Source organism: Leptobacterium flavescens (assembly GCF_010671605.1).
GTDB classification, from domain to species: domain Bacteria; phylum Bacteroidota; class Bacteroidia; order Flavobacteriales; family Flavobacteriaceae; genus Leptobacterium; species Leptobacterium flavescens.
In genome coordinates, this window is sequence record NZ_JAABOO010000003.1 from 460,564 (window position 1) to 575,906 (window position 115,343).

Annotated in this window: 98 protein-coding genes (2 of these 98 only partly in view); 34 read left to right on the plus strand and 64 right to left on the minus strand. The window is 41.6% G+C overall.

Going from position 1 to position 115,343, the window contains the following annotated elements; translation table 11 throughout:
• The 3 genes in view from GWK08_RS14320 to GWK08_RS14330 are tightly spaced (at most 10 nt apart) and all read left to right on the plus strand, a layout consistent with a single transcriptional unit that may run on beyond the window.
• Positions 1–299: the 3' portion of an iron chaperone gene (locus tag GWK08_RS14320; protein WP_163607912.1), read on the plus strand. The gene continues 64 nt to the left of window position 1, outside the view; only the last 299 of its 363 coding nucleotides appear in the window; its start codon lies beyond the left edge, outside the window; the stop codon is at positions 297–299.
• 10 nt (positions 300–309) lie between these two features.
• Positions 310–729 (plus strand): hypothetical protein, encoded by a 420-nt coding sequence (locus GWK08_RS14325; RefSeq protein WP_163607913.1) that lies wholly within the window; start codon positions 310–312, stop codon positions 727–729.
• Positions 730–734: 5 nt separating this feature from the next.
• Positions 735–1,175 (plus strand): DUF1569 domain-containing protein, encoded by a 441-nt coding sequence (locus GWK08_RS14330; RefSeq protein WP_163607914.1) that lies wholly within the window; start codon positions 735–737, stop codon positions 1,173–1,175.
• Positions 1,176–1,417: 242 nt separating this feature from the next.
• Here the strand turns inward: GWK08_RS14330 and GWK08_RS14335 are convergent, their stop codons facing one another.
• From GWK08_RS14335 to GWK08_RS14350, 4 genes are all read right to left on the minus strand, one after another.
• Complete coding sequence (locus tag GWK08_RS14335; RefSeq protein ID WP_163607915.1) at positions 1,418–3,037, minus strand: class I SAM-dependent methyltransferase; 1,620 nt, start codon at positions 3,035–3,037, stop codon at positions 1,418–1,420.
• A 70-nt stretch (positions 3,038–3,107) separates the two neighbouring features.
• Positions 3,108–4,229 (minus strand): acyltransferase family protein, encoded by a 1,122-nt coding sequence (locus tag GWK08_RS14340; protein WP_204336071.1) that lies wholly within the window; start codon positions 4,227–4,229, stop codon positions 3,108–3,110.
• An 88-nt stretch (positions 4,230–4,317) separates the two neighbouring features.
• A complete protein-coding gene (locus tag GWK08_RS14345) occupies positions 4,318–5,496 on the minus strand; it encodes a helix-turn-helix domain-containing protein (protein ID WP_163607916.1) in 1,179 nt (392 codons plus the stop codon).
• Positions 5,497–5,506: 10 nt separating this feature from the next.
• The gene (locus tag GWK08_RS14350) at positions 5,507–6,400 is read right to left on the minus strand and encodes a metallophosphoesterase family protein (protein WP_163607917.1); all 894 of its coding nucleotides are present in this window, start codon (positions 6,398–6,400) and stop codon (positions 5,507–5,509) included.
• 154 nt (positions 6,401–6,554) lie between these two features.
• On the opposite strand from GWK08_RS14350, the gene GWK08_RS14355 reads away from it, so the two are divergent.
• Positions 6,555–8,936, plus strand: coding sequence for a GAF domain-containing protein (locus GWK08_RS14355; protein ID WP_163607918.1), 2,382 nt, complete (start codon positions 6,555–6,557; stop codon positions 8,934–8,936).
• On the opposite strand, the gene GWK08_RS14360 is transcribed toward GWK08_RS14355, so the two are convergent.
• On the minus strand, positions 8,933–10,159 hold the full coding sequence (locus tag GWK08_RS14360) for a Pycsar system effector family protein (RefSeq protein ID WP_163607919.1): 1,227 nt from the start codon (positions 10,157–10,159) through the stop codon (positions 8,933–8,935). The genes GWK08_RS14355 and GWK08_RS14360 overlap by 4 nt on opposite strands.
• Positions 10,160–10,348: 189 nt before the next feature.
• Between GWK08_RS14360 and GWK08_RS14365 the strand changes: the two genes are divergently transcribed.
• Complete coding sequence (locus GWK08_RS14365) at positions 10,349–14,017, plus strand: metallophosphoesterase (protein ID WP_163607920.1); 3,669 nt, start codon at positions 10,349–10,351, stop codon at positions 14,015–14,017.
• On the opposite strand, the gene GWK08_RS14370 is transcribed toward GWK08_RS14365, so the two are convergent.
• The 13 genes from GWK08_RS14370 to GWK08_RS14430 form a co-directional block, all read right to left on the minus strand.
• Complete coding sequence (locus tag GWK08_RS14370; protein ID WP_163607921.1) at positions 14,014–14,868, minus strand: SdiA-regulated domain-containing protein; 855 nt, start codon at positions 14,866–14,868, stop codon at positions 14,014–14,016. The two genes, GWK08_RS14365 and GWK08_RS14370, sit on opposite strands and share 4 nt — an antisense overlap.
• Positions 14,865–15,761, minus strand: a complete 897-nt coding sequence (locus GWK08_RS14375; RefSeq protein WP_163607922.1) for a GyrI-like domain-containing protein — start codon at positions 15,759–15,761, stop codon at positions 14,865–14,867. The genes GWK08_RS14370 and GWK08_RS14375 overlap by 4 nt, the downstream gene beginning before the upstream one ends.
• 9 nt (positions 15,762–15,770) lie before the next feature.
• On the minus strand, positions 15,771–17,129 hold the full coding sequence (locus GWK08_RS14380; RefSeq protein ID WP_239524926.1) for a vanadium-dependent haloperoxidase: 1,359 nt from the start codon (positions 17,127–17,129) through the stop codon (positions 15,771–15,773).
• 10 nt (positions 17,130–17,139) lie between these two features.
• Positions 17,140–20,400, minus strand: a complete 3,261-nt coding sequence (locus GWK08_RS14385; RefSeq protein ID WP_163607924.1) for a VCBS repeat-containing protein — start codon at positions 20,398–20,400, stop codon at positions 17,140–17,142.
• Positions 20,401–20,409: 9 nt separating this feature from the next.
• Positions 20,410–23,763 carry a VCBS repeat-containing protein gene (locus tag GWK08_RS14390; RefSeq protein WP_163607925.1) on the minus strand — a complete coding sequence of 1,118 codons (3,354 nt, stop codon included), beginning with the start codon at positions 23,761–23,763 and terminating at the stop codon, positions 20,410–20,412.
• Between the two features lie 10 nt (positions 23,764–23,773).
• Entirely contained in the window at positions 23,774–27,127 is a 3,354-nt protein-coding gene (locus GWK08_RS14395) for a VCBS repeat-containing protein (RefSeq protein WP_163607926.1), read from the minus strand.
• A 36-nt stretch (positions 27,128–27,163) separates the two neighbouring features.
• Positions 27,164–28,717: a RagB/SusD family nutrient uptake outer membrane protein gene (locus GWK08_RS14400; protein WP_163607927.1), complete on the minus strand. Its 1,554-nt coding sequence runs from the start codon at positions 28,715–28,717 to the stop codon at positions 27,164–27,166.
• A 10-nt stretch (positions 28,718–28,727) separates the two neighbouring features.
• The gene (locus GWK08_RS14405) at positions 28,728–31,841 is read right to left on the minus strand and encodes a SusC/RagA family TonB-linked outer membrane protein (protein ID WP_163607928.1); all 3,114 of its coding nucleotides are present in this window, start codon (positions 31,839–31,841) and stop codon (positions 28,728–28,730) included.
• Between the two features lie 495 nt (positions 31,842–32,336).
• Positions 32,337–33,053, minus strand: coding sequence for a hypothetical protein (locus GWK08_RS14410; RefSeq protein WP_163607929.1), 717 nt, complete (start codon positions 33,051–33,053; stop codon positions 32,337–32,339).
• Positions 33,050–36,397 carry an alpha-amylase family glycosyl hydrolase gene (locus GWK08_RS14415; RefSeq protein ID WP_163607930.1) on the minus strand — a complete coding sequence of 1,116 codons (3,348 nt, stop codon included), beginning with the start codon at positions 36,395–36,397 and terminating at the stop codon, positions 33,050–33,052. Before GWK08_RS14415 ends, GWK08_RS14410 begins: the two co-directional genes overlap by 4 nt.
• Positions 36,398–36,468: 71 nt before the next feature.
• A complete protein-coding gene (locus GWK08_RS14420) occupies positions 36,469–37,581 on the minus strand; it encodes a SusE domain-containing protein (RefSeq protein WP_163607931.1) in 1,113 nt (370 codons plus the stop codon).
• A 16-nt stretch (positions 37,582–37,597) separates the two neighbouring features.
• Positions 37,598–39,202 (minus strand): RagB/SusD family nutrient uptake outer membrane protein, encoded by a 1,605-nt coding sequence (locus GWK08_RS14425; protein ID WP_163608268.1) that lies wholly within the window; start codon positions 39,200–39,202, stop codon positions 37,598–37,600.
• 23 nt (positions 39,203–39,225) lie between these two features.
• On the minus strand, positions 39,226–42,135 hold the full coding sequence (locus GWK08_RS14430; protein ID WP_163607932.1) for a SusC/RagA family TonB-linked outer membrane protein: 2,910 nt from the start codon (positions 42,133–42,135) through the stop codon (positions 39,226–39,228).
• A 247-nt stretch (positions 42,136–42,382) separates the two neighbouring features.
• On the opposite strand from GWK08_RS14430, the gene GWK08_RS14435 reads away from it, so the two are divergent.
• The 10 genes from GWK08_RS14435 to GWK08_RS14480 all read left to right on the plus strand — a co-directional run bounded on the left by GWK08_RS14435 (position 42,383) and on the right by GWK08_RS14480 (position 56,727).
• Positions 42,383–43,405: a LacI family DNA-binding transcriptional regulator gene (locus tag GWK08_RS14435; RefSeq protein WP_163607933.1), complete on the plus strand. Its 1,023-nt coding sequence runs from the start codon at positions 42,383–42,385 to the stop codon at positions 43,403–43,405.
• A gap of 121 nt (positions 43,406–43,526) precedes the next feature.
• Positions 43,527–45,038 (plus strand): MFS transporter, encoded by a 1,512-nt coding sequence (locus GWK08_RS14440; protein WP_163608269.1) that lies wholly within the window; start codon positions 43,527–43,529, stop codon positions 45,036–45,038.
• 91 nt (positions 45,039–45,129) lie between these two features.
• Positions 45,130–45,786, plus strand: coding sequence for a beta-phosphoglucomutase (gene pgmB / locus GWK08_RS14445; RefSeq protein ID WP_163607934.1), 657 nt, complete (start codon positions 45,130–45,132; stop codon positions 45,784–45,786).
• A complete protein-coding gene (locus tag GWK08_RS14450) occupies positions 45,787–48,090 on the plus strand; it encodes a glycoside hydrolase family 65 protein (protein WP_163607935.1) in 2,304 nt (767 codons plus the stop codon). It abuts the gene before it with no gap.
• A gap of 49 nt (positions 48,091–48,139) precedes the next feature.
• Entirely contained in the window at positions 48,140–50,071 is a 1,932-nt protein-coding gene (locus tag GWK08_RS14455; RefSeq protein ID WP_163607936.1) for a glycoside hydrolase family 13 protein, read from the plus strand.
• Positions 50,072–50,098: 27 nt separating this feature from the next.
• The gene (locus tag GWK08_RS14460) at positions 50,099–52,399 is read left to right on the plus strand and encodes an alpha-amylase family glycosyl hydrolase (RefSeq protein ID WP_163607937.1); all 2,301 of its coding nucleotides are present in this window, start codon (positions 50,099–50,101) and stop codon (positions 52,397–52,399) included.
• A gap of 30 nt (positions 52,400–52,429) precedes the next feature.
• Positions 52,430–53,800 (plus strand): alpha-amylase family glycosyl hydrolase, encoded by a 1,371-nt coding sequence (locus tag GWK08_RS14465; RefSeq protein ID WP_163607938.1) that lies wholly within the window; start codon positions 52,430–52,432, stop codon positions 53,798–53,800.
• Between the two features lie 125 nt (positions 53,801–53,925).
• Entirely contained in the window at positions 53,926–54,654 is a 729-nt protein-coding gene (locus GWK08_RS14470) for a L,D-transpeptidase family protein (RefSeq protein WP_163607939.1), read from the plus strand.
• Positions 54,655–54,761: 107 nt separating this feature from the next.
• Positions 54,762–55,481, plus strand: a complete 720-nt coding sequence (locus tag GWK08_RS14475) for a glycerophosphodiester phosphodiesterase (RefSeq protein ID WP_239524927.1) — start codon at positions 54,762–54,764, stop codon at positions 55,479–55,481.
• 19 nt (positions 55,482–55,500) lie between these two features.
• Entirely contained in the window at positions 55,501–56,727 is a 1,227-nt protein-coding gene (locus GWK08_RS14480; RefSeq protein ID WP_163607941.1) for a BaiN/RdsA family NAD(P)/FAD-dependent oxidoreductase, read from the plus strand.
• Between the two features lie 316 nt (positions 56,728–57,043).
• On the opposite strand, the gene GWK08_RS14485 is transcribed toward GWK08_RS14480, so the two are convergent.
• Entirely contained in the window at positions 57,044–57,520 is a 477-nt protein-coding gene (locus GWK08_RS14485; RefSeq protein WP_163607942.1) for a TspO/MBR family protein, read from the minus strand.
• Positions 57,521–57,611: 91 nt separating this feature from the next.
• Between GWK08_RS14485 and GWK08_RS14490 the strand changes: the two genes are divergently transcribed.
• From GWK08_RS14490 to GWK08_RS14520, 7 genes are all read left to right on the plus strand, one after another.
• Positions 57,612–58,700 carry a diphosphomevalonate/mevalonate 3,5-bisphosphate decarboxylase family protein gene (locus GWK08_RS14490; protein WP_163607943.1) on the plus strand — a complete coding sequence of 363 codons (1,089 nt, stop codon included), beginning with the start codon at positions 57,612–57,614 and terminating at the stop codon, positions 58,698–58,700.
• Positions 58,701–58,831: 131 nt separating this feature from the next.
• On the plus strand, positions 58,832–59,770 hold the full coding sequence (locus GWK08_RS14495; RefSeq protein WP_163607944.1) for a mevalonate kinase family protein: 939 nt from the start codon (positions 58,832–58,834) through the stop codon (positions 59,768–59,770).
• Positions 59,771–59,785: 15 nt separating this feature from the next.
• Positions 59,786–60,691 carry a geranylgeranylglycerol-phosphate geranylgeranyltransferase gene (locus tag GWK08_RS14500; RefSeq protein WP_163607945.1) on the plus strand — a complete coding sequence of 302 codons (906 nt, stop codon included), beginning with the start codon at positions 59,786–59,788 and terminating at the stop codon, positions 60,689–60,691.
• Positions 60,692–61,645 carry a carbon-nitrogen hydrolase family protein gene (locus tag GWK08_RS14505; protein WP_163607946.1) on the plus strand — a complete coding sequence of 318 codons (954 nt, stop codon included), beginning with the start codon at positions 60,692–60,694 and terminating at the stop codon, positions 61,643–61,645.
• A 332-nt stretch (positions 61,646–61,977) separates the two neighbouring features.
• Complete coding sequence (locus GWK08_RS14510) at positions 61,978–64,359, plus strand: penicillin acylase family protein (protein WP_163607947.1); 2,382 nt, start codon at positions 61,978–61,980, stop codon at positions 64,357–64,359.
• Between the two features lie 256 nt (positions 64,360–64,615).
• Positions 64,616–65,461, plus strand: coding sequence for a pseudouridine synthase (locus GWK08_RS14515; RefSeq protein ID WP_163607948.1), 846 nt, complete (start codon positions 64,616–64,618; stop codon positions 65,459–65,461).
• A 442-nt stretch (positions 65,462–65,903) separates the two neighbouring features.
• Complete coding sequence (locus tag GWK08_RS14520) at positions 65,904–66,617, plus strand: hypothetical protein (RefSeq protein WP_163607949.1); 714 nt, start codon at positions 65,904–65,906, stop codon at positions 66,615–66,617.
• Between the two features lie 225 nt (positions 66,618–66,842).
• On the opposite strand, the gene GWK08_RS14525 is transcribed toward GWK08_RS14520, so the two are convergent.
• The 21 genes from GWK08_RS14525 to GWK08_RS14620 form a co-directional block, all read right to left on the minus strand.
• Positions 66,843–67,985: a LapA family protein gene (locus GWK08_RS14525; RefSeq protein ID WP_163607950.1), complete on the minus strand. Its 1,143-nt coding sequence runs from the start codon at positions 67,983–67,985 to the stop codon at positions 66,843–66,845.
• Between the two features lie 32 nt (positions 67,986–68,017).
• Positions 68,018–69,457 (minus strand): NAD(P)/FAD-dependent oxidoreductase, encoded by a 1,440-nt coding sequence (locus GWK08_RS14530; protein ID WP_163607951.1) that lies wholly within the window; start codon positions 69,455–69,457, stop codon positions 68,018–68,020.
• Positions 69,458–69,791: 334 nt separating this feature from the next.
• Positions 69,792–70,208: an RDD family protein gene (locus tag GWK08_RS14535; RefSeq protein WP_163607952.1), complete on the minus strand. Its 417-nt coding sequence runs from the start codon at positions 70,206–70,208 to the stop codon at positions 69,792–69,794.
• A 2-nt stretch (positions 70,209–70,210) separates the two neighbouring features.
• Positions 70,211–70,585 (minus strand): hypothetical protein, encoded by a 375-nt coding sequence (locus tag GWK08_RS14540; RefSeq protein WP_163607953.1) that lies wholly within the window; start codon positions 70,583–70,585, stop codon positions 70,211–70,213.
• Positions 70,585–72,042: a nicotinate phosphoribosyltransferase gene (locus tag GWK08_RS14545; RefSeq protein WP_163607954.1), complete on the minus strand. Its 1,458-nt coding sequence runs from the start codon at positions 72,040–72,042 to the stop codon at positions 70,585–70,587. The genes GWK08_RS14540 and GWK08_RS14545 overlap by 1 nt, the downstream gene beginning before the upstream one ends.
• Before the next feature lie 38 nt (positions 72,043–72,080).
• Positions 72,081–72,617 (minus strand): LOG family protein, encoded by a 537-nt coding sequence (locus tag GWK08_RS14550; RefSeq protein ID WP_163607955.1) that lies wholly within the window; start codon positions 72,615–72,617, stop codon positions 72,081–72,083.
• 55 nt (positions 72,618–72,672) lie between these two features.
• Positions 72,673–73,182, minus strand: a complete 510-nt coding sequence (locus GWK08_RS14555; RefSeq protein ID WP_163607956.1) for an O-acetyl-ADP-ribose deacetylase — start codon at positions 73,180–73,182, stop codon at positions 72,673–72,675.
• Entirely contained in the window at positions 73,179–74,018 is an 840-nt protein-coding gene (prs, locus tag GWK08_RS14560; RefSeq protein WP_163607957.1) for a ribose-phosphate diphosphokinase, read from the minus strand. Before prs ends, GWK08_RS14555 begins: the two co-directional genes overlap by 4 nt.
• Before the next feature lie 136 nt (positions 74,019–74,154).
• Complete coding sequence (locus tag GWK08_RS14565) at positions 74,155–74,949, minus strand: hypothetical protein (RefSeq protein WP_239524928.1); 795 nt, start codon at positions 74,947–74,949, stop codon at positions 74,155–74,157.
• Positions 74,950–74,969: 20 nt separating this feature from the next.
• Entirely contained in the window at positions 74,970–75,512 is a 543-nt protein-coding gene (locus GWK08_RS14570; RefSeq protein WP_163607959.1) for an HAD family hydrolase, read from the minus strand.
• A 67-nt stretch (positions 75,513–75,579) separates the two neighbouring features.
• Positions 75,580–75,708 carry a hypothetical protein gene (locus GWK08_RS19345; protein WP_262887814.1) on the minus strand — a complete coding sequence of 43 codons (129 nt, stop codon included), beginning with the start codon at positions 75,706–75,708 and terminating at the stop codon, positions 75,580–75,582.
• Between the two features lies 1 nt (position 75,709).
• Entirely contained in the window at positions 75,710–76,933 is a 1,224-nt protein-coding gene (locus GWK08_RS14575) for a DUF418 domain-containing protein (RefSeq protein WP_163607960.1), read from the minus strand.
• Between the two features lie 66 nt (positions 76,934–76,999).
• Complete coding sequence (locus GWK08_RS14580) at positions 77,000–78,418, minus strand: SDR family oxidoreductase (protein ID WP_163607961.1); 1,419 nt, start codon at positions 78,416–78,418, stop codon at positions 77,000–77,002.
• A 66-nt stretch (positions 78,419–78,484) separates the two neighbouring features.
• Positions 78,485–79,219 carry a 23S rRNA pseudouridine(2604) synthase RluF gene (gene rluF, locus GWK08_RS14585; protein ID WP_163607962.1) on the minus strand — a complete coding sequence of 245 codons (735 nt, stop codon included), beginning with the start codon at positions 79,217–79,219 and terminating at the stop codon, positions 78,485–78,487.
• Between the two features lie 73 nt (positions 79,220–79,292).
• Positions 79,293–80,057, minus strand: a complete 765-nt coding sequence (locus GWK08_RS14590) for a MerR family transcriptional regulator (protein ID WP_163607963.1) — start codon at positions 80,055–80,057, stop codon at positions 79,293–79,295.
• A gap of 77 nt (positions 80,058–80,134) precedes the next feature.
• Complete coding sequence (locus tag GWK08_RS14595) at positions 80,135–80,791, minus strand: DinB family protein (protein WP_163607964.1); 657 nt, start codon at positions 80,789–80,791, stop codon at positions 80,135–80,137.
• Between the two features lie 119 nt (positions 80,792–80,910).
• Positions 80,911–81,744 carry a class I SAM-dependent methyltransferase gene (locus GWK08_RS14600; RefSeq protein WP_163607965.1) on the minus strand — a complete coding sequence of 278 codons (834 nt, stop codon included), beginning with the start codon at positions 81,742–81,744 and terminating at the stop codon, positions 80,911–80,913.
• Positions 81,745–81,901: 157 nt separating this feature from the next.
• A complete protein-coding gene (locus tag GWK08_RS14605; protein ID WP_163607966.1) occupies positions 81,902–82,873 on the minus strand; it encodes a WD40 repeat domain-containing protein in 972 nt (323 codons plus the stop codon).
• Positions 82,866–83,360, minus strand: coding sequence for a hypothetical protein (locus tag GWK08_RS14610; RefSeq protein WP_163607967.1), 495 nt, complete (start codon positions 83,358–83,360; stop codon positions 82,866–82,868). The genes GWK08_RS14605 and GWK08_RS14610 overlap by 8 nt, the downstream gene beginning before the upstream one ends.
• Before the next feature lie 75 nt (positions 83,361–83,435).
• The gene (locus tag GWK08_RS14615; RefSeq protein ID WP_163607968.1) at positions 83,436–83,870 is read right to left on the minus strand and encodes an SRPBCC domain-containing protein; all 435 of its coding nucleotides are present in this window, start codon (positions 83,868–83,870) and stop codon (positions 83,436–83,438) included.
• Positions 83,871–83,922: 52 nt separating this feature from the next.
• Positions 83,923–84,819, minus strand: a complete 897-nt coding sequence (locus tag GWK08_RS14620; protein ID WP_163607969.1) for a helix-turn-helix transcriptional regulator — start codon at positions 84,817–84,819, stop codon at positions 83,923–83,925.
• Positions 84,820–85,239: 420 nt separating this feature from the next.
• On the opposite strand from GWK08_RS14620, the gene nirK reads away from it, so the two are divergent.
• From nirK to GWK08_RS14635, 3 genes are read left to right on the plus strand one after another with little or no spacing between them, the layout of a single operon-like run.
• A complete protein-coding gene (gene nirK, locus GWK08_RS14625; RefSeq protein WP_394352006.1) occupies positions 85,240–86,652 on the plus strand; it encodes a copper-containing nitrite reductase in 1,413 nt (470 codons plus the stop codon).
• Positions 86,653–86,660: 8 nt separating this feature from the next.
• Entirely contained in the window at positions 86,661–87,452 is a 792-nt protein-coding gene (locus tag GWK08_RS14630) for a formylglycine-generating enzyme family protein (RefSeq protein ID WP_204336072.1), read from the plus strand.
• Positions 87,453–87,462: 10 nt separating this feature from the next.
• Positions 87,463–88,071, plus strand: a complete 609-nt coding sequence (locus GWK08_RS14635; protein ID WP_163607971.1) for an SCO family protein — start codon at positions 87,463–87,465, stop codon at positions 88,069–88,071.
• Positions 88,072–88,118: 47 nt separating this feature from the next.
• Here the strand turns inward: GWK08_RS14635 and GWK08_RS14640 are convergent, their stop codons facing one another.
• The 8 genes from GWK08_RS14640 to GWK08_RS14675 form a co-directional block, all read right to left on the minus strand.
• Positions 88,119–88,736: a thioredoxin family protein gene (locus GWK08_RS14640; RefSeq protein WP_163607972.1), complete on the minus strand. Its 618-nt coding sequence runs from the start codon at positions 88,734–88,736 to the stop codon at positions 88,119–88,121.
• A gap of 39 nt (positions 88,737–88,775) precedes the next feature.
• Positions 88,776–90,545: a nitric oxide reductase activation protein NorD gene (locus GWK08_RS14645; RefSeq protein ID WP_163607973.1), complete on the minus strand. Its 1,770-nt coding sequence runs from the start codon at positions 90,543–90,545 to the stop codon at positions 88,776–88,778.
• A 14-nt stretch (positions 90,546–90,559) separates the two neighbouring features.
• Positions 90,560–91,381, minus strand: a complete 822-nt coding sequence (locus tag GWK08_RS14650) for a CbbQ/NirQ/NorQ/GpvN family protein (protein ID WP_163607974.1) — start codon at positions 91,379–91,381, stop codon at positions 90,560–90,562.
• 28 nt (positions 91,382–91,409) lie between these two features.
• Complete coding sequence (locus GWK08_RS14655) at positions 91,410–92,750, minus strand: cbb3-type cytochrome c oxidase subunit I (protein ID WP_163607975.1); 1,341 nt, start codon at positions 92,748–92,750, stop codon at positions 91,410–91,412.
• Between the two features lie 69 nt (positions 92,751–92,819).
• A complete protein-coding gene (locus GWK08_RS14660; RefSeq protein ID WP_163607976.1) occupies positions 92,820–93,257 on the minus strand; it encodes a c-type cytochrome in 438 nt (145 codons plus the stop codon).
• Positions 93,258–93,344: 87 nt separating this feature from the next.
• Positions 93,345–95,237, minus strand: coding sequence for an anaerobic ribonucleoside-triphosphate reductase (gene nrdD / locus GWK08_RS14665; protein ID WP_163607977.1), 1,893 nt, complete (start codon positions 95,235–95,237; stop codon positions 93,345–93,347).
• Positions 95,234–95,692: an anaerobic ribonucleoside-triphosphate reductase activating protein gene (nrdG, locus tag GWK08_RS14670; protein ID WP_163607978.1), complete on the minus strand. Its 459-nt coding sequence runs from the start codon at positions 95,690–95,692 to the stop codon at positions 95,234–95,236. The genes nrdD and nrdG overlap by 4 nt, the downstream gene beginning before the upstream one ends.
• A gap of 215 nt (positions 95,693–95,907) precedes the next feature.
• On the minus strand, positions 95,908–96,339 hold the full coding sequence (locus GWK08_RS14675; protein WP_163608271.1) for an RrF2 family transcriptional regulator: 432 nt from the start codon (positions 96,337–96,339) through the stop codon (positions 95,908–95,910).
• Positions 96,340–96,487: 148 nt separating this feature from the next.
• On the opposite strand from GWK08_RS14675, the gene GWK08_RS14680 reads away from it, so the two are divergent.
• From GWK08_RS14680 to GWK08_RS14720, 9 genes are all read left to right on the plus strand, one after another.
• A complete protein-coding gene (locus GWK08_RS14680) occupies positions 96,488–96,997 on the plus strand; it encodes a c-type cytochrome (RefSeq protein ID WP_163607979.1) in 510 nt (169 codons plus the stop codon).
• Between the two features lie 6 nt (positions 96,998–97,003).
• Entirely contained in the window at positions 97,004–97,573 is a 570-nt protein-coding gene (locus GWK08_RS14685; protein WP_163607980.1) for a fasciclin domain-containing protein, read from the plus strand.
• 27 nt (positions 97,574–97,600) lie between these two features.
• Positions 97,601–99,574 carry a Sec-dependent nitrous-oxide reductase gene (gene nosZ, locus GWK08_RS14690; protein ID WP_163607981.1) on the plus strand — a complete coding sequence of 658 codons (1,974 nt, stop codon included), beginning with the start codon at positions 97,601–97,603 and terminating at the stop codon, positions 99,572–99,574.
• An 83-nt stretch (positions 99,575–99,657) separates the two neighbouring features.
• Positions 99,658–100,248 carry a hypothetical protein gene (locus GWK08_RS14695; protein ID WP_163607982.1) on the plus strand — a complete coding sequence of 197 codons (591 nt, stop codon included), beginning with the start codon at positions 99,658–99,660 and terminating at the stop codon, positions 100,246–100,248.
• The gene (locus tag GWK08_RS14700; RefSeq protein WP_163607983.1) at positions 100,245–100,676 is read left to right on the plus strand and encodes a nitrous oxide reductase accessory protein NosL; all 432 of its coding nucleotides are present in this window, start codon (positions 100,245–100,247) and stop codon (positions 100,674–100,676) included. Before GWK08_RS14695 ends, GWK08_RS14700 begins: the two co-directional genes overlap by 4 nt.
• 25 nt (positions 100,677–100,701) lie before the next feature.
• On the plus strand, positions 100,702–102,111 hold the full coding sequence (locus GWK08_RS14705; protein WP_163607984.1) for a nitrous oxide reductase accessory protein NosL: 1,410 nt from the start codon (positions 100,702–100,704) through the stop codon (positions 102,109–102,111).
• A 28-nt stretch (positions 102,112–102,139) separates the two neighbouring features.
• Complete coding sequence (locus GWK08_RS14710) at positions 102,140–103,381, plus strand: nitrous oxide reductase family maturation protein NosD (RefSeq protein WP_163607985.1); 1,242 nt, start codon at positions 102,140–102,142, stop codon at positions 103,379–103,381.
• Positions 103,378–104,085, plus strand: a complete 708-nt coding sequence (locus tag GWK08_RS14715) for an ABC transporter ATP-binding protein (RefSeq protein ID WP_163607986.1) — start codon at positions 103,378–103,380, stop codon at positions 104,083–104,085. The genes GWK08_RS14710 and GWK08_RS14715 overlap by 4 nt, the downstream gene beginning before the upstream one ends.
• Positions 104,078–104,860: an ABC transporter permease gene (locus GWK08_RS14720; protein WP_163607987.1), complete on the plus strand. Its 783-nt coding sequence runs from the start codon at positions 104,078–104,080 to the stop codon at positions 104,858–104,860. Before GWK08_RS14715 ends, GWK08_RS14720 begins: the two co-directional genes overlap by 8 nt.
• 107 nt (positions 104,861–104,967) lie before the next feature.
• On the opposite strand, the gene GWK08_RS14725 is transcribed toward GWK08_RS14720, so the two are convergent.
• The 16 genes from GWK08_RS14725 to GWK08_RS14800 all read right to left on the minus strand — a co-directional run.
• The gene (locus GWK08_RS14725) at positions 104,968–106,329 is read right to left on the minus strand and encodes a serine hydrolase domain-containing protein (protein ID WP_163607988.1); all 1,362 of its coding nucleotides are present in this window, start codon (positions 106,327–106,329) and stop codon (positions 104,968–104,970) included.
• A gap of 80 nt (positions 106,330–106,409) precedes the next feature.
• Positions 106,410–106,718 carry an antibiotic biosynthesis monooxygenase gene (locus tag GWK08_RS14730; RefSeq protein WP_163607989.1) on the minus strand — a complete coding sequence of 103 codons (309 nt, stop codon included), beginning with the start codon at positions 106,716–106,718 and terminating at the stop codon, positions 106,410–106,412.
• An 86-nt stretch (positions 106,719–106,804) separates the two neighbouring features.
• Positions 106,805–107,674 carry a toxin-antitoxin system YwqK family antitoxin gene (locus GWK08_RS14735; protein ID WP_163607990.1) on the minus strand — a complete coding sequence of 290 codons (870 nt, stop codon included), beginning with the start codon at positions 107,672–107,674 and terminating at the stop codon, positions 106,805–106,807.
• Positions 107,675–107,745: 71 nt separating this feature from the next.
• Positions 107,746–108,093 (minus strand): cyclic-phosphate processing receiver domain-containing protein, encoded by a 348-nt coding sequence (locus tag GWK08_RS14740; RefSeq protein ID WP_163607991.1) that lies wholly within the window; start codon positions 108,091–108,093, stop codon positions 107,746–107,748.
• Complete coding sequence (locus GWK08_RS14745) at positions 108,083–108,565, minus strand: hypothetical protein (protein ID WP_163607992.1); 483 nt, start codon at positions 108,563–108,565, stop codon at positions 108,083–108,085. Before GWK08_RS14745 ends, GWK08_RS14740 begins: the two co-directional genes overlap by 11 nt.
• A 35-nt stretch (positions 108,566–108,600) precedes the next feature.
• The gene (locus GWK08_RS14750; RefSeq protein WP_163607993.1) at positions 108,601–109,452 is read right to left on the minus strand and encodes a sulfurtransferase; all 852 of its coding nucleotides are present in this window, start codon (positions 109,450–109,452) and stop codon (positions 108,601–108,603) included.
• Entirely contained in the window at positions 109,452–109,916 is a 465-nt protein-coding gene (locus GWK08_RS14755; RefSeq protein ID WP_163607994.1) for a nucleoside deaminase, read from the minus strand. The genes GWK08_RS14750 and GWK08_RS14755 overlap by 1 nt, the downstream gene beginning before the upstream one ends.
• A gap of 24 nt (positions 109,917–109,940) precedes the next feature.
• A complete protein-coding gene (locus GWK08_RS14760; protein WP_163607995.1) occupies positions 109,941–110,696 on the minus strand; it encodes an SDR family NAD(P)-dependent oxidoreductase in 756 nt (251 codons plus the stop codon).
• A 139-nt stretch (positions 110,697–110,835) separates the two neighbouring features.
• Positions 110,836–111,396 carry a hypothetical protein gene (locus tag GWK08_RS14765; protein WP_163607996.1) on the minus strand — a complete coding sequence of 187 codons (561 nt, stop codon included), beginning with the start codon at positions 111,394–111,396 and terminating at the stop codon, positions 110,836–110,838.
• 94 nt (positions 111,397–111,490) lie between these two features.
• Positions 111,491–112,351 (minus strand): zinc metalloprotease, encoded by an 861-nt coding sequence (locus tag GWK08_RS14770; RefSeq protein WP_163607997.1) that lies wholly within the window; start codon positions 112,349–112,351, stop codon positions 111,491–111,493.
• 141 nt (positions 112,352–112,492) lie between these two features.
• A complete protein-coding gene (locus GWK08_RS14775; protein WP_163607998.1) occupies positions 112,493–113,194 on the minus strand; it encodes a lysoplasmalogenase in 702 nt (233 codons plus the stop codon).
• Positions 113,191–113,550 carry a hypothetical protein gene (locus tag GWK08_RS14780; RefSeq protein WP_163607999.1) on the minus strand — a complete coding sequence of 120 codons (360 nt, stop codon included), beginning with the start codon at positions 113,548–113,550 and terminating at the stop codon, positions 113,191–113,193. Before GWK08_RS14780 ends, GWK08_RS14775 begins: the two co-directional genes overlap by 4 nt.
• Positions 113,547–113,966, minus strand: coding sequence for a VOC family protein (locus GWK08_RS14785; protein WP_163608000.1), 420 nt, complete (start codon positions 113,964–113,966; stop codon positions 113,547–113,549). Before GWK08_RS14785 ends, GWK08_RS14780 begins: the two co-directional genes overlap by 4 nt.
• Before the next feature lie 55 nt (positions 113,967–114,021).
• A complete protein-coding gene (locus GWK08_RS14790; protein ID WP_163608001.1) occupies positions 114,022–114,459 on the minus strand; it encodes a helix-turn-helix domain-containing protein in 438 nt (145 codons plus the stop codon).
• A gap of 3 nt (positions 114,460–114,462) precedes the next feature.
• The gene (locus GWK08_RS14795; RefSeq protein WP_163608002.1) at positions 114,463–114,786 is read right to left on the minus strand and encodes a TfoX/Sxy family protein; all 324 of its coding nucleotides are present in this window, start codon (positions 114,784–114,786) and stop codon (positions 114,463–114,465) included.
• A gap of 30 nt (positions 114,787–114,816) precedes the next feature.
• Positions 114,817–115,343 carry the 3' portion of a metal-dependent hydrolase gene (locus tag GWK08_RS14800; RefSeq protein WP_163608003.1) on the minus strand. Its footprint extends 157 nt past the window's final position, so the window shows 527 of its 684 coding nt (coding positions 158–684); its start codon lies off the right edge, out of view; its stop codon occupies positions 114,817–114,819.

Sequence of the window (115,343 nt, forward strand, 5' to 3'; positions counted from 1 at the left end):
CCCTGGAGAAGATCAGGGAGCTTTGCAAGGAAGAATTGAAAGGTTATGAAGAATCTATGGTTTACAACATGCCGTCATATAAAAAGAACGATCAGATAGAAGTTGCTTTTGCAAGTCAGAAGCAACATATCTGCATTTATATTTTAAAGCACGATGTCATGCTTTCCAATGCAGAATTGTTAAATGGGGTTAATCACGGAAAAGGTTGTATTCGATATAGCAACCCCGAAAAGATCGACTATCGGTTAATCAGAAAGTTACTTCAGGAAACGGTCAGATCGGACAATACAATATGCTAATCTTCGGAAAATGGGAAAGAGTAATAAAATTCCGTGGTTAAAAATAACCGGTTGGGCAATCCTTATTCATGCCCTGTTAATCGTCACTTCTATTTTGGAAGTATTTATATTCTCTACACTTATTAAACCAAACAGAGATGAGGTTTTCTACGAACAACATGCTAAGGTTACGGCGCCTTATATAGCAATTATTGCAGGCTTTGTACTTATTTTTCTTGTAGCAAGATCATTGACCCGGAAGCTGGAAAAAAATAAAGTATTAACGGGCCTCCTGTTAGCATTGACCTATATTCTTATTGATGTTGTATTACTTTTTATGGCATCTGTAAACTGGTCTGAGCATTACGGAGTGTTTATTATTTCTTTTCTGACGAAACTTCTCGCTGCTTATCTCGGAGCTTCCACAAATCTGTCAAAGGTTTCCAAATAATCAATATGAAAAGTATTTTCAACAAAACCGGATCCGATGAATTTATTGAGAGGATAAATAACCTAAAAGCAGATACCAAAGGGAAGTGGGGTAAAATGGAAGTATCGCAAATGCTTGCTCATTGCGCCTATGCTTTCGAGGACAATTCGCCGAGACCAAAGGTCATTGCCCGGTTGTTAATACGGTTTTTTGCAAAAAGTACTGTTGTGGGTAAAAAACCGTATAAGAGAAATATGAAGACTTCTCCCGCTTTTATCGTAAAAGACAAAAGGGATTTTGAAACCGAGAGAACAAGATTAATAAAGGGGATTGAGAAGGTTCAGGGATTAGGCGAAGATTATTTCAACAATCGAAAACATCCTGTATTCGGAAGAATGAACAGTAAAGAGTGGAACAATTTCTTTTCAAAGCATCTCGATCATCATTTAAAACAGTTCGGAGTTTAGGGAAATATCAATTCCCAAATTCCATCTCTCGACGAGCCTGTATCGAGCGTAGTCGAGATGCTCGAGATGACAAAGCGAACAACCATCAACAAACAACAAATAACCAGATCCCAATAACTAAAAGCTTGCTTCGCACACGCTCGCAAAGACAGGAAATGTTGGATTTTAATTTTTAAACGAGCAATCTTCAACCATCAACCATCAACCATCAACCATCAACCATCAACCATCAACCATCAACACTAACTTAACCCTTTAAACAAATTCACCGTTACGGTAGCGAGTTCCGAATCGGGGAATTTCCTGGAAAGCTCCGGGCTCGGATACAGACCGGCTTCACGGGCAACCTTGTTAAACACATCTACTTCTACAATATACTGATCCGAATAACCATGAGTGGCCTCATAGGCAGTAGCAGCGGTTTTCCCCAGATTGGCCGCCGTAATTTCCGGAGGGAGGGTGTGCAGCTCAATAAGCAGTAATCCAAACTTCCTGACATAGGGTTCCCATCTCTTTAGATGTTCCAGCAGAGAATCTTCTACTATGTTATTGGAAAGCCTTTTTCCCCGGTAGGCAAAGGCTCCCGTAGAAGCACTAAGTCTTTTGGGGTCTGTTTTTTCGGGAGTTTCCCATATACGGTTATGATCCAGGAAAGTACGAACGTTTAAGAGGTCTTTCAGATCTATTCCGTAGTTCTCCCTCAGATCAGTTGCCAGTAATTCGGGTTTCCCGATATCCCCCCAGATAACCTTGGCCCAGATATCGGCATTAATAAGATTGGCTTTGGTAATACGGATAGCTGTTTCATTGTAATCGGCACCCACAAGGAATAAGGGATATTCTTCCAGGAGTTTTCCCCTTTCGGTCTGGTATTCTATCACCTCAAAAATATGCTGGAGAAAAGCCCCGTTCCCGCAACCCATATCCAGGATCCCTCTGGGTTGTTCATCGATAGGTTTGTTAAAGAGCTCTATGATAATTTCATCTACCACCTTAAAATAGGTAGAATGGGCACCTCCGCTTCCCCAGACATTCATCTCCCGGTCTACATGTTTTTCGGCCTCTCCGGGCCCTATGTCCCTGATACTTTCCGGATCGCCGAACAGCAATTCTTCCAGCTTCCTGAACATGGGAATATAGCTAACGGTTACTCCGTAGGCACTGGCCCTTTTGGCATAGAAAAGCCCTTTTTCGGTAAACTGATAGGTTCCGTTCTTTTTAAGGAACCAGCCCAGATAGGACAGCATATCCAATAGTTTGCCGAAACTCTCTGCATCGCTGTGAAACTCCTCCGGCCGAAAGGAAGCTTCCATAAAGTATTTGTGGAACATCCCGCTCATTCCAAGATGCACGGCCGTCGGCCCCACTATAATCCCTTCAATATGCTTTAGTACCTGCTCCTGTATCTTTTTTACATTCGTATCTTCTGCTTCGGGAAGCCCGTATCTGTTTTTAAACTTCTCATAGATCTTCTCCAGGATCCTGAAAGGCTCGATCTCGAATTTCCTCGGATGGAACCGCTCTGAGAATTTTAGCAGATGAACCACATCCGCATAGAGCGGGATATGCTTAAAAGCAGGCTCACTCAACTCCGAAAGAGAGAACTCTATACAGTCTGTTTGATTATCCGTTTTCTGAACCAGCCATCCCTGAGAACAGAGGATACGCAAGGCGATGTTCAGATAGCCTTCATTAGCTTTAAAATGCCCGCTAAGTTCCTTTAACGAGCATTTTTTCTTCTTTAGCAGATAATCCAGCACTCCCTTTTCGTGGAGCAAATAGGCGGTAGGAGCTGTACCTATACCATCGAGATGGCGAAAAAGACTGGAGCGGAGTTCTTGTTTTACGGTTCTTGATAGCATTGTTTGAAACGATTATAACTACTTAAAGATATTATTTTTCCTGTAACGGAAAACAAATTCGTTCCCGGAACTATGTCTGTTTTTTTAAACCGAAAAGCGGATGCAGGAATTTAATTTTAAGGATCAGGAAATGATAGATCAACCAGCAACCTGCAAAAGTCCCGACGGTCAGGATTAAAAATTTCGGCCAGAATCCCCAATCGAGATCCATCAGGTAATACGCAATGGCTATGGTTATTGTCTGATGTAAAATATAGAAGGGATATACCGCCCTGTTACAGTATTTAAGCAGGGTGCCGGGTTTATTAAGGTATTTTGCAGCATAACCGAAAAAGGCCAGGATCCAGGACCAGAGATTAATTACTTTAACCATAGCTTCCGTAAAATGAATAACCGTACTGTCTTCAACCTGCCAGATAAGCAACTGGGTGCTAAAGGCAATTGAACCGATGATTAATGCGGTTCTTTTTATGCGATCTACAGATTCCCAGAGCTGATCTTTTAAAGAGATCAACAGAAAACCATAAAAAAACAGGATCAGGAAAAAACTAAAGGTAAACCAATCGTCTATCAGGGCATGGGTCACCGGGAAGAAGGGCTCTACCAATGCTTCTACAAAATAGAGGGGGATGACAAAGAAATACAGACCCAAAGGTTTTTTGGTGATCCTGATGATCCAGTTGGTAAAACGATTGCTGTTGTTCTTTAAATAAACGAACAAAGGCGAAAGCAAAAGAGAGAAAATAAAGAGATAAGGCAAAAACCACAGGTGGTGCCAGCTTAAATTACCCTCGGGATAGACACCTTTAAAAGCTTCGGTCGTATAGTACACCCAATAGGAGCCGTGAAACCTTCCCTCTGCCAATCGTTCAAAATACACCTGTGGAGGTACAATAAAGAGCATCCCGAATGCCAGGGGAATAACCAATCGTTTTAACCTTTCCATATTGAACTGAGAGATAGACCGGAATGATAAAGCGTAATAAGTACCCATTCCGGAGATCACAAAGAGGATAGGGAGCCTCCACTGATTTACAAAAAGCATGGGCCATCGGATGTCGTCATAGATAACATTGTTTTTAAGATGAAAGCCCCAGGGAACAAAGAACATTCCAATATGATAAAATATAAGGAGTCCGAAAACAAGAACTCTTAACCAGTCCAGATCGTATCTGCGAATTTTTTCAACCATGATTTATCGTTTTTTAATTTTGGTCAAAGTTGAAATTTTTACGGCTGTTATATGAAAAACAGAGGGTTCAAGAGGTGCAGAATTGCAATTAAAGACTCTTTTTTGCCTTAAAAGTGCTTACATAGGAAGCAGGAGATGTTTGTGTATGCTTTTTAAAGGCAGTGTAAAAGGCCGATTTGGATTTAAATCCTACGGAGTTCCCAATCCCGACTACAGATAAATGCGCATAATCTTCACTGAGGAGCCTTTGTTTTGCTTCTTCAATCCTGTAACGATTAATAAATTCATTAAAATTTATCCCTTCTTCTGCATTGATCGCCTGGGAAATATAATTGGCGGGTACTTTCAGTTCTCCCGACAGGTTTTTTAGGGATACATCTTCTTGTAGGAAGTAATTATTGCTTTCCACATAATCCCTGATCGATATCATCATAGAAGAATGATCTGTATTCAATCCGGAAGTTTCGTATTTATCCGCGATCCATGAGCTTTCAAAGAACCGTGATTCCGACATCATAAAAATAAGGGTGAGGAAATTGGTCAGCGACAGGAAAACGGCAATATAATGATCGCCGCCATCATCCTCGAAATTCAGAAAAATAAGCAACACCAGTACAAAAACACATAAAAACAGGAATATGGTGTTCCTGGTAAAACTGTATTTGGTGATCCGCAGGTCTCTGTAGGTCTCTCTTTTGGTCCTCAGGACGATCCTGACCGAAATAATTATATAGAACAGAAAACTTATTAGTACAAGCCATCGGAATTCATCTTTTATCCAGATATACGGGTAGGTAGTGCCTTCAGGAACTTCTGCAAAACCAAGATCTGGGAAATAAGCATCCAGGTAAGCATTTAATTTTATCTGGAGAGGTTGTAAATAATAAGGGATATTAACGATCATGTAGAGAACCGGCAATACAAAGTGATACCAATCCTTTTTAAAGTTAATGGATTTGCGCTCCAGGAGGCTTGAAAAGAACAGATAAAGCAAAGGCCCTATGGCCAGTACCAGCGGTTCCGTAGAGTCATTAAAATGCAGAGTATGTTTCATCAGTCCTGTGTAACACAGATAAATGTCCAGAACAATGATGGATTGGATCAACAGGTACCATCCGAAGATACGCAAAGAAGCATTCTTCTTATTCGTCCGGAATGCGATCACTGCCGACATAAGGAATCCTTGTATGATCCCGGTGATGATCAGTAAAGAAATAAAATTATGCCTTATGGGGATCTTATCTATGAGCTGCTGAATATGTTCCATTTTACTTTCTTCAGGTCATATAATCGGATAATTTCTGAGGGCCTTCCAGGACGGTCCGCACTACCTGAAGAAAACCTTCTTTAGTGGTCTGCATATTCCATTTTATCAGGGAGATCCCGCCGTTTTCGATCTCTATTCCCGTAATACTCCTGGGGTGTACACAACTTCCGTCATTAAAAAAGGCCCGGTCTCCGGGTTTCGGGAACCTCGGGCGATGAGTATGTCCTGTAATTGTAAGCTGATTGTTGTTTTTGGAGATCCAGTTCTTTGTACGCCGCTCCACTTTTCTAAGTTCCTTGTAATTTTTGGCAGGACTGGTAGGATCTGCAATCCCAACCACCTGAAGCGGTTTCCAGAGTACGCGAACCAGGAAACGGTTAAAGCGCCAGCCGTGATAATTCATAAAATCGGCCTGATGCCCATGAGTGAGGAACAGTTTCTGCCCGCTCACTTTATGCTTCAGAATTATAGCTTCATTAAAGGAAATGCCATCAAACAAAGGTTCTTTCTCTCCTGTTTTAGGATCAAAATAAGAATAGAGGTGCTGCTCCACATAAGCCTGATTCCGGTAAACCATATCGTGATTCCCGAAAATAAGATGCAATCTTTCTTCTTCGTAAAACTGCTTCATCAGCATAAAAACATTCTTGTGGGAATGAAGGATCACCTCAAAAGTTCGGTTTTCCCAGAGCTCATCACCATCTCCCAGTTCACAATAGGTAAAGCCCTGGTTGTAATAATGGGTAAGAGCGTGGAAATACATATTCCGGTTGTTTGCAAAATCGTCTGCAAAACTATTGTCTCCTCTATGGCAATCACTGAAAAGAATAAACTTTGAAGAGTCGTCAAACTCTACGATTTTGGCATTTTCAAAAGCCCTGCTTAACCTTTTATGAGAAGACATATTTCTTTTTTCAATAAATATCGATAAAAAAGATGAGTAATGAAACTCAACTTTTTACTACTAATATAGGTGAGGGAAAAATAAAAAGTTAAAATAGTTAACATAGCTAGAAAGGGGTTTTTCGTACCTTTGTAGCTCAAGTAACAATGGTGATATGCTAGACACAAACAATGTTTCGCCTTTGTCCGTTAAGATCAGTTTTAATAAACTTCTGGAGGTTTACGAAAAGCAAGCCGGAAGCAAAGATGAACTGAGGGCGAAAAAAGCACAAAAGATTCTGGCCATGTCAGAACAATATCCGGAGCTTAGGGACGGGTTCTCGGATGTTACCTTATTGGATACGTACAAAAACGAGATCTCATATATTCTTCAGGATTCTTTTTCGGATGTTTTAACAGGCAACGAGATAAAGGCTGCCTCTATTCCGTTTCAGAACCTGATCTTTAATACTTCTTCCCGTTTTGAGAAGATATTGGACACTGCAGGGAAGGACTTCGAATTAAAGATCCGCAATATGCCGGAAGGACATATGTATATCCTGGCTTGTATTGTTATATTGAAATTCCACTATAAGATAGATGTGGATTTCAAAAGACCTTTATATTACGATATTCCGGATGCCAAAGGTATTATGAGGCATTACAGGATCATATACAATGCAGACTTTACTGAGATCGTGCCTACTGAAGAGGCTAAGGAGATCACCGATGAAGATGTAGATCAGTTATTGGAGAATTTTGATAACCTGGAATTGTGGAAGGAAAAATTCCCTCCGAATAGCTGGGTATGTAAAGGGTTTGTTATATCGAATATTTTTGATGTTACGGCCGATGTTTCCATTTCCGATCTTAAATCAACCTTGTTGGGATCTTCATCAACTCAGCCAAAAGATGAGAATTTTATAGAGGAATTCGAAGCTATTTTCCAGTCGCTGTTCAATATCCCGGACCTTAAAGTAGGTTTTGTGGCGTATGATCCGGAGGAAGACAGTTTTGAGAAAATACACGGAGAAGAAGGTGTACAGAGTTACCTGCTGTTTAAAGAGGAAAAGGCAAATTGCACCGATTCTCTCTGTCAGAATTCCTATTCCAAGCTTTTAAAGGAGAATCAGTATTACGCACTGCCGGATATCGATAAGTATTATAAAATGTCCGGAGGGATAGCCCCCTATAAGAATTTAAAGGAACAGGGTTATAAAAGTGCTATTCTGGCACCGATTGCAGATAAAGGAAGACTGCTTGGGGTTCTGGAGCTGGTATCTACCAGGCCTAAGGAACTCAACAGTATCAATGCCAACAAGCTTATAGATGTAATGCCGTTCATTATTTCTACGGTATTGCGTTCTAAAGCCGAAGAGGAAAACTATATAGAAGCCATCATTCAGCACGAATGTACTTCTATTCACAATAGTGTGTACTGGCGATTCGAAAAGGAGGCAAGACGTTTCCTTATGGAGAATGCCAAAGGAAATCAGACCTCTTTTAAGGAGATCGCATTTAAGGATGTTTATCCGCTTTACGGGCAGGTAGATATCAAGGGATCCTCTATTGCGAGGAACGAGGCTATTCAGACAGATCTGATCATACAATTATCTCTGTTAAACGAGATCTTCAGCTGTTCACTTAAGGAGGAGCAACTCCCGGTATACGAAGAGATCCAGTTCCGTATAAACAATCACCTCTCCCTGATCAAGGAAGAATTGTTTACACATAGTGAGCAGACGATCCTGGATTTTGTCAGGGAAGATGTGCATCCGGTACTGGAGCATATCGAGACCAGAAGTGATCAGTTGTCCCAGCTGGTAAAGGATTACAGGAAAAATATCGATAATACCACGGGAGGGATCTACGATCACCGCAAGAATTACGATGAGAGTGTAACCCTTATCAACAAAAGCCTTGCAAGGGTTATAGATGAAAAGCAGAGAGATGCACAGGCTATGTTCCCGCATTATTTTGAGCGCTATAAGACCGATGGTGTGGAGCACAATATGTATATAGGTGCTTCCATGGTCCAGGGTGGTGAATACCATCCTATCTACCTTAATAATTTAAGGTTGTGGCAGCTGCAGGTGATGTGTGAGATGGAAAATAAATACTATAACCTGAAGCCTGAGCTTCCTGTTAAACTGGATGTGGCTTCCATGCTTCTGGTATATAATTCATCTCTTTCCATACGCTTCAGGATGGATGAAAAGCGTTTTGATGTAGACGGGACCTATAATGCCCGTTATGAGATCATTAAAAAACGTTTGGATAAATCTCTGGTAAAAGGAACGAAAGAACGCCTTACTCAACCCGGAAAGATCGCTATTGTTTATTCTCAGAAAAAGGATGAAAGAGAATACCTGAGGTATATCAGTTTCCTTCAGTCTAAGAATTACTTTACCAGCAATGTTGAGATCGTTGAGCTCGAAGGACTTCAGGGTGTAAGCGGACTTAAAGCCATACGCGCCGAAGTACTCTATAAAAAAGGAGGAGACGAGAAAAAGGTCTACACCTATGACGATCTTATGCAGGAGCTGAAAATTTCCTAACGGAGACCTAAAAGATCTGTAGCGGTTGCGGCTTCCGACGTCTGGAAAGCAATTGCAAATGCCAGAACCGAAATGACGATACCTACCATAAAAATGGCATAGGTAAGTCTCAGGATCTTGTATTTGCGGTGCAGCACAACTCCCAGAAAGTAAAGGTCCTTTGTCATGGAGGAATAGAGATAATCTTTGTCTTTCATTACCTCGCCTATGGCCCATTCAAATTCTTCCAGTTTCATTTTGTGGAAGTTCCCGAAGAAGAGAAGGTTTACTTTTTTGTTCTCTACATCTTCCTTGGTGAATTTACCACTGGTAACATTGGGCCGGGTAGCCAGAACCGAAAGTCCCATAGATACCAAACTGAATACGAGGAATACAACCGTCGGATAGATCAGGTAGCTATTGGAAGGGTTATCCAGTTTAGGAATAAGATTAGAAAGCGCCAGTGAGATAATAATGGCATTTACCGACAGCAGGATATTGGCTTTGGTATCTGCTATATCACTTAAGGTAATATGATTTTTAAGAGTTACCCTGAACATGGTCTCTATACCGCGTTCGGGGAGCTTTTGTTTTTGTATTTTACTGTCGAGCGCTTCTGCCTTGAGCTTTTCTTCCTTTCTTTTCTTCTTTATCTTTTTCAGCTCTTTGTTCAGCTCGAGCAGGTTCTTGTTTTTCTGCGGCTGCCAGTGCTCCACAGCATGCAGGCTAAAAAATTTATGATGCTCATTGAACATCCTTATATTTTCCTGTATCCACTGACGGTCGGAATAGGTCTTTAATCCCAGTTGCTTGAATTCCTCTCTTAATAATGAAGATACCTCTTCGTAATTCTTGGATGCAAAATGAGAGAAGTCGGCATCGCAAAGCATCTTTTCCAGTTGAGTTACCGGATCTACATCCATGGCTGTAGCCTTTATGGCGTTGGATATAATTGTAATTTTGTCTTCCGGGTAATTATTCTCCTTAAGAAAAGCGGTAGCTATTTCGGCTCCGTTCTTTTCGTGATCGGAAGGGCCTTTTATATAACCTATATCGTGAAACCATGCAGAAAGTTGCAGGATCTCTGCGTCCTCTTCATTGAGCTTTTCGGCTTCGATCAATTCCTTAACGTGCTTTACCACCCGCTGTGTATGCGTATAATTGTGATATAAAAAGGCATTTGGAAGCTTCTCATTAAGTGATTCCAATACGTATTTCTGCGCTGTTTCAAGAATACCCGTCATGTTTTCGAATAAATTAATAAATAGTGACCTAAAATTAGCCTTTTAAAACTAATAAAAAAATCAGCTTAAGTAGCAAAATTAACCTTTTTCATGTCAATATTCCCCGATTAGCCCAAATTGAAGGCCAGATTTGATGAAAGTGATATTTTAATTAATAAATTGCAGTTAGTAACACTAAAATTTCACAGCTTGAAAACGATTAGACTGACCACTATACTCATTGTGTTGTTCTTTTATTCTTGTGCAACATACTTACCGCAATACAGACAGACAACTACTTCTACCCAGCCAACAGGTAAAAGCGTTTCTCATGAATTTTACCTGATCGGGGATGCCGGAAATGCAGAAGCCGGAGCTTCAACTCCTGCTTTGGATGCATTTAAAAAAGCGTTGTCCGGTGCCTCCGGAAACAGTACGGCTGTTTTTCTGGGAGATAATGTTTATCCCGCAGGACTCCCGAAAGAAGGAGCAGAAGGGAGAAGACTGGCCGAACACCGGTTGAATGTCCAGATAGAGGCAGTTAAAGGTTTTAAAGGAGAAACAGTCTTTATTCCGGGGAATCACGATTGGTATGCAGATGGCCTTAAGGGACTTAAGTTGCAGGAAAAATATGTGGAAGATGCTTTGGGGAAGAACACTTTCCTGCCGGAAAACGGGTGCCCTATAGAAAAAGTAAATATAAATGATGATGTTGTCCTTTTAGTGGTAGATTCGGAATGGTACCTTGCCGATTGGGATAAGAACCCCGATATTAACGATAAATGTGACGGAATAAGGACGCGGGAACAGTTTTTTGAGGAGTTTGAGAGCCAGATCAACAAGTCTCAGGGAAAAACCCTGATCGTTGCCATGCACCATCCTCTTGTATCTAACGGACCCCACGGGGGAGAGTATACTTTCGGAAGTTATCTGACACCACTTCCGGTACTTGGAAACATTAAAAACTATATCCGCAAAACAGGAGGAGTAAGCCCTCAGGATATTCAGGATGTTAATTACAGAACACTTTCTAAAAGACTCCTGACCCTGGCACAGCAGACCGATAATATGATATTTGTATCGGGGCATGAGCACAATTTACAATATATCATTAACAGCAATACCCCCTTTATTATTAGTGGTTCCGGGTCTAAAGCCAATGGAGCAAGCCTGGGAGCAGACGGGGAATTTGCATATGGCGGACAGGGATTTGTTAAGCTTTCCGTTTATGAAGACGGTTCTGCCTGGGCCTCATTCTTCGGAGAACAGAATAATTTTGAAAGCCCCCTCTATCAGGTTGAGGTTATTCAACCCGATAAAGGAATACAGTTAAAAGACTATCCTTCCAGCTTTCCGGCAACTACTTCCAGCTCGGTTTACTCTAAGGAAGAGACCACCAAAGGAGGCCTGTACAGGGGTGTCTGGGGAAAACACTACAGAAGCGAATACAGTAAAGAAGTAAGAGTTAAGACGGTAATGCTGGATACACTTCTCGGAGGATTAACTCCCGTTAGAAAGGGAGGGGGACACCAGTCCAAATCGCTTCGCCTGAAAACAAAGGACGGAAGAGAATTCGTAATGAGAGCCGTGAGAAAGAGTGCGGTACGCTTTTTACAGGCAGTAGCGTTTAAAGATCAGTTTATTCAGGAAGAATACAAAGACACATATTCGGAGCGATTACTATTGGATTTCTATACAACAGCACATCCGTATGCATCTCTTACCGTAGGTGAAATGGCAGATGTAATTGGAGTGCTGCACGCCAATCCTTCACTTTACTATGTGCCTAAGCAAAATGCATTGGGAGAGTATAATGACACTTATGGAGATGAGTTGTATTTTATTGAAGAGCGTGTTGATTCCGGGCATGGTAATGTGGCCAGTTTCGGGAATTCCAATGAGATCATCAGTACCAAGGACCTGCTTGAGGAGCTACGATCTAAAGATAAAGCCAGCGTAGATGAGCGCCTTTATATCAAGTCGAGATTGTTTGATATGCTTCTCGGCGACTGGGACAGGCATGAGGATCAGTGGAGATGGGCCGAATTTGAGACTTCAGACGGAAAGAAAATATATAAACCCATCCCGAGAGACAGGGATCAGGTGTTCTCTAATTTTGACGGACTTTTCCTGAGCTATGCCACCAGGGTGATCCCGGGTCTGAGACTGATGCAGCCTTACAAAGCCGAAATACGTAACGTAAGATGGTTTAATGATGAACCTTTTCCTCTGGACCTTGCCGTATTGGATGAGCATGACCTGAACGACTGGCTGGAAGAGGCCGGTCTTATTCAGCAGCGCCTGACAGATGATATTATAGAAAAGGCCTTTGAGAATTTCCCTGCAGAAATGGATAAAGGGATCCTGGATAAGATCAAGGCTTCCCTGATTGCCAGAAGAGGCAACTTAAAAGATATAGCCAGAACCTATTACCATCACCTGAAAAAATACCCTGTGATCAGTGGTACGGATAAAGACGACTGGTTTGAGATTACCAGGTTACCGGATGGAAAAACAAGAGTTCAGGCCTTCAGGATAAAGGGGGGAGAAAAAAGCGATAAGTTTATCGATGTTACCTATTCCAGTGATGAGACCAGACAGGTATGGATCTACGGTCTGGACGACGATGATGTTTTTGAAGTAAACGGAAAAGGGAATGACCTGATCGCCCTTAAGATCATCGGAGGACAAAATAACGATGTATATAAGATCAATAACCGCAGCAGGGTAAAGGTATACGATTTCAAATCGAAGAAGAATACTTTTGAGACCGGGGTTGCCAAAAAATTGTCTGATAAATACGAGTTGAATGTTTACGATCATAAGAAGATCAAAAAGAATGTGAATCAACTTATCCCAAGTATTGGTTTTAACCCTGACGACGGATTAAAGATAGGTTTACAGAACACCTTTACGATAAACTCGCTCAACAGGAACCCTTTTTCACAGCAGCACAGGATCAATGTGGGGTACTTTTTTGCCACAAGTGGATATGATGTCAGATATAATGGAGAGTTCGCCAATGTTTTCGGTAATTGGAACCTGGGCATAGAAGGAGTGTATACCAGTCCTAACTTTGCCATCAACTTCTTTGGTTTCGGAAACGAAAGTATAAACAACGACGACGAGTTTACTCTCGACTTTAACAGGGTGCGTATCCGAAACCTGAAAGCTTCTCCAAAACTTATCTGGAGAGGAAAAAGAGGAGCTTATTTCTCTATTGGAGGTTCATTTGAAGCTGTAGAAGTTGAGAACACCGTGGGTAGATTTATCAACATCTCAAACGTTCCGACACGTGTATTTGAAAACCAGAATTTCGTTGGCGGAGAGGTTACTTACGGATACCAGAATTTTAACGACAGAGCAAATCCAACCCTGGGGATGGCCTTTGAGATCACTTCGGGATATAAGACCAATCTGGATATTTCCGAGAACGATTTTGTTTACCTGATCCCGCAATTGCGCTTTACCTCCAAAGTAGATAAGGCCGGTGCCGTTGTTTTTGCTACCAAGTTTAAAGGACACTTTAATTTCGGGGACGGATTTGAATTTTACCAGGGAGCTTCCATTGGAGGAAGTAACGGATTAAGAGGTTTCAGAGAGCAGCGTTTCGTAGGAAAGAGAGCTTACTATCAGAATACCGACCTCAGATTTAACCTGGCTAAGATCAGGACCGGATTATTCCCGGTGAAATTCGGGGTGTACGGAGGTTTTGATTACGGAAGAGTATGGGTAGAGGACGATAACTCCAGAAGATGGCATAATTCTGCCGGAGGAGGGGTTTTCTTTAACGCAACCGGATTGGTTACAGCCAACTTCTCTTTCTTTAACTCAGACGACTTTAACCGTTTTGCCTTTGCACTCGGATTTAATTTTTAATCGAGTTTAAGCATATAAAGATTTCGCCCGACTACAACATTGTCTTCATCAGATATAAGTAGGGTGTCATTATCCTTAAAACAGATACCTTCTTTTTGAGAATAATGATTCAGGGCGATTTCTCTTTTTTTACCTTCAAAGAAATTATCGGTGGTAAAATCTGAAAAGACCCACACCTTATCATGTGAAAGAAGCACTACTTTCTTCATGTCGGGAGAGATGGCTGCTGCAGTAATGGCACAATTCAGGTATTCTCCGCACATAAAATGAGAAGCGATCAGTTCGGCCTTATGATGCCCTTTTTTGGCAGGGATCCTGTATAAGTAGGTCTTGCCTGTAAAGGGCGTAGATCTGTTCTTTGTAAAAATATACAGGTGTTCCCTGTAATAGAAGAAAGCTTCCGCATCGTAAATACGCTCGCTTTTCTTTGGTGGGAACCGGGTTTGCTCGGGATATTCAAAAGTGATCTTTTCAGCTTCCAATTCCTCAGCATCCGGTGTCTTATCAGGATCAGGGATCTTGTAAATGGTGAGGTCCTTGCGCATATTGTAGTTGTTCCCGATATCTCCGATATAGAAATTACCTTTATTGTCCCTGGACAAGTCTTCCCAGTCGGAGTTTTTGGCTTTTTTAATATTTATATTCCTGACGATCTTTCCCTTCTTGTCAAGCGCGTAAATATGATCTTTGTTTCCACTGTCCTCAATGACCCAAAGAAGGCCTTTGGCTTCAGAATATTCTATTCCTGAGTTCTCACTCAGTTTATTGGGTATTTTAAGCACATAACTTAACTGGCCGTAATCGCTGCAGCTAAAGAGAAGAAGTCCGATAAGGACAAATATTTTTTTCATTGCAATTCTTTTATCGGAATGAATACCTCAGCTTTCCATTCCAGTTCATTACCCCCGATGTTGGGATTACTGTAAAAAACTTCAAGAGGCGTATGATCAACTTCTATTCCATTCTTTTCCGCATAGTCAAGTAATGCGTACCAGGCCCTGTCTGAAGTGATATAATTTCCGTTGTAAACGGCCTTAAGGGCTTTTTTGCCTTCCATTTGCTTGTAATGAAGCAATTCATGCTCGGGCAAAGAGTCGGATTTGATGATCGGATAACAAAAATTGTATTCAATACTGTCCTTCTCCATATCCCAGCGGGTGACCTCTACAAAGGGCTTTCCGTTTAACTTAACTTTATTTTCGGCCAGAAAATTGCTTATAAAGGTGTAATTCCTCATCATCCCCCTGGCTTTTTCGATCTGAACCCCTTTTAGAGGGATATAAGCACAATAGGTGGTTGCAGTCTGACTTTCCCCCGAAATGGATACCCTGAAATTCCCGATATGCTCATTCAGTTTTTCATGAAAGGAAACCAACGTCTTTTTTGTCCTCTTTTCAAAATCTGTAGTCGAAAAAGGAATGGAAACCTTATTCATAAAGCTGTTATCCTTGTCTTTGACGTACACTTTTACCCTTGACAGGGAATCGTTAAGAGGGATGATCTTCCATTTGTAAATATGAACAGAATCTCCGAATACGATCTGCTGTTTCAGCCGTTCCAATCCGTCCTGCTCAACCCGTTTGGCATCCGGAAATGATGTATTCCAGGTTTTGATCACCTGATTTATGGTTCCCGGAAAAGTCTTTGCCTTAAAACTTACCAGATAGTCATAAGGCTTGATAAACAGATACCACAAGAGCCCTCCGAGCAGAATAAGCATAAGGATCGAGGCGATCTTCTTCATAGGTATACACTAGTTGGAGGCCAGATTATCTCCGGCTTTCATCTTTAAATTCCCTACTACAAATGCTCCTAGATCCCTTCCCTGCTTCACACCGATCTCCACGGCAGCACGGTAATGGATCCCTCCGTACATTCTGCTGATAGCCGCCTCATCGGCTGCTTCCCTGAAGGAATTAAAGCTTCTTATGGGAAGTCCGTAGGGGATCTCCGTATCATCGTCGAAAGCAAAATCATCTCCGAAAATGGAGCTTAGCGCCACAGAAGCTGCCCCCGATACAACCGAATGCCCGCTGGTGTACTCCGGAAAAGGAGGCGTCTGAAGGATAGGCTTCCAACTGTCGTCAATATGTTCGTTAATAAGGGTTTCCGGCCTTACCAGGTTACTGCGGTATTTCTCATCCCAGCAGCTGATAAAAGCATCAGCAATAGCAATAGAGGTCTTGGTATAGGCATAAACCGTCTTGTCGAAATCTGCTCCGGTCTTTTTACTTGCTATTTTAGCGATCCCTATCCAGTGTGCTCCGGGAGTGATCTTCTTAGTAGCAAACATAAGATGTCCGCGTGTTACGGAAACATAGGGGTTACAATCCCAGAACTGGGCAATCTCAATTTCCTCGGAATCATCACCTCTTTCGGTGATCTCCACACTAATATCATACACTTCCTTTAATTCTTTATAGAAATCGGAACCCTTTTCCATGGAGAAAGCAGGAGGTTGATGAGGCTTGAACTGAGCCGCCGAGTCGATCACAAAAGGGCGTATTTTGTTCCAGTGAGGCTCTATCCCGTCCATATAGGCCGGAGGGGTAGGCTGCCACCTTGAAGGATCTTCCGTATCTACCGTAAACTTAGGCATGGTACGGGTTTCGCTGTAATTATCCTTATTCATCCATCCGGTAATATGCTCTGCTACTTTCAGACCGTAATCCCTGGAAGCTTTGAACTCGGATGCGTTTTTGGTTTCCCATACTTTATACAGGCTGTCCCTGAACTGTTCTATTTTTTCTTCGGAAAAGATCAGCCTTTTACTCATATCGATATGAGCGATCAGTGCAGCGAGCTGATAGTTGATATTTTCGGCTGCTTCCGGATCCGGAATCGGGCTCAGGTCGTCTAACTGCCCGTCCAGGGAAGTGTACTCTCCGTTCTGTTTTGCCATGATCTGATAGGCAGCAATATTAGGGTAGGCAAAAACCCTGCTGGCTACCGGAGGAGAGAAAATATCGTGCACCATTACTTCGGTCACCTTGTCAACAGAACTGTGAAAGTCATCGGCGGTGATGACAATCGGTTCCTGTTCTTTATTACATGATAGCAGGAGTGCTGTGATCCCCAAAAATAAACCTGCTTTTTGATATATCCTTTTCATCTGTTTAAAATTATTCGCCCAATTCATAAACCTGGGCTTCGTCATTATTAATTGTTACTAGTAGATAAGATCGGTCGTTCAGTGAGATGATATTTAAAGCCCTGACCGCTTTACGGCTGAGTTCCAGCCCTGTCTGATATCCCAAAATTACATCATTTTCACCTTTTATCAATGCTCCCGAAAAAGAATCAAACCTGCCGTGATAGGGTTTTACCCCAAAATAATTCCCTGCAGCGAGAACTTCTTCCTTTCCGTCCTTATCAAAATCATAGCTGAGAAAGGCCGTTACGGGAGAAAGTTGCAGATCATTTGCAAAGGGAATAAAACTGAAACGCCCGTTCTCATTTTTCAGATACCCCGATTCCAGGGTATTTACCTCCATAAGTACTGCCTTCTTCAGCTCGTCTTTCTCAAAGACCTTATCTATCGGTTTTCCTGCAAAATCCCTGTAGGCAGTAAATTTTTTCCTGATACTGATCAGTTGCCCGGAAAGTTCATCCAATCCGGCAAGAGGATAATATTTTCCGTCTTTTTCAGTGGCCAGTACCGTTTCCGTGCTCCCGTTCCCGTCAAAATCGGCATAATACATCTTCATAGGGTATTTGGCAGAAGCCTTGAACTTGGTGTTGGTTCCCCAGTTGCCAAGAAGGTAATCGGTATCTCCGTCACCATCTATATCAAAAGGGATCACTGCCTGCCAGAGACCGTTGAGTTTGGTATTGAGGAGTGTTGCTTCCGTAAAATTCCCTTCTTCATTCTTAAAGAACTTAGGCTGCATCCATTCCCCGACCAGCAGGAGGTCTTTATCCCCGTCTTTGTCAAAATCATCCCAGACGGCATCGGTTAGCATCCCGGCTTTTTGCAGTTCTTCATTTCCGGAGAGTACAAAACTTCCGTTCTCATTTTTTAAGAGATAGGAGGTAGGGATCTTCCCGAAATCATTAGATACCGCATTACTCCCTATAAAAAGATCAATGTCGCCGTCTTTATCAAAATCGCAGGGCCTGATAAAAGATGCATTTTCAAAATAATCGGGGAGAGGAGAATCTTCGAAAACCGAATCCCGTTGTACGAGATAGGTGTCCAGCAAAGGTTGCATTTTATTGAAGAAATCTGCACCTCCTGAGCCGATAAACAGATCGTTTTGCCCGTCTTTGTTAAGGTCGGCAATAAGAGCTGCAACATCTTCCTTTATAGAATCTTTGGCAATAGAAGGGATGTTCTTTTCCACATAGGAAGAATCGGTTTGTATGTATATTTTAGATCTGTTGTATTTGGAACCTCCGAAGAAAATATCTTCCCGTCCATCGTTGTTGAGGTCACCGATGGCCGTTGCGGGTCCGCGATCCGAGATCTGATAGGGAATGAGTTTTTGCCTGTTGAAATCGATATAATTGTCTTCGATATGTGCAAAATCAATCCCCAGATTATTACTGACCCTCTTAAAGAGTTTCTTTGTTTTGGGTTTCAGGCTTTCATAATTGAAGGCTTTCGTATTTTCCGGACTGATGGTTAACGCCTGGTTCACTTCCAGGTCTTTGAGAAGCTGATAGGTGCCATCCGGCCATACGATCTTAAGGGAGTCTACTTTTGAAGCCTTTCCATAACCGAAATATACTGCCGGTTCTGAGGAGGCCTGAAAACCCCTTACCGTATACAGTTCTTTATACTGAAGCATTCCCCCGTGATAGGAGAAGACTTTGGTCCCTATCCCGAAATGATTGGGAGCCCTGTACTTGAATTTCAGCTTAAGATAATTAGCTTTTTTATTGGTTTTATTGATATAAAGGCTGGCAGGAGCATTCATATTGTTGGTTACCAGGTCCAGATCTCCGTCATTATCGAGGTCGCCCATGGCGGTAGCTCCTGAAATAAGTGTGTCTTTAGTGATCCATTTACCCGATTCGTCAGTGAATGAAAGATTGCCGTTCCCTTTAAAAATATAGTTATAGGTACTACCGGAAGGCATCATATTCAGGGCCTGACGATCTACCAGTTTTGTGTTATTGATCTTTTTCCGGATCTGCTCACTGGATACAAACCTGATAAAATCGAGGTCGTTGGGACGCTTGGTGATCCCGTTCGAAATAAACAGATCCTGTTCTCCGTCCTGGTCGTAATCTGCAAACAATCCGCTCCAGCTCCAGTCGGTAGCAGCAATTCCGCTTAAGAGGGCGGTTTCCTGGTATCCGCCTTCGGGCCTGTTTATATGCAACATATTGCGGGTATACTGATAGTGATAGCCATATCTTTGCGTACGTAGTTTCAGGGTTTGTATATTATCATCCCCTTCAGAGGATTTAAGCACTTTTTCATCTTCAGGAAGCATATCGAGGGAGAGGATATCCGGCCAGCCGTCGTGATTAATATCGCTGATGTCATTTCCCATAGAGAAGCGGGTAGTATGGCCGAAAAACTGTTTCAGGCTTTCCGAGAAGGTCCCGTCGCCGTTATTGAGATAATAATAATCATCTTCATGAAAATCATTGCCCACATAGATGTCGGGATAGCCATCCTGATTAAAATCGGCAATTGCAACGCCCAGGCCATAACTATTGATCCCTCCGTAAATACCGGCTTCTTCGCTTACGTCGGTAAATTTTCCATTATCGTTACGCATGAGTTTATCCCCGGTCTCGTAATTCCTTTTTAATCTCAGATCGGCATGACCGAAAGATTCCTGGGTATGTACTGCATGATTCAGAAGGTACAGGTCCAGATCTCCATCCAGGTCGTAATCCAGAAAGGCAGCAGAAGAGCTATAGGAGTCCAGGTCGAGGCCATATTTAGCGGCGCTTTCCGTAAAGGTGTTATCTCCTTTATTGATGTAGAGCTCGTTGTATCCGTTAAACCCTTTAAGGCCAACCACGGCACACACATAAATATCCAGAAGTCCATCGCCATTCACATCTCCCATCACAGCTCCGGTATTCCAGGAACTGTTCCCTTCTATCCCGGCTTTTTCTGAAATATCTTCAAACTGAAGTCCTCCTTTATTCAGGTACAGTTTATTCTTTACCTGGTTCCCGGAAAAGAAAATATCCTGAAGCCCGTCATTGTTAATATCCCCTATGGCCACACCTCCGCCGTTATAGAAATAGAGGTAGTCCAGGATATTCAAGTCTTCGGTCTCTTTTACGGTATTCTCAAAAGAGATCCCTGTTTTAGCGGCAGCGGGATTTTCAAACAGTTCCCCTTTTTTAGAACATGCCGCAAACAAAAAGGACAAGGCTATATAAAATATTGGTTTATTTATGATCTTGGTTTGCATCGGCACTTTTTAGTTATTCAGTTTAAAGATCTTCGGTTTGTCGTCGTTAATAGCAGTAATAATAAAGGCTTTCCCGCTTTTGTCCTTAAATTGTTTTATATGCTTGATCTCATTTTTTACGAAGAAACCACTCTCGTCATAATCCTGCCAGTTAAAGCCGAGATTCCCGTCATTCAATAAAACACTTCCGTAATCGGCATCGAGGCGGGAATACTGAGGTTTGAACTCAAAATTATTCCCTCCCATAATAAGATCGACATAGCCGTCATTGTTCACATCAGAACAACTGATCCCGCAAACACAGGAAAGCTGTACCCGTGGAGGAAGTTTTTTGATGGTAAACTTTCCGCCTCCCTCATTGATAGCGATCACCGATTCTGAAATGGAAACTTTTTTCATGATAGAATTATTAAAAACCTCTTCCGGAAACAGTTCGTCCACGGTTCTTTTGGCATATTCGGAAGCTTTTAAATTCTGTTTTTTCAGGGAAACCATCTGATTGGTCAGTTCTTTTTTCTGATGAAGAGGGAAATCCTTTCCATCGAGATTACGGGTCACGATCTGTTCTATGGTCCCGTTATCATCAAAATCATTGATCCAGATCTTCATCGGGTTTTCTTCCGAAGCCTTGTAGTGTATATTATTCCCCTGGTTACCCAGGATAAGATCGTTGTCTCCATCGTTGTCAAGATCTGCGGTCTCTACCACATTCCACCATCCGTGAAGGCTGTCGAGGTCTGAAGCGTATCTGGATAACCTTCTGCCGGAGTTTTTATAGATAATGGGAGTTCCCCATTCGGAAACCGTAAGCAGATCTTTTTTATCATCACCATCCATATCGGCCCATATGGCATTGGTTACCATTCCGGCATCTTTAAGATCATAAGCCAAACGCTCGGTAACATTGGTAAAGCTTCCGTCCCCGTTATTTTCCAGGAGCAAATGATCCGGGTCAATTCCGTAGGTTCCTACCACACTCCTCGAACCGATAAAGACATCCCAGTCGCCATCATTGTCAAAATCGTAAGGAGCGATGACCGATATATTTTTAAAAACAGAAGGCAGGTTTTCAGCGACCTTGCTAAAACGCCCTTTACCATCGTTAAGATATAGTCGGGCCCGGTAATTTCTTTCCTGCCCCACCTGATTCCCTCCGGAACCTACCATCAGGTCGTTATCTCCATCGCCGTCTGCATCAAAAAAGGCAGCTGCCGTATCTTCATAGCTGAGTTCTTTTTCCAGTTCCGGTTGCAGGGTTGGCCTGATATTACCATCTCCGGTGTGGAGATAAACTGCTCCCGCTTGTCCTTTTGCTCCGCCGATGAATATGTCTTCATTGCCATCGCCGTTAATATCGCCCACTGCCAGTGCAGGGCCTTCCTGGGAAAGCATCTTGGAAATAAGGCCTTCGTAATCAAAATCGGTATAGTTATTTTCTTTATGCGCTGTCATGGAATTGTTTGCCAGCTCGCTGAGGAATGTCTTCTTTTCTTCCGGCTTCAGGGGCTTATAAATATCTTCAGCCTCCGAATGTTTTAACTGTAGTTGCTGATTGGCAGAAATATTAACCAGTTTCTGGGTGCGATCGTCAGGCCAGATAACGCGAATGGAATCTATGGTTTTTGCTTTTCCGAGGCCAATGGTCATCGGATAGTCCATGGAGGATTGAAACCCTCTGGAAGGGATCAGTTCCTGCAGCACAATATTATCTTCATAATACATTTTTACAGTGGTCCCTATCGCAAATTTATTGCCTTCTTTCCCTTCGAAATTCAGTTTAATGTAATTGTGATCCGTTAAACTTTCGGCATTGTTCCTGTATAGAAAAGCCTCCATGTTTACATTATTTACCACCAGGTCGAGATCTCCGTCGTTATCAAGATCTCCGTAGGCCGCTCCGTTAGACAGGCTGGGAATTCCCAGACCCCAGTTTTCGGCTTCATTGCTAAAAGTGATATCGTGATTATTCCTGTATGCATAGTTTGGCTGAGGTGCCACGGGCATTTTATTGATAATGGAATCTATCGCTTCTTTGCGGCCGGTAAGTGCCATTTTCTGAATAATTTCATTAGCAAAGAAATCAACAAAATCCAGATCGGTAAGATCGTGATTCACTCCGTTGGTGATATAGATATCCCGGAAACCATCGTTGTCCATATCGAAAAGAAGCCCTGCCCAACTCCAGTCGGTGGCAGATACCCCGCTATAATAAGCTACTTCCGAGAATGAGTTATTCCCGTTGTTTAGCTGAAGCGTATTCTGAATATACTGCTGATAGAAATCTTTGCTTTGTTTGAGCTTAAAAACATTATAACCTTCAAATTCCATCACCGATTTTACTCTTTGATCGCCTTCGGGCAACATATCGGTAATAAAAATATCGGCATTTCCGTCGTTGTTAATATCAGCCATATCCACACCCATGGCCGAAAGACATAAATGGGATATCCAGTTCTTGATATCTTCCTTAAAGGTTCCGTCCCCGTTGTTGAGGTAGAGGTAATCCCGCTCGTAAAAATCGTTAGAAACGTAGATATCGGGATAGAGGTCGCCGTTTATATCGCTTATCATTACTCCCAGACCAAAACCAATAAGGCTTCCGTATATTCCTGCTTCTTCACTGACATCTGTAAACTTTCCACCATCGTTGCGTAACAGCAGATCACCCACACCTCTGAAGATCTCCGGAACATTTTCCCAGTCCTGTGCCCGGGTTTCCCGCTGATCGGCATAGCCAAGACTACTGACCGGAATATTACTGTTATTCAGGATATAGGCATCCAGATCTCCGTCCTTATCATAGTCGAAGAAAGAAGCATGTGTACTGAAACCCGTTTCGGCAAGATTGTATTCAACAGCCTTTTCGGTAAAGGTAAGGTCGCCATTATTGATATAGAGGTCATTGTTGTGATTGTTACCCTCCATATTCCCGGCATTACTCACATATATATCCAGTAGACCGTCCTGATTAATATCTACCATGGTAACCCCGGTAGACCAGGGTTTATTTCCTTCGACACCTGCGGATGCTGAGATATCCTCAAAGGTGAAATTCCCTTTGTTGAGATAAAGCTTATTGGCTCCCATATTGGCCGTCATATAAATATCGGACAGGCCATCATTATTTATATCGCCAATGGCCACTCCACCGCCGTTATAGAAGTTCCTGTATTTGAAAATGTTGAAATCCTTCTGGTTTTCCACTTTGTTGATAAAACTTACTCCTGTTTGTTCCGAAGATAGCTGTGAGAAGAGGGTCAAAGACTTTTCTTCGGCTTGCTGTTCTTTTTCTGACTGGCAGGAAGAGAGTAATGAAAGTGTAATTATAAGGCTCGTAATATTTTTAAAAACTCGAAATCTCATTGTGTTGTTCTTAGTTCATTCTTTTTAAAAAAACGGGACTGTTATTATTAATAGAAATTATATAATATGCAGTGTCATCTATCATTATTTTTTCAATATCCCTGGCCGGGCCGGGAATATCAAAAAGCTGGTTTTTTCCCTCGGTAAAGAAACCGTTCCTGTCATTAAGTAGTAAGAGGCCGTGCAATGCATCTAATCTACCTAATTGTGTGCTAATTTCATAATTGTTTCCGGCAATTAACACATCCGGATAACCATCTGAATTAAAATCATCTACAAAGATGCTGTGAACAGAAGAGGTCTGTACTAAAAAAGGTAATTGCTTTACAGAAAAACTGTTGTTTCCGTTGTTTTCGAAATAGCAACTGGCCAACTGATATAACTGTTTTTTAGATGCAGTTTTGATCTTGTTTTTGGGAAAGATCTCATCAAAATCGGCTTTGGCAAAATCCTTATAGGAAAGGTACTTTTTATTAATGAAAGGCATTTGCTTTATCAGCTCGTCCTTGGATGCAAAAACCGTCTCCGTACCCTGGTAGAAATATGTTATTACAGGCTCTATACTTCCGTTATCATCAAAATCATTGCTGTATAATTTAAGGGGCTGCTTTTCGGAAGCTGTAAGTCGGGTATTAAGTCCCCAGTTGCCCGCCATAAGGTCTATATCTCCGTCTTTATCAAAATCGGCCGCAACTACAGTATTCCACCAGCCGTTTGTCCTGTCCAGGCCCTTAAACTCCATAAGCTTAAGGGATTTTCCATCGTTGATGAATACGGATAATGGCATCCAGTGCCCTGTTAAAACAGCATCTTTAAAGTTATCTCCGTTAATATCTATCCATTGAATATCCTGTACCAGGCCAATGTCCCGGAAGGCTTTTGAGTAGGTGTCGGTTATGTCTGTAAAAGTTCCCTTTCCATTGTTCTCGAATAAGTATTGCCTTGGGGTTTTTCCGAATTGCCAGGGAATTCCGTTAGAGGTAATGCTCAGGTCCTGATCTCCGTCATTGTCCAGATCTACAGCTTTAACGGTTGATGCATTGAGGGAGATGTCCTTAAACTGAATGGAATCTTTCTTAAAACTGCCATTCTCGTTAAAATACAAACGCGGGCTCAGAGCAGGGCCTTTTTTAAACTCATTCCCCCCGCTGACGATCAGCAGGTCCTGATCTCCATCATTATCGGCATCAAAGAAAAGCTGATCAACATCTTCGTTGATGATATCTGAAGAAAAGACTTCCTCCTCCGATATTTCAAACAGGCCTTCTTCTTTCTGAACCAGAAGCCGGGAAGCCTGCCCTTTGGCGCCGCCAATAAAAAGATCTTCTTTCCCATCGCCGTTTACATCAGCAACAGAGATCGCAGGCCCCTGGTTAGTATTGGCAAAGGGAATAAGGGGGTCCCTGTTAAATTCCAGGCTGGAATTTTCCGTATGCCGGAATGTTATCGGGCTCGGGGCATTTAAAAGATAATGCGGTTTTGAATTCCCGTTGTATTTTATGTATCCTCTGCGGGCGTTCCGCTTATCTACTTTGAGATGTTGATTGGGTTCCAGGTCTGTAAAGAATTCGTAGGTCCTGTCCGGCCAGATCACTCTCAGGGAATCTATTTTTTCGTCGGTTCCCAGCCCTATATGGATCTGCGGGGATGAAGACGATAAATACCCTTTGGTGGCGTAATTTTCCTGTACGATCCTGGAATTGCCGCGGTACAGAATTACCCTGGCGCCTATTCCAAAGCGGTTGGTATCACTTCCGTCAAATTCCAGGCTAATGAAATTATTCTTTTCTTTCTTTTTGTCGGAGAGGTTTTCCAGAAGGTGTACCTCTTCATCTATATTACTGATGATCAGATCCAGATCTCCGTCCCGGTCCAGATCGTCGTAGATAGCTCCGTTGCTAAAGGAAGGTGTTTTTCTGAACCATTCTGAAGTGACATCAGAAAAAGTATTATCGCCGTGGTTTTTATAGAAGTAATTCGGTACTTTCTTTTCGGGGAGCTCTTTAATAAAAGCCATTTCCTTTTCAGACATCCCCTGACTTATACGTTTTTGGATATTCTCATTGGCGATGAAATTGATAAAGTCCATATCATTGGTTGCGCCTTTAATTCCGTTGGAAATATGCAGGTCCTTAAAACCGTCGTTATCGAAATCGGCAAAAAGCGCACTCCATGACCATTCGGTAGCGGCAATACCACTGATAAAAGACGTTTCGCTAAAGCTAGAATTCCCCAGGTTGAGGTGAAGGGTATTCTGCATATATTGAGGAGCATAACCGTTTTTCAGATAATATTCATAGGTCTGATACGGATATTCCAGAGCCGATGTTTTATAGGTCTGAAGGTCTTCGGGTAACATATCCAGTGCAATAATATCCGGATAGCCATCATTGTTGATATCTGCAATATCGCTTCCCATAGAGAAATGAGCAGTGTGCCCCATTTTTGAGGGTTCTGTGGAGATAATCTCCTTAAAACTGCCATCTTTCTGATTGATATAGAGATAATTGTTCTCAAAAAAGTCGTTGCTGACGTAAATATCGGGGTATCCGTCGTTGTTGACATCGCTTACGGAAACACCCAGACCATATCCTATTTTTCCCTGGAAAATGCCTGCTTCCTGTGAAACATCATAAAAATAACCATTGTCATTTCTGAACAATATATCCCCGGAGAGAGAATCCGCTTCCATTCTTTTAGCTCCTTTGCCGTAATTGCTGTTAGGATGAACAGAATGATTGAGCAGGAACATATCCAGATCGCCATCCAGGTCGTAATCTAAAAAAGCAGCCTGGGTGGAAAAACTCTGTATGTCCAATCCGTATTCGGAAGCCATCTCTTTGAAAGTCGGGATCCCTTTTTCATTTACGCCCTGATTAACATAGAGCAGATTTTTTCCTTTTAGGGTCTGATAATCCCCTATTTTACAGATATAAATATCGAGATAACCGTCATTGTTGATATCGACATTTGTTACTCCCGTGGTCCAGCCACTGTTATTGACAATCCCGGAAACATCACTGATCTCCTCAAACTTCAGATCGCCTTTGTTTAGATACAGCTCATCCTGCCCCTGGTTGGAAGTGAAATAAAGATCTGAAAAGCCATCATTGTTAAAATCGGCTGCACATACTCCTGCTCCATTGTAGTAATAGAGATAGGACAGAATATTCAGCTCGGGGGTGGGTTTCAAAGTATTTTTAAAATGGATACCTGTCCCTCCTTTCAGGCGAAATAATTTGGCTTCAGATCTGTTACAGGAAGGGGTAAGGCTAACAAAAATTAGTAACGTCAGTATAAAAACAAAACCTTTCAAAAGCGTATCAATATCGTATAAGTTAAATATAAAAAATAGGGCTGACATGTCAGCCCTAAATCAATCAAATAATTAAACTTATTTTTAGTACCCGGGGTTTTGAACCAGGTTAGGGTTAGATAGTAATGCGTTTGGAGGTATCGGATATAATTCTCTTGTAGAATCTCCTACAGACGCAGGGTCTTTAAACTCCCATGCTCTGGTAAACTGACCAAAACGAAGCATATCGTTACGTCTCCAGAATTCATAGTAAAGCTCACGCCCTCTTTCTTCCAGTAAATTAGTTTCATTAACACTTCCCAGAGCAGAGGCATTTCTCAAAGCTCTCAGAGTATTTACCATTCCGGTAGCATCTCCACCCATTCTCATCATAGCTTCTGCTTTCATAAGGTGGGCATCTGCAAACCTGAACACGATCTCGTGACTGGCAAAAGCACCGTTTACCGGGTGATACTTAATGATCCTTACTCCGGTTCTTTCACTATTTCCGGAAAGGCCAGGAAGTTCTTTTGTGAATATCAGCGGATCTCCCGGACGATCGTTCAACGGATCTCCGTTTACATTGTACTGCTGGTTGATAAGGAATCCGTATCCTATACCAAGGTTGGTAGCATCTGCATTAGTCGCATCCGGAACCCATCCTCTTCTTTCTTCCTGTCCGTCACCTACATAGTTGCTGTTAGGTGCACCTTCGAAGGTATCGTAGAATTCTGCAAGGGTAGTAAAACCGTTCCATCCACCTCCGGTATTATCAGGAGATACCTGGTTGTAGTGCATTCCGTTCCATATTCTGTTACCTACGGAAGTTCTTGCAAACCATATGGTTTCATTATCCACACTTTCTGTAAACAGATCAAAATAACCCGCCTGTAATGCGAAACCATCGGCTTCTATTGCATCTACCGCATCGATCACTGCCTGTAGATCGGCACTATCGGGAGTATCTGTTCCTTTATACCTGTGTGCGTTCAGACGCAATTTGGCCATCAGGAAGTTACCGGCTGCTCTCGAAGCTCTGTCTGTATCGGCACTCGGTCCTGTAACCGGCAGATTAGGAATTGCTTCAGTAAGGTCCTGAAGAATAAAATCGTAAGCTTCGGAAGCCGAGAAAACCGTTGGGTTAACATCTGCACCTTCATCTGCTTCGCGGAAGGGAGCCTGTCCCCACATATCCATAACGAAGAACATACTGAAAGCTCTGAGGAACTGAGCCTCGGCCTTCTCCTGAGCAGAAGGGCTACTTCTGTCATCTATGATCTCCGTAGCACGGAAAACATTCTGGTTAAGATTGTTCCACGTGTTAAGGATGTATTGGTGTGTCGGACTCCAGGTATGAGCGTGAAGTGTCCTCCAGATACCGTTATCTCCCCAGTCAGTACCTCTGGTAGGTACGAGGGTCTCATCTGTGGAAACTTCGTTCAGGGCGAAGAAATTCGCCTGATCTCCAAGTTGTCCGTAAATATCATTGTAAAGGTTATTCAGTGAAGCTTCCACATTTTCCACTCCATTAAATATACCTTGTGCCTGGTCTGTAATTATAGAATCCGTAGCTTCGATCTCCAGATCTGTACAGGAAACTACTAATAGGCCGGATAGTAAAACCGGAAATCCTATTTTAATCAATAATTTTCTTTTCATGATTCTTTTTTTAGAATGTTGCATTTAAACCGAATGTGATCGTTCTTGGTCTTGGGAATGAGGTATAATCGATACCGAATACCGGGAGACCGTTTAATAGATCACCAGAACCTGGTGATACACTTACTTCAGGATCCAAACCACTGTAATCGGTAATTACGAATAAGTTCTGTCCTGTTAAAGATAATCTAAGCGATTTAATCGCACCCTCTCCACTTAGCGGTACATTGTAAGTAAGTGAAGCATTTTGCAGTCTTACGAAATCTCCGCTTTCAAGGAATCTTGTAGATACATCTGCTGCTGCATCCAATGATTCCCCACTTGTCAATACGTCGGGTGTTACATTACGTCCACCTCTGAAAGCCCCTGCTGTAAAGAAAGCATTAGCCGTGTTATTGTAAATATAGTGTCCGAACTGTCCACTAAAGAAGGCTGAAAGGCTCCAGTTTTTATAGCTAAAATTAGTTGAAAATCCTGTTGTAATATCAGGTAAAGCACTTTTACCCACAAATCTCTGAACATCTTCCTGAATCGGTTGTCCTGTTGTGGTGTCAAAACCTTCAAATTCCCTTAGGAAGAAGGAGAATAAAGGTTGTCCTTCCTGAAGTTTCTGGGCGAATGCCAGAGAAAGTCCCTGTCCGCGAATTGTACCTGCGTCGAACTCTCCGTCCAGCTCGTCAATAACATTATCGTTGTATGCTATGTTAAAGCTAACATCCCAGTTAAAGTCTTCAGATCTTACAACGTCATAATTGATGGCGAATTCAATACCTTCGTTAACTACCTTAGATCCCGGAAGGTTTAGGAATACAAAGGGCTGTACAGCCGGCTGAGCTGAAAATACCCTAAACAAGAGATCTGTGGTTTCTTTGCGATAAACATCGATACTACCGTTTAATCTGTCCCCGAAGAATCCGAAATCCACACCGGCACTATACTGCAGTGTTTCCTCCCATTTCAGGTCGGGATTAGCAAATGCAGCTGCTGCAATACCAGGTATGTTTGGAATTTCACCACCATCGTTAATAACATCTCCTCCTGTAAATCTTTCTCTCCTTACAAAGTTACCAAAACCTAATCCTTCCTGGTTACCGGTGATACCGAAACCGAGACGAAGTTTTAAGGTGGAGAAAGCATCTCCTACGAAGTCTTCTTCACTTAACTTCCAGGCAAATGCACCTGAAGGGAAGTATCCGTATCTGTTGTTATCCCCGAAACGTGAAGAACCGTCAGCACGGATCGTTCCGGTAAAGAGATATTTATCTGCAATTGTATAATTAACCCTTGCAAAGAAGGACTGTAATTCGTCTTTATTATTAAATGTATCTGTAAAGATCGACTGTATTCTAAGATTGTCCGGAGCTGCAATGTTATCGGTAACAGGATTTGGGAAAAGCCTGTTAACAAATACATCTGTCAGGTTAGTTGCAAAACCGTACTGCTGATAAGAACCGTCAATACTGTCTTCGATAAGATTGGCTGCACGTGCAAGATCATTTACCATCTGGTTCAGATCCTGTGTAGCAAATCCCCATCCGTTAATATTTCTTCCGCTTCTGTTAAAGTCCTGGAATGAATACCCGACAAGGGCTTCTAAATTAGAATTCTCAAACTCTTTATTATAAGTTAATGTAGCTTCTAATAATCTGTTTCTAGCGTCTATTTCATTGATCGCTCCACTACCATTACCAAATGTTCCCTGATCAAAGTTCCTTGCCAGAGCTGAAGCAACAGATCCTCTGGAAGAATCTGATTCGTCATAACCGAAATTAACTTTTCCAACCAGCTCGGATGTGAAATCGTATTCTGCCGAGAAATTAAGTAATAATCTGTTTGTATTTGTTGTACTCTGCGTATATGCAAGTAAAGTAGCCGGGCTTAAGAGACCTCCTGTTCCGTCGAAATCAGGATCTGTAGGCCAGGTCGGGTTTGCAGAATAAGCAGCACCGAGTAAATCTCCTCTAAATCCTGCACTACCACTTAATGGCGGAGATTCATCATTTACTCTCGACAAGGAAGCCTGTAGATTTAGTTTAAGCCTATCATCCAGGAAACGGTGAATTGCATTTACCCTTCCGGTGATCCTTTCAAGAGAAGAATTCTGAATTACCCCGAATTGCTCTCCATAACCGAGAGTAGCTCTAACCGAACCTTTTCCGTAATTGTTGGAGTAAGATAAATTGTGATTCTGAGAAGCAGTAGATCGGGTTACGATACTCTGCCAGTCCGTATTTCCGCCAAAACTTCTTTCAGCTACGTTAAGGCCTAATCTGGCGGATTCAGATAAGTAATCTTCTGCACTTAATAAATTGAATTCTTCGGCAGGCTCTGAATAACTCAGGGAAGAACTTAATTCCCAAACTCCTCCGGCTCCTGCCTTACCACTTTTAGTTGTGATAATTACTACTCCGTTAGCTCCACGTGAACCATAGATAGCGGTAGCGGACGCATCCTTCAGGATACTTATGCTTTCTATGTCGTTGGGATTAAGGAAGTTTAAAGGGTTTCTGGCACTACTTGTACCGAAACCGATATCTGTTCCTTCGGAGGACGTGTCGTCTCCTGCTAATGGCACACCATCTACAACAAATAGCGGATTGTTGTTAGAACGTACGGAGTTGGTACCACGAATACGAATTGCAATACCTGCTCCCGGTTCACCACTGGTCTGTGTTATCTGAACCCCTGCGGTCTTACCCTGTATCAATTGTTCGGGGGATGCAATAACTCCTCTGTTAAAATCTTCGGAAGTTACCGACGTTACCGCTCCGGTTGCATCTTTAACGGTGGTCTGACCATAACCGATAATTACCACTTCATCAAGCTGACTTGCATCTTCTACGAGTGTTACGTTAATGGTCGTTCTGCCGTTTACCGCGATCTCCTGTGTTTTGAATCCTACATAACTAAAAACTAAAACTGCATTGGTTGCAACATTATTTAGTGTATAGTTCCCATCAAAATCGGTTTGCGTACCGTTGGTGGTACCCTTTACGATAACGTTTGCGCCTGCCAGCGGACCGTTAGCGTCAGATACCGTTCCTGTAACGGTTTGTGCCTGTGTCATGCCAAAGCAAATCAAAGCTCCGAACATTAGCAAGCCCTTTAGTAGACTATTCTTCATAAATAGAAAATTTAAAGTTTAAATAGTTAGTTGAACATAGTTTAAAACCTAAAGCTATGTAAATAATTTGTTAAATTACTAATATGAGAAGGCAAAACAAATACGAAAACGTTTTCGTGTTAATAACTTTATTTGCTTGCTAATATGTTAAGGAATAATTGATTATGTCGAAGAATTGACAAAGAATGCTCAATAATTTTGTGAATTTAGGAACTAAAATGATAAAAACAAATTATCTGAGAACAATTTTTTTTTAACAAAAAAAAGTGCCCTGTTTAAGGCACTTTTCAGCGATTTTTACATTTAAGGAAATTAAGGTTTTTCCGGTTTAAAATTAAATATAGATCCAATCGCTTTATAATAATTAATAATTCTTCAGTGTTCCGATCGGGAAGATTTCCGCCCTTATCAAAGAGATTTGGATTGTTAATTTCTCTTCTCAGGAAGTCTATTTTAACATTTCACCTAAAAGTGCCTTAACAATTTGATAATCATTTAGTTGACTTTAAACTGAAATATCTCCGATTGAGACGTATTTGCCTGAGAATCTTTTGTTATCACTCTCCAGTAATAAGTTTGCCCGCTGCTTACCCCTACTTCCATAGTGGTTGAACTTGTATTTCCTTCCAGCTCAGTAGGAGGATTTACAGTTCCGAAGAGAATGTCATAAGACACTATATCATTATCTATATCATTCCCTTCCCATTCCAGTAACAGGGTCCCTGAAGCCGCATCTACCGAGGAGCCCATTTTTGGACTGACAAGGTCGGCAGGAAAGGGCGCAAAATTTTCTGTAGGTAACCCGGCATTATAGAACTTCCACTCATCACTCTGTGCTGTTTGCGTAGTAGTGTTCGATCTGGAAGTAACCGACCATGCATAAGGATTACCTCTTAAGATGGTAATCTCCAGCTGGTTTACAGTAGACGTAAGAGTACGACTGCTCCCTGTATTCAGGTCTCTTAAATTTACTTCATACAGATCGGTATTGGCCGAAGCATCCCACCTGAAAACCACGGCACTCTCGGTATCGGAAAGAATTGTACCCTCATTACATTCCGTGTTGTTTTCAGGAAAAATGAGTGTAGTTGCCTCAGGCGGATCTATCACCGGTGGTGGCGTTGGATCTCCGCCATCATCTCCGCCTCCGGAACAGGAGAATGCAGTAAGGATCAACAGGCCCTGTATGTATATATTTCTTAATACTTTCATCGTTTCAGGATTTTATAATTAGAAGTACCGGAAGCTGTTTGTACCCTGAGGATGTAAATACCACCGGGATAAGCGTCCATATTCATTCTGATCTGCCTGCCTGCCTGATTGTACACCTTGTTAAGAAGCATTTTTCCAGTGTAGGAGTACATACTTATGTTTACATCAGGATCGCTTAAAGCCGGTAAGCTGATCACAAGATCGCCGCTATTTACAGGATTCGGATGAATAAGAATATCTTCCGAAATAATGATAGTCTCTTCATAGGTTCCCTGGCAGTCCTTATCGGTAGAAACCACTAAGGTGTTCTCCTTCCGGTTTAACTCCAGCGTAATACTGGATTGATTTGTGGTTGTCAGTTTCCCGTTAAGAAGGATATTATAGTTATTCCCTCCGTTCAGGGATAAGGTCACTGTAGAAGACTGAGAATCTATAGCCGAGAATACAGATAGATTTTCCGGCTCGCTGATGTTAAGGCTGAAGCACTGTTCGTAACCGTTTATTCCTTCAACGGTGATACATACTTCATAACTACCTGCTTCCAGGTCTGTAAACAGTACATTGTTTGTGAAGGAATCGGAGGTGTTTATGCCGTTACCGCTTAATGTGGCTGTATAATTAAGGGCCTGTGCAGCCGTAATTTCAATACTTCCGTTATTGCTGGACCTGCAGGTTTCACTACTGATCTTTAATGCGAAGTTTGAAGAAGGAAGGGTGAATATCTCACAACCCGTTACATCAACCGTTGCTCCGAAAGGAGTATCCGGACAGGCATCATCTGCGTTGGGAACTCCGTCCGCATCCGTATCGTTGGGATCTATTAAGACCAGACTGGGTTGATCTGCCATGATCATATAGGCTCCCGGTGCCAGACTGATTGGTGTATCTGTATTACTGATTTCCATCGGTCTGTTATTTTCCAGCAGATTGTACCAGGTACCGGTTTCCTGAAATCCAGGAACGATCTGTTGTTCGGTAACACCGAAATTTCCGAGGATCGTGATATAACGGATCTCATCACCCGTAGCGCTCTGGTCTGTGATCTGGATCTTTTTAAGCCCGTTTGCATTTCCCACATCCAGGGTGAATTCTGAGCTTTTAAAAATGGCTTCATTTAATTTAAGCTTGATCAGATCGGACCAGTTTTCATAAAGTGCTGCCCGGTCTGGCTGATCGAGATAATCCCAGCGAATGGGCTTGGGGCTGGTCCTGCAGCTTTCATCTACCGAACCATCTTCACAATGATTGATGCTGAAATCATATCCCAGTTCTCCGAACTGCCAGATCATTTTGGGTCCGGGAATACTGAAATAAAAAGCTCCGGCCAGTTGCTGGCGTTCCAGGGCGGTAGCCAGGTCTTTTACATCATAATCTCCGTCGGAGTTTCCGAATTGCAGGTTTTTATTCATCAGGCGCTCCTCATCATGACTTTCCATATAACCCACATTAGATGGGGTACTCCATCCTCTGTTTAAATAGGAGATGGATGAGAAATTCGACTTTCCATTGTCGTGATACCCGAGAGTAGCTTCGTTATAGTTAAAATTGTGATTTCCCCATACCAGCATGCCCGAATTTATTAACTGGGTTTCCTCACTATTGGGAGCAAAGTGTTCCAGGATAACATAGGCGTCCGTATCATAAGTTCGTATTTCGTTGTACATCCTTGTCAGGATATCTATTCTTGCCTGATCGAAGGAATTTCCATCTCCGACCGTATTGGTAAAACCTTTGGTAAAATCGAAACGATATCCGTCAATATTGTATTCTTCCAGCCAGTAACGGTTTAGGCGATCCACATAATCCTGAGTGGCCTGGGAAGTGTGATCCATATCGTTAAAAAAGGAAAAGGCAGTATTCGGACTGTTAACATTAAAGAAAGGATTGTCGGCTGCAACGGCGCAGTCGTAATTCCCTCCGCATTCATTCCACAGGCGGAAATAAGGATTCTGACCTGTTGCGTGATTGTATACCACATCCAGGATCACTGCAATTCCGCGGGAGTGACATTCATCAACAAAACGCTTAAAAGCATCCTGTGTCCCGTAATATTTGTCCAGGGCCATATGAAAAGAAGAATTGTAGCCCCAGCTGATATTGCCGTCAAATTCACTCACAGGCATCAATTCAATCGCATTTACTCCAAGACTTTCCAGGTAATCCAATCTGTCTCTTACTGCATCAAAAGAGTGCAATTCATCAAAATCCCTGATGAGCAGTTCATAGATCACCAGGTCGGTGACTTCTGGCTTTTGAAAGTTAGTGGTTTGCCATACGTATTCCGGATCATCCAGACGCATCAGCGTTACCGCATGATTTGTCGATCCCGTTGGATAGGAAGGCAGGTTCGGATAGGTGGTGGCATCGATAAAAGCATCGTTAAACTCATCGAGGATCACTTCGGAGTACGGATCGGCAATCCTGATAACACCATCTACCAGATACTGGTACATATGATTTGATTGTGGTGTAAGTCCGCTGAGCTCTATCCAGAACCGGTCCTGCGAACTGTCTTTTTTCATAAGATACTGCCCGTCGATCTGCCAGTTGTTAAAATCGCCTATTACGTAAACGAATTCCTTTTCCGGTGCAAAGAGCACCAGGGTGGCTTTTGTATTATCGTTAGGATCAGGGTTCAACCCGTCCAGTAAACCTGATGGCAGGGCTTCTTCGGTAACCGTGGGTTTTACGATCACTTCAAAGCTTTCGCTCTGAGTTTCGCTGCCGTTGGAAGCATCCAGTTGAAAAGAAGTACTTTGGGTTACCGTGTAATTGTTGGTATAGGAAGTTGCATTGTTAAGAACATCCGCTTCAGTTCCGTTAGCTTTCAGACTAAAATCGGCATTTTCTGTGGTAGTAGCACTTATCGAAATGCTTTCTCCGCTATTCAGGATAGTAAGGTTCTGGGAAGGCGAGCTTAAATTAAGCTGAAACCGCCCCACATCTACGAGGTGGTCCTGAGATTTTTTGTCGCCGCTTCCGTCTTTTGCCTTTACAAGCATTCCCATCCTGGAAATACCTGTTGTATTGTAAAAAGTGGTAGGGGTCAGGGTATAGCTGTAAGTGCCATTCCCGTTATCGGTGAACTTTTGAGCCTCATCGGAATTTGTCCATTCTCCGTTTGTAGGGGAGTCACCTCCGAAATCGCCGTTGGTGTCAAAATACCAGGCCCATAAATAAATATCGTTTACACCCCATGCCGAAGGATTGACATTCGAAACGGTAATGGTGATCTCTTCGTTTTCGTTAAAGGCCGAAGGATCTATGGAGAAAGTGACGTTCTGAACCTGAGAGAAGCCAAGGGAGGAAGCTAAAAAGACTGCAAAGAGTAAAATTTTCTTCATTGCTTTCTGGTTGAAGTTAAAAAAAGACCCTGATTTTTTAATCATCAGGGCCTTTTAAAAGTCTGTTATGACTAATTCTTGGTAAGCGTATAAGTATATTGTCTCGGATTGCTGAGGTCTAAGACTACTGTATAATTTCCATCCTCAGGAACCCCGATGTTATCACCGCCGAATTCCATAATACCGTCTGCACCTGTATCTCCTATATTAATAGCCCAGTCGTCATTTGCTCTGAACTTTAAACCGTTGTCAGGAGCATCCTGTTGTACGAGGTCTATCGTAATGGTCCATACTCTGGCTACAGGATCATAGGTCATATCGGTATCCGAATCCCATCCTGTAGGAGTGGCATTTCCGATGATCCCCCACTCTGTTTTCTCCAGGGAATAGGTAAGATCTTCGGTATTTGCTCTTACCAGGTAGTAACCGGGTCCGCCTACTGTACCTGTTCCGCAGTTTCCTTCACCGTCGTCGGTAAGTACCTGTGTGTAACTTCCGTTGGTTCCGGAAGCATCTCCCCAATCTATATTACCCCATACAAAGTTTCCGTCGTCGTTGGCGCCTACAAACTTGAATTCGTTATTCAGTTCTACAAAACCTTCAAAATCGGTTGTAGTAGCAGAAGATGCCTGTAAGAAAGGAACAAATTCCACTGCATTCGGATCGGGATTCCATCCCTGGTGATCACCCGGTACTGCAAGTCTTGCCGGCTCGGGCTCTGTGGCAAAAGTAAAAGGAGTTACATTAAGCACTACCGTTTCGGTAGGAGCGGGAGCTACATTATCTGAGATAACACCCACTACTCTGATTGCCATTTGTCCTTCTTCAAAAGGAGTAAGTCCCATTCCTAAAGCGGCATCGTTTAACTGGCCTACAGTAATATTAAAAAAGGTTTCTGTTGTAGTACCGAAACTAATAGGTTCGCTAAAATCTCCATCGGCCATATCTCCCTGAACCGTATAATTTACCTGAGCGGGAAATCCGAAATCTGCGGCAGACCAGATCAGGCTCACTGCAAGATTGTTTACCGTTTGCTCTGTCAGCACATAGGTGTTGGCTCCGAAATCTACCAGAAGTTCCGGTAGTTCCTGGAGGGCTGCAACAGGCTCTCTGTCGTCATCACTACAAGACCAGTTTGTGGTCAGTGCAGCTAAAATGACTAGGGTTGCTAAAATTTTCTTCATAATTTATATTTTTTGGTTAGTAACCGGTATTCTGATTTAAGTTTGGATTGGCAATAAGATCCGTAGAAGGAATAGGATAGATATTCCTGAAAGCTTCAGACGGCGATCCTGTTTGTACTCCTCCTTTGAAAGGCCATACCAGGTCTGTAAATTGCCCGAAACGGATCAGGTCTGTTCTTCTGTGACCTTCCCAGTGAAGTTCTCTGGAGCGCTCATCCAGGATGAAATCCAGGGTAAGTTCTCCGGCAGAAATATTTCCGGAAGTATCTCCGTAAGCTCTTTCACGTATCTGATTAACCAGGTTAAGGGCTGTTCCGGTATCTCCGCCGTTACCTCCTCTTAAAACCGCTTCTGCATACATCAGGTAAGCATCGGCAAGACGGAACATGGCGAAATCGGCATCTCCGAAATTCCCTGAAGGATCAGATCCGGGCTCTCCCGCTGAGGTAAGGTTGCTGAATTTTTCTACCAGGTAACCTTCACTAAAATTAAAGGCATCTGTTATTTCCAGCGTTTGCCCGTCTGTAAAGAAGTTGGCTCTGTCGTCTGTATTTCCGGTAATGTCTGCAAATCTTGAAACGAAAACGTTGGTTGTTCTGATCCCGAACCATCCTCCGTTAATTCCGAAGTCGGCAGGGTTCTGATTTCCACCTACAGGAGCGTGAAGAAGGAAGGTCATTCCTCCGAATCCCTGCGTATTCAATCCGTCAAAAGTGATCGGGAATATGGTTTCATTCTGAGCTCCGTTGCTGTCGTTATCTGCAAGGAACAGTTCATCATAACTATCGTGCAGGCTGTAACCGGCATTTATCACATTGTTAAGAGTACCGATGGCTTCGGTATACATGGCCTCGCCGGTATATACTTCTGCATTCAGGTACAGCTTGGCCAATAACATCCATGCGGCACCTCTGTCTGCTCTTCCGTATTCATTTAATCTGGCTTCTACCATTAGAGGAGCTACTTCCTGTAATTCAGCCACCAAAAAGTCAAATACTTCCTGTCTGGATGCCTGTCTTGGAAGGAAAGCTCCCGGATCCTGATCATCCAGTACAAAAGGAACATTTGCATACATATCTATCGCATGCCAGTAGCTCAAAGCTCTCATAAACCTTGCTTCAGCTCTGTATGCTCTGATCTCATCCCTGTCGGCACCGTTAATATTTCTGGCGTCCAGCTGAGATTCCGAAGATTGTCTTATAAACTCGTTGGTAAGAGCGATCTGGAAATAAATACGATCGTACATGGCTCTGATAAACTCGTTAGAGGCGGTCCATACGTGATTGTTAAGATCGTGAATGGTTCCGTCGTTCCATGCAATAATGGCTTCATCTGTGGTTAATTCCTGATGCTTCCAGAACTGTCTTAAATAATTGGAGAAACCTTCGTCTATTCCGGAGATATCTGGATTTCCGGCAGGACCCTGTTGTCCACTTACCGAAATACCTGCATATACTCTGGCGATGAACTGACGATAGGAATCCGTATCTTCAAATAAGGAGGCAGAAGTCTGCTCCACTATGGGCTCCAGGTCGAGTTCTCCCTCGCAGGACACAAGTCCGGCAGAGGTAACAGCTCCCGTCATGAGCACCAATGCTAATTTTTTAAATCTTGATTTCATCATTTTATGCTTTTACAGTGTTTTTAAAAGTTAACATCCAAACCTAAAAGGAAGGTTCTTGCCCTTGGGAAGAAGTTATTATCGATCCCTCCGGCTACTTCAGGATCCAATCCGTCATAGTCCGTAATGGTAAACACGTTCTGAACTGTTGAGTACACTCTCAGATCTGCACGATCATTAAAGATCTTACCGAAGTTATATCCGAGGTTAATATTGTCCAGTTTCACGAAAGAAGCGTCCTGAACATAGAAATCGGAGAATAACTGAGGATTCTGAAAACCTGTTTCCAGGAAGGAAGTATTAACGTTCGAAATTACATTGGCACCGGTAAGGGCAGCAAGATTTCCTCTGTCTGAAGCTACGTTGTTGTAGTTGTAGTTTCCGAAACTTCCTCTGAAAGTAAAGCTCATATCAAACTTCTTGTATATGAAATTCGAAGAAAAACCTATGGTAGCATTCGGGTTCGGGCTTTTAAATCTCACTCTGTCGTCCGGAGTGATCTGTCCGTCACCATTTGTATCTACATAAAGACCTTCTATAGGGTTTCCTGCTCCGTCATAAACCTGCTGGAACACGAAATAAGAATTCTGCTCAAAACCAACACTGTTGATCTGGATAGTGTTACCTACACCTCCTGCAATACCTCCGGTAGGATTCCCCTGGAAGCTCGGATCGTCTGTAAGTGTTAGTTTGGTGATCTCATTGTCAAAGAATGAAATATTAAAGTTGGCATTCCATGTAAAGTCTTCCGTTTGAACAGGAACGGCGTTAATAGTAAATTCAACCCCGCTGTTCTCCAGGTTCCCGATATTGGTTACCAATGCATTGGAAAGGTTGGTTCCTGCCGGTACACTGATAAAGTTCAGTACATCTTCTACGTCTCTGAAGTATACTTCTACAGATCCGTTAAGTCTGTTGTTAAAGAATCCGTAGTCAAGACCGAAGTTATAAGTCTTAGAGATCTCCCATCTGATATTCGGATCGAACTCTTCCGGTCTGATAGTCGTAACGAATTCGTTTCCGAACTGATATCTTACCTGATCATCTCCGGTAGTAAATCTCGGAAGGTAACCGAAATCCTGATTGATCTCCTGCTGACCTGTTTCCGCATAACCTGCTCTTATTTTTAAATTAGAGAAGATATTGGAATCCTGAATGAATTTTTCATTGATCAGGTTCCAGGCTACAGATACCCCTCCAAAACCTTGTCTTCTGTCTCTTGGGTTTAAACGGGAAGAAGCATCGTTTCTATAGTTAACCGTTACCAGGTAACGATCGTCATAAGAATAGTTCAATCTTCCGAAATAAGAGATCAGAGAGTTCTGAGTTGCAAAAGGGGTCGGAGCAGTTACGGTTCCGTTCCCGTCTGTAGTTACACTTCTTCCCGAACGGAAGAAACGCTGATATGAATATCCTCCTGTAACATCTATCTTACTCTTTATAGATTCGATATCTGTAGTATAGTTTAAATAAAGATCTGCAAGACGGTTACGGTTTAAAGCATCCGATACAGTGGTCGTACCGTTTTGAGTAGTCGCCGCAGAATTCGGATCAACAATAGAAAGTCCGTTAAAGTCGTTGTAATCGAAACCTAAGTTTACGGTTGCTTTTAATCCGTCAACATAAGGAATATCGTAATCCAGTTTAAGGTTACCTGTAACCCTTCTGGTGTTTCCGGAATTATCGGTCAGTTCAATAAGCCCGAGAGGGTTTCTGGGCGAGATGGTGTTCGGGCTTCCGTCGGTATTTGTCCATTCGAAGAAACCTCCGAAGGCATCATTCCCTGAACGGATCGGTTTGGTAGGATCGAAGGCAATAGCTGCTCCGATAGCTCCCTGGTTCCCGAATTCGTCATTTACAAGTGCACCTCTGATGTTCCCTTCAATTTTAAGGCTGTTATCCAGTAATCTGTGAACATATTTTATAGCTGCAGAAGTTCTCTCAAAGTTTGTTCCTCTCAGGGTACCATCCTGATTGATGTATCCTAAAGAAGCCCTGATAGAAGAGTTCTTAAATCCTTTGGTTACTGTAAAGTTGTGGTTTGAAGTAACTGCTGTTCTGTAGATCTCATCCTGCCAGTCGGTATTGGAATCGGTCAGTAAAGCAATTTCGTTGGCATTCCCGAACTGATTCACCGTTTGTCTGAACTGTTCTGCAGACAGAACATCTACCTTATCGGTATTAGTACCGAAGGAGATATAAGAGTTGTAGTTAAATCTTAAAGGAGTCTGAGCATTTCCGGATTTGGTAGTGATCAATACTACCCCGGCAGTTGCTCTCGAACCGTAAATAGATGCAGCAGATGCGTCTTTAAGTACGGTAAAGCTTTCAATGTCATTAGGGTTAATGTAGTTAAGGGCACCCTGTCCGGTCTGATCCAGAGGGACACCATCTACTACAATAAGAGGATTGTTTCCGGCAGAAAGGGAAGATGTACCACCTCTTACGCGTATCGTTCCTCCTGATCCCGGTGCTCCACTGGGTGGAATCACCTGTAAACCTGCGGTTTTACCTGCGAGGAGTTGTTCAGGAGCTGCAATGGCACCTCCGTTAAAATCCTTGGTACTTACACTTTCTACGGCTCCGGTAAGGTCTTTTTTGGTAGACGAACCATATCCTACCACCACCACTTCATCAAGTTTAGCTGCATCTTCTTCCATTGCAACGTCTAAAGTGCCTCCGCTAACTGTTATTTCCACAGTTTTAAAACCTATATAAGAGAATATTAAAATATCCCCGGTATTCGCAGAAATCTGGTATTTTCCGTCAAAATCACTTGTGGTCCCCGTTGTTGTCCCTTTTACAAGTACATTTACCCCGGGAAGGGGAGCACCATTACTCTTTTCTGTTACAGTCCCGCTAACGGTTTGAGCAAATATTCCGAGGGGGACAAAAAGCAACAAAAAAAGAGCTACTTTTCGTAATGTTTTCATACAATGCGTTAATTTGTTTGTTTAAAATTTTTAATACTATATTTTTACTTCTCAATGCTAAACTTATGTAAAATAAAGGTGAAGAAAAAGTTGCGAAACCCTCGAAAAACCTATGAAAACGTTTGCGAAAGCTTTTGAAAACGTTTTCGTGTTGATAAAAAAATAAAATAATTTTTTTTGGCAATGAAAAGGCCTAAAAATTGACGATAATTGAAAATAGAACTATCTTTATTGATAAGATCGCAAAATGAGAAGAAGAATCACATTAAAACAAATCGCAAAGGAACTGGACGTTTCTATATCTACTGTATCCAAAGCGTTAAGAGAAAGCAAAGAAATCAGCCAGGATACCAGGGATAAAGTACAGGCTTTTGCCAAATTATATAATTACAAACCCAATAATATAGCCGTAAGTCTTAAGAACAAGCACACCAAGAATATAGGAGTGATCATTCCGGAGATCGTCCATCATTTCTTTACTACGGTGATCAGCGGGATTGAAAAAGTGGCGAATTCCAAAGGCTATAATGTTATTGTATGTCTTTCCAACGAATCTTTCGACAAGGAAGTGATCAATATGGAAACCCTTGCCAATGGGAGTATTGACGGTTTTATCATGTCGATCTCCAAAGAAACCCAAAAGAAAAAGGATTTTCATCACTTACGCGAGGTGGTAAACCAGGGAATGCCGCTGGTGATGTTCGACAGGGTTTCCGATGAGATCTATTGTGATAAGGTTATTGTAGATGATGCCAGAGGCGCTTATCAGGCGGTAGAACACCTTATTCATACGGGTTGCAAAAGGATTGCCCTTATTACTACGGTAGACTATGTGAGTGTTGGGAAGCTGAGAACGTTGGGATACAAAAATGCATTGCTGGACAATGAAATGGGAGTGGATGAAGACCTTATTATAAAGATAGAGGATATAGAGAATTGCGATAAGGAGATCGAGAAATTGTTTGACCTCGACAATTTTGACGGCGTCTTTGCTGTTAATGAGCTTTTCGCCCTGACCGCTATGAAAATTGCGCAGGAAAGAGGGTACAGAATTCCCGAAGACATTTCTTTTATAGGCTTTACAGACGGGATATTATCCAAGCATGCTTCCCCTACGTTAACTACCCTGGCACAGCATGGGATTGAGATGGGAGAGATAGCTGCGGATATGCTGATCGAAAAGATTGAAGAAGAGGAAGAAGACGAGTCTTTCAGGACCGAGATCATACGTACTTCCCTGATCCAAAGAGACTCAACCAGAAAAATTTAATAAGGCACATAAAAAAAATGTCTTATATTTACGGGCATCAAAACTTATATTTTTACTTCTCACCATAAGTTTTGATAAGTAATAACGCTTATCATAAGTATTAATTAAATACTCTTTGATGATGAAAAAGCGTAAGTTAAGTTTCTGGGAGATCTGGAATATGAGTTTCGGTTTCCTGGGGATCCAATTCGGTTTTGCTTTACAAAATGCCAATACGTCAAGAATTTTTGAAACTCTGGGTGCAGAAGTGGATGAGCTTGCTGTTTTTTGGCTGGCTGCTCCTGTAACAGGACTTTTAGTTCAACCTATAATAGGATATTTCAGTGACAGGACCTGGCATCCGAGATGGGGACGACGACGACCGTATTTTTTGGTGGGAGCCATTCTGGCATCCATATCCCTCTGTATTATGCCTAATTCGCCCAGTTTATGGGTAGCTATCGGTACACTGTGGATCATGGACTCCTCCATCAATATATCTATGGAACCTTTCAGGGCTTTTGTGGGCGATAATCTGCCCGAAGAACAAAGAACCGTTGGTTTTGCCATGCAGAGCTTCTTTATAGGCCTGGGAGCCGTAGTAGGTTCCGCAATGCCCTATATATTTACCAATGTATTTAATATAAGTAATACTGCAGCCGACGGGGTGATCCCGGATTCTGTAAAATGGTCTTTTTATATAGGTGCTATTGTATTCCTGGCTGCGGTACTCTGGACAGTTTTCAGATCCAAAGAATATCCGCCTGAAGAACTGGCGGCTTTTGAAGATCATTCTCATGAAGATACTGCCGATATTTCGGCCGATGAGAATACGGAACGCCTGGGGAAATTAAAACAGGCGGGGATATTTATGACCGTTTTCGGCGCCATTATGAATGCGGCCTTTATTTACCTGAAACTGGAAAAAGAACTCTATATCCTGTCGGGAGGTATCCTCCTTGTAGGTATTCTGTTCTTAATGGCCTATATGATCCGGAAATCTACCATTAACGGCTTTGTGAACATTATGACAGATCTTCTTTATATGCCGAAAACAATGAAACAACTTACCTGGGTACAGTTCTTTTCCTGGTTTGCATTGTTTTCTATGTGGATCTATACAACGCAGGCGGTAACAAGCTATGTTTACGGTTCTACAGATCCGACGAGCCAGGCGTATAATGACGGGGCAGACTGGGTAACCGTCCTGTTTGCAGTTTATAACGGAGTGGCTGCTTTGGTAGCCTTCTTACTTCCGGTACTGGCTAAACGCACCAGTAGAAAAACAACACACTTTATCTGCCTTGTTCTGGGAGGATTAGGCCTTATGTCGATTAGTGTCTTTAAGGACCCGAACCTGCTTATCATCTCAATGATCGGAGTTGGTGTGGCCTGGGCAAGTATACTTTCTATTCCGTATGCTATGCTGGCCGGAGCTTTACCACCTCAAAAAATGGGATATTATATGGGAGTATTTAACTTCTTTATTGTGATCCCGCAGATCGTGGCAGCTTCGGTACTTGGATTCCTGCTAAGGACCTTTTTCGAAAACCAGACCGTATATGCACTAATTATAGGTGGCGTTTGTATGATCTTATCAGGCCTGCTTACCCTAAGAGTAAGCGATACTGCTACTATAGAAATTAACGATTAACAAAAATTACCGGCTTGCGTAAAAAGGAGCAGGCATAAGAATTTCAAGAATTTAACTAACTTAATAATAGCTAATTAGAAAATTTAAGCGTGTGAAAAAGAGAGGATTTATATTTGATATGGATGGTGTTATTGTAGACACGGCTCACTTTCATTTTTTGGCCTGGAAGAAGACGGCCGAAGAACTGGGGTTTCAACTGACGGAAGCCCGGAATGAAAAGCTCAAAGGAGTGAGTAGAGTGGATTCGCTTAATAAAATTCTGAAATGGGCGGAAGCTTCCATTTCTTCAGAAGAGTTTGACAGATTGCTTCAGGAAAAGAATGAAGATTATCTGGCTTACGTAAATACTATGACGGAAAAAGATATACTCCCCGGAGTATACAATTTTATATCAGAGTTAAGACAACAGAACTATCCGGTTGCTCTGGGATCGGCGAGTAAAAATGCACCGACCATCCTTAAAAAGGTGGGCTTGCTGGATATGTTCGATACTATTGTTGATGGAAACAGCGTCTCCAAAGCAAAACCCGATCCCGAAGTGTTTCTGATAGCTGCACAAAACCTGAAGATTGCTCCCGAAAACTGTATTGTTTTTGAGGATTCCGAAGCAGGGGTTGAGGCGGCCAATACAGCAGGAATGCTATCGGTAGGACTGGGGAAAGAAGAAATACTGGGACATGCAGATCATGTATTCAGCAGCTTTGAGGAGATAGATATAAACTTTATTGAACAATTAGAAACCATATAGATGAATCAGGATTATATAGTACCGAATAATTGGTCGATCATTGAAGAAGGATTTGATCCGGACACGGTAAGGGCTTCAGAAAGCCTGTTCAGTATCGGGAATGGAGCAATGGGACAGAGAGCAAACTTTGAGGAATACTATTCAGGCCCTACTTTTCAGGGAAGCTATATTGCCGGGGTTTATTATCCCGATAAGACAAGAGTAGGTTGGTGGAAGAACGGATATCCCGAATATTTTGCCAAGGTACTCAACGCTCCCAACTGGATTGGGATCAATGTATTCGTAAACGATGAAAAACTCGACCTGTTTAAATGTAAAAGTGTTGAAGATTTCCGAAGGGAACTCAATATGAAAGAGGGATGGTATGAAAGAAGTTTCAGGGCAACCTTGCAAAACGATATTGAAGTTAAGGTGGTATCCCGCCGGTTCTTAAGTCTGGACCTGGACGAACTGGGAGTGATCCGCTATGCGGTTACACCTCTCAACTCCGATGCAAAGGTCCTTCTCAGGCCTTACCTGGATTCGGGAATCAAAAATGAAGATACCAACTGGGAAGATAAATTTTGGGATACTCTGGATGTAAAGCTACAGGGGAATCAGGCATTTATCGTGTCTAAAACGATGAAAACCGATTTCTACGTAAGCACTTTTATGCAGGTAGAAGCAGGAGAATGCAACGGTTATGATTTTGAGAGTAACTCCTTTAAATCGTCTACCTATGCCAGTATTAACCTGGAAAGAAAGGTGAAAAAAGGAGAAGAGTTCAGTATGGTGAAATACGGAGGTTATGCAACTTCCATGAACCACGATAAATACAAACTGATCAGTGCCTCCAGGAATATCCTGGATCAGGCCGTTACCCTGGGTTATGAGAAATTGCTCGAAAAGCAAAAACAGGCATGGGCCGGAGTATGGGAAATGGCCGATATTACTATAGATGGTGATGTAAAAGCCCAGCAGGGAATTCGCTTTAATATCTTTCAATTAAATCAAACCTATCTGGGTAAAGATGCAAGGCTTAATATCGGACCTAAAGGATTTACCGGTGAAAAATACGGGGGGAGTACCTACTGGGATACGGAAGCCTATTGTATTCCTTTTTATATGGCCACCAAAGATCAGAAAGTAGCGAGGAACCTTTTGACCTATCGTTACAAACATCTGGAAAAGGCTATTGAAAATGCAGAAAAATTAGGTTTTACTAACGGAGCAGCCCTCTACCCGATGGTAACGATGAATGGGGAAGAATGCCATAATGAATGGGAGATCACCTTCGAGGAGATTCACCGTAACGGGGCCATTGCTTTTGCCATTTACAATTACCTGAGGTATACCGGAGATTACAGTTATGTGAGAGAAATGGGGATGGAGGTCATGATCGGGATTGCCCGTTTCTGGCATCAGAGAGCCACCTATTCCACCGCAAAGAAAAAGTATGTGATCCTGGGAGTTACTGGGCCTAACGAATACGAGAATAACGTAAACAATAACTGGTATACCAATTATATTGCAAAATGGTGTATCAACTTTGCAATAGAGCACATAGAAAAATTAAAGGCAGAACATACCGAAGACCACGATCGTATCCGGGAGAAAACTGCTTTAAAGGATACGGAGATCTCCAAATGGCAGGAAGTAGCAGATAATATGTTTTTCCCTTATTCCGAAGAACATAAAGTATATCTGCAGCAAGACGGTTTCCTGGATAAGGAAATGGTTACGGTTGCCGATCTGGATAAGTCTCAGCGTCCGATCAATCAAAAGTGGTCCTGGGACCGGATATTGCGTTCGCCTTATATAAAACAAGCCGATACTTTACAGGGTTTCTATTTCTTTGAGGATGATTTCACCCGGGAAGAACTGGAACGTCATTTCGATTTTTACGAGCCTTTCACGGTTCATGAATCCTCGCTGTCGCCATGTGTTCACAGTATACAGGCAGCTAGTCTGGACAGAATGGATCAGGCCTATACATTTTACCTCAGGACTTCGAGATTAGACCTTGACGATTACAATAAAGAAGTACATGAAGGCCTTCATATTACCTCTATGGCTGGAACATGGATGAGTATTGTGGAAGGTTTCGGAGGGATGCGTATCAAGAATGGGATGCCGTCGTTCGAACCCAGGATCCCGAAAGAATGGAAGGCGTATTCCTTTAAGGTGAATTTCAGGAACCAGATCATAAAAATGACTGTAGAACAGGGACAGGCTTCCTTTAGCCTGGAAGGAGATAAAGAACTCGATATTCTGGTTAACGGAAAAGAGATGAGAGTTTCTCCCGACAACCTGCTGACCGTATAAAACCCGGCCCGGTGTTCCGGGCCCTTAAATCAATTAAAACTTTAGATCGATGCGAAGCTTATTTAAAATGCTTTTGATAAGCACAACGATTTTAATGCTGTCCTGTAAAAATTCAGAAACTCCTCAGGATGAGGTTTCTGTTGATACGGGATCAGTAGAGGAATACAACGATATAGCTCTGATAGAGCCGCCGAACTGGTGGACGGGTTTTAAAAATAACAACCTGCAACTTCTGATACACGATAGTAATATTTCCGGAGCAAACGTAGAGATCGACTATCCGGGGCTGTCAATAGAGAAAGTACACAAGGCCGAGAGCCCGAATTACCTTTTTGTCGACCTTAAGATCGCAGAAGCAGCAAAAGCCGGAAAGTTCAATATCAAACTTAAGTTTGAAGACGGAACAGAAAAGATCCGGACCTATGAATTAAAATCACGAGAAAAACCGGCAGAAGATTATGAAGGTTTTGACAGCTCAGATGCTGTTTATCTCATTACTCCCGATCGTTTTGCCAATGCGCAACCGGAGAATGATATAAATAATGATCTAAAAGAAACTTCCATAGACAGGAGCCTGGATTACGCCCGGCATGGAGGTGATATTAAAGGAATTACGGAACATCTCGATTATATAGATGAGATGGGCTTTACCGCGATCTGGTCCTGCCCTTTGCTGATCAACGATATGCCTCAGTGGTCCTATCACGGTTATGCAATTACCGATTACTACAGGGTAGACCCGAGATTCGGAACGCTGGAAGAATACCGGGAACTGGCAGATAAAGCCAGGGAAAAGGGAATAAAACTTATTATGGATCAGGTAGCCAATCACTGCGGATTAGAGCACTGGTGGATGAAGGACTTACCCTTTAAGGACTGGGTAAATTACCAGAAAGGCTTTGAGGAAAAGGAACAGACCAGATATTCAAACCACAGGCGTACCGTAAATCAGGATATCTATGCCTCTCAGGTTGATAAGGAAGGAATGAGTGACGGCTGGTTTGTAGATGCCATGCCCGACCTGAACCAGCGTAACCCTTTTATGGCCAGATATATTATTCAGAACAGTATCTGGTGGATAGAAACCCTTGGCCTCGGAGGAATAAGGCAGGATACCTACCCTTATCCCGATAAGGATTTTATGGCTACCTGGGCCGGAGCCATTATGAAAGAGTATCCGAATTTTAGTATTGTGGGCGAAGAATGGAGTTATAATCCCTTGCTGATAGCTTACTGGCAGGAAGGTGCTGATAATAAAGACGGATATGATTCCAATCTGAGATCGGCTATGGATTTTGCCATGCAGAGCCTTATTGTACAGGGAATCTCCGAAGAAGAGAACTGGGACAAGGGCCTTATCAAGCTTTACGAAGGCCTGGCGAATGACTTTGCCTATGCGTCGCCTAAAGATATGATGGTATTTCCCGATAATCACGACATGGACCGGGTATTTACGCAGTTTGGAGAAGATGTGACCAATACCAAAATGGGACTTAGTTATTTGCTGACCTTGCCCCGTATTCCTCAATTGTATTACGGAACGGAGATCCTGATGCAGAATTCCGCCAAACCCGGAGATCACGGACTAATACGTACCGACTTCCCCGGAGGGTGGAACGGTGATCCTGTAAATGCCTTTACGGGAGAAGGCCTGACCGATGCCCAAAAAGATATGCAGTCTTACCTTAAAAAGATATTGAATTACAGAAAGAACAGTAAAGCTATCCACGAGGGTAAAACCATACATTTTGCACCCGATAAAGGAGTGTATGTACTGTTCCGTATCTCCGATGAGGAGACCGTGGTGCATATTCTCAATAAAAATGAGGCTCCGCTCAATCTGGACCTGGATCGCTTTAAGGAGGTCGGACTGGAAGGAAAAACCCTGGAGAACATAATTAACGGAGAGAAGGTAGTCTGGAAGGATGCTTTGGAGCTTAAAGGCAAGGGAAGTGTGATGCTCTCCACAAAAACGAATTGATAATTAGAAGTGTTGAAGAAAACAACAATGACAGACAGATTAAAGAAGTCGGGAAGATTAGTAACCATATTAACGATATTGGCCTTAAGCCTGTATTCCTGTAAACAGGAGGAAAAATTGGCAACAGCACGATCGGAGATCAGCGGAATGGCAACCCCGGTCTATCTTTCGCCGGATGGTGGAGAGATCTTGCTGAGTGATTATTTTACGGATACAACCCTTATAGATTCCATTGAAAACAATGCCGGTTATACGACCCATCTCTCCGAAGATAAGCAAAAGCTTAAGATAGAACCGGGAGAAGAACTGGGATATGTATCTAATCTGCGTATCTGGGCAAAGGGTACGGTAAATGATATTCCCTTGTATAAAAGTACCCGTGAAAAAGTAAAATTTTCATTTCCGGATCCGGATAAAAAGCATAGTTCGGTAATGATAAAGGGACAGTTTAACGGCTGGGTACCGGAACGCTCCGAAATGACATACGAAAATGGCGCATGGACCTATGAAGCCGGTTTTAACCCGGGAGCGCACCAATATTTAATGGTGATAGACGGAAAGGAAAGCCTGGATCCAACCAATCCCGAAAAAGTAAGTAACGGGATGGGCGGAATGAATTCGGTCCTGACCGTTGGAAGTGAGGCAGAAAAAGCCCGTATTACTCCCCTGAAAATTAAAAAGAAAGGATTTAGCCTGAAGCTTTCTGAAGAAATAAATGAAATATTCGTTTACGTCAATAATATCCTGGCCGTACACAAAAAAGGGAAGCTGGAAAACAATGTCGAAATAGACTTGCCCTCTGCTTATGAGGGGCGTTCCCTGCTAAGGATTTATGCCTATAACGAGAACGGAAGAACAAACGATCTTCTCTTTCCGCTGGAGGATGGGAAGGTAGTTACCGATGCTTCCTTGTTGAAACGTTCTGACTTTCATACCCAGATCATGTACTTTTTAATGGTAGACCGATTTAAGGATGGAGATAAGAGTAATACCAAAGCAGTGGATAGTGATGAAATACTGCCGATAGCTAATCATTTTGGAGGAGATCTGCAGGGCGTAACCGATAAAATTAACGAAGGCTATTTTGAAGACCTTGGTGTTAATACCATTTGGTTATCACCCATCACCCAAAACCCGGAAGGAGCTTACGGACTCTGGCCAGAACCCAAAACAAAATTCTCAGGCTATCATGGTTACTGGCCCATTAGCAATACCAAGATTGATTGGAGATTCGGAGATAAAAAAGTATTTAAGGAACTGTTGAAAAAGGCACATGACCGGAATATGAATGTCATCCTGGATTATGTGGCCAATCACGTGCATGAAGAGCATCCGCTGTATCAGGAACACAAAGACTGGGCAACCGATCTTTACCTTCCCGACGGGACCATGAATACGGAAAAATGGGATAGTCACAGGCTTACTACCTGGTTCGACACCTTTCTGCCTACACTTGATTTCTCCAAACCTGAAGTAGTGGAGAAAATGACAGATTCTGCAGCCTTTTGGGTAACCGATTACGAACTGGACGGTTTTCGTCATGATGCCACCAAGCATATACAGGAGGAATTCTGGAGAACCCTTACCAAAAAGATAAAATCCAGGACCGATCGCCCGATCTACCAGGTTGGGGAAACCTACGGAAGTTATGAACTCATAAGAAGTTATATAAATACCGGGATGCTGGATGCTCAGTTCGATTTTAACCTTTACGATGCTGCGGTAAACGCTTTTGCCCGGACCGATACGGATTTTGAACAGCTGGCCAACACCCTGGAACAGGGGCTGGAATATTACGACTCCAATCACCTGATGGGAAATATAACAGGAAACCAGGACAGGGCACGCTTTATCAGTTATGCTTCCGGAGATGTGCGTTTTGATGAAGATGCCAAAGTGGCCGGATGGACAAGGGATATTGAGATTACCGATTCAACGGCTTATAAAAAACTGGAAATGCTGCATGCATTTAATCTTTCTGTTCCGGGAGTACCTTGTATTTATTATGGGGATGAGTACGGATCGCCGGGAGGGAATGATCCGGATAACAGGAGAATGATGAAGTTTGAAGGTCTTTCCGGAAAAGAGAGTGCTCTAAAAAATGCCGTAAAGGAGCTTATCGCAAAACGAAGGAATAGTATGGCCCTGCTGTATGGAACTACCGAGATCCTGCAAGCAGATGAAGCTTTATTTGTTTTAAAGCGCTCTTATTTCGGAGAAGAAGCTATTGCAATCTTTAACAAATCAGCAGAAGCGGTGAAACTAAATTACTTTGACAGTGAAGTTACCGTAGCACCGGGATCTTATAAACTGATATTTAATAAATAAAACGAAGCATAAAATTTAAACCGAACAATCATGAAAAAAATACTCCTTGTATTTATGGGCTTAAGCGTATTCTTAAGCTGTAAAAAGGAAGCAGAAAAACCAGAACAGGTAGTTGATGCGGATACAACAGCCCTTGCTCCGCTAACCGATGAGGTGATGGAAAATGCAGTGATCTACGAAGCGAATATCCGCCAGTATTCGGAAGAGGGATCATTTAAGTCCTTTACTAAAGATATTCCCAAACTAAAAGAGCTTGGGGTAAAGATCCTGTGGGTCATGCCTATCTACCCGATCTCCACCACCAAAAGCAAGGGAAGTCTCGGAAGTTATTACGCGATCTCAGATTATACAAAGGTCAATCCGGAATTCGGTAGCCTGGAAGATTTCAGGCAACTGGTTAAAACGGCACATGATAACGGCATTTACGTGATTCTGGACTGGGTAGCCAATCATACGGGATGGGATCATGTTTGGTTAAAGGAACATCCGGAATATTATACCAAAGACGAGGCTGGAAATATAACTCATACCGTGGGTACGGACTGGACAGATGTAGCCGATCTGAACTACGACAATACGGAAATGAGAGAGCAGATGATCAGTGATATGTTGTATTGGGTTAAAGAAGAAAAGATAGATGGTTTTAGATGTGATGTTGCCGGAATGGTGCCGGTAGATTTCTGGGAAAAAGCCATTAGCACGCTTAAAAAAGAGAAGCCCGTATTCATGCTGGCAGAAGCCTGGGAACCTGAATTACAGGATAATGCCTTCGATATGGGTTACGGTTGGGACACCCATCATAAAATGAACGATATAGCGAAGGGGAAAGAAAATATAGAAGCCTGGGATCACAGGATGGCCCAGATAGATAGCATGTATGACGCCGATGACATCCTGATGAACTTCACTTCCAATCACGATGAGAATTCATGGAACGGGACCGTTTTCGAACGTATGGGTGACGGAGCCGAAGCCTTTGCAGCTCTGACTTACTGTGCTCCCGGAATGCCGTTGATCTACAGCGGACAGGAATACGATATGAATAAACGCCTTCTTTTCTTTGAAAAAGACACCATTATTAAAACAAAGGGAAGATTTTATGATATCTATAAAAAACTGGGACAACTCAAGAATAACAATGCAGCCCTGAACGGAGGTAAAAAAGCCGCTTCCTATAAGAGGATATCAACCTCAGATAAGGAGCATGTTCTGGCTTTTGAAAGACAAAAAGACGGACGTCAACTTATATACCTGGCAAATCTTTCCGATGCTCAGGTGACTACCACGGTTGATCATGAGGGAGTGTTTAAAAACTATATGACCGGAGAGGAGATCAGCCTTGAAAAAGATAAAGAATACCATTTGGAGCCCTGGGAATATATCATCTATGTAAACGATTAGGGGCAATTTCCATAATCCGCAGCCTGAACGACATATACCTTGTTTAAGTTTACTTCAATAAATAGACAAATGTTCAGGGCTGCGGTTTTTATATATTTTTACAGCTTAATACCGTAATTTGCATTATGCGAAAAAAAATTAGCTGGTTTCTGGTATTGATCACTGGCTGTGTATTACTTGCCCTGGTATATCCGGGATCGAGGAGATACCTGATAAAAATATATATGACTATCACTAAAAAAGGATCGGAGCCTCTGTATACTGAAGAGGAAAAAGCAAGCTGGGAATTTGTCGGGAAACCGGTATTTATCAGAATATTCAAAGAAACTTCGGAGCTGGAACTTTGGGTACAGACGGAGGAAGGCTCTCCTTATACCCTGGCCGATACCAAGGAAATATGCAAGTGGTCGGGAAAGCTGGGTCCTAAGCTAAAGGAAGGCGACAAGCAAAGCCCGGAAGGCTTTTATAAGATTACTAAAGACCTGCTCAACCCCAATAGTTCCTATCACTTATCCATGAATCTGGGTTTTCCGAATGCATATGATAAAGCACACGACAGGACCGGAAGTTTTTTAATGATACACGGAAATTGTGTGTCCATAGGCTGCTATGCCATCACCGACAGGGAAATAGAAAAACTCTACACTTATGTGGAGGAAGCTCAGAAGAATGGTCAGCGGGAAGTGCCGGTACATATTTTTCCTTTTAGAATAAATGATGCAAAACTGGAGAGTCAAAAGGATTCTCCCTGGATAGGTTTCTGGAGAAATTTATATGAAGGATATCAGCTTTTTGAACGCGATCATATTCCTCCGGAAGTTGAGTTATGTGGAAAAAAATATTGCTTTCAGTAAATAATATCTTTGCTTTGGGCTTTTTTTAACAAGCAATTGTATTTTTGAAAAAATAAGCACCTTCAATTATGAGAAAACCGATTTTTTTCATCTTAATATTTACCTTATTGTTTTTAACGTCAAATTGTTCGGAAGGGGAAAAAGAAACCCTGATCATTGGCCATAGGGGAGCTATGGGCTATGAAACTGAAAACACCCTGGCCTCTATAGAAAAAGCTCTTGAATTGGGTGTAGATATGATAGAAATAGATGTGTTTAAGATAAAAAGCGGAGAAACCGTGGTTTTTCATGACGATCGTGTTGGCCGGCTTACCAACGGAGCGGGAAATATTGAAGAATACAATATTGTAGACCTTAAAGCACTTACCCTCGATGGCGGGCATAAGATACCCATGCTGCAGGATGTACTGAAACTCATTGATGGAAAATGTGAACTCAATATTGAATTAAAAGGAGAAAATACGGCAGAACGGGTAGATTATATCCTTGATTATTACATAGAGAAGAATTCATGGAACAAGGAAGATTTTATAATTTCCAGTTTTAATTGGGACGAGCTGAAGAAGTACCGCGAACTGGATAAGGAGATAAAGATCGGGGTTCTTACCGAAGAAGATCCGTTAAACGCTATTGAGACAGCCAAAGAATTAAACGCCGTGGCCATACATCCCGATTTTTCTACCCTGGATAAGGCTAAGGTAGAACAAATGCAAAAAGAAGGCTTTAAAGTGTATACCTGGACGGTAAATGATAAAGATGATATTCAGAAAATGAAAAGCTTCGGAGTAGACGGGATCATTACCAATTATCCGGATAGGGTTCACTAAGCAGGAACCCCGAAACAGGATGCAAAACGAAAGAAAAAAAGATGTTGTTATAGTGGGTGGTGGCGCAGCCGGCTTCTTTGCTGCCATACAGATAGCCACACAGAACCCGACCCTTGATATCTGTATCCTGGAAAGAGGAAAAGAAGTACTAACCAAGGTTAAGGTTTCAGGTGGAGGCAGATGTAATGTAACGCATGCCGAATTTGTGCCTTCGGAACTGGTTAAGAATTATCCGCGGGGAGAAAAAGAATTAATGGGGCCCTTCCATCATTTTTGTAGCGGAGATACCGTCGATTTTTTCGAAAGCAGGGGTGTGGAATTAAAGATTGAAGAAGACGGGCGTATGTTCCCGGTCAGCGATTCCTCACAAACCATTATAGATTGCTTCCTTTCCGAAAGCCGGAAACTCGGGGTTGAGGTCCATAAGAATCACACGGTAAAGGAAATTCAAAAAGGAGAGAAAAGCTGGGATATTGAGACGAATCACGGGCGTTTTCGGGCAGAGAAATTACTTATAGCAAGCGGAAGTAACCCTAAGATCTGGACTATGTTAAATAAGTTGGGTCATAGGATAGTTTCTCCGGTACCTTCTCTTTTTACTTTTAATATAAAAGATACGCGTATTAAAGGCCTGGCAGGTATAGCAGGGCCTGCATCGGTAAAACTGGTGTCCGGTTCTCTTTCGGCAGAAGGTCCTTTGCTTATTACACATTGGGGAATGAGCGGCCCTGCCATCCTGAAACTCTCCGCATGGGGAGCCCGGACTTTGAATGAACTCAACTACAAGTTCGAGATAAAAGTCAACTGGCTGCCTTCTTCAACTACGGAAAATGCAATAGAGACCCTGAAGGAGACCAAGGAACAACATCCTAAAAAACTGGCCCATAACATAAAACCCTTTGAGATCAGCAAGCGATTGTGGAATCGGTTATTACAGGCTGCCGGGATCTCTGAACAACAGCGTTGGGCAGATGTTTCCGCCGGTGCCATCCGGACACTGGCATCAGAACTTACAGCGGGGATATACCGTGTAAATGGCAAAAGCACCTTTAAGGAAGAGTTTGTAACCGCCGGAGGGATAGACTTGAAGGAGATCAATTTTAAGAGCTTTGAAAGCAAAAAACACAAAGGACTTTATTTTGCCGGGGAAGTTCTCAATATAGATGCTATAACAGGAGGTTTTAACTTTCAGAATGCCTGGACCGGAGCTTTTATCGCCGCAAGAGCCATTGCGGAGGAGGTATAAAGAATCGCTATCCCGCCTTTTCCTTCGACTGCGCTCAGGATGACAGGCGTGGAACATTTCATACCCTCTATTTAAAAATTCCTTCCCTTTTGAAGGGAAGGTGGTTTTAACGAAGTTAAAAGCGGAAGGGTTATTTTATTTCCAGTCTTTGCGAGCGTATGCGAAGCAAACTTTTTACTATTAGCTGTTGGAATTTGATACACCTTCGCAATGCTCCGGTGTATAAAGCTTGGAATTTGGAATTTGAAGTTTGGAATTTATTTATTGCTCATTGATAATTGTTCATTGTTCATTGTTCATTGCTTATTGAAAATCATCAATTCAACTCCCATATCTTATAATTCAGTATAGTGGCAAAGCAAACCCAGATCAGGTATGGGATCAGTAAATAGGCGGCTGCCTTGTTGACGATCTTAAACCATTTGATCGTAAAGACGATCAGGATAAGCAGGCCAAGGATAACAAAGAGTGCGGCAAGAGGTTGCCTGAAGCCGAAAAAAACAATACTCCACAAGGCGTTGAGCAATAACTGAAATCCAAAATGATACAGGGCGGTCTTTACCCATTTGTGGTAGAACCCTTTGCTCCACACGATACCTGCAGAAACTCCCATCAGGATGTAGAGTGCGACCCATACAGGAGCAAATACCCAATTGGGCGGATTGAAAGCAGGTTTGTTAAGCGTAGAATACCATTCATCTACGGAGCTTTGAGTTGCGAAACCGGATAAATAACCAATGCTCAGGCAGATAAAAACAGATATCAGGATGCGTATGGCCAGTTTTCTTCTCATAGATTGGCAGATAAGTGATTTACTAAATATAACATTTATTTGATTAGGATGATACTGAAACTAGTATCTTTGCGCAAAATCAACTACGCTAATGAACGAAAAGGATTTTATTCTGAGATCAAACGATCTGCTTCCTGAATCCGGTTCCCATAGCTGGAGATCGCCCAGTAATATTGCACTGGTAAAATACTGGGGTAAGAAGGAGAATCAGATTCCCGCCAATCCGTCAATAAGTTTTACCCTCGATACCTGTGCAACCACCACCAGCCTGGAATTTAAAAGGCTAAAGGAGGCCGGAAGTGATTTTTCGTTCGAGCTGTTCTTTGAAGATAAACCCAAGGAATCTTTTAAACCCAAGATCAGGAAGTTTTTTGAAAGGATAGAGCCCTATTGTCCCTATCTGAAGCAATATCACTTTACCATCAGAACTTCCAATTCTTTCCCTCATAGCAGCGGGATAGCCTCTTCCGCCAGTGGAATGAGTGCCCTGGCACTATGTATCATGAGCCTGGAAAAGGAGATAGACGGAAAGATGAATGATGAATATTTTAACCGGAAAGCATCTTTTATAGCCAGATTAGGTTCCGGAAGTGCCTGCCGTAGTATTGAAGGCGATCTGGTAGTATGGGGAAGTCATAAAAAAACAGAAGGAAGTTCCGATCTTTTCGGCCTGAAGTACCCCTATGAAGTACACTCTTTATTTAAGAACTATCAGGATACGATCCTGCTGGTAGATAAGGGAGAAAAGCAGGTGAGCAGTACAGTGGGGCACGAATTAATGCATGATCATCCTTTTGCTGCAAGCAGGTTTGAACAGGCACATAAGAACCTGGATGAATTACAAAATGTTTTCAGAGAGGGAGATCTGGACCGTTTTATCGAGATCGTAGAAAGTGAGGCCCTGACGCTGCATGCCATGATGATGACAAGCCTCCCGTATTTTATTCTGATGAGACCTAATACACTCGAGATCATAAACAGGATATGGGCTTTCAGGAAAGAAAGCGGTTCGCATATATGTTTTACCCTGGATGCAGGAGCCAATGTGCATGTGTTATATCCTGAAAGTGAGAAAGAAGAAGTTAATGGGTTTATTGAGAGGGAGTTAGTTGCATATTGTCAGAACGGACACTATATTTGCGACCAGATAGGCTTTGGTGCGAAGAAATTGGATCAATAAGCACCAGGCATACCATTTAGCCGGCTTTAACGTTATAAAAAAGAATTTTGTGACTGCTGTCTAAATTGATTACCTTTATAAAGATTTGAATACAATAGCGAGGCTGAAAAGCTTCACAACATAAAAAATTGATGAAAGGACCCTTATTTTATTCTAAAATCCTGCTCTTCGGTGAATACGGTATTATCAAAGATTCCAAAGGATTATCGATTCCATATAACTTTTATAACGGTGGACTAAAGTGCGACGGGAATAATTCCTCCGAAGCATTGGAGTCTAATGACGGTCTTCGGAAGTTTGCCGATTACCTTCAGGAATTGCAGGAATCTCAACCCGAACTGGTAACTTTCGACCTGGAGAGCCTTAAAAAGGATGTAGCTGCCGGAATGTATTTTGACAGTTCTATTCCTCAGGGATATGGTGTGGGAAGTAGTGGTGCTTTGGTAGCTGCTATTTACGATAAGTATGCACATAATAAAATTACCGTCCTTGAGAACCTTACCAGGGAAAAACTTCTGACACTAAAAGCTATTTTCGGGGCTATGGAGTCCTTTTTCCACGGAAAGTCATCCGGACTGGATCCGCTGAACAGCTATTTGAGTATTCCGATCCTTATCAATTCTAAAGACAATATAGAGCCTACGGGTATTCCTTCTCAGAAGCAGGAAGGAAAAGGAGCCGTGTTTCTGCTGGATAGCGGAATGACCGGCGAAACGGCGCCTATGGTAAAGATCTTTATGGATAATATGAAACAGGAAGGTTTCAGAAAAATGCTGAAAGATCAGTTTATCAAGCATACCGATGCCTGTGTGGAGGATTTCCTTAAAGGAGATGTAAAGTCCCTTTTCGGCAACCTGAAGCAATTATCACGTGTGGCTTTCGATAATTTTAAGCCTATGATCCCGGCACAGTTTCACAAACTCTGGAAGCACGGGATAGAGACTAATGATTACTATCTGAAATTATGTGGTTCGGGTGGTGGAGGTTATATCCTCGGTTTTACCCAGGATATCGATAAGGCCCGGGAAGCCCTTAAAAACTACAAGCTGGAGGTGGTATACAACTTCTAAGACTTTTTTACCGTCATGCTGAGCAGAAAGAACAAGCTGATCTTATTTAAATTTTTAAGTTTGTTTTCGGTTGTTCGTGGCTATAATCTATTGGTCATCGCTCTGGCCCAGTACCTGGCATCCATCTATATTCTGGCTCCCGACTGGAGACTGAGAGATGTGATCCTGGATGGCAATCTGTTTGCTATAGTTGTTGCATCTGCACTTGCCATTGCAGGAGGCTATATAATCAATAATTTTTACGACGCAGAAAAGGACCTGATCAACAGGCCAAAAAAGACTATGCTCGATCGCCTGGTAAGTCAAAACACCAAGCTTACCGCCTATTTTGTACTGAATTTTCTATCGGTGGTATTTGCCAGCTATGTGTCTTTCAGGGCTGTGGTTTTCTTTTCGGCTTATATTTTCGGGATCTGGTTCTATTCGCATAAACTCAAAAAGATCCCCTTTATCGGGAATTTGGTTTCCGCTTTACTGGCTATAACACCTTTCTTTGCAGTATTTATTTACTATAAGAATTTTGCCACCGTTATTTTTGTTCACGCTACCTTCCTCTTCCTTCTTATTTCGATGAGAGAGCTTATCAAGGACCTTGAAAATATAAAAGGCGATCTGACCCATAACTATCGTACGATCCCCATTCTCTTTGGGGAGCGCGTATCCAAAGTTTTCCTGACGGGACTCACCGTACTGACGCTTGTTCCCGTTTATTTGCTCACGAATCATTTCCCTATCGGATATATGTATTTTTATTTTTACGCGAGTGTTATTTTATTGCTCGTATTCCTACTATTACTGTGGAGGTCTAAGGGAAGGAAACATTATTTGTTATTACACAATATTTTAAAATTAATCATAGTAGCCGGGGTGTTCAGTATTTTACTGATAGACGTAGACCTGGTGTTAAACAGAATTCTATAAATGGCAGCAAATCATTTAAAAGTAGCAATGGCGCAGATAGCGCCGGTTTGGTTAAATAAGGCAGGAACCCTCGAAAAAATAAAGGACAGTATCCGTGATGCTGCCAAAGAAAATGTAGAACTCATCGTTTTCGGAGAATCCCTGCTTCCCGGGTATCCGTATTGGGTAGAACTTACCAATGGAGCTAAATTCAACTCTACGGTACAGAAGGAATTACACGCTCACTATTCCCGTAATGCCATAGTTATAGAAGAAGGCGATCTGGATGAGGTGTGCCAACTGGCAAAAGAGCATAAAATGGCTGTATACCTGGGGTCTATAGAACGTGCTCAGAACAGAGGAGGACACAGTTTGTACTGTTCTCTTGTATATATTGATGCAAAAGGAGAGATCCAGTCGGTTCACAGAAAATTACAACCCACCTATGAGGAGCGCCTTACCTGGGCTCCCGGAGATGGAAACGGACTCAGGGTACATAAATTAAAGCAATTTACGGTAGGCGGACTCAACTGCTGGGAAAACTGGATGCCTTTACCGAGAGTGTCCCTATACGGACAGGGAGAGAATCTTCATGTTGCTGTATGGCCCGGAAGCGATTTTAATACCAAAGATATTACCCGTTTTATTGCTCGCGAATCGAGAAGCTTTTCTATTGGAGTATCCAGTATCATGAGAGTGGAAGACTTCCCGCAAGACACCCCGCACCTTGATAAGATCCTGGAAAAGGCACCGAAAATATTGAGTAACGGAGGCTCCTGTATTGCAGGTCCTGACGGAGAATGGATCATAGAACCCGTATTGAATAAAGAAGGCCTTATTATCGAGACCCTCGATTTTAACAGGGTATATGAAGAACGCCAGAATTTTGATGCCGTAGGTCATTATTCCCGTCCGGATATAACCAAACTTACAGTAAACAGGGAGCGCCAGACAACGGTTTCTTTTGAAGAATAGAGATTGAGCTATTCTGTTTTATAGATATTTATCTCCTCTCCCACTGGGAGAGGATTAAGATGAGGGGATCCCTCTTCAAGTGCTGCTATAACACCCCTGAAGTCCCCTCAAGGGGACAATCACTAATCTAAAATCGTAGATCGTGCTTCTCGACGAGCCTGTATCGAGCGTAGTCGAGATACTCGAAGTGACACTCCTCTCATCCCGATAGCTATCGGGACTCACTACTCACTACTTTATACTTAATACAAATAGCCTCTGACCAGGCCCAATTTTCGATTTTTACTAAAACAAAAAATACGTAGATTTGAGAAACTCAATATTATTCCTCAATGCGCATACTGAAAAAGACTCTCAAAATCATAGTAGTGATCCTTGTGCTGGCCTCTATTGCAGGCTGGCTTTTTTATAGAAGCTTGCTTCCTCAATACGATGGGAATCTGGAATTAAGCGGACTTGATAATGAGGTAGAGGTACACTACGATTCCTATGGAATTCCTCACATTTTTGCAGAAGGGCAGGAAGACGCATACAGGACCCTGGGATATGTACATGCCCAGGACCGCCTTTGGCAGATGGAGGTGATGAGGCGCATTGCTCCGGGACGCCTGTCCGAGATCTTCGGATCGGCTTTGATAGATACCGATAAACTCTTTATGGGGCTCGGAATTGAAGAAGCTTCACAAAAAGCTATTGATGCCCTGGACAAAGAGAGCGATGCGTATAAATTCGCACTGGCCTATCTGGATGGAATAAATCAGTTTCTGGAAAGCGGACCCACACCTATAGAGTTTCACCTGGTGGGGATAAAAAAGGAAAAGTTTGAGCTGATAGATATGTACAATGTCTTCGGTTATATGGCATTTAGCTTTGCCATGGCACATCGTACCGATCCCTTGTTAAGCAGTTTAAAAGAAAAACTGGGAGCTTCCTATCTTGAGGACCTTCAGATAGATATTGATCCGAAGTCCACCCTGATTCACACTACCAATAAAGATTCCGTTTACGAACAAATAGCCGGAAATGTATCGGCCATTGTAGAAGGGGCGCCCTTTCCGACCTTCGAAGGAAGTAACAGCTGGGTAGTAGCTCCGGAAAAGACCAAAAACGGTAAAGTGCTTTTTGCCAACGACCCTCATATTGGGTATTCACAACCTTCTGTCTGGTATGAGGCCCATATAAAGACTCCCGATTACGAAATGTACGGATATCACCTGGCAGGAATCCCTTTTCCATTACTGGGGCATAACAGGAATTATGCATACGGACTTACCATGTTTGAGAATGACGATGTGGATTTTTACAGGGAACAAAACAACCCCTCCAATGCAAATCAGTATCAGACACCTGACGGATGGAAATCATATACCCAGCGAACAAAAACCTTAAAAGTTAAAGGAGAGGACCCGATAGAACTGAAGATTAAAAGCAGCAGGCACGGACCTGTTATGAACGATTTTATTGAAGGGATCTCCCAGGAAGAACCCATAGCACTTTATTGGGTTTATACACAATTGCCTATTAAAGTCCTCGAGTCTATTTACACCATCTCGCATGCAGAAAGTATGGAGGATGTGGAACGTGGCGCTGCAATGGTTCACGCTCCTGGCCTGAACGTGATGTACGGAGATGCCCAAGACAATATTGCCTGGTGGGCTTCGGCAAAACTCTATAAATTCAGGGATTCTCTCAATCCTAAATTCATCCTGGATGGAGCAAGCGGAAAGGATGATCCCGTACGATACCTGGATTTTTCCGAGAACCCTCAGGCCAAAAACCCTTCCTGGAATTATGTGTATTCTGCCAATAACCAACCCGATTCCATTGCCGGGATCCTCTATCCGGGTTATTATCTACCGGAAGACAGGGCCAAACATATTGTTCAGCTTCTGGAACCGGAGAATGAATGGACAAAAGAAGGTTTTTCCGGAATGATCAACCAGAATAGATCGATTGTTGCGACCGAAGTTGTTAAAGAATTTATTTCTGCGGTTCCTGCGGATGGATTTTCGGCCGAAGAACAAAAAGCATATGATATACTCAGAGAATGGGACGGGTCAAATACCATAGATGCCACCGCTCCTGTTATCTACAACAAATGGATCTATTTGTACCTGCGAAAGACCTACAGAGATGAAATGGGAGAAGAGATCTTTGATCAGTTGCTCAATACCCATTTGATGAAGCGTCTTATTGCCACCCAGATCGCTAATGAAAATTCCATCTGGTGGGATAATACAGACACCGATATGAAGGAGAGCAGAGCAGATATCCTTAAGGCTGCTTTTACAGAGGCCATAGTAGCACTTCAGGCACAATTGGGAACGGATATGGAGAAGTGGAAATGGGGGAAGGTCCATACCCTGGAGCATGGCCATGCCCTTGGAAATGTAAAAAGCCTGAAACCTTATTTTAATGTGGGAACCTTCGAAATGAACGGAGCCAGGGAAGTACTGGACAACGAGAGCTTTAGCTATGATGAAACCGGGGAATATCCGATTAAAAGCGGACCGTCCACACGGCGTATCATTGATTTTTCAGATGTGGAAAACAGCATAAGTATTATTCCTACCGGTCAGTCCGGCAATCCGTTTAGCAAGCACTATAAAGATCAGGCAGAAATGTTCAGTAAAGGAGAATTTAGAAAAATGTTGCTTAACGAACAGGAGATCAGGAATACAGCCAAATCGGTCCTGACTTTTAGTAAGAAGTAGTTAGTGTTGAGTCCCGATAGCTATCGGGATTGGTTGTTGGTTGTTGGAATTTGATGATTTGAAAATTGGTTGCCTGGAACATAACATTCAAAACTTAACATTCAACATTTCCAGTCTTTGCGAGCATATGCGAAGCAAACTTTTTGTTGTTGGAATTTGGTACTCCGTCGTTTCACTTTGGAGTATAAATATTTGGAATCTAACAATTGATTCCCGTTACAAAGTAATAGCGTATCTTTGCCAAAATTTTTCAGAAATGAGCAGAACAGACAGAAACAGGAATAGAAAAGCTTCGGGAAAACCGGGAGATGGACAGAGAAAGAAAAGCTACGGCAAAGGAAGTGCTCCTTTCAGAAAAAAGAATACATCTAAATCTAAACCAGCTGCCAAAAGCGATGATATCCGCCTGAACAAATATATATCCAATGCAGGGATCTGCTCCAGAAGGGATGCCGATATCTATATTGTCTCCGGAAATGTAACCGTAAATGATGAAGTGATAACGGAGCTTGGTTATAAAGTGAAATTAACGGATAAAGTACGCTTTGACGGGAAGCTTATTTCTCCGGAGAAAAAAGAATATATCCTCTTAAACAAGCCTAAAGGTTTTATCACTACGACGCGTGATGAAAAAGGAAGAAGGACGGTTATGGACCTGGTTTCGAATGCCAGCAAGGCACGTCTTTTACCGGTAGGAAGGCTGGACCGTGCGACTACAGGCCTACTTCTCTTTACCAACGACGGTGACCTCGCCAAAAAACTAACACATCCCAAACACGGGGTGCGTAAGATATATCACGTTGAACTGGATAAATCCCTAAGAGCTGCCGATCTTAACAAGATAAAAGAAGGACTTGAGCTGGAAGACGGCCCTATAGAAGTAGATGAGGTAAGCTATATTGATAATGCCCCAAAAAGAGAAGTGGGGATTAAAATACACAGCGGAAGGAACCGTATAGTACGCCGTATTTTTGAACACCTGGGATATGAGGTGGTAAAACTGGACAGGGTGGTTTTTGCCGGCCTTACCAAAAAGGACCTGCCAAGAGGCCACTGGCGTCATTTAACCGCTCAGGAAGTCATTAATCTGGGAATGCTGTAGTACTTTCGATCTGCAAATACAATTTCTGATTTGCACCTCAACATTCATAACTTAACATTCAACATTTCATAGGAATATTAGAGTTTTCTAAATAATTGAGACTATTCTCCTTGCAGGGTTATAATTTCAATAATTGTTTCATATAATCTTGGTTTTATTATTCCTAAACTGCATGTATTCTGCCTGTTTGGGTGATTTTGCAAGGCAAAAATTTTCACGAAATCTCAAAAAGTTTTCACCAAAACCGTGTTTTTTTCATGAAATACATAGTTGAACCCTGTCAACTATAGTTTTATTTTCTTTTTTCTGTATAAATTGTTTATAGGTTGCCTGGCCGTATTGTGTTTAGAACGAGGTTTAAAATGAGGATTTTAACTGCTTCCGTATAGATTTTTCGGGAGATACTGCGATCAATTTTTAGTAATATCCTAAATCTTTTTTGATGAAATCTAAACTAATATTCTTCTGCAGCTTTTACTTTACCCTGGCTTTTATGGTAACCTCCGTTACAGCTACTCTCTCCTATGGGATCGGGCAAATAGCCATGGCAAAATACCTCGGATATGATGCCAGCATACACTTTAACCGGGTTTACTGGGACAGGGCTTCTGTTGAAGAAGAACTGCAGGATATCTATAATGCCTATCCGTTTGAGATTGATCAGCAGATATCCTTCCCCGGAGAAGATATATATTGGGATAAAAAAGAAAAACTAAACAGAGATGAACTGTATATAACCCTTGGAGGTCCTCTGATTATATTATTTATAGGCTTGTTCGGCTATTTGGGATTAATGTTCAATAAGAAACGTATCCTGAGTTTTGGTCTGAGAATAATAGATTGGGGAATGATCTTCCTTAGCATGTTTTTTCTGAGATATGTATTTAATCTGTTCGTTCCCCGCCTCATCAGCATGCCTGAATCCTCTCCTTACTATCTGGAGGAAAACGAAGTTAAATTATCAGGACTGCTGGGATTACCTGCCGAAGGCCTCTCCGTTGTTCTGGGAACAATAGGGATCCTTGCCTCTCTTTATGTCATCCTGACCATAATACCCGAATATCTGAGGCTTTCCTTTATTTTTAGCAGCTTCCTGGGAGGCGGACTCGGACTCTTTCTTTGGATGGAGCTACTCGGTCCCGTTTTAATGCCATGACTTAAGATTTTGAATCATACGATTGCCCCCTTGAGGGGACTTTAGGGGTGTGTTTTAGTATTAAGTACTGAGTACTGAGTTTTAATTTGATAATTTGGGAATGAGTTGATTTGAAAACTCAACATTCAACATCTCTCACATCTAATATCTCAAATCTCATATCTTACCCTGGAATTTAAAAATTATCCACTGAGCACTCAACATTTAACATTCAACATTTCATTTTCAGCTCTGGTTTTTAGATAAATGTTCCAGGTATTTATCCTTGAATTTCTGGTACTCTGTTTTAAATTCGGTTTTAAAGATCTCATTGTATTCCTTAAAACTGGTCACATCGTTCTTCTGCATATAAGCATAGGCTTCATAAGCGGTTATCGCATTGTTTTTAAGGATCAGTTCAATAACCGCGCCGATGGACTTTCTGGCATCATCCTGTTTTTGCTGGTCCTGGTTGGCCGTAGCTTCCTTATAATTAATAAGCTGGAGATAGAGCCTGATCATTTGTGGTACTCCATAATCGCGTAGCGCCTGAATAGATCGCCTGCAGGCGTATTCCACACTATCCGCATAGATCTGATCCAGGGAATTCCTGTAGAGATTGAGGTTGGCCAGGGCAGCATCAGACCAGGTCTGAGCCGGGATCTTGATCCTTTTGTCATATTCCTTTACCCATTGGTTAATAGCCGAATAATCGGCATTTTCATAGGCAGTTCCTACAATCTTGGCAAAGGTATTGGCTAGTTCCTTGTCGTCTTTGGTTTGATCGAAACTCTTTTCAATGATCGATTTAGCTTTTTCTTTCTTGTAGGTAGACTGAAGCTCACTGATCTCATCCTGCAGGTCTCTCGTTTTTTCAAGAGCCACGATCCTGTTCTCCGTATCCAGGTTTTCCTGGAAGATACGCTCCAGGAGTATCCTGCTCCACAGGTAACTGATAAAGAAGCCTCCGAAAAAATAAAAGATCAGCGTAGATAGGATAATGGTAAAGCCCATTTGCGTATCCGGGAATCCCTGGGAAAGGTTTTCTGCCAGCCCGCTAACCAGTTGAAAGACTTCTTTAGATTCTACCAGGCCGACCCCTACAATGATCTTGGTAAGCCAGTCTGACAATTGTTCCAGGTTACTATTGGCTTTTACCCCTTTTTTTACGTCTTCCTGAAGGGTTCTTGGAATTCCGAAAATAAAGCCTACCAGGGCCCCAACCGAAAAACTGGCCAGCATGACCATGGTAGTGGTGGTCAGTACCACCGACCAGTGTGTACTGGAAAAAGCCGAATAAATGATCAGCAATATAAAACCCAGGATCTGTAAAATGCCGGGGATATAAAAGCTCGATCTGACTTCAAGCGGTTTGTTAATTATTTTCATTTTGGTAGATTTAATGTGTTTGACTTCTGCAGTTATTCTGAACCGCAAAAATGATTTTCAACAATGTATTTCGAATGTTGTACAATGGGCTCAATCAATTCAAAATCGGTAGCTCCACCTACATAAAAAGTCTTGTCTTTTCCTTGCATAGCGGCCAGGTCTGTATAGATTCCCATAGCAAATTGCTCAGGAGTGAAATGCTGGAAATATGTGAACATATCAAAAGTGTGCCAGCGACCCGGAGTATCGTTAATCTCCCCCTTCATTAATGCAATTAATTTCTTCACCTTAGCAATAACCTCTTCCTTAACATCCTCTTTGAGCAGAGGAACATTCCTGTCAGGGTGTACGGGACGGGTATAGAATTGAGTAAACATATTCCCGCTATCCTGAAATTGCCGTGCTACGGCCCAGGGCAAGCCTTTTTCCGGGATGGGAAGGATGGGGGCTATGGGTTGAGGCATATCCATATTATTTACCCAGAATGTGGTCATACAATAAGGATTTATATGAACACTGTTACTGATCTTTTCTTCCATTTCATTGCGTTTCAGTCCCAGCTTTTTAAAAACATCAGGAGTAAGGGGAGCAGCAAAGACCAAATAGTCATAATGCTGAGTATCTCTGGCAATTTTGATCTCATTCAGATCCTGTTCGGGATATTCGAAATCAATCCTAATGTCTTTCTCACTCCTTTGAATACTTGTAATATTCACATTCAACCGTACATTGGTTCTCCAGGCCACCCGTTCCCAAAGTCGTTGAAATCCCAACTTGAATCTTCTGGGCCATTTCCCGATGATCCAATGCACGAATGGGATACGTCCGAATATCATGGGAAAGTACGTTCTGAGCGACATATAACGCAGGGCATAGGGAGTGGCAATATCTTCCAGTTTTCCGTATCCCATGATGGTAATGGGAAATGAGAAAAGAGTAGCCAGCGCAATAAGCTTATTTTTTTCCAGCCATTCCTTAAATGGGATGCAAAGCTCCTGATGCTGATCTATGGTATCCAGATAATCGGGAGCATCTATAATGCCGCTTAACTTCCATCGGATAATAAGATAACGTATTGCTGCTACCAGGAAAGTGAAAAAAGAGATCTTTTTCCCGGTGTAAGGATTGTATAAAATGGCTTTGGTAAAGGACCTGAAGCGATATTCGGTTTCATCATCATTGATCTCCAGGGAGGTATAAGGTTTCTCTTCATAGGTATCCGCACCCAGTTCTTTGGCAATTTTCAAGGTTTCCTGATACGCCCAGGTCACATAGTTTGCCCCCAAGTCATAACTCATCCCATCTACGGTTAGGCTTTTACAAAGTCCGCCCACCCGACCCAGCTTTTCAAGAACAGTAACATTGTGAAATCCGTTCTTTGAAAGGAACCAGGCTGTTGAGAGTCCGGCCGGGCCGGCTCCGATAATAACTATCCTTGCATTTTTATCGATTTTACTCTTTTCGTTTTTCATTTTTAGGCTTTAGATGATTAAAAATGACTACCGATTGGAGCAGATTGGATATAAACTTGTTATAGGTTAAGAGGGGCTACAAAGATCTTTAGATGTAAATATTAACTGATTATCAGTGAGTTATAAAGTATAAAGTAACAAAAAAATGCTGAGAAAACCGAGGGTGTTTTTCCGGTTTTTATTTGTAAGAAGTTGATTTTGTTGTATTTACAATTGAGTGTTGAGATTGAATTGTTCGATTTGGAAATTTGTCAATTCACTAGATTGCGAATTCTGAATCTTATGTTTAAAGAGGATAGTTTTATAGCGTCAATATCAGGGGCAAAAGATCATTTTACCTTTTAACAACCAGTGTTTTGGATATCAAATCACCAACACGTTGTCTCTTGTCATTATTGTTGACAACAATGAATGCTACCAAACCAAAACACCATGAAATCTCAAAGATATCCGAAAGTCTTCTTTTTACTGTTTGCCCTAAAGTTAATTCTGATTCATTTTCGGAAATAACTTTAAGTCCAACGGTCCAATGCCCTAATGTAGATTTGAAAGCCCATTCGCTAATCGGGAAGTAAATAAACCAAAAGCCAAACGGAATGAGAGCTTTTAATCCTGATACCTGATAACCATCGGCAGTAGATTCTCCAAATTTGACAACATAAATTATTAGAAGAGACCACATTAATGTATAATCTATTATGGTTGCCAGGACTCTTAAACTTATAAACGATTCTTTAGAAACTTCTTTCATTATTAGCTGGAAATATTTAACTGATGATTTTTTGCTACTATCTCAAAAACAATATCATAAGTCCTGAGGTAGTAATGCTTGTAATTTTTATCTATTTTAAATGAATGGTCTAATTTTATGAGTTTTTTCATGACTTCAGAGCCTTTGACATAACCAAAACTTTCTATGGGTTGTCTAGTATCGAAATCTATTTCAACAGAAAGGTAATATACAACATGCGTAAATACTAAGTCGAAATTTTTGAATCCTTCAGCAGTATTCAACTCTCCTTCTAGTTTTATTTTTGTTTCTTCAATGTACTTTATGTTATTTAAATAAATCCCGTCACGACCGGTAATAACACCGAACTTTGTTTCAATTCCCGAGGTTTTTTCCATTATGATTGGTTATTGACTCTTTTTCTTATTGTTTTAAGGTTTTCGTTGATTAATAATTTACCGTCTCTAAAAACTTCTCTAAGTTCTCCATTCTTTTCTTCATTCCAGCTAACCTGATCGATTAATTTATACATCCCATTTTCTTTGATAATCTTTATTAGTCCTTTCGCAGACCTTTTGGTCCCGTCATCTGTAACCGGATCTTTGAAAATTTCTCTCCCTGTACCAGTAACTTCTCCATAGGTAGCTTTCATTGCAAAACCAAATGTATCACGTGTGTTATATTGATATGTATAGGAACCAATACCTAAAACAACATTAGTTGAAGCAAATCCCTTTTGTTTAAGACGTTCACATATTTGAATTGCTCTTTCAACAGTAATACTATCTCCATAAATAGCACCTATGTGAGAATCTAATTCTTTATATCCTTTTTTATTTATGTTCCCTCCAAAAATTTCCCACAGTATTTGAACAACTCCTTTTTTTTCTGCCTCATTCTCGCTGCAGGATTTACCGCAGATGATATCGACTGGATTCCCGCTATCCGGTCTTATAACAACTTTCCCATCTCTTGCCAATATTTCTTTCTTAAGACTAGGAAGATATTGAGTTAAAACTTTCCATAAATCCCAGGTATCAGATACTATGGAAACAATTCCATTCGGATATATTTCAGTAATTAAACGCTTAAAAGTTTCTTGTTCGCCTGAATCTGTCCCCATGCACATTACAGAATGTTCTGTTGCAGCTACGGATCCGCCAATGAGTTCCTTATCTGAATCCGCATTGTAATAAGTTTCAAGAAAATCTATAGCTGGAATGGTATCCGTTCCGGTAAAACTCAATAAGTGACCAGCCGCACTCATAACCGATGCTTCCAAGCCGGCCATTCCTCTCATGGAAAAATCATGTCCTTGCCACTCTACGAATTCCGGAATTGATGATGTTTCCATAGCGTATTTAGTAAGGACAGTTTTATATTGTTTTGCGATTGTAGCCGAATTACAGGGTAGCCAGACTGTTGTAGAGAGTAAAGTTTCAAAATAATTAGTTAACCAGAAGAATTGCGGTAAAGTATTATACATTGTAAACATAGGTACTCTTAGAGAAACGGACGTGCCTTCTGGCAAAGCTTTAAACACCATCGGGATATACCCCAGATCATGTAATTCTTCTATATGTTTGATGCCGACAGAATTTTCTCCAAGATAATTATTTATTCTCCGAGAATATTTTCGACATACTATTTCTTTTGGCATACTAAAAAAGTTCTCTTCAAACTCTTTTATGATATATCTTTTAATAAAATATTGTAACCCAAAGAAGACAACTTCATTAATTCCTTTAATCCTACTTTTTCGTGGGGTCCAATTAGAGTATACCAAAGTTGTTTTGTCGGGATATTGCCTTCGGTGATCAACCTTATAACCGTCTGTTAAGAGTAATGGGTTCATAATAGTATGTTTTACGTTAAACCGTATGTGTTAATTTTCTAACCTAGAGATTCTGAAAAGCACTCCTTGAATTCTGCATATCCTTTGACAACTTTAAATAGATAATGCTCGTGTGTAGGAATGAGTTTGGATTGTAATACGGAAATGATATCATTCCAAAATTCTCCAACAAAAAATATTCTAGGTTGATTAATTCTGTCTTCTTTCCTAATAATATCTAAAGCTAAAAATGCCTCAGATAAAGTTCCGATCCCTCCTCTTTGAACAACAAAAACCTCGGTGTTTTCTAATAGTAACTTTAATCGATCATATAAGGTTTCGGTTATAATGGTCTCGGACAGAAAAGAATTACCATTTTCAGGACCAACTTGTAGGCATGTAATACCTATAGCTTTTCCCCCTTGTTTTGTGACTCCATTGGAAACAGCTTCCATTAAACCTTCGTACCCACCATTCTTTACAGTGTAACCTTGTTTAGCCAGAAATGAACCTATCCTAATTGTTTCTTGATATTCTATACTTTTTCTATTGTTGCCGGAACCTCCGAAAAGTGCAGCGAATTTTGTTGTTTTCATTTTTTTATTTTTCAAAGTGAGACTTAAGATGCCACATCTAATGAATTAGTTTATTTTAATGTAAATTTTCCTTATATAATTCGAAATTTTCATAATCATAACAAACAAATATCACAGTGTCAATCAGGTTTTTCATTTCAAAATTTTTCACGGTATTTATCGCAATTTTTGAAGCTAAGGGTTTTGGGAAACCGTAAATTCCAGTACTTATATTGGGAAATGCTATGGTTTTTATTTCTTTTTGAACAGCAAGGTTTAAAGTGTTCAAATAACAATTTTTAAGAAGCTCGGTTTCATTGTTATTCCCTCCATTCCATACCGAACCTACAGTATGAATAACAAAATTAGCAGGGAGAAGCCCCGCATTGGTTATAACCGCCTCTCCTGGTTTGCATCCTCCCTGTGCATTACGAATAGTTATACATTCTTCAAGAATTTCCTTTCCTCCTTTTTTATGGATAGCACCATCTACTCCGCCGCCTCCTAACAAGGATGTATTGGCTGCATTCACTATAGCATCTACATGAATCTCCGTTATATCTCCGTGAACTAGCTCTATTTTCATAATATATCTGATATTTTAAGTTTATAGATATTATCTGTGTTTCCAGTGTTTTTGATTGAATCGGTAGTGAATATTTGAGTGAAGCTTTTTTTCAACTCATCGGTACCTTTGCTGAAGATACCATGACTAACAGCCAAATATAAGTTCCCTGCATTTTTGTTTTTTAACTCTTTAGCTAAACCCAGAAATGTTCCTCCTCCGTCACAGATATCATCAATAATGAGACAATCTTGTCTTTTTAGATCGGTTGAATGGACATTGAAGTGACTTAATTTTCCGGTTTTGACATCCCGTACTTTTGAGCACTCAATTACTTCATAATTTTGTAATTGTTCAGCAAGTTTATAGATCTTTTTTAATGACCCTCCATCAGGAGAAATTAATTTTATGTTATTTGGTAACTTTTGAATAACCTTCCGAATAAATTTGTGATTATTAATGGTATTGCAATTATTGAGAAGAGCGGGCGTTACATCTGAATGAGGGTCCAATATTGTTATACTGTTTAAACGTAAATTGTTTAAAATATTGGTATAGACTTTTACTGATAGTGCTTCACCCTCTACCATTAGTCTGTCCTGTCTTGCTGCCGGGAAATAAGGAATAAATACATTGATTTTTTCGATACCTATTCTTTTTAAAGCATCGATTGCTATCAAAAGAAAACCAAAATCATTAAATGAACCGATCCTTTGTGTAATTGTTACCTCTTCGTGACTTTCTGGTTTATCGAGAATTTTGATATGCGGTTCTCCTCCGGAAAATGTAAAAGATTTAAACCTGATACTTTTCCTTTCCGGATAGGGTTTGAAGTTTTGATCTAGATTTAAAATCATTTTTGTGTGATTTATACGCAAATATAAAATTTTACTAAATCTTCACAAATTTATTTGTGTTAAAATTACGCAATATTGTTTTTTTGATAACACTTCTTTGCTGTTAAAGCTTTGGATATTAGTGACCTGAAGTTGATTATTTTAATTCTAAATGAATATGATCATCATGCCTGACTGCCTGACAACCATGATATCTAATTTTTAGATCTTTTAGGTTTAACCTACTTTTTAGATGAGGCTCCAGAAAAAGCTTCTTCACTTTGGGTTGCCTGGTTATTTCGAGAATTAAATCTCTTGTTCCCCTTTCTGAGAAGCTCACCTCTTTATTAATTCGGCCAAAACTCAGATATCTGGTAAAGCTGTATTGCCAATTTCCTTTTCTTTCACATTCCGTTATTTGATCGTATTCTCCTTCTTTCGGCCCAGTATAAACCCCATAACCGCTTATAGAGGTTTTTTTATTTGTCAAATCGCCTTTTTTCGTTTGATAAATAAAGGAAATATCGATTTTCTTTCCGTCATTGTGACTTAAATGTGGGAACAAGGGAAATCCGTTTATAAATGGAAAACCGGCGTCCAGATAAACCAATTTGATTCCTTTGTGTTTTTTATCCAGGCCTTTTGCAATTTTAGCAAGTGTCACGTTCATTTCAGGCTTTACGTAATTCCGATTCATCAGAATTGTAAACATATTGTTTGCAGCTATTTTATCAGATTCTGCGATTCTTTTCCTACCAAATAACGGAGCCAGATTCGGTACAATTAGAAAAGTAGTGATAGTATATAAAATCAGAAATAACCCAATCCTCTTAAGCTTGTATTTAGCTTTTTTTCTTTTTATTATCAGAATTGAAATCAGATATACGATCCCACCAATTTGAGTGAAAATGGTAAGGATTATAATAATCAATATTAGCAGGATATATTTCAATACACTTGTGTTTTTGAACATTAACTATCTTCCCAATAACGTTTTTCAATGATCCTTACGTTCTCTGTATTTTTGATTGATACTAAGTAACTCGCAAGTTTCTGAAGCCTATTATCATCTTTATTCCCTGTGAAAGGATCAATATAAATGGCATTACCGTAGTTCTCTCTAGTTTTTTCCGGAGAATCGTCTATAATAAGTACTTTTTCAAGTTCGAAACCTTGCTTTTTAACCTTTTTAAGCCGCTTTTCATGAATATATTTATCCAAATCCCGATTTAACTTTGTTGTACAACGGCTTCGCCCCCATATAAATTGAAAGTAAACATTTTCAGGGCATATTTCCGTAACCACGGTGGTAACGTACTCATCGCCTGCAGAAGACCAGACAGCAAGCTCAAAGTCTTTATTGACAGTTTCTAAAAACCAATTTAAGTAGGGTCTTTTATATATTAAATAATCGTTATAGAAGAGATCGGCTCGAGAATCCAACTTATTTTTAGTAGCATGGATAAGAGTTTCATCCAGATCAAGTATCAGCAATATTTTTTTATTCTCATTCAACTTTACTGCACAAACTTTTTAATAATTATTCTCTTTCTTGAAAGTACTTATAAGCATACTCTTCGATTTAACCACTTAATTGGTTGCCATTTTCATCAAAAATATCATATAATTCCTGAACCCCTCCCAAAGTAGTAGCACCATCCAGGCCTAATAAGATTGAATAAAAAGCTTTAACAAATTCTTCTGTCGTCATATTAAATCGCAGTTTTTTTCTTCAAAGGCAGTAATTTTTTATACGAAAAACATCTCCAAACCCATTCCAGGAGTCCGTAATTAAAATAGCTAAGCCAAAGCTTGCTAAAGATCACCTGAAAAACAAAAGTTGCCACTGCTATGGTAAGGGTTTCGGACGGGCTCAGGCTTTCATATAATTTAAATCCAACAGAACTAAAAAGAATGAGCCCGATAAGACTATGCATGATATAATTGGTCAGGGCCATTCTCCCCACATATTTAAGAGGGTTAAAGAGTTTTTTCCAAAAGTTATATCGAAACAACCAGGTAATCAGCCAGAGATAGAAAAGTCCCATCAGCATATCGCAAATAAACATTAGCCGGTATATAAAGACCATTAGAGTTTCATCAGAGCGTAATTCTTCATTTTTCACCAAAACAAAAAGAAACAACAACCTGTAAACATTGGAAAGGATGGCAATGATGATTACCGGTTTCCGAATGCGATGTATAAAGCTGTTTATATCGTAGATGATCTTGTTTTTTCCGAAATACAACCCCAGGAGGAACATGGCAAAAGCCACGGGCATAAGGTGAGAGAACAGAAGCTGTACATTGGACAGGTATTCTATGGCCCTCAGATGGATCCCGTCTAAATAGGAACCATTGCGAATGGTGGTTACGATCCCTTCCGAAGTATAAGCTTCCAGTCGTTCCATCGGATTAAATTGGCTGATGTTTAAAATAAATTCCATCAGCCGGTCATAAAAAGGGAACAGTAACAGAACTACGGCTGTTATAAGAATAAAGCGATTGGATCTTTTGATAAGCAAGGAAGTCAGCAGGCCCAAAAGAGCATATAAATGAAGTACGTCTCCAGACCAGAGGAAAAGAATATGCGCCAGCCCGAAAAGGAATAATATAGCCATCCTGCGAATAAAAAATGCGCTGGAAAAACTGTTCTGTTCCATTTGTTTTAATGCTTGCATAGAGATCCCAAGCCCAAAAAGAAAAGAGAAAATAGGAAAGAATTTGCTGTAAAAGAACAATTGCAGGATACGGATCGCCATCTTGTCAATACCGGATGTCCACTGCGCTCCAAAGGCATCTTGATTGATAAAGAGGCAATTCATGATCTCTATATTCACAACAAAGATCCCGAAAACGGCAAAACCTCTGAAAATATCTAATAATTCAATTCTTTTTTTAGCTTTTACCGGAACAGTAGAAGTTGGATTGGTCATTTATTGGCTTTATAAACAACTTAAAGAAACAAAAAAGAATCGAAAAATAACAGGAAGTCACTTACTTTAATTTTTAGCCAACTCCTTGATCAAACCACCAAAAATAATCCCGTGTAAAGGGTAAACAGCATACCAATACATCCTTCCTATCAAGCCTTTAGGGCGAAAAGTTGCGGTTTGGTATAAACGGCCATCTTCTATTTTAAATTCCAGCCAGGCTTCTCCGGGTAATCGCATTTCTGCAAAGAGCAATAATCTGCCCTGTTCTTTATCTGCATAAAGCACCCGCCAGAAATCTATAGCATCTCCCGAAGAAATATGTTCAGGATGTGTTCTTCCCCTTCTCAGACCAACACCCCCAAAAAGTTTATCGATAAAACCTCTTAGTTTCCATAACCAGGTAGCATAATACCAACCATTATCACCTCCTATCTTCCATATTTTGCTGATGCAGAGCTCCGTGTTTTTTACTGTTCTGTGTCTTTGATCGACGAAACAACCATGAGTGGGAACTTTAAGGAATTCCGAAAGCTTATGATCAAATCTGCCACTGATAAAAGAATCTTTCCAGCTCGAAATGATCTGCAGTCGCTCAATGGCGGAAAGAGTTCTTTGTAGTGCCTCATCATATGAGATTGGGTTAATCTCCAGGATATCATTTAACATGTTATTTCTGCAGATCACTTCCACCTTCATACTGCTTACAAGAGCAGTCGCCAGTTTGTAGGAGGTAGAAGTGATAAAATACAGCCAATAAGAAGAGAGTTTGGGGGTCATTACAGGTACTATATAGATCCACCTGCCCAACCCGCGTGCTTTTGCATAACCCAGAAGCATTTCTTTATACGATAAAATATCCGGCCCACCTATATCGAAACTTTGGTTGTATGTAGCGCTGTTAAACAAACACTTTTCCATAAAGCGAATAACATCACTTATTCCGATCGGCTGACATTTGGTGTTAAGCCATTTTGGAGCTACCATTACAGGGAGCTTTTCTACCAGGTCCCTTATAATTTCAAAGGAGGCGCTACCTGATCCGATAATGATCCCCGCACGTAAAGTTGTAAAGTTATAGTTTCCCTTTGCCAGTTCATCTTCCACAGCTTTTCGGGAAGCAAGATGTTCTGAAAGCGCTTCTTCATTCACTATACCACTCAGGTAAATAACATGTTTTATTCGGGATCCTTCTACAGCTCTCCTGAAATTTACGGCTGATTCCCGTTCCAGTTTTTTATAATCGTTCGAAGACGACATAGAATGAATGAGGTAATATGCAGCATCAATATCCTTTGGAACCTTCTCCAGACTTTCGGGCTTCAGGAAGTCTGCTTCAATAATTTCAACTTTGTCTCCGAAAGCTTTGGGGAGAGGAAATCTGTTTTTGTCCCTTACACAACAGACTACATTATATCCTTTGTTTAAGAGTACCGGTAATAATCGTTTGCCAATATATCCGGTAGCGCCGGTGAGCAGTATTTTCATCTATTGAAGATAGTAATATTCATTCTTTTATAAAAGAACGTGTACCAACTTCATTTTAGATGATGATTAACTATCATGAGTCTTTGAAGAAGAAGCCACCAGCCGGTTGATCTCCTTTAATTCCCTATCTGTAAGATGTCGCCATTTCCCGACCGGAACATCCAGGGAAACATTCATGATACGGATGCGTTTTAACCGGGTTACCTCATAACCGAGGTATTCGCACATCCTTCGTATCTGACGATTGAGCCCCTGGGTAAGAACGATCTTAAAATTGTATTTACTCAGCTGCTCTACATGGCATTTTCGGGTTACCGTGTCGAGAATGGGAACACCATTACCCATTTTCCGTATAAAATCTTTTGTGATAGGCTTATCTACCGTAACCAGGTATTCCTTTTCGTGATTATTCCTTGCCCTGAGGATCTTATTCACAATATCTCCGTCATTGGTAAGGAAGATCAGGCCTTCGCTGGGTTTATCCAGACGGCCGATAGGAAAGATCCGTTTTGGATAATTGATGTAGTCGATTATATTGTTTTTTTCCACCCGCGTATCCGTGGTGCAAACGATCCCGATAGGTTTGTTAAAAACCAGGTAAACCGGTTTTTCCTTAGGTTCCGAAACAGGCTTTCCATCCACCCTTACTTCATCATGAGGCCCTATTTTAGTACCCATTTCCGGGACTTTCCCGTTAATGGTAACTCTTCCTTCTTCGATGAGTTTATCCGCTGCTCTCCGGGAGCAATAACCTACTTCGCTTAAATATTTGTTGATCCTTTTTAACTGGTTTTCTTCCATTCGAACATTTTAACCTTCAGGAAATGCAAAAATAGGCAGTCTCGGATAAAAACTGCCTATTATTTGATTAAAGCTACTCTTTTACCTTAAGATCGTTCTCACAGAACACCTGAATAGCGGCGTAGAGAAAATCTGCCAACCCTTCACGGTACTTCCCGTAGAAGGCGGTGAAGCGATCATCTTCTGTATACATTTTCCCGAGGTCGAGATAACGTTCTTTGTTCACTTCATAAAAAGTATTCATATGCCGGAAATGCATTTCAACTCCCTTTTGTACCCGGATATCATCAATCTTAAGATCCATAAGATCGGCCAGCAGCCAGTTGATCTCTTCTCCTTTCTTTTGAGTATCTTCCCAGCCTTGTTTTTCCATTTCCCTTATACGGTCTTCAACTTCCGTTATCTTATCCTCGCCCCATTTCTCAACGGCTTCTTTCCTGTATTTCGCAGCTTCCTTAGCAGGAAAACCAGCGTAAATTTCGTCATCGGTCATCATTTTTTCCTTGTTTTTTAGTTCAACAATCGTTTTATCTACAGTTTTCAATAGCTGCTTCAGGCTGCTGAATCGCTTTTTTAGCTCCTTCTTATGGCTTTCCAGGGCAACGACAAGATTGAAGGAAGGGTCATTAATAATGGCATCTATATCGCTGAGTGCGAACCCTAATTCCTTATAGAAAAGGATCTGTTGCAGTAACAGCAATTCCTTCCGTTCGTAAAACCTGTATCCCTTTTCACTCCTGAAAGAAGGTTTCAGCAAACCGATACGATCGTAATGATGCAGAGTGCGTATGCTTACTCCTGCCAGCTCTGATAACTGTTTAACCGAATATTTTGTCATGACTTTATTCAATTATGATGCAAACATAGTCTATGACCTAAGGTAAGGGTCAAGAAAAAAATGAAGTTTTTTTATTTTCAGCTCCCTGGAAGCCTGCTTTTAATGTATTTGATCTGCCCGTTGTGATTGGATTCGTGCTCACATACATGAAACCATTTACAGTAGTTATTGGTTGGACCCCAGGGCCAGCTCTTATCTACTGCCATTAACCAGTCGTCGTCTCTTTTTGCAAATTCTGTAAGGGTGTTTTCTCTAACTTCACTTAGCTTTTCCAGGTAAAAATCCAGATCGTGCCCCTTGATCTTTTTCCTGGCCTGATCGCCCAGTCGGGAAGCTACGCTCCAGTTCTTACTATCTTCTTTAGACCAGTTGCCCCATCTTTTCCCTTCGAAGGTATGGATCTGATAAAAACGCTCTGTAGCTGCTAAATGCAGAAGCATTGCGCCGATAGAATTAGAATCCCCATCGTGAATATAATCGAGATCTTTAACACTCATCCCTCTAACAGGCATGAGAATAACCCTTCGCATCCAGTTCATCATTGAGACCAGGGTCCCTATATGAGGTGAAAAACCTTCTTTAGGACCGATGATGTTAATATCGTTTTCTGTCGTCGTGGAGTTGTCTGCATAAGCCAGTTGGGGCAGGGTAAATAAACTCCCCGTTCCAATGGCTAAAAGGGAGGACTTTTTAATAAAGGACCTCCTGCTCAATGGCTCTTTTTGATCTTTCATTTTATTGGTGTTTTAAGGTGTTTGTTATCTATAAACCTATAGAAGAATTATGAAAGATCCGGGTTTAAGCCTGAATTTTATGAATAATTTGTGAGCTGAAACCCTTTGGCTTGAGGTATTTATTGTTTCTTTAACAAGTACATATTCTCATCGAGAACTTCCTCTCTGTCCATTTGTTTTTTATGAGAAGCGTATTTTGCTGCCAGTTCAAAACAGTCCATATGATCCTCCAGGCGGTAACCTTCAATATTGTGATAAAAACTGTTGCTTATGGTCTGGTATTCAAATCGCTCATTCGGCACTACTTTTTCCTCAAAAAAAGAAATGAGTTTTTTAAATGCGGAAACTTCTTCGATAGCTTCGGTATAGGAAACACTACCCACATAATCACCGCTGTTCTGGATCTTTCCAAATAGCTGGAAAAGTCGCTTGGTGTCATCCCTGTTCAGGAAGAAAAGAACACCTTCAATCAGTATAAAAGAAGTTTTGTCTTTTTTAATAGCGTTTATTTCCGAAATCAATTTCTCTTCGTAGTCTTTATTAAAATCGGTACCGATATAGTGGATCTCTCTTGATGGCAACTGACCATTTGATTGCAGTTCCTGTATCCGCTTCTTTTTGTATTGAACGATATCCGGTTTATCGATCTCTATATTTATGAGATCTTCACCGAGCAGAAAAGGATACATGCTAAAACCGCTGCCAAAATTAATGAGGACTTCTATCTGGTTTTGTTTCGCCAGTTCGCTTATTTTATCATAAAAATACCGGTTACGCAGACAGTGAAGAAAAGGATCATGCCTGGACACGGTTTCGGCATAATCGGCTATCCACTGGTCTGTTTTTTTATTGTTCCAGAGTTTTGCATAAATGTCCTTGCTGATGTTTTCTTCGGATGCCCTGTAGGTAGAAGTTACAAATGCGGTCTCATGTATTTCTATACGGTTGCTCATTTAGTGTTTATTTACAGGCAGAAAAAGAAAATCTCATTGAGATTTCCTTAATTGATCTGCCTGAAGTTTGGCGTTTTATGTTTTCTCAAGATCTCATTTTAAGTTTACATGGATGAATTTATTAAAATGAAAAGGAAAATTCGTCAAACTAGCTTATTTATTTAATATTACGGAACTGTATTCCGCCTTTCAGGTCTACAGAAACTATTTGTGATTCATCTTCAGAAATATCAAAGCTGTTTACAGAAGCTTTGTGTCCTACCCAGGTTTGAAGGAGTTTTCCGTTTTTTGCATCCCATTCCCGAATAGATCGATCAATTCCCGATGTATAGATCCTGTTATTGGCAAAACGGGCATTGAGTAATTTCATCTGATATGGGATACTTACGGTATCTCCGTTCTCCTGCAGGAATGGCCAGCTGGGGTGTTTAAGGCTAAACCTCAGAGAATCTTTCCCGGAATCGTATAAATAGAATTCGTTATGGGATAAAGCCAGAACATTTCCGTTTTTATCAACATCGGCCACACGCCCGGGCAAAGAGATCTCTTTGCGGAAACTGGTTTCGGACGGATTCCACAAGCTTACTTTTCCTGCTCCGGTTAAATAGAATACCCCCAAATTATCCATACAACGTATGTATCGCCTGGGTAGCGAATCAGGATATTCGATTGACAGGTAGTCGTTTTTAATATCCCAGATACGATTCTTCCCGCTCAGATCTATCCCCATCAGGTAATTTTCATCTTCCGAAAGAAAGAGAGAAACACACCATTTTTCCAGTTCCAGTTCCCTGTTTACTTTACCTGTCTCTGCATCCAGTATGAGGATACCGGATTGATGAGTTGCCGCAATCAGCTCGTTACGGCTTTGAGCATATTTTAGCGCATAGATCTCATCTTCTACATTAGCGAGAACCTGATCTTCAGGCTGATCTTTGATCTTTCGGATTATTCTTCCGCTATAGGTAGAAACCACCGCTGTATCTTTAGACCCCATAAAGGCTACATCTGTATAGGCCAGGGGATTGATACCCGTAAGACCATTAGCTTGTCTTTTACTTTCTTTTTTACAGGCCATTGCCATTAGTAAAATGGCTAAAATGACGAGACTGTTTTTCAGGTTACTCATCTTTCTTGAAATTAAATTTTTTCCCTTTGCTGTACAGGTCAACGGCCAGGGTATCATTATCCGTAAAAAGACTGAGCTTGTTTCCATTCCTGCTCCAAAGTATAGATGCTGCAGCACCCTGAGGTTCAGCAAGGAACAAGGCGTTTTGCTGGGTTTTGGAATCCAGGGTAAGGAATACATTCCCGTAATTATCGTCGGTTACATATCCACCTCTTTCCTGTCCTTCGGAATCAAATAAAAGGATGCCGGAAATACCGGCTCCTCCTCCGCGGGGATAACGATAACCGTGAAATGTGGGATCGGGTAGAGGTGCTCCCATCATTACACGTTCTACTCCTGAAGAATCGACTACTACAAGGCCTCTTACCTTCAGGACTTCATTGGAAAAATCTTTTTTGGTCGCATCCGAATAAAAAAGAAAGTAGCACAAAACCCCACTGAGAATGAGATTAAGCACTACTGTGAAGTTTAAGAGTTTGTTTTTCATATAATTAGGTTGTTTATATGAAAGACGAGCAAAAACTCTATGTGTAACAAAAAGAGTTGTTTTTAACAAAAAGGGCTATGGCTCAAGAAGTTCTTTCATCAGGGGGAGTACCATTTCCCATCCTTTTACCGTATCCTCATATCTCTTCCGGCTTTGAGCTACCCCGGCAAAATCTCCCTGGCTGAGCTTTAACAGGGTTCCTTCCTGATCTTCCTCCAACTCGTAGGTGAGATTTACATAGTTTTCCGGGATATCTTCGATACCCATATTCGGATCGAACATACTAAAACTGAGTTTTTCTCCCACATTAATTTCACCGATAACACCTTTAACGTAGATCACTTCCTTTCCGTCCTCTGTTTTTCCTTTCCAGAGAATAGGATCACCTTTTTTCCATGACGACAGCACTTCACAGCCAAACATATACTGTTTGGTCATTTCGGGATTGGTAAGCAGATCCCATACTTTTTCCTTTGTTGCTTTGAATAGTATTTCCTTTTTTACGATCATATCTACTGTATTTAGTGATTAAAGAGCGCAAATATGCTTATCCCGGCGGTATTCAGATGGTAGGATCGGGAGTATTTCTAATACTATTGGGAGAAACGGAGAATTCCTTTTTAAAAGCTTTGGAGAAATGCTGAGGAGAGGAATAACCGATCTCGTAGGCGATCTCCTTAGCCGACTTATCGGTCCCTAGAAGAAGTTTTTTGGCCAGGCTCATCCGATTTTTATGAATATAGCCGAAAACCGTAGTTCCGAATAATTCTCTGAAACCTTTTTTGAGTTTGTACTCATTAAGGTTAATTTGTCTGGACAGATTGTGAATGGTAGGAGGAGTATCGATACTCTGATCGAGGATCTCCCTGGCCAGGAAGAGTTTGTTTTTGTCTTTTGTTGACCATTTTATGAATTTTTCCTGCTCCTCGTCGTAAAGAGATGTCTGCAATACCAATAGTTCCATGCTTTTGGAAAGGAGAAAAATATCTTTTAAGCCTTCCGAATAATTGCAGTGAACGATCTCATCTATAACCTGGTGTATCTTAAGAGTGTTCGGTCGCCAAAGATCTGAGAGGATGGTGTTTTCCTTGTTTACGACCTTATCGGCAAAACGTTTGAGGGAATCGTTTCCGTTTTGGGCGATCTTAATAAAGGTATCCGGACTAAAGTTGATCCCGAAAGTTTCAATTCTCTCACTTTTATTGAATATTTCAAGGTCCAGCCCGTCAGAATACATGATATTATTATGAGTTCCGCGAAGTTTAAAGGACGAATTCAGTTGTTTGTAATTAAAGTCGTAATCGCCGGAAATACCAAAATGAAGCCGGACAAGGTCCGTATCGTTACTGGCAGAATAAACTCCCGGACTTTTATAATCCACAATACTGTGCACCATAGATATATGCCCCAACTCCCAGCGTTCGGAATTTAAAATACCATTATTAAACTGTGTTTTCATTAAAATCGAAACAGAATGATTCCTCTAATAACTCTTTAATTGATCATCTCTCAGATCTAAATCATCGCTTCGTACAAAGGAAGATATCTACCTGAAAAGCCTGGGCGGTAAGATAATGATTTATGCAAAAACCCTGTGAAATAAACCGGAAAAGAATGAAGGGTCCTGTTAATTCAAAGGATAGCATCTCAGTTAGGGTGAAACGTAAATATTAAAATGTAACTAATTAATTATCAGTTTTGAAGAAGTTCTTTAAAATCCCGGAAATATGATATTCGTCATAAAATGATAGGTGAAAAAATAGTTAGATTTACAAAAAAGACAAAAAGATCTTTTAATTGTAAAACAATAAACATTAATCATATGTATTCCGAACCAAAAAGAACAAAAATTAAGTCGTTAATGGCAATGGTGTCATTAATGTGTTTGCTTGTTTTTGCAACATCCTGCATAGACAACAACAAAAAGACGGTTTACGAGAATGCTGCAGACATTCCTGTTAACAGGGAAATGATCGCAGAATTAACGGCACCTCCAAATGTCCCTACTCCCGTTGGGAGAAGAAAAGCAAAAAAGTTGATCGTAAATATGGAGATCCTGGAGAAGGAAGGTGAGATGACCGATGGGGTAAGCTATGTTTACTGGACTTTCGGTGGCTCTGTCCCCGGTAGTTTTATCAGGACCAGAGTAGGTGATGAGGTGGAGTTCCACCTGAAAAATCACCCCGATAACAAACTCCCTCACAATATTGATCTTCATTCGGTAACCGGCCCCGGAGGAGGTGCAACCTCTTCTTTTGTGGCTCCTGGTCACGAAGCTCAGTTTTCTTTTAAAGTTTTGAATCCGGGGCTTTATGTATATCATTGTGCAACAGCTCCTGTAGGGATGCACATTGCAAACGGGATGTATGGTTTGATCCTGGTAGAGCCGGAAGGAGGCCTGCCAAGAGTGGATAAGGAATATTATGTAATGCAGGGCGACTTTTATACTAAAGGAGAGAATGGAGACAGGGGTTTACAGCCTTTTGATATGAAGAAAGCTGTAGATGAAGATGCAGATTATGTGGTATTTAACGGAAAAGTAGGAGCCATGACAGGAGATAATGCCATTACAGCTAATGTTGGAGAAACTGTTCGCCTTTTTGTCGGGAACGGAGGACCCAACCTGGTATCTTCTTTTCATGTTATAGGAGAGATATTTGACGAGGTAAGAGTTGAAGGAGGAGATCTTATCAATAAAAATGTACAGACAACGCTTATCCCTGCCGGTGGAGCGGCAATAGTTGAGTTTACGGTAGATGTTCCGGGAACATTCATCCTTGTAGATCACTCAATTTTCCGCGCCTTCAATAAAGGTGCTCTTGGGATGCTTAAAGTACAGGGTGAAGAAAATAAAACCATTTATTCCGGAACACAGGAAGAGGGGATCTATCAACCCGAAGGAGGAGGAATTCAGGAATTGCCGAACGGAGATCCTGAACCTGTCGCATCTGCAAAAACGCTCCAGGAAAAAATGGAATACGGAAGAGCAACCTATATGCAAACCTGTTTTGCCTGCCACCAGGCTGAAGGGCAGGGTATTTCCAATGCATTTCCGCCTTTGGCAAAATCAGATTATTTAAATGCCGATGTTAACCGCTCCATTGATATCGTTTTATTCGGTAAAACAGGTGAGATAACTGTTAACGGGCAGACCTATAACAGTGTTATGACAAAACAGGATCTGACCGATGAGGAGATCGCTAATGTTTTGACCTTTGTGTATAACAGTTGGGGGAATTCCAAACAGGATGTTACTCCGGCTATGGTAAGGAGCAGAAGAAACAATAAATAATAATACAAATGACAGCTATTTTCAGATTGGCCATAATCGCATTTTTAATTGGTTTTACGCATAGTATCTATGGTCAGTCTGAAAATGCTATGGTAAGGATAAAAGGAGGGAGTTTTATTCCCTTATACGGGACGGACTCAGCTACTGTGGTGGTAAAGGATTTTTTGATGGATGTCTATCCTGTAACCAATGCGGATTATTTAAGATTTGTAAAAGAATATCCCGCCTGGAAAAGATCGAAAGTAAAGAGGCTCTTTGCTGATAAAAATTATCTGGCGAATTGGGAAACCGATGAAAACCCCGGACAGGACCTTCTTCCTCTAATGCCTGTTACCAATGTTTCCTGGTTTGCAGCCAAAAAATACTGCGAATGCCAGGGAAAAAGATTGCCTACGGTTGATGAATGGGAATACGTGGCTATGGCCGATAAGGAAGTCCCGGACGCCCGGATAAAACCCGAATACAATCAATTTATATTAAGCTGGTACGAAGCACCGAAAAGTTATAATCAAACCATAGGGTCAACCTTTAAAAATTACTGGGGTGTTTATGACCTGCACGGATTGGTTTGGGAATGGACGTTGGATTTTAACTCTGTCCTCATATCCGGAGAATCCAGAAAGGACGTAGATAAAGACAGTAATCTTTTCTGCGGGAGTGCAGCAGTCGGAGCGTCAGACCTCATGAACTACGCGGCCTTTATGCGCTATGCGTTCAGAGGTAGTATAAAAGCAAATTATTCCATTAAAAATCTGGGATTCAGATGTGTCAGAGATGTTGAAGGTACCGTAATAAATTAAAGTAAAAAAGATGAAAAAGATATTTGTATTGCTCGTCGGAATGCTAATTTTATTAAGCTCCTGTAATAAAGCAAAGAGAGAGGAGGAAGCAGCCGTAAATAAAGAGGCTCTTGAAAATGAAGCGATTTCCGAGCTTTCCATTTACAATTTACCGGCAACCTGGACCAATCAGAACAATGAAGAAATAGTATTGAAAGACCTGAAAGGTGATGTTCTGGTCATGGTAATGATCTACACTTCCTGTAAGGCTGCCTGTCCGAGGCTAGTGGCCGATATGAGAGATATTGAGACTCAGATCCCTAAAGCCAAAAAAGGCAATGTAAAATTAATACTGGTAAGTATAGATCCGGAAACAGATACCCCTCAGCGTTTAAAAGAATTTTCTATTGAGAATGAAATGGAATCGAACCAATGGGTTTTTCTTCGGGGATCGGAAGGAGATACCAGGGAATTTGCAGCGGTACTGGCAGTAAACTATAAGAAAATATCCCCTATGGACTTCTCCCATTCCAATATTATTAGCGTTTTTGATCAGGGAGGTGAATTGGTTCACCAACAGGAAGGCCTGGGAGTTAACAATAAAGAAACCGTGGCAAAAATTATAGAACTTGCCAATTAATAGCTGAATTTATCTGTCAAAGGAGATATTTAAATACAGGATGGCCATTAAATACCCTCTTTCAAAGGCTCTGTAGCCTGTACAATTTCCAAAAGGTCATTTACGATCTCGACCCCTTTATCTTTGTTATACCAGATCTGTAATTCCCTTTTAAAGATATCATCTATTTTACCGTGTTTCTCCTTATACGCTTTTACCATTCCGGTTGCAGCTTTGGACCTGGCGCCCCAGCTGTCTAAAACCGTATGATACTTATCAGTAACAATGAGTTTGGGAATGGCCCTGGCCCCGTTTGTCAAAAAGGCATCCATCAGGCCATCATTTTCATCACGAAATACAATTTTAAGATCGATCGCAGGGGAAGCTTCGGCAATTTTGTTCAGGACAGGAAGGGTTTGGGCTCCGTCTGCACACCAGCTTTCCACTATAACCAGCCAGTCTTGTGGTGTATTTATATTTTTAAATACTTCCATAGCCTGATCGGATAGCTTTAGTGTCTTATCCAACCTCCTCATCCTGCTTGCGTTTAATTTTGTAAGTTCTATCCGCTCTTTGGTCTGCATAGCTCCGGAAGTTCTTCCTTCCGCAGCAAACTGCCCTACAAGCTCCATATACTCCTCATAGGAGATTCCCTTTAAAACACTTTCTTTAATTAACTGATCCATTTCTTTCTGAATAATGTATTTGTTCTTTTATTGAAAAATTTACGATTGATGTTTGATCTTTTCATAGAGTTTTACCAGCGATTGTAATAGTTCAACCGGGGTTGTCAGTATCTGATAATGATTCTGCCCGAACATTTGTGGTAAGTAATATTTGGCCTGGGCTTCTATGGCCAGGGCATAGGAATTAATTTGCCTGCGGTTTAACTCTCTAAGTGCCTGCTTTACGTCATTGATCCCGTATTTACCTTCATAGCGGTCATAATCGTTGGGTTTCCCATCCGAAATAAGGATCACCCATTTGTTTTTTGCCTCGCGTTCATCCAATCTCGCTCCTGCATGTCTTAAAGCAGCTCCTATACGGGTATAGCCATTGGGCTTAACAGCACCTATTTTATATTTGGCTCTTGCCCAGGGCTCGTCAAAATCTTTGGCCGTAATATAGGAAGCATGGTTCCTGGTTTTTGAATAAAAACAGTCTACCGAAAAATCGATGGAAAACTCGTTGAGGATCTCACCGAATAAAATTGAAACCTGCTTTTCCACATCAATTACCTTATTTCCTGCCGCATATCCGTCACTGGATAAGCTGATATCCAGCAACAGGAGGATGGAGAGATCTTTTTCCCTCTTCTTTTTGGACAGGTATATCTTTTCGGAGGGAGTACGCCTGGAATAAGTTTCCACAAAGAGATCGGTAATCGCATCCAGATCAAATTCTTCTCCCTGTTTCTGTCTTCGCAATTGCTGATATTTGTTGTTTACTGAGGTCAGCATTTTACGCAAACCCAGCAATGTGGATGCGTTTTTTTGCAGTGTTTTTCTATAGTAGGCACTATCGGTTTCTATTTGCGACCTGGGAAATACTTTGCAGAAATTTTCTTTGTACGCCTGTTTGGAATAATTCCATTCGTCATACGAAATATAAAAATCCTTATGACCGGCTTCCGTACTTTCAGAAACTGTAGTATTCTCCATAAAATCTGCCTGGTAAACTGAATGAGATGTGTCGTCTACCCGCACCGTGTATTTCATATTTACTTCATCCAATGCATTGGAATGGTCTTCCAATTCATCTTCTCCGTCAAGATCCCTCCAGTTCCCACCGAATTCTTCCGCGGTTTCGACTTTTTCAAATTGATGCTGAAGCACGGCATCTTCCAGCTGTTTTTCATCAATCTGGACCGAAATGATCTCCTCTACCGCTTTCGATTTTATAGTTGTTTTTATCTGCTCTTCATTTGCCGTTTTTACCTTCTCAGTAAAATTCTTCAACTTGTCTTTTTCAATGTCAGCCTTGCTGTTGCGCATCCACTTTCCATAGATAAAACTCAGATCGGCTCCCGAATCGTTCTTGGAACGGCTTTGATAATATCTGATGAGCTTTTCGTGATATTCTTTGGCCGGTGGAAATTGCCGGTTCAGGCTGTCCAGTACTGCTTCCGAAGTTTTTTCGGCCTTTTCACGGGATTCTTCCAGGTTGTGCTCCACAGCATCGGTCCAGTTGAGTCCCAGTTTTTTCTGAGCAGACAGGTATAATAACCGGAACAGATAAAAACTCACATTCTCATCGGCTGACGGAAAGCCTGCAAAAGATGAAGGAAGGAAAAAACTATTGTCTTTATAGCCTCCTTCTCTTTGTGCTTCAAAGATCTCTATAGGTTGTCCGGTAAGGGCTCTGGCCAAAATAGTAAGCCTGGCTTTCAGATCTTCCAGTTTTACGGCATATTCGATGGCTTCCTGTGACTTTTTTTTTCGCCTTTTAAGAAAGAATGCAACTTTGGTAAATAAATATTCATCCGGTTCGAACATGACACTTACTGGAATTAGATCATTAGATTACACAGGTCTACCAGGGCTTCTGTTATTTCCAGATCGTCGGTAAGAGGTTCTACAACTGCAACTTTTACGGCCAGTCGTTTGGGTAAGCCGGAGCGAATTAATTTTCCGGCATCAACCAGTAAACGTGTTGAGACGGTTTCCGTCAAACCAAGTTCCGTTAGGTTCCTCACTTTGTTGGCAATACTGACCAGTTTTTTCGAAACACTTATATCCAAACCGGTTTCTTTAACAATGATCTCTGCTTCATCGGCGGGTTTCGGATAATTAAAGGACAGGGCAATAAAACGTTGTCTGGTGGAGGGTTTTAATTCTTTAAATCCTTTTTGATATCCTGGATTAAAGGAAGCTACCAGCATAAAATCTGAATGGGCTTTGATAGTCTCTCCCAGCTTATCTATGTACAATTCTTTTCTGTGATCTGTAAGTGAGTGAATAGCAACGATGACATCGGGCCGGGCTTCTGCAATTTCATCCAGATAGAGAATAGCCCCGTTTTTAACTGCCTTGGTTAAGGGGCCGTCCATCCATAAGGTCTCGGCCCCTTTAATAATGAAACGCCCTATCAGATCTGTTGATGAGGTTTCTTCATGACAGGAAATGGTAAGAAGAGGCTTCCCCAGATGAGAAGCCATATATTCAATAAAACGGGTTTTCCCGCTACCGGTAGGCCCTTTTAACAGCACCGGTAGTTTTTCCGCATAAGCATGCTCAAAAACATCCACTTCTTTTGCGATGGGTTTGTAAAAGGGGGCTTCTTTTAATGTAGAAACCACATTGCGTTTTGTGTTATTTACTATTGCACTCATTAACTCGTCAATTTAAAAGATGGATGATCTAATTAGTTACGGGCTCCAGAGCTTCATCGGTCGGGCGTCCGTGTTTTATGAAATCTACAATGTACAATACGATCCCGGTAGCAAATAAGGAGGCGCATAAGATCAGTACAACAAAGTGAATGCTGATCTCATCCTGTACGGCCATAAAGTCCATTTTAAATTTACGTTCCAGGTATACCTGTGCTACTCCTGCCACTCCGAAAGCCACCGTCATCCCGATCATTCCGATATTGGAAGTCCAGAAGGCAGCACGCCCTCTTACTCCGTCATATAGTTTTCTTCCGGTTAGGTTAGGCAGGGAATAACTGATAATGGCAAATACGATCATGGCATAAGCCCCCCAGAAAGCGAGGTGACCGTGCATGGCGGTTACCAGCGTACCGTGAGTATATAAATTTGTCTGGGGCAGGGTATGGGCAAACCCCAATAGTCCGGCACCGACAAAAGATACTATGGCAGAACCCAAAGTCCAGAACAAAGCCATTTTGTTCGGATGTTTTTTCTCGCCTTTCCTATACATGTTCACGGCAAACAGAGCCATTGCTAAAAATGCAAGCGGCTCAAGAGCGGAGAAGATCCCACCCACGATTAGCCATATTTTGTTTACGCCTATATAATAATAGTGGTGTCCTGTACCCAGTATTCCGGATAAAAAAGTAAGCCCGACGATAACATAAAGCCATTTTTCAATAACCTCACGGTCTACTCCGGTAAGTTTAATAAGGAGGAATGACAATATACCTCCCATAATAAGTTCCCATACACCTTCTACCCACAGGTGAACAACCCACCAGCGGAAGAAAGAGTCTTTTACCTGACTGTCAAAAGGCAGCATCCCGGGAAGATAGAGCAATGCGGCAAACAGTAGTCCCATAGAGAGTACCAGGGCCGTGGTGGTTTTGCGTTTTCCCTTAAAGAGAGTTGCCAGGATCAATCCCAGGAACAACAGTACGTTTGCGACTACCAGAAAATCCAGTTGCCTGGGTATTTCCAGGAACTTACGCCCTTCCCACCAGTTAAAGTGATATCCTATAATGGCGGCCACCCCTACCAGGGTGAGTGAAATTAATTGAACGTATGCAAGCTTTACACTTACCAGTTCCCGTTGTGCTTCTTCGGGAATTATATAATATGCTGCTCCCATAAAGCCTGCCAGCAGCCATAGAACGAGCAGGTTTGTGTGTACCGCCCTGGCAGTGTTAAACGGAATAAAATCGTGCAGGCCATCCAGCCCGATACGGGCAAAACCCATGATAAACCCATAGGTTAGTTGTAATACCAGAAGTAGCATGGATAATGCAAAAAACCAATACGCTACTTTTTGAGATGTGTATTTCATTTGTTTTGTTTTTTATATATCAGTGTCTGCCCGGATTGACATGCAACAGGGCTCACTTAATACTATTGGTTAATTAGTTTTGTCTTTGGCCAACGGAGATACCACTCTGTCAAAACCGTTCAGATCTATGTCGTCTATCCAATCAAAAAAAGCGATCAGATCTTCAGCTTCTTCCTTGGAAAACCCATAGGCAACCATTTTTCGACCATTTGGAGCCCAGGGAACAGGGGTCATGAGAACAGCTTTCACATAACCTTCTCCTCTTCTTTCAAGAACTTTTGTTAATTCAGGGGCGTAATACGCTCCTTCTCCCATTATGGTATGGCATCCCATACAATTGTTCGCCTCCCAGATCTGTTTTCCCCGAACCACCTGTTCGGTAATCTCCTTATAATTGGACTGGTCCTGTTCTTCACTGAAGGAATATATGGTTAGCCCTATGAATACCAGGAAAGTAACCAGTGTTCCGCCCAGGAAGAAAGCCCGTGCTTGTTTTTTGGATAGCATATTGATGTATTTTAATTAATATATTAAGGTCTTTTTATCCTTTAATGCAAAAAAATAACTTTATTCACCCTATTCATATGATTTATATCATGTTAGACCCTGATTTTGTATTTCTTTTTGAAAAAGAGTATTTAACTGGCTCTGATCTTCCTGTTTTTGCGCCTCTTTTAACGTGTGAACTCTCTTATTTGCTACGGGCTGCCCTTCTTTCAGGTGATAATGCCTTAACTGGTGTTCCCGCTGACGCCCGGAACTGAAGCTCGATACTCTTTTTAAATAACCTATTACCCGGGTGGCGTGGTCTACATTTACCGAATTACACTTATTACAGGAATACAATGTACGTTTATCTATATGACTGCATTTATTACAGATGGTTATTTTTATGTTGAAGCAGAAGTAATTACACCCGGCAGTAGCAGTGGCATGGATCAGGCGGGTGAAACCTTTTTTATCGGGAGCTTCCTCCAGGTTGAGATGCAGGGCAGAACCCCCGTCCAGGTATTTGATGATCTCACTTCCGTGGAGTATTATCTTATCGAGGGTATTTATTTCCGTATCCTCCACCGCATAGAAATAAGAGTTATAACAATCTCTCGGAACGAACAGGCCATCCTCTCTATCCCATTTAGCGTTTTTAACCCCTAAATTTTCGGCGGGAACAAATTCGGTGTTAAACATATAACCGTATTCTTTTTTTGCATTTTTGTTCTCTTCGTAAATGACCTTTAGGTAAGAACCCACAAAATCTTTATAACGGGAGTTATTTTTTGCTTTTATTCCCTGGCTTTCGGCAGCTTCCACCATTCCGTTAATCCCAATGGTAAGGAATTGTTTGTCCAGCGAAATGAATCCGGCTTTATAAACGGGGAGCAGTCCTGCTTCCTCGTATTCTTCAATAAGTTTTCTGTAAGCTACCTGGTATTTGTGAATTTTGCGGACTTCCTCTGCAATATCGGCTTTGTTCTGAACCAGGCGGGTCATATTTAAGGTTATTACATTAATAGAACCGGTAGCAACGCCTCCTGCTCCAAGTGAATAGCTGAACGTATTGTCGCTGATCTCATTCCGCAACCGGCAGCAGGAGGCAAGACTATCGGCATTTTCGGACTGATAGATAAAAAAAGAATTCCCCTCACTTAGTTCCTCCGCACACATATCGGTAAATTCAGGATCTGCCGGTTTGCCATTTTTTACCAGCATAGCAGCGGTCACCACCGGAAAGGTAAGAATGGCTTTGGTTCGTTCTGTATTGAACCACTTCATAAAAAAGCGCTGTAGCTTCTTCACACTCTCCCAGGATGGTTTGCTCATATCGGGAAAGACAAAATCGCCGAACATACTGTTAAAATATGCGTCGTCATATAAAGATATATTCCAGAACACCGATTGATATCCTCTGGCTGCTGCGGGCTGATTAATGGCATAAACCACGTGCTGCAGATGGTTAGCAATTAATTTTTCATGGGTTTCCAGGTAATCCTTTCCATAATCTTTAGCGGCAAAGTGATCAAAATACAATAGAAATTCCACGGTTGCCAACGCTCCTGCGAACTGAGAACTCACAGCAAATACCAGGTTTACGAATTCTCCGCAAAAACTCTCCAGATGCTGAGGTGCTTTGCTTTCTCCTCCGAGTTTGGTCAGGCCGTCAAATAAAAAGGGGTACATACTTATGGATACACAGTATGGCTTGAGGGATGTTTCATCATGTACATAGATCTCATGTGCCTCAATTTGCCTGATATACTCATTTGCCAGGTCTTCCCCAAAAAGGGATGCGATCTTTCTTTTTACCAGAGTACGGTTAACCTGTATATTGATATCCTTGTTTAATTCTGCTTCCATGGTAGCAATATTCTTGGAAGTAACATTGGCATTGGCATCTACTTTGGAACCATCGGCTGCATTGGCCGAATGAATGTAATGCTCTATAAAATCCATTTTCTTGTTCAGTTGAGAATCAGTAAGACGTATCATAAGTTTTGGTTTTTAATGAATAAATGGTTGAGTGTTTTATTGGTTTCTACTTCTGTAAATCTTTGATTGGTAACTTTGGAATCCAGGCCTCCCAGAGATGGTACCCATTTTCCGGTTTTGATCCATGTGAGTTGATCTCGTATCTCTTCGGGAACCCGGTCTTCCCCGGTGTACAGGCAGGTCTTATACGACTTTTTTCTGGCTAACTTTAGCAGACGTACCAATTCCTCTTTATGCCATTCTCCTCCCATAAAAAGGACACAACTGGCCAGATTATCGTACTGCTCCAGAACAGATTCGAACCATTCTGAAGAAAGTAAGCGCCCGTTTCCTTCCTTCCAGAGAAAAGGAGAGTGGCAGCCCTTACATTGCAGGGGACATCCCGAAATGGAAAAACAAAGACTTATTTCTCCGGGAACCTCCTGAAGGGCTATTTGAAAACTGTAGCAATACATTAAGATATTTTAAGACCTTTTTATCCTTTATAAAATTATAAAACATCTTACCTCCTTAAGATATGTGAAAAATGAGTTATTAAAAATCTTATTAACAGGAAAGAATAATTAGGATGGAAGAAAGGGAATACACTATGTTTTCTGCCGGCATATTAATGAGTTAACTGCAAAATGACAGGTTTGCCAGGGTATATAGAAGAAGATAGGAAAAGTACCTAATAATGCAAAAAGGTTTCCCCGTTCCTCACCTTAACGGCAAATGCTTCAATTGTATTATTGCTGAGCTCGTCAAACATGGTGTTCTTAAAAGGTTGTACGGAAAAGTGAATGGGACAGGGTTTGTCGTTACTGCAGTTCTTAAGGCCCAAAACACATTCTTCAAATTTTGACAGACCATCTATGTGTTCTACCACCGATATAAGTTTCAGGCTCTTGTTCTCTTCACTTAAAAAAAAGCCTCCTTTGGGGCCTTTAAGCGAGGATATAACGTTCTTTTTTGCCAGATTCTGAAGGAGTTTAGCTAAAAAAGGGGTGGGCACACCAATGGCTTCAGCCACTTCTTTAGCTCCAATTTTTTTGTCTTCGGACGATTCTACAGCTAAATACAGAACGGCATTAATAGCATACTTACTTGCACTTGATAACATCTCCATTTTTTAATATGGATTAAATCTAACTATATTTTTTTAGTTAGGCTAATATACAAAATTATCTTTTTAAAATATTTTAAGACCTTTTTATCTTTTATTAAAATTTTGTTATACCTTTGTAGTAGTAATAACAAACCTTATTGATATGAAATACGCAATCAATTTCGCGTTCCTTTTAGTTTTCGGGCTTTTGGTTATGAGTTGCGGAAAAGAAAAGAAAGAAGAAAAATCCTTTCAATACGAAAGGACAAAAAGTACTGAGAAAAAAGAGGTTACAACTCCTGCTGATAATTCAGCACCTGCTTCCTCTAAGGTAGATCTGTCCAATAAAGGAATTGGTCCGGTTACCTCTATCAGTATTGATTCGGAAATAGATCAGGCAATGGCTACGAAAGGAGAAGAAGTGTTTAAATCGCTTTGTGCTGCTTGTCACAAGCCGGCCAAAAAATTTATTGGCCCCGCTCCCAAAGGTATTTTAGAGCGCAGGACTCCTGAATGGGTTATGAATATGATCCTGAATCCTGAAGAAATGATCCAGAAAGATCCTTTGGCAAAGGAACTCCTTATAGAGTTTAACGGAGCTCCTATGGCTAATCAGAATCTTACCGAAGAACAGGCCCGGTCTGTATTAGAATACTTCAGAACCATAAAATAAAATCAAATGAAAACTCTTATTCAGTCTTTTATCGTTTTTGCCCTGATCTTGCTACTTACCGGTTGTAAGAATAAGACGGAACAGGTCGTTACCGCTTCGGAACCGGAAAAAGAGGAACTTCAGGAAAAACAGGGACAGGCATTTATTAAAGATGATGAATCCCGGCCTAATGTATTACAGATTGCCATCGGTTCCCCGGACCACAGTACTTTGGTAGCAGCTGTTCAGGCAGCGCAGTTGGAAAATTCTCTGGTAAACGCAGGACCTCTTACGGTATTTGCTCCTACGAACGAGGCTTTTGAAGCCCTTCCGGCAGGTACTGTTGAAAATCTGCTGAAGCCTGAAAATAAGGAAGCGCTGGCCAATATCCTTAAATATCACGTTACCCCCGGTAACCTGAAGAAAGATTTTTTAAAACGCTTTAAAAAACTGGGACAGGCGAATAACCAGGATGTACAGGTAAAAGTAGAAGAGGGAGAACCTCTTATCGGAGGAGCAAAGATCATTGCGAGTGTGGATGCCGGAAACGGAATAGTTCACATTATTGATAAAGTGCTCCTGCCTCCTGAAAATTAAAAAATAACCAATATTAAAATAACAATAATGAGAAGAGTAATTAAAATGACCGTTGGGTTTTTAGGCCTGGCTCTGTGTTTGACAGGCTGTAACAACGGGAAAAGCTCCGATTCTAATTCAGGCGGGGCTTTAAGCAGCAGTGCCGCAGAAAAAGTATATGTTAAACCGGGAGATCACGACGAATTTTACGCCTTTGTCTCCGGAGGTTTTAACGGACAGTTATCTGTCTACGGATTGCCATCCGGCAGATTGTTTAAAGTAATTCCGGTATTCTCGCAGGATGCGGAAAAAGCCTATGGCTACAATGAGGAAACAAAACCGATGTTGAATACTTCTTTCGGATTTGTTCCGTGGGATGATGCTCACCACCCGGATATCTCACAGACTAATGGAGAACTGGATGGAAGATGGGTGTTCATTAACGGGAATAACACTCCCCGTATCGCAAAGATCGATCTTACTACTTTCGAAACTACTGAGATCATAGAGATCCCTAATAGTGCAGGGAATCACAGTTCGTCTTATGTAACCGAAAATACCGAATATGTTATTGCAGGAACCCGTTTTGGAGTACCTGTACCGCAACGAGATATTTCTATCAAGGAGTACAAAGGAAACTTTAAAGGAGCGCTTTCCTTTATTTCCGTGGCTCCGGAAGATGGGAAAATGAACCTGGATTTCCAGATATTGATGCCGGGCTTTGATTATGATAAGGCACACCCGGGAAGAGGAGATTCTCACGGATGGTTCTTCTATACAACCTATAATACGGAAGAAGCAAACAGCTTACTGGAGGTAAATGCCTCTCAGAATGACAAGGATTTCATTGCTGCAATAAACTGGAAAAAAGCAGAAGAATATATCAAGCAGGGGAAATTTAAGACCATGCCTGCCAATTATGCTCATAATGTATTTGACGAGTCAACTCAGATGGCAACTACCAACTGGGGGAAAGAGGTAAAAGTACTGGATCCAGCAGAATGCCCCGGCCTCGTATACTTCCTGCCAACTCCCAAATCGCCTCACGGTTGTGATGTAGATCCGACCGGAGAATATATTGTAGGAAGCGGGAAACTGTCTGCCGATGTTACGGTTCACTCTTTTTCAAAAATGATCAAAGCTATTGAAGAGGAGAAGTTTTCGGGAGAAGCTTACGGCATTCCGATCATAGATTTTGAAGCTGTAAATGCCGGAAGTGTAAAACAAGCCGGTTTAGGACCCCTGCATACGGAATTCGACGATAAAGGTTACGGATACACAACTTTCTTTATTTCTTCGGAAGTAGTAAAATGGAAAGTGGGTACCTGGGAAGTGATCGACAGAAAGCCGACCTTTTATTCTGTAGGACACCTGATGATCCCCGGAGGTAACTCGAGAAAACCGTTCGGTAAGTATGTGCTGGCTATGAACAAGATCACCAAGGACCGTTACCTCCCGACAGGGCCGGAAGTAACCCAATCTGCCCAGTTATATGACATTACGGGAGAAAAAATGGAGTTACTGCTGGATTTCCCTACTGTTGGAGAGCCGCACTATGCTGCCGGTATTCCTGCCGATCTGGTGAAACCGCGTTCTAAAAAGATATTTAAACTGGAAGAAAATCATCACCCATATGTCACCAAGAGTGAGGCAGATACCAAAGTGGTCCGTGACGGTAAAACCGTTCATGTGTATATGACCACGATCAGAAGTCACTTTGCCCCGGACAATATTGAAGGTATCAAAGTGGGCGATAAAGTGTATTTCCATATCACCAACCTGGAACAGGATTACGATGTTCCTCACGGGGTGAGTATGATCGGTGCTAATACATCGGAACTGCTCATCATGCCCGGACAGACCGAAACTTTTGTCTGGGAGCCTAAACAGGTAGGTGTATGGCCGTTTTACTGTACAGATTTTTGCTCTGCACTGCATCAGGAAATGCAGGGTTATGTAAGGGTCTCTCCGGCTTCCTCAGACATTGAACTATCATGGTCCCTTGGAGAAGAGGATGAGTAATGGTGTAGGAGAGAATTTAATGTTTTCCTGAAAGGCGGGAGTTCCGTTCCGCTCCCGCCTTCTTATTTTAAAACCGAAATACAATGAAAAAATCACGCATCATAATGCTGCTTGGAGCGATCCTTCCTTTGGCTTTGTTTTTATTTCCTCTGTGGAAAATAACCCTGGAAGCTCCTCAGTATCCCACCCCTTTGGGAATGCATATCTATATTAATGATTTTGCCGATGCCAATCCGCATGATATCAAGAATATCAATATAATGAATCACTATGTGGGAATGAAGTATATTCCCGATGCTATTCCGGAGTTTAAGATCTTCCCTGCCGGAATATTGATCACTACGGTCATAGGACTCCTTATAGGCTTTAAGGCCAATTACAAATGGTTCCTGGGCTGGTTTGTACTGATGGTGTTATTAAGCGCAGCCGGACTCTACGATTTCTATCTCTGGGAACACGATTATGGTCATAACCTGGACCCCAAGGCTATAATGAAGTTCACCAATCCGGATGGATCTGTAATGGGATTCCAGCCACCTTTATTCGGATCTAAGGACATCCTGAACTTCAGGGCACATTCCTATCCTCAACTGGGTGCATATTTCCTCGGACTTGGTATAGGTCTTTCTCTGCTGGCATTTTTTATAGGTAAAAAAGAAGCTAAAAAGTCATGAAAAACCGGATTGTCATATTCATTGCTGTTTTATTCCTTTCCTGTACCCCTAAACCGGAAAAGATCGAATACGGATTGGATACCTGCCACTATTGTAAAATGAATATAGTGGAGAAGGTGCACGCTTCCGAAGCGGTTACCAAAAAAGGAAGGGTTTACAAGTATGACGCTATAGAATGTATGATAAGTGACAGCAATGAAGTTTCTCCTGAAAAAGTAGCTCTGTACCTGGTAATGGACCTAGAACTTCCGGGAGATTTTATCGATGCTAGACAGGCAACATATCTTATCAGTGAGGCTATTCCCAGTCCGATGAATGCTTTTTTATCTGCCTTTAAAAACAAAACCGATGCCCTGGAGGCAGCCAGGGAACACAAGGGTGAGGTTTTTTCCTGGGAGGAGATCAGGAACAAAAAACTCTTGGAATAATAAATCTCCTTTTTATCAGAATATCATGAAAGTAAAATTAATATTTGTGTGTTTCTGTATTTCCTTTTACGGATTGCAGTTAACAGCACAGAAGAAGGATAACTCTGCCCAAAAACAATGTCATCATTGCAAAATGATCATAAAAGACAAATATCATCGAGCTATGGCTGCTCATGAAAATGGCAAAACCTATGAGTTCGGAGCTATTGAATGTATGATCAATTTTTTAAAAACAAGTAAAGAAGAAGACTTTACCCGTCTTCAGGTGGCAAATTATTCAGGCTCCGGAGATCTTATCGATGCCAGATCAGCAACCTACTTAAAAAGTGAAGCTATTCCGAGTCCGATGGGAGCAGATATCTCCGCATTTAAAAGTAAAAAAGAAGCTTTAAAAGCAGATCCGGAAAGCAATGACAATGTTTACAGCTGGGAGGAGATCAAAGCCAGGTTTAAAGATCCGAAATTCGGGGCTGCAGATCACCATGATCATCATAATCACAACAGGCCGGATGCTCATGCACCTATTGGAGTGATGGGAGATCACCTGCACCCCAAAGGAGGCCTTATGGTTTCATTGAAGTATATGAATATGTCTATGGATGGCAATAAAGCAGGCACAGATGAAATAGATAATACAGCAATTTTCGATAATTTTATGGTGGCTCCCCAGGAAATGACCATGGAAATGTATATGCTGGGAGTTATGTATGCCCCCTCAGATAAACTAACTCTTATGCTGATGCAGAGCCTGGTGACTAAAAAGATGGATCTGACGGCGCGTATGATGATGAATGGAATGACTATGCTAAGGGACTTTTCAACCGCTTCTTCAGGCTTCGGAGACCTCAAGCTAGGTGCTCTTTACGGTCTTTTTGCCAATAACAGGTCTTCATTACACCTGAACGGAACCCTGAATCTTCCTGTCGGAAGTATAGAAGAAAGAGATGATACTCCAATGATGGAAAATGCAAAGCTTCCCTACAGCATGCAATTGGGGAGTGGTACTTTTGATATCACTCTGGGGGCAACCTTTAAGCAAACATTTCGGAATGTATCATGGGGAATACAGCAGTTAAATACTATCAGGACAGGAGAGAATGATGAAGGATATCGCTTTGGTAACCAATACAGCCTGAATATCTGGGGAGCTTATGTGCTAAGCAGGAATATCAGTATTTCCACCCGCTTCTTCGGGATAAGCGAAAAGAGAATAAAGGGAGCAGATCCCGAATTAAACCCTATGATGGTCACAACTGCCGATACGGATAATTACGGAAGTGACAGGATAAAGTCCTTTTTGGGTGTAAATGTGGCCTTTCCAAAAGATCTTCGCATTGGTGCGGAAGCCGGATTTCCGATCTATGAGCGATATAATGGAATACAAATGGATGAAGGACTGTCCTTCACCCTGGGGTTAAAATACAATATCCTGTAATAGTTAAACCGGATAAACTGAAAAACAGATGAAAATTGTTCTCAAATATTACACCTTCCTTTTTTGGCTGATGATATCGGCAATAAGCTTTGCTCAGGAAGTGGAAGTATGCAATAGCTGTACGTTTTCATCACTTGCCGAAGCCATCTCCGAAGTTGATAAAGGTGCCCGTATTTACCTGAAAAAAGGAATTTATAAGGAGTACGATGTCCTGATCGATAAACCGGTTCAGATCCTTGCCGAAAAAGGAGCTGTTCTGGATGCACAGGGGAAGGGTTATGGTTTGATCATTTCGGCCGATAGTGTCCGGATATCCGGAATTACCATCCGCAATATCGGAAAGAGTTATACCAAAGATTTTGCCGCTATCTATATTTCGAGAAGCAAACATTTTACTGTGGAAAATGCAGTTCTTGAAAAGGTGTTCTTCGGGATCCTGGTAGAGAAATCGCATCACGGACAGATCAGCAATAACCATATTTCCAGTGAAGGGATTGAAGAAGCAGGTTCGGGTAACGGGGTGCATATGTGGCATTCCTCCAATGTAGTGGTAGAGAAGAATGAACTTCATAATCTCAGAGATGGTATTTATTTTGAATTTGTAAAGAACAGTAAGGTGATCAATAACAAAAGCCATGACAATATTCGTTACGGCCTGCATTTTATGTTCTCCAATCAAAATGAATATCACTATAACACCTTTACGCATAATGGTGCAGGGGTGGCTGTTATGTTCTCCAAATTCATTACGATGACCCACAATTCCTTTAAAGAAAATTGGGGAGCGGCCTCCTACGGACTCCTGCTTAAGGAGATCTATGATGCCCGGATCGAATATAACCGTATAGAACAAAATACCGTTGGGATCAATGCGGAAGGTTCCACCCGTATCAGTTATAAGAACAACAATTTTATCAGTAACGGTTGGGCGGTAAAAATATCGGGCGCCTGTTATACCAATATTTTCGAGCGGAATAATTTTTTATACAATTCCTTCGATGTGTCCTATAACAGTAATTTGAACGATAACAGCTTCAACAATAACTATTGGAGCGCTTATACCGGTTATGATCTGGATAAGAACGGTATAGGTGACGTTCCTCACAGGCCGGTAAAACTGTTTTCCTATGTTGTGAACAGGACCCCGGAAACCATTGTGCTTCTGAGAAGCCTGTTTGTAGATATTATCAATTTTTCGGAAAAAGTATCTCCGGTATTTACCCCGGATAATTTAATGGATGACAGCCCGCTAATGAAAAAAATAAAATGATACAGATACAGGATTTATATAAAAGATTCGGAAAGGTACAGGTACTCAAGGGAGTAAACCTGGATATCGGAAGAGGAGGCATCTTTGCTATACTTGGCCCCAATGGTTCCGGAAAGACCACCCTGATCAAAAGTATTCTGGGAATGGTGGTAGCCGATAAGGGAGATATTAAAATAGCTGATAAAAGTGTTCTCCGGAAGTTCGAATACCGGAAGAATATTGATTATTTACCACAGATCGCTAATTTTCCTGCTAACCTGACGGTTTCCGAACTCATAGGGATGATCAGGAACCTGAGGGCAAAGACAAGTTCACATGAACAATTGATCGATCTGTTCGACCTTACCCCCTTCCTGAATCAAAAGTTGGGGAACCTCTCCGGAGGAACGCGACAAAAAGTAAACCTGGTTTTGACTTTTATGTTTGACAGTGAGCTGATCATCCTGGACGAACCGACCACCGGACTGGATCCCGTTTCCCTTATCCGTTTAAAGCAAAGGATAGAAGAAGAAAAGAAAAAGGGAAAAACGATTCTGATAAGTTCTCATATTATGAGTTTTGTGGAAGAGATAGCAGATGAGATCGTGTTCTTACTGGATGGAAAAATACATTTTAAAGGTACGGTTTCCGATCTGATGAAACAGACCGGGCAGCAAAACCTGGAATACGCAATTGCTAATATTTTAACCGACAACCATGCTTAAGATATTGAAATACAGTTTTTTTGACCTGATGCGAAGCAGATGGAGTTATATTTACTTTCTGTTCTATCTGGCACTGGGGTTTGTACTCCTCTTTTTAAATAATGATGTATCCAAGGCGGTCATTACCCTGATGAATATTATCGTGGTGCTGACCCCTCTTATAGGAACAGTTTTCGGGATCATGTACTACTATAATTCCAGAGAATTTACCGAATTGCTGCTTGCACAACCTTTAAAGAGATCCACTATTTTTCTGGGACAGTATACCGGACTTTCCCTCTCCCTCAGTCTGAGCCTGGTACTGGGACTCGGGATCCCTTTTCTGATGTACGGGATCCTGGAATCTGCAGCTATCTGGAACTTTGCTTCCCTGCTGCTGACAGGTGCGTTCCTGACCTTTATTTTTGTGGCCCTGGCATATAATATTGCTTTGTCCAATGAGAATAAGATCAAAGGTTTTGGTTATGCCGTACTCCTGTGGTTATTCCTGGCTGTGATCTATGACGGCCTTTTCCTGATATCGCTTATTGTTTTTGAAGAATATCCACTGGATAAGTTTTCACTGGCAGCTACGGTTTTTAATCCGATCGACCTGTCCAGGATCCTGATCCTTTTAAAATTAGATATTTCTGCTCTTTTAGGGTATACGGGAGCCAGTTTTAAAAAGTTTTTCGGTACCGGCCTTGGAATGTTTATCTCATTTAGCGCACTCATGTTATGGGTGATACTACCCGCCTGGCGTATCGTTGTTAAGGCCCGAAAGAAGGATTTTTAGCCATAAACAGAGTATCTCTCCATTCTAAGACCCTAAGGAGAATGACTTTATGGCGCCCTTAAGGCGGTCGAACAGAGAGATAGTTTTTCAGATTCTGCTTAAAGAGCCTACTTTATTTCAACTCCTTTGGAATGGTTGATCCGGTTCTTGAACAGAACTTCTCTTTTTCCTTTGCTTTTGGAGAATTTGTATTCGATAAAGCCGTCTTCAAAATAAAAGTGATCGGGAGATAAGGGAAGGATCTTAAATCTGGCATTGCTTCCTTCCCTCTGACTAAATAGCTGTCCGTTTTCTAATGTGATCGATCTGATGGCTTCATCCTCGAATTTGTATTTCCCCAACCATTTTTTTAGCTGTGATTCAGACAGGGAAATAATGTTTTCCGGTTCCGGAAAGGGTTTTCCAATAGCTAAAGCAGCTATTTTGGTAGTTACATCTCCCGGAGAATTACAGCTGCAATTGGTAAGGACCGCAACATAAACGTCCTGCCCGGGAATGTAAATACCCTGCGTGGTAAAGCCAAAAATGCCACCACCGTGCTCCCTGCTCGGGCTACCGTTAATTTCATTGATAGCCCATCCGTAACCGTAGTAAATAGGTTCTCCGTTGTTTAAAGTGTAATTGGTAAAGGCTTTTTTAATGGTTTCTTCTTTTACAAAAGTGTTGTTGTTTATGGCCTGCTGCCATTTCAGGAGGTCATTTGTATTAGACATAAGTGAACCGGCGGCATAGGGAATGCTAAAGCTGATATAATTTGCATTGATATATTCATTGCTCCTCATATAACCACTTGCCCGGCCTTTAATGAGTTTAAAGTGATTGGCATAGTAAGAAGAATTCATCCCTGCCTTATCGAAAATATTCTTTTGAATAAAATTGGCATAAGACTCACCTGACAGTTTTTCGATAATATACCCCAGCAGGATATAACCTGAATTGTTATAGCGATATGCCTCTCCCGGATCAAAATCCATAGGCTCATCCTTAAAAACATCGATAAGTTCCATGGGAGTGAGATCTTTGGTAGCAATTTCCCTTAAGACCGGCATGGAAGTATAGCTTTTTATACCCGAGGTATGGGTTAGCAGATGATGAACGGTTATGCGTTTTCCATGTGTGGGATAATCCGGAATAAAGACGGTGATCTCATCGTCCAGATTTAATTTTCCCTGCTCTACCAGCATTAAAACGGATACGGCTGTAAACTGTTTGGTGATCGAACCGATCTCGAAAATATGCTCCGGTTTCATCGGGACGTTTAATTCCAGATCTGCCATTCCGAAGGCTTTGCTGTATATTACTTTTCCGTTTTTAGCTACCAAAGCGGTGGCTCCCGGACCATCTGTTTTGTATTTTTCCTGTAATAAACGATCTATCTTCTCTTCCAGGCTTTGCCCGTGTACAGAGGGCAGAAGAAAGGACAACAATAGGGGAAATAATATGACTTTAAGGTGAATTCCTGCTTTCATTGGTTTGTGTTTGTTATAGGTTGTTGCAGGTATGACGCAGGAAACAGTGGAGTGGTTACATGAAATCCCTGCTTTTTTTATCAGTACTCAAAAGTTTCGTAATGACGTACTTCTTCTTCAAACTCTAACAGATAGTCCTTATCTTCCGGATAGTACTTTGCTTTGGTGTAGTCTTCTCCCGCAAATTTTTTGATACTCTCATAGGAATCCCATTCGGTGACCGTTAAAAAGTGGCAGACTTCGTCCTCTATTCTTCTAAGGATCTTTACCGAGAGGTTTCCTTTCACCGTTCGGTAATCTGCGATTCCGGTATTCTCAACATATTCCAGATATTCATCGGCTTGACCGGCTCTGGTACGCCCATGCCATATTCTCGTTATTTTTTTCATGATCAACTTCGCTGTTTAATATTCTCTTTGAAGTCTGATAGATCAGAAGGATCCGTTTCCCGGTCTTATCTCATGAAAAATACCGTTTATCTCCTTACTATGGATTTGTCGAATTCCTCCTTTGTGACTTCCTGTTTTTTAATGAAATAACGCTTATTGGGAACGCTTCCGTTGTGGTAGATCCAGATCTCGGAATTTTTATCCAGGTGATCTTTTTCAAGGACAAGGCGGGTTTGATCCCCGGCTTTGCGATACATTTTTTCTTTACCCATCAGAACCCCGTTCTTATAGGTCATTTCTATTTCTACTCCTCCCGTTTTAAAATAGGTAATATAGGAACCGTCATAGACATCGTCTTTATAATGTCGGATAAAACTAATTTTTCCGTTCTTGTGATAACCGGTTTCTTTTCCTGTTTTCTTTCCTTCCACATAATTCGTCTCCATAGATAAGGTACTCTTATCATCTGTATAGAAGGTTTTCTGGATCCCGTGTTTTATCCCGTTCTTATAATTGACTTTTTCAAGCATCTTACCATCAGTTTCCCGGTAATTCGTCACAAGTCCGTGAAGTTTTTGCTCTTTGTTGAACGATTTACTCTGAGAAGGGCTGCCGTTTCGGAAGTAATGATCAAAAACACCACACACCAGTCCCATACAATATTCGGCACGCATCATCAGGGTTCCACTGCTGTAATGTTCCATGATCCCATTTTTGTAACCGTCTTTATAATTACAAATGGTATAAGAAGAGTATTTTCCTGTTCCCAGGTTAACCCTGAACTTTCCGTTTAACAACTCTCCGTTCTTAAGAGTAAAAAGAGAAGGCTGTTTCTTTTCGTCGTATGAGAAATCGATATTAAGCTGATCCCGGTTTAACACAGGTATATTTTCCTGACCGAAGGCGATGGTGACGGTCAGAAGCACTAAGGCAAAAGCCATAAGATTTTTGAACATCTAATGTTTTTTAAATAATTTATTTGTTTGATACACCCCAAAAAGAGAGCGTTAAAAATAATAGAAATTTTTTAACTATCTCCCTTCTGGTCAAGATGTTTGAGATAATTATCTAAAAGACCCTGTATTTGCGCGGCTGCAACGGGATTTGCAGAATGTACTCTAAACCGGAGTCCGGACAGGTCCAGGCCGGAATCGAAAACAAGCCATTTGGCTGCCGCATATCCATCCGGAGCCAGGGTTCCGTTGGCATCCAGTCCAAGGTCGTTATCGAAACTGATAAAATCGGGAAGGCCGTTCTCCTGAATACAGGAAATAAAATCTGCACAGGTCCTGACCACTTTAAAATTATCTTCCATCTGTTTGTCGTAAACCATGTCTACGGTTCTCAGATCGTCGAGAAACAAATTATAACCCATTTGTGTCTTTCCTTTTTTCAATGCTGATTAGTACAGATCTCAGGCCTTCAAAATCGTCTGTGCCGACAAAAAAAGTTTTTTTACGGTCTTTGGAAGTAAGACGTATGGCATCTCCTCTTTTAATATTGTAGAGGACGCCCATGGGAGTGATCCGCAGACCGATCCCGTAAATAAAAGGAGGTTTTATCTTTTCTATGGAACTTGTATCGATATCTTCCAGCGCGATGCTTCGTTTTATCAATCCGAAACCGAAATAAGCCGAAAGCCTGCCTTTATCTATCTCAATAGTCAGACTGTGAAAGAGAAAGATGATACCGACAAACAATAAATTAATTCCCATTGCAGGCCAGAAAGGAATAGGGTTAGAACCCCATTGCATTACATAGGACAAACTGACCATGATAATGATAAAAACCACGATCAATACCAGCCACCATCCGCTTTGGGTTTGTTTGTATTTTAAATATTTCATGGGTAGGTGTTCTTAATTCACACTTTTATTCAAAGTTAAGATTCTATCGGGAAATCGTTTTTTAATCCCCATTCACTCCAGGAACCGTCATAAAGAATATTGGAATGATGTCCTGAAAGTTCTGCAGCCAACAGGAGGATACAGGCGGTAACTCCGGAACCGCAGCTATAGATCACTTCTTTGTTGTCGGTACCAAGACCCTTAAAGATCTCTTTTAACTCTTCCCGTGAGCGCATTTTATATTCGTTCAGAACACGGGCAAATGGAAGGTTGAAAGAACCGGGAATATGTCCGCTTCTCAGATTTTCCCTGGGCTCCGGGGCAGTTCCTGTAAAACGACCAGAGGAACGGGCATCAAGAACAGAAATACGATTGTTTTTCAGGCTGTCCAGTACATATTGTCCGTCTGCAATGAATTCGGGTTTGAATTCGGCTGTAAAATTCCCTGCTTCCGTTTCCGGCTCCTTTTCCCTGCTTTCGGAGGGGAGCCCCGCTTCGATCCATTCCGGAAGCCCTCCATCCAACACAGCTACCTGCTCATGCCCCATGGTCCTGAACATATACCAGGCTCTGGGAGAAGAATAAATACCAAGACGGTCGTAGACTACTATTTTACTGTGTTTATTTATTCCCAGCTTACGGCATTCTTCGGAGAACAGAGCTGCAGAAGGCATCATTCCCGGGAGTTCCGAATCTTTATCTACAAAAGTGTTTTTCAGGTCGAAAAAGCGTGCGTTTTTTATACGAAGCCCGGAGAGTTCCGAGGGAGCTTCAGCAGTTTTGGGCTTGTCCAGGCTGGCGTCCAGAATAACCACATCCGGATGATCGAGATGGGTTGAAAGCCATTCAATACTTAGTAAAGGTGTAGGTAGTTTAAGTTGTGACATCAGGAATTATTTATCAGGGTTAAAAATTTATTGTGGAGGTCCTGACAGGCCTGTTCACTTACTCCTTTTCGAACCACAGGCCCGGAACCCCATTTGGGAACTTCCTGCGTATTTAAGACATCAAATTTAGACGTATGCCCGCCTATGTGGTCTACACTGAGGCCATATGCAACTTCCTTCATTTTATGGTGTCTCAGTACATAAGAACACATAATGCAAGGCTCATGTGTTGTATACATAACAGATTCGGAAAGTAAGGATGCGTGTCCTTTATTAACCGCATCTTTTACTGCCAGGATCTCTGCGTGTAAGGTGATGTCTCCTGAACTCTTTCCTGCTTCTATTCCTTCACCAATAACTATGTCTTTATGAACAATAAGGGCACCTACCGGAGGGTTTCCGCTTTCCAGAGCCTGTTCCCCGAGCTCGATGCACCTCTTCATATAAAATTCATCTCTTTCCATTCTAAATATTATGTAGTCAAATAATCATACCAACCCCAGTCCGCCGCTTGCTTCGATATATTGTCCGGTTATCCATTCTCCTGCTTCCGATGCCAGGAAAACAATGACTTTGGAAATATCATCCGGTTTTCCCACCCGTTGAAAGGCGGTCATTTTACTCACCGCTTCCCGGACCTCAATATCTTTAAAGCGTTCTTTGTTCATATCGGTATCTATAGAACCCGGAGCAATGGCATTTACCGTAATTTTCCTGGGACCCAATGCTGTGGCCAGGGATAAGGTAAAGTTGTCGATGGCCGCTTTGGTCATAGAGTAAGCCCCGTATTCATACTTGGGCTTTTTAGAGAGGTAGGAGGAAATATTAATGATCCGCCCACCGTCATTAAGCCGGGAGATTGCCTGCTGCGTAATAAAAAAAGGAGATTTTACATTTACAGCAAACTGTTCATCAAACTGGGTTTCGGTAATCTCTTCCAATCCGAATTTGTTAAGGATACCTGCATTATTGATCAGGATATCCAGTTTTTTACCTTTGAGAAGCTGATCGATCTCCTTAAACAAGGCGGTGATATTTTCGAGGGATGAAAAGTCGGCTTTCAGAGCTATCGCTTTTCCGCCGAAGGCTTCTATTTCTTCTACGGTCTTAAGTGCCGCTTCTCTTTGGTTGGCATAATGCACGATCACGAATGCTCCTTCTGTAGCCAGATGTACAGCTGCCGATTTACCTATTCCCCGACTCGCGCCGGTTACCAGGGCTATTTTATCCTGAAGTTTTTTCATCTGTATATGTCGTTTGTATACTGCAGTTTTACCGGGGGGCAGTTACTGAAATCAGATAACAACAGTGCCTTTTCTTAGGACAGATAAATGTAGAAAATATTCTTAAGCAAGGTGCTCTCGAATACGTTAAAATAAAGCTTCAATTATACTTTGGAGGTTCGTAGAGTTCAGGATAGGTCTTCCTTGATATACAATTCCCAATTTCGCAATAGGCTTCACTTACATAAGAAGTGAGATTAGCTTCTTCCAGGATCTTTTCCAGTTTTATGCAGTTCCTGAAATCGACTTCGGAGACTTTATAAAAATTCCCGTCCTTGGACCCGGAAACACTCAGGCAGACCCTTCCGTCCTCGATCCAGCAAAAACAGGGGATCCTGTCTATTTTGGTATGCTGAGGCTGCTCGTATTCGGGCAGATCGGGGATCCTCAATTGTTCTATCTGAGGTTTTTTACTCCAGAAACTCTTTTTCGGAGCTTCCTCGGGGATCTTCTCCAACTTAATGGTCAAATGATCCAGGATCTCTACCAGTTCCTTTACATCTTTGTATTCCAACCAGATCTGGAAAGAATCTCCGTCTTTAGAATGATTGTTGGCGGCTCTCATAAAAAAGCCGTATTTAAGCTGACTTGCCCAAAACCGAATGTGGTATTTTGGGAAGTTCATAAAGAGCCAGTCGTCCGATAATTTGTGTGCCGCCATTTTGAATAGTTTCTAAAAGTCAGAGTAACAGTATTATAAATATACAAAATGAAAAACAAATGTTAAAAACGAACTTCAGGCCCTTTTAAAATCATTACAGCGCTTCCAGATGACAGGATTTGTCATTATTTAATAAGCCTGTCCTGTACATCATGATCTGTTCCTTTACCCTGTTTTCCTGTTTATCGGTCAGCTCATTCATCCATTCGTCATCCACATAGTTCATATAATTATGAATGGGAGCAAACTCTCCTGCATTACAGGCGTTATGCGGTTGCCCGTCTGCCGGTTTTCCGTAATTGGGCCCCGAATGTGCAGGGGTGTCCTCTACATGATCTCCAAAACCGCTGCAACCGTCCTGAAAAGTATGGTAAAGACCCAGCCAGTGACCTACTTCATGCACAGCAGTCATTCCCAGGTTAAAAGGAGCTGCATTACCCCCGGGCAGGGATTCGTCCAGAACCACCACTCCGTCCCTTACCGGATCTCCGGCCAGATCGAAAGGGAAAGTCGCCCATCCCAATAAGCCGTTCTGTAAGCCGGCGGTATAGAAATTAAGGTATTTTGTAGGATCTGAAGATAAGGCACTTTTAGCTTCGCGTTCGGCAAAACTCCCGTGCCCCATCCGGTACCAGTCATGATTATCTACCGATCGTGTAAGTTCTTCATTATAACCGAACACCAGATTAGACCCGCTAAAAGCGTCATTTAGTAATTCTACCTGCCTTTCTCTTTGCTCCAGTGAAATAAGCCCCTGGCTTCCATAAGTAAGGTGTATAAACCTGATCTCGATGTGCAAAGTATCAAATGAGACCCTTCTTTGCCGGTTGGAGAGAAGTTCTTCATCTACCCTGAACATATCTACAGGGGTAGGGATCTTGGTGGCGCAGCCTCTTCCTCTTCTGGAGAATTCCTCCATATCTGCAAATTCTTTTCCGTTAATAGTAATAGCCATAATATCTGTTTTAAGGGTTAAACAAATTTGTCAAAGCTTTTTTACAAGCTTCACTTACTAATACGTACGCATCAAACTTCAAAAGAGTTCAGTAGAAACTGTTAAAATTAAAGACTTTATATACAGGAGATTAACTTGCTTTCAGTCAATACTGCCTGAACTATCGTTTAATGATGTTAGTAAACCTTTCACGATCAGAAATTGCGCGGCAGCATAGGTCCCCATTACCCAGATATGGGAAAGAGGGATTTCTGTGAGGAATTTATTTAAGGCGAGAATACTATCAGAAGCCAGAAAGAAAAGAGCCCCCGCAAAGACCAGAAGAAAACTGTTTTTATTAACCCTGCCATAGCGTTTTACAGATGTTATTGCCATAAAGAGAATGACCAGGATATAAATAATGACCGGTAGCATTAGTGCCCCGAGTTGAGGTTTCAGTATTGAAAAGAGAAAAATACTATAGGCCAGCAGGGCCGCTATAAAAAGATTAAAGGCAGGAGGGTTCTTTAGGGCTCTCTGCCTTAGGAATGTAATACTGTAAAAGATATGTGCGGTTAGGAAAGACAGCAGCCCCAGGATAAAATAGGTTCCTGAGATCCCGTCGTACAGGAGAAAAATATCACCCAGAAGGGAAAAGCCAAGAGCCAGCATAGCGGGAAGGTAGATCTTTTTCTGAAGCTTTTTTCCGGAAACACCAAAATATATCAGAAGTGACAACAGGATCAGGGGTTTGCTGAATTGCCGGTACAGACTTAATCCGTAGGTTGTCAATACCAGATCGAGAACTACCAGAAAAAGAAAGAGCAAAAGAAAATAGTTGCTTTTTGTGCCGGATGATGTCATTCAGATCTTTTGTTTTTAATTCGGCTTCCTGCATAGGCCAGGGGAGCAAAAAGGAAAATTGTCAGTAGCTGAGACCAATAGGTTTCTGCTTCGGCCTGGGCCAGGATCGATACCAGTGCAATGATGGCAATAAGAGCACTTAAGGCTATTCCGGCTTTTTTTGCATTTTCTCTTGCAATCCCTGCAGTCAGGTAGCCTGCAAAAAAAGCGAACAAGCCACCTACGAATGCGGAGATCAGGATCAGGTTAGGAGATACTACGCGGGAATAATCTATTCCGCCAAATCCAAACAGAAGAACTGCGCTAAATGTGAAAAACACATACCCTGCCACTACGGCCAGAAGATTTCGTATCATTTTTTATCTTTTTTTTGCCCCAGGGAAAACCAGTTGCCCGAGTCGTCTTTAAACAATGCTTCATATCCATAGAATTCCTTTGTGGGAGGTTTTTTAAATTCTACTCCTTTAGCTTTTAGTTCCTCATAGGTCGCCATCAGGTCATTACATTCAAAAACGCCAAAACCGAAGGTTCCCTCACTAACCATGGTTCTCATTTGAGCTGCCGCATCACCCTTAAACATCATTCCTTCCTGGATAGACATAAGGGATATTTCCAGATCGGGTTGTTCGGGCGGACAAACCGTTAACCAGCGCATATCGGGTCCCATGGAAGCATCGGTATGTACTTTAAAACCCAGCTTATTGACGTAAAAATCGTAAGCGCTGTCCTGATCTAGGACAAATATGCTCACGTGATTCATTCTGGTAATCATACTTTTTGTTTTAGTGATTTCTGATTCAAAATTCGATGATAACTTTTTAACTCACTTATTGAAAATTGCTATTTTCTGTCCAACCCTGTTGTGAAGCAAAACAATTCGGAACGAATTTTACAGGAGTTGTAGCAATTTCCTGTTTCCTTTTTATTTTTTGCTGTTGAAAACCAGAGGGTGTAGAACCTGTATATCGTTTAAACAAAGCTGTAAAGGAACTGATGCTTTCAAAACCTACGGCAAAGCAGGTATCCGTAATGCTCATGTCTGATGACAGGAGTTCCTTTGCTCTGTCGATACGAACCCTGGTCAGGTACTGATGAGGGGTATAGTCGTAAGTTTTTTTAAACAAACGGGTAAAATGGAATTTGGAAAAGAAAGCTACATCGGCTATTTCATCCAGATTGATATTGGCGGAATAATGCTCATCAATGAATAATTTAGCTTGCACCAGTTGCCTGTAAACATATATTTTTGGAAGTTGTCCGGCCATGTCCTACTTTGATATATCGATAGATCTTTTTGCCCAGTTTAACAGCTCTTCCCTGTTCTCCAGAACTGCGTCCGGAATGGAAAAATATGGCATTCTGCTGTGCTGATGTGAACCTGCTGCCTCATATTCGGCTTTATTGGCTTTATCTGCCTTTAAATAACACTGGCCTTTGGAATCGACAATCCCGAACATTTTTCCTTCATGAAATATACCATGACCACCGAACATCTTTTTGGAAGATATACTTCCGATATCATTTAACTGTTCCACCAAGGCTTCAGCAGCAAGTACCGAAGCATTGGTCAGTTTATCTCCTTTTACACCCATGACCTGTATTTTTCCCTTAAGATAGGGGTTTTATTCTAATTCCATGACCTGCCCGATCCCGGGAAGTATCAACTCCTTATTGTGTTTTGAAAACAACTCCTCAGCTTTTGCTTTATCTATTTTGATCGGAGGAAAGGTGTCGAAATGATATCCGATAATCTTATCACATTCTATATAATCGCTGGCAATCAGGGCATCTTCATAACCCATGGTAAAATTATCTCCCACCGGTAGGACGGCCAGGTCCAGCTTAGGGCAGGTTTTGGGAATAAGCTTCATATCTTCGGTAAGAGCCGTATCTCCGGCTATATAAATACATTTTTCCTCATTCCAGATCACAAATCCACCGGGATTACCTCCGTAGGTCCCGTCGGGAAGCACACTGGAATGAATGGCATTTACATATTTAACGGTCCCGAAATCGAACTTAAACTTTCCTCCGTGGTTCATAGGGTGTCCGTTTAATCCTTTTTGCCCGAACCAGGAGATGATCTCATAATTGGAGATCAAGGTTGCTCCTGTGTTATTAGCTATTTTCTCAACATCCAGTACATGAT

Bases quoted from the DNA above. Each gene is read 5' to 3' on its own strand.
- GWK08_RS14325 (WP_163607913.1), top strand. From the start codon at position 310: ATGGGAAAGAGTAATAAAATTCCGTGGTTAAAAATAACCGGTTGGGCA.
- GWK08_RS14330 (WP_163607914.1), top strand. From the start codon at position 735: ATGAAAAGTATTTTCAACAAAACCGGATCCGATGAATTTATTGAGAGG.
- GWK08_RS14335 (WP_163607915.1), bottom strand. From the start codon at position 3,037: ATGCTATCAAGAACCGTAAAACAAGAACTCCGCTCCAGTCTTTTTCGC.
- GWK08_RS14340 (WP_204336071.1), bottom strand. From the start codon at position 4,229: ATGGTTGAAAAAATTCGCAGATACGATCTGGACTGGTTAAGAGTTCTT.
- GWK08_RS14345 (WP_163607916.1), bottom strand. From the start codon at position 5,496: ATGGAACATATTCAGCAGCTCATAGATAAGATCCCCATAAGGCATAAT.
- GWK08_RS14350 (WP_163607917.1), bottom strand. From the start codon at position 6,400: ATGTCTTCTCATAAAAGGTTAAGCAGGGCTTTTGAAAATGCCAAAATC.
- GWK08_RS14355 (WP_163607918.1), top strand. From the start codon at position 6,555: ATGCTAGACACAAACAATGTTTCGCCTTTGTCCGTTAAGATCAGTTTT.
- GWK08_RS14360 (WP_163607919.1), bottom strand. From the start codon at position 10,159: ATGACGGGTATTCTTGAAACAGCGCAGAAATACGTATTGGAATCACTT.
- GWK08_RS14370 (WP_163607921.1), bottom strand. From the start codon at position 14,868: ATGAAAAAAATATTTGTCCTTATCGGACTTCTTCTCTTTAGCTGCAGC.
- GWK08_RS14375 (WP_163607922.1), bottom strand. From the start codon at position 15,761: ATGAAGAAGATCGCCTCGATCCTTATGCTTATTCTGCTCGGAGGGCTC.
- GWK08_RS14380 (WP_239524926.1), bottom strand. From the start codon at position 17,129: ATGAAAAGGATATATCAAAAAGCAGGTTTATTTTTGGGGATCACAGCA.
- GWK08_RS14385 (WP_163607924.1), bottom strand. From the start codon at position 20,400: ATGCAAACCAAGATCATAAATAAACCAATATTTTATATAGCCTTGTCC.
- GWK08_RS14390 (WP_163607925.1), bottom strand. From the start codon at position 23,763: ATGAGATTTCGAGTTTTTAAAAATATTACGAGCCTTATAATTACACTT.
- GWK08_RS14395 (WP_163607926.1), bottom strand. From the start codon at position 27,127: ATGTCAGCCCTATTTTTTATATTTAACTTATACGATATTGATACGCTT.
- GWK08_RS14400 (WP_163607927.1), bottom strand. From the start codon at position 28,717: ATGAAAAGAAAATTATTGATTAAAATAGGATTTCCGGTTTTACTATCC.
- GWK08_RS14405 (WP_163607928.1), bottom strand. From the start codon at position 31,841: ATGAAGAATAGTCTACTAAAGGGCTTGCTAATGTTCGGAGCTTTGATT.
- GWK08_RS14410 (WP_163607929.1), bottom strand. From the start codon at position 33,053: ATGAAAGTATTAAGAAATATATACATACAGGGCCTGTTGATCCTTACT.
- GWK08_RS14415 (WP_163607930.1), bottom strand. From the start codon at position 36,397: ATGAAGAAAATTTTACTCTTTGCAGTCTTTTTAGCTTCCTCCCTTGGC.
- GWK08_RS14420 (WP_163607931.1), bottom strand. From the start codon at position 37,581: ATGAAGAAAATTTTAGCAACCCTAGTCATTTTAGCTGCACTGACCACA.
- GWK08_RS14425 (WP_163608268.1), bottom strand. From the start codon at position 39,202: ATGAAATCAAGATTTAAAAAATTAGCATTGGTGCTCATGACGGGAGCT.
- GWK08_RS14430 (WP_163607932.1), bottom strand. From the start codon at position 42,135: ATGAAAACATTACGAAAAGTAGCTCTTTTTTTGTTGCTTTTTGTCCCC.
- GWK08_RS14435 (WP_163607933.1), top strand. From the start codon at position 42,383: ATGAGAAGAAGAATCACATTAAAACAAATCGCAAAGGAACTGGACGTT.
- GWK08_RS14440 (WP_163608269.1), top strand. From the start codon at position 43,527: ATGAAAAAGCGTAAGTTAAGTTTCTGGGAGATCTGGAATATGAGTTTC.
- GWK08_RS14450 (WP_163607935.1), top strand. From the start codon at position 45,787: ATGAATCAGGATTATATAGTACCGAATAATTGGTCGATCATTGAAGAA.
- GWK08_RS14455 (WP_163607936.1), top strand. From the start codon at position 48,140: ATGCGAAGCTTATTTAAAATGCTTTTGATAAGCACAACGATTTTAATG.
- GWK08_RS14460 (WP_163607937.1), top strand. From the start codon at position 50,099: ATGACAGACAGATTAAAGAAGTCGGGAAGATTAGTAACCATATTAACG.
- GWK08_RS14465 (WP_163607938.1), top strand. From the start codon at position 52,430: ATGAAAAAAATACTCCTTGTATTTATGGGCTTAAGCGTATTCTTAAGC.
- GWK08_RS14470 (WP_163607939.1), top strand. From the start codon at position 53,926: ATGCGAAAAAAAATTAGCTGGTTTCTGGTATTGATCACTGGCTGTGTA.
- GWK08_RS14480 (WP_163607941.1), top strand. From the start codon at position 55,501: ATGCAAAACGAAAGAAAAAAAGATGTTGTTATAGTGGGTGGTGGCGCA.
- GWK08_RS14485 (WP_163607942.1), bottom strand. From the start codon at position 57,520: ATGAGAAGAAAACTGGCCATACGCATCCTGATATCTGTTTTTATCTGC.
- GWK08_RS14490 (WP_163607943.1), top strand. From the start codon at position 57,612: ATGAACGAAAAGGATTTTATTCTGAGATCAAACGATCTGCTTCCTGAA.
- GWK08_RS14495 (WP_163607944.1), top strand. From the start codon at position 58,832: ATGAAAGGACCCTTATTTTATTCTAAAATCCTGCTCTTCGGTGAATAC.
- GWK08_RS14500 (WP_163607945.1), top strand. From the start codon at position 59,786: ATGCTGAGCAGAAAGAACAAGCTGATCTTATTTAAATTTTTAAGTTTG.
- GWK08_RS14505 (WP_163607946.1), top strand. From the start codon at position 60,692: ATGGCAGCAAATCATTTAAAAGTAGCAATGGCGCAGATAGCGCCGGTT.
- GWK08_RS14510 (WP_163607947.1), top strand. From the start codon at position 61,978: ATGCGCATACTGAAAAAGACTCTCAAAATCATAGTAGTGATCCTTGTG.
- GWK08_RS14515 (WP_163607948.1), top strand. From the start codon at position 64,616: ATGAGCAGAACAGACAGAAACAGGAATAGAAAAGCTTCGGGAAAACCG.
- GWK08_RS14520 (WP_163607949.1), top strand. From the start codon at position 65,904: ATGAAATCTAAACTAATATTCTTCTGCAGCTTTTACTTTACCCTGGCT.
- GWK08_RS14525 (WP_163607950.1), bottom strand. From the start codon at position 67,985: ATGAAAATAATTAACAAACCGCTTGAAGTCAGATCGAGCTTTTATATC.
- GWK08_RS14530 (WP_163607951.1), bottom strand. From the start codon at position 69,457: ATGAAAAACGAAAAGAGTAAAATCGATAAAAATGCAAGGATAGTTATT.
- GWK08_RS14535 (WP_163607952.1), bottom strand. From the start codon at position 70,208: ATGAAAGAAGTTTCTAAAGAATCGTTTATAAGTTTAAGAGTCCTGGCA.
- GWK08_RS14540 (WP_163607953.1), bottom strand. From the start codon at position 70,585: ATGGAAAAAACCTCGGGAATTGAAACAAAGTTCGGTGTTATTACCGGT.
- GWK08_RS14545 (WP_163607954.1), bottom strand. From the start codon at position 72,042: ATGAACCCATTACTCTTAACAGACGGTTATAAGGTTGATCACCGAAGG.
- GWK08_RS14550 (WP_163607955.1), bottom strand. From the start codon at position 72,617: ATGAAAACAACAAAATTCGCTGCACTTTTCGGAGGTTCCGGCAACAAT.
- GWK08_RS14555 (WP_163607956.1), bottom strand. From the start codon at position 73,182: ATGAAAATAGAGCTAGTTCACGGAGATATAACGGAGATTCATGTAGAT.
- prs (WP_163607957.1), bottom strand. From the start codon at position 74,018: ATGATTTTAAATCTAGATCAAAACTTCAAACCCTATCCGGAAAGGAAA.
- GWK08_RS19345 (WP_262887814.1), bottom strand. From the start codon at position 75,708: ATGACGACAGAAGAATTTGTTAAAGCTTTTTATTCAATCTTATTAGGC.
- GWK08_RS14575 (WP_163607960.1), bottom strand. From the start codon at position 76,933: ATGACCAATCCAACTTCTACTGTTCCGGTAAAAGCTAAAAAAAGAATT.
- GWK08_RS14580 (WP_163607961.1), bottom strand. From the start codon at position 78,418: ATGAAAATACTGCTCACCGGCGCTACCGGATATATTGGCAAACGATTA.
- rluF (WP_163607962.1), bottom strand. From the start codon at position 79,219: ATGGAAGAAAACCAGTTAAAAAGGATCAACAAATATTTAAGCGAAGTA.
- GWK08_RS14590 (WP_163607963.1), bottom strand. From the start codon at position 80,057: ATGACAAAATATTCGGTTAAACAGTTATCAGAGCTGGCAGGAGTAAGC.
- GWK08_RS14595 (WP_163607964.1), bottom strand. From the start codon at position 80,791: ATGAAAGATCAAAAAGAGCCATTGAGCAGGAGGTCCTTTATTAAAAAG.
- GWK08_RS14600 (WP_163607965.1), bottom strand. From the start codon at position 81,744: ATGAGCAACCGTATAGAAATACATGAGACCGCATTTGTAACTTCTACC.
- GWK08_RS14605 (WP_163607966.1), bottom strand. From the start codon at position 82,873: ATGAGTAACCTGAAAAACAGTCTCGTCATTTTAGCCATTTTACTAATG.
- GWK08_RS14610 (WP_163607967.1), bottom strand. From the start codon at position 83,360: ATGAAAAACAAACTCTTAAACTTCACAGTAGTGCTTAATCTCATTCTC.
- GWK08_RS14615 (WP_163607968.1), bottom strand. From the start codon at position 83,870: ATGATCGTAAAAAAGGAAATACTATTCAAAGCAACAAAGGAAAAAGTA.
- GWK08_RS14620 (WP_163607969.1), bottom strand. From the start codon at position 84,819: ATGAAAACACAGTTTAATAATGGTATTTTAAATTCCGAACGCTGGGAG.
- nirK (WP_394352006.1), top strand. From the start codon at position 85,240: ATGTGTTTGCTTGTTTTTGCAACATCCTGCATAGACAACAACAAAAAG.
- GWK08_RS14630 (WP_204336072.1), top strand. From the start codon at position 86,661: ATGACAGCTATTTTCAGATTGGCCATAATCGCATTTTTAATTGGTTTT.
- GWK08_RS14635 (WP_163607971.1), top strand. From the start codon at position 87,463: ATGAAAAAGATATTTGTATTGCTCGTCGGAATGCTAATTTTATTAAGC.
- GWK08_RS14640 (WP_163607972.1), bottom strand. From the start codon at position 88,736: ATGGATCAGTTAATTAAAGAAAGTGTTTTAAAGGGAATCTCCTATGAG.
- GWK08_RS14645 (WP_163607973.1), bottom strand. From the start codon at position 90,545: ATGTTCGAACCGGATGAATATTTATTTACCAAAGTTGCATTCTTTCTT.
- GWK08_RS14650 (WP_163607974.1), bottom strand. From the start codon at position 91,381: ATGAGTGCAATAGTAAATAACACAAAACGCAATGTGGTTTCTACATTA.
- GWK08_RS14655 (WP_163607975.1), bottom strand. From the start codon at position 92,750: ATGAAATACACATCTCAAAAAGTAGCGTATTGGTTTTTTGCATTATCC.
- GWK08_RS14660 (WP_163607976.1), bottom strand. From the start codon at position 93,257: ATGCTATCCAAAAAACAAGCACGGGCTTTCTTCCTGGGCGGAACACTG.
- nrdD (WP_163607977.1), bottom strand. From the start codon at position 95,237: ATGATACGTCTTACTGATTCTCAACTGAACAAGAAAATGGATTTTATA.
- nrdG (WP_163607978.1), bottom strand. From the start codon at position 95,692: ATGTATTGCTACAGTTTTCAAATAGCCCTTCAGGAGGTTCCCGGAGAA.
- GWK08_RS14675 (WP_163608271.1), bottom strand. From the start codon at position 96,339: ATGTTATCAAGTGCAAGTAAGTATGCTATTAATGCCGTTCTGTATTTA.
- GWK08_RS14680 (WP_163607979.1), top strand. From the start codon at position 96,488: ATGAAATACGCAATCAATTTCGCGTTCCTTTTAGTTTTCGGGCTTTTG.
- GWK08_RS14685 (WP_163607980.1), top strand. From the start codon at position 97,004: ATGAAAACTCTTATTCAGTCTTTTATCGTTTTTGCCCTGATCTTGCTA.
- nosZ (WP_163607981.1), top strand. From the start codon at position 97,601: ATGAGAAGAGTAATTAAAATGACCGTTGGGTTTTTAGGCCTGGCTCTG.
- GWK08_RS14695 (WP_163607982.1), top strand. From the start codon at position 99,658: ATGAAAAAATCACGCATCATAATGCTGCTTGGAGCGATCCTTCCTTTG.
- GWK08_RS14700 (WP_163607983.1), top strand. From the start codon at position 100,245: ATGAAAAACCGGATTGTCATATTCATTGCTGTTTTATTCCTTTCCTGT.
- GWK08_RS14705 (WP_163607984.1), top strand. From the start codon at position 100,702: ATGAAAGTAAAATTAATATTTGTGTGTTTCTGTATTTCCTTTTACGGA.
- GWK08_RS14710 (WP_163607985.1), top strand. From the start codon at position 102,140: ATGAAAATTGTTCTCAAATATTACACCTTCCTTTTTTGGCTGATGATA.
- GWK08_RS14715 (WP_163607986.1), top strand. From the start codon at position 103,378: ATGATACAGATACAGGATTTATATAAAAGATTCGGAAAGGTACAGGTA.
- GWK08_RS14720 (WP_163607987.1), top strand. From the start codon at position 104,078: ATGCTTAAGATATTGAAATACAGTTTTTTTGACCTGATGCGAAGCAGA.
- GWK08_RS14725 (WP_163607988.1), bottom strand. From the start codon at position 106,329: ATGAAAGCAGGAATTCACCTTAAAGTCATATTATTTCCCCTATTGTTG.
- GWK08_RS14730 (WP_163607989.1), bottom strand. From the start codon at position 106,718: ATGAAAAAAATAACGAGAATATGGCATGGGCGTACCAGAGCCGGTCAA.
- GWK08_RS14735 (WP_163607990.1), bottom strand. From the start codon at position 107,674: ATGTTCAAAAATCTTATGGCTTTTGCCTTAGTGCTTCTGACCGTCACC.
- GWK08_RS14740 (WP_163607991.1), bottom strand. From the start codon at position 108,093: ATGGGTTATAATTTGTTTCTCGACGATCTGAGAACCGTAGACATGGTT.
- GWK08_RS14745 (WP_163607992.1), bottom strand. From the start codon at position 108,565: ATGAAATATTTAAAATACAAACAAACCCAAAGCGGATGGTGGCTGGTA.
- GWK08_RS14750 (WP_163607993.1), bottom strand. From the start codon at position 109,452: ATGTCACAACTTAAACTACCTACACCTTTACTAAGTATTGAATGGCTT.
- GWK08_RS14755 (WP_163607994.1), bottom strand. From the start codon at position 109,916: ATGGAAAGAGATGAATTTTATATGAAGAGGTGCATCGAGCTCGGGGAA.
- GWK08_RS14760 (WP_163607995.1), bottom strand. From the start codon at position 110,696: ATGAAAAAACTTCAGGATAAAATAGCCCTGGTAACCGGCGCGAGTCGG.
- GWK08_RS14765 (WP_163607996.1), bottom strand. From the start codon at position 111,396: ATGGCGGCACACAAATTATCGGACGACTGGCTCTTTATGAACTTCCCA.
- GWK08_RS14770 (WP_163607997.1), bottom strand. From the start codon at position 112,351: ATGGCTATTACTATTAACGGAAAAGAATTTGCAGATATGGAGGAATTC.
- GWK08_RS14775 (WP_163607998.1), bottom strand. From the start codon at position 113,194: ATGACATCATCCGGCACAAAAAGCAACTATTTTCTTTTGCTCTTTCTT.
- GWK08_RS14780 (WP_163607999.1), bottom strand. From the start codon at position 113,550: ATGATACGAAATCTTCTGGCCGTAGTGGCAGGGTATGTGTTTTTCACA.
- GWK08_RS14785 (WP_163608000.1), bottom strand. From the start codon at position 113,966: ATGATTACCAGAATGAATCACGTGAGCATATTTGTCCTAGATCAGGAC.
- GWK08_RS14790 (WP_163608001.1), bottom strand. From the start codon at position 114,459: ATGGCCGGACAACTTCCAAAAATATATGTTTACAGGCAACTGGTGCAA.
- GWK08_RS14795 (WP_163608002.1), bottom strand. From the start codon at position 114,786: ATGGGTGTAAAAGGAGATAAACTGACCAATGCTTCGGTACTTGCTGCT.